Consider the following 101785-nt stretch of genomic DNA (forward strand, 5'->3'; position numbering starts at 1 on the left):
CCCGGTAGTTAAGCTTTCCAGCGCCGATGGTACTGCACTCGAAGGGGTGTGGGAGAGTAGGACGCCGCCGGACATCTTTATAGTGTGAAAGGCCCTCGGGCCGGGAGTTTCGATTCCTGGCGTCCGGGGGCTTTCGCATGCCCGTATTCTGCTGACCCACCCTCAATGCTTACCGGTCAGGGTTCGTTCGAGGGCAGCGTGCCGGCCCAGCGGATGCGGTCATACGTCACGAATGGCGTTGCTTGGTGCCGTGTTAGTCGACTTTGCAGTACAGGCTGAAGGGGTTGCGGTAGTCGTAGAAGGCGGCGTATGCCTTGGGCTCGTTGTATTGCTCGCGGCACTGCCTGGTGACGTCGACCTTCCTGACGTCGTTCGGATCGTTTTCGTTGACGCATGTCCAACTGTCGACGTTTGTGAACGGAACCATGTGCGCCATGAATCCCTCACCGTGCTGGCGTTGGCACGCGTCATTCATGTCCAGGCCGCCAAGGTCCACCGCGAAGGCGGGGTCGGCGATTACGCCTATGACCGTGCCGCTGGCGAGCGCGGCAAGGCCCAGCGCGGTAAGACGCCGCCGAAGACGGCCGGGACGGTTTTGTTTCATAGCGGTAGCGGATGTCGGAGATCGCACGGATAAATCCTCCTACGCTGTTTGCCCGGGAGCGCCATCGACTTTCTTGCCGGCCTTTAAGTCCTGGCCGGGCCGGACGGGGACCATTGAACTTTGGCCCCTCTGAGGGATCAAGCCTCGGAGTGGTCATGCATCGAGCGGCGCGCCGCTCCTTGAGTGGTTGTTCCAGTTCGTCGGCGTCTAGGCGGCCGTTGAGGTCTCCGAATCGAGCTCCACACCCTGAAGATTTCACTGCGACGTTTTCGCATCTTCCGGGGCGCTCCCGGCCTCTCTCGACGTCGTCCGGGCCGGGCTCCCGCCTGAGGGACGATTGGCGAACGGCGGCCACCGCAGGCCCGGCCACGGGACTCCGGGCGTGAGGGGTCCCGCAAGGGCGAGGCGAACGACTGACCCGAACGACTGACAGCGGTCGGCAGGGGCCTTTCCGCCTCGTGACGCTGGCTCTTCGGCCGATGGTGGTGCGGGGGTCCGACCCGCCGCCACACGAACGCGGACGATCTCTACCGAGTGTGGACATGTGAGAACTTTCATCCGGGTTCGCGCGTCATAGCAAATGTGACAGGGCGATCGCGGAGCGGAAGCCGGCGCGCAGTGGTAAGGGGGCGCGATGCCGAGTGGTGCCGCCACAGACGTGTGCCGAGCCGCTGCGCGGGGTCCTGGAGCCTCTACCAGGGCCGGGCGTCGCGGGGGAGAGGTGGGGCCGTGAGGGACGCAGAAAAGTCGCAGGCGACCTGTACGGTGAGCCTCGCCGAGGACCTCCCGCGGCCTGGTGCGGGGGCGAGGTCTGTTGCCGACGACCGGGTTGACGTGGGGGAATGTCCGGAGGTTCCTCGGGTATAGGGGAAAAGGGATTCAACGGATTTTTGCCTTGAGCGGGGATGGCCTTGGGTTACCTGGATATATATCGGTTGCGTCACAGAGGTGGATGGCCGAACCTAGGAGTGTCGTCTTCTGATCACATCGATCATTCAGGAGCCCTTGGGTGTCGCTTGACCTGGTCTGGGGTGGGATTTCGGGACGATAACGAGGCGCCGTTTAATGCTCGGGCGTGTCGCGTGGCCAGAGCCGAACCGTCGGTTAACGTCCTTTGTGGTTGGACAAGGTGAATGCGGCTGGTTCTCGTGGAAGGGGCGAGACGATGGGGGCAGTTCGTAAGGTGGCCAACTACCTTGGGTTGGGCGTTGTCGAAGCGTACGGCGACGATGAATACGACGTTGAGTATGAGGATGACTGGATGCCCGCTGCGGAACGGGCGGCCAGGCGGTGGCAGCAGACGCAGGAGGAGAGCGAGCCTGCGCGAATTGTGATGGTCCGGCCCAGGAAATACGACGATGCGCTCACAGTGGGGCAGCATTTTCGTGAGGGCTGCGCCGTCGTGATGGACGTGGCAGGAATGGCGACCGCGGAGGCCACGCGGATGGTGGATTTCGCGGCGGGGCTTGCGTACGGCTGTGACGGTCGTATCGAGCGAATTGCGGACAAGATTTTTCTGCTGGCACCGGCCGAGGTCGAGGTCTCCTCCGTCTGACGCGATCCGCGGCACGACCGGGCCGTCCGGTTCGTTGTCCGCGGATGGCGCACGGCCGCGGTTCTGACCGCGTGATGGCAGCGCCGTACATGACCACCCACTCGCGCATGGGGGAGTCGCCGGGCGCCAGGCACTGGCTGGCGGAGGCGACCCACCTGGCGGACCGCGCCGAACGCAGATGCTGGCGGTCGCCCGCGCGGCGCTGGAGGCGGGCTGGTACCGGTACGTCTCGGACTGGCGGCGATTTCGGTGGTGTCGGCGAGCCCAGGCGCTGCTCCCGCTTCCCTCAGCTCGGAGCCGCCCGGCTTCCTCACCGACTACGCAGCCGTTGCCGCTCGGGCACCAGGGGTGTCTGTGCGCGGCCTACGGAGCCTACGAGGCGTCTTAGGCCCCCGTTTGGTCTTCCGGGACCGTCTGACGCCTATGGCCCGTCCTAGGCCGCCGTGGTCGGTTCGGCGACCGCTCAAGGCGCGCTCCACGGCGGGCACGAACAGCACGAGTGGGGCGGGGTGCTGTGGGGCTAGGCGGCGCGGGGGCCCCGGCGGAGGAGGCGGCTGAGTTCGGCGAGGTCGCGGGTGGCGGCCTCGGAGCGTTTGGCGGACTCTCGCGCGTACTCGTGCAGGGCGAAGACGGCCCGGTCGGCGAGTTCGCGCAGCTCGCTCAGCTGGCCGTCGATGTACTGGGTCTCGGCCTGTTCGCGCTGGCGGCGGCGCCAGAGGAGGAGGCCGCCCGTGCCGCCGATGACGAGGCCGCCGACGGCGAGCAGCATCGAGATGACGAACGACAGGCCGAGGACGAGGACCGAGATGCCGATCAGGGCCTGTGGGAGCCACGGGTAGGGGTCCGGTGGCAGGGCCTGGGAGCGGATCCGGCGTTCGGCCTCCTCGATGGAGGCCGGGTCCGGGCCGTCGGGGCGCAGGATGATGGGGTGGCCCATGATCGGGACGGTGACCTCGGCCGGGGGGACCGCTCGGGTGGCGTCGGCGAGTTCCTCGGCGGCGCGGCGGATGACGGGGGCGGCGACGTGCAGGGCGAGGGCGGCCAGGTTCGGGTCGGAGCCCGGCTGGACGTCTTCGAGCAGGTGGCCGGTGAGGGAGCTGAGCGGGCCTGGGCGCGCGTTCGGGTTGATGAGCGAGCGCAGCACGTCGAGGGGCTCGGTCTCGGGCCACATGGCGACGCCCTTGCGGCCCGCCGCCTGCGGCTGCGGGGTGGGCTCGGGCTTGCGCGGCGAGGTGATCTCGGTGCAGCGGGCGCGGAGGCGGGCCAGGCGGTCGGCCGCGTACGCGGGCACGCCCAGGGCGGGGATCTCCGCCAGCTCGGGGAAGTCGAGCAGCGACGGCGGGATGACCACCTTGGGCTCGCCGGGCAGCAGGGCCTTCAGCCACCGCTCCGGCTCGCTCTCGTGCGGCGTGGCCACCGCGTCGAGGCGGCGCAGCACGAAGATCTTGCCGGCGGGGCCGTACGCACCCCTGGCGGCGGCGACCCAGACGGCGCGCTGGCCGGGGGTCACCGGGCGGTCGGCGGACAGGTCGCCGAACGCGGTGGCGAGCCAGGAGGCGTGCACGCGGTCGCCCAGGCCGGCCAGGGCCAGGGCGAGGCACAGGAACAGCGCGGTGCGGGCCTCGTCGTGGCGGGCGGCGCGGGTGAGCGCGTCGAGCGCGTCCTGACCCGCCATGATCTGGACCAGGGCGTCGATGGCGGGCGCCAGCCAGTAGCCGGGGACGTCGGTGACGCCCGGCGGCGGCTTGGGGACGGTACCATCGGCGACCAAGTGGATCAGCAGCGCCTCGGCGAAGCGATGTAGCTCCGTGGCGTCGATGAGCCCAGAGAGGTCGGGGCCGGCGGTCAGGTCCATGCTCACGCTGAAGCTCCCCGAAAGGTTACGGAAGGCCCGCGGGGACCGGGATCGGCGGACTCTCCCAACGACCGCGTTAAGCCTAGACCTTCGTCAGCAAGATTTCTCGTAAGCCGCGCGGTTTGGGCCCCGATCCTTCCGACACGGACCTTCCCACCGCCCATCACATCCGCTCCGGCACCTCGATGCCCAGCAGGCTCAGCCCGCGCCGCAGCACCCGCATGGTGAGCGCGGAGAGCGCGAGCCGGGACTCGCGCACCGCCTCGTCCTCGGCCGTGAGCACCGGGCAGCTCTCGTAGAAGGCGGTGAACGCCTGGGCGAGGTCGAACAGGTACGCGCACAGGCGGTGCGGCTCGGCGCTCTCGGCGACCTTCTCCACGACGGAGGCGAAGCCGAGCAGGGTCAGCGCGAGGGTCCGTTCGGCCGGCTCGCCCGGCAGGATCCTCCCGGTGGCACGGTCGGGGTCGAGGCCGCCCTTGCGGAAGATGGACCGGATCCGGGCCGTGGCGTACTGCAGGTACGGGCCGGTGTTGCCGGTGAGCGCGAGCATGCGGTCGAAGTCGAAGACGTACTCGCTGTCGTGGCTGACCGACAGGTCGGCGTACTTGACCGCGCCCATGCCGACCTGGCGGGCGATCTGCGCGCGGGTCTCCGGGTCGTAGTCGCGGTCGGCGAGCACGGCCTCGGCTCGCTCCACCGCCTCCTCCAGCAGATCCGTCAGCTTGATGGACTTGCCTGACCTGGTACGCAGGAGCTTGCCGTCGCTGCCGAGCACGTTGCCGATCTGCACGTGCTCGGCCCGGACGTCGTCGGGGAGCCAGCCGGCCATCCGGGCGGCGGCGAACACCATCTGGAAGTGCAGCGCCTGGGGGGCGCCGACGACGTACAGGATGCGGTCGGCCTTCAGGTCGCGCACCCGGTAGCGGATCGCGGCCATGTCCGTGGTGGCGTAGCCGTACCCGCCGTCGCTCTTGCGGATGATGAGCGGCAGCGGCTGCCCGTCGCGGCCGGTGAAGCCCGGCGGGAACACGCACAGCGCGCCCTCGCTGTGCACGGCGACGCCGGCGCGCTCCAGCTCGTCGCACACGTCGGCGAGCCACGGGTTGTACATGCTCTCGCCGGCGATGTGCTCGTCGGTGAGCGTGACGCCGAGCTCGGCGTAGACGCGGTTGAAGTAGCGCTTGGTGTGCTCGATGAACTCGTGCCACAGGCGCATGCTCTCCGGGTCGCCGCCCTGCAGCAGCGGGACCCTGCGCCGCGCGCGCTCCTCGAACGCCGGGTCGGAGTCGAACTTGGCCCGCGCCTCCTGGTAGAAGGCGTTGCCGTCGCCGGCGGCCAGGCGCCGCAGCGACTCCTCCTCGCCGACGTCGAGCAGGTGCTCCATGAGCATGCCGAACGGCGTGCCCCAGTCGCCGAGGTGGTTCTGCCGGATGACGTTGTCGCCCAGATGCTCGTGGATCCGGGCGAGGGCGTCGCCGACGATCGTGGTGCGCAGGTGGCCGACGTGCATCTCCTTGGCCGCGTTCGGCGCGGAGTAGTCGATGACCACGGTCTGCGGGGCCCGGTGCTCGACGCCGAGGGCCTCGTCGTCGCGCATGGTGGCGGCTTGGGCGGCGATCCAGTCGTCGGAGAGGGTGAGGTTCACGAAGCCGGGGCCGCTGATCTCGACGCTCGCGCACACGTCGGCGACGTCGAGGGCCGCCACGAGGGCCTGGGCCACGTCCCTGGGCGCCCGTCGCAGTCGCTTGGCCAGGCTCAGCGCCACGTTCGCCTGGAAGTCGGCGAACTGCGAGGGCCGGATCAGCGGATCTGCGTCGGCGTACTCGGAACCGAACGCGGTGGCCAGCGCGTGCTGGACCCGTTCGGCGAGCACGACTTGCGGGTCGACCATGAACTCTCCTTGGCGGCCGTGGAGGCGAGCGTGCCGGAAGTCGCCGCCCGCCCACCGGCCCTCGGTACGTCCTTCAAGGCTATCGACGAATCGAGACCGATCCCTCCCATTATCCGTGTCCCGGCGGGTCCGGCCGTACCAGTCGGCGGTTACCGGGGCTACCAGAGGCGGTTGTGGGCGCGGGTGGCGGCGATGCGCTCGCCGATGCGGGCGACGATGCCCTTGGCGGCGAGGGTGGCGGCCAGGGCGCAGGCGGCGCCGATGCCGCGGGCCTTGGCGGCGCCGTGGGCGATCACGACGGTGCCGTTCAGGCCGAGCAGGACGGCCCCGCCGTACTGCTCGGGGTCGAGGCGGCGGGCCAGGCGGCGCAGGGGGCGGCGCTGCAGCAGGGCGCCCAGCCGGGCGGGGCGGCTCTCGGCGATCGCCTCGCGCAGCTCGGCGAGGGCGTAGCGCACGCTGCCCTCCATGGTCTTGAGCGCCACGTTGCCGGTGAAGCCGTCGGTGACGATGACGTCGACCTTGCCGGACAGCAGGTCGTGGCCCTCGATGTTGCCGGCGAAGTCGAGGCCCGCGGTGTTCGAGAGCAGTTCGTGCGCGCGCCGGGCGAGCTTGTTGCCCTTCTCGGTCTCGCTGCCGATCGTGAGCAGGCCGACGCGCGGGTCGCGCAGGCCCAGGGCGGTCTCCCCGTACGCGACGCCGAGCTGGGCGAACTGCACGAGCATCTCGGGTTTGACGTCGGCGGTGGCGCCGGCGTCGAGCAGGATCGTGGGCGTCGGCACGGTCGGGAGGGTGACGGCGATGGCGGGGCGCAGCACGCCCTGCTGGGCGCGCAGCCGCAGCCGTCCGGTGGCGACGACGGCCGCGGTGGAGCCGGCCGAGACGACCGCCGCCGCGTCGCCTCGGCGTACCAGGTGGCAGGCGACGGCGACGCTGGAGCGGGGGCGGCGCAGCGAGGCGAGGGCGCCCTCGTCCATGGACAGGGTCTCCTCGGCGCGCACGATGGGGATCTCGGTGGTGGCGTCGTGCGCGGCGAGCGCCTCGTACAGAGGCCGGGGCTGGCCGACGAGCACGACGGGCACGCCGAGGTCTCTGACGGCGTGTACGGCTCCCGCCACCGTCTCGCCAGGGGCGTTGTCCCCGCCCATCGCGTCGAGGGCTATGGGCGGGGTGTCAGGCAAACGGTGTCACCTCGCTGTGTCACGGCGCTGGCTGTCACGGTGCTGGCTGTCACGGCGCTGGGTGTCACGGCGCTGGGTGTCACGGCGCTGAGTGTCACTTCGCTGGGTCACCTTGCTGGCCACCGGCGTGCTCCTTTCGCGGGCGGTGCGAGCGCCGGGGCGTGCCCAGGCGCTGCCCGCTGTCCACGCATCGTAAGCGCCGGGTGGCGGGCTTCGGCGCGCAGGGCGGCGGGAGTGTCGGCAGATCGGGCTCGTGACCTGAGGTCTCACCAGTGCAGATGGCGGATCTCGCCTTTCCGGGCGAGGACGATCTTGCCGAACTTGGCGTTGCCGGTGACGCGGATCAGCGGGCCCGACGCGTCGCCGCCCGCGGGCAGGTCGCCGCCCGAGACCTGGCGCTTGGAGAACAGGGCGCCGCCCTCGTCCACCACGTGGGCGTTCGCGGGGATGAGGACGATCAGCTTGCCGAAGGTGGCGTCGAGCTCCAGGGTGATCTCGCGGCCGGGGAGCACCGCCTCGGTGAGGTCGACGATCAGCGCGCCGAAGAGCGAGCGCAGCCGGGTGTGCCTGCCGGGGACCCACCGGCCCCTGCGGATGATCTTGCTGAAGACGGCGGCGACCTCTTGGGTCTCCTGCCCGGGCCGGGCCGCCGGAGTCGGCAGGTCGTCGGGCAGGTCGCGGGTGAGCGGGAGCAGGTCGCCGAGGGTGACGGCCGCGTAGGCGGCCTCCAGGCGGTCGGCGTGCTCCACGCTGGTGAGCCGGCCGGCGGCCAGCGCCTCGCCGAGGACGGCCGCGACCCGGTCGCGGTCGGCGTCGGACGCCCGCTGCTCCGCCTGATCTACACGGCGCTGCCTGTCGAAGGGGGTAAGAGAGCTCACGCTGCCCAGCGTACCTCTCAATCGCGATATGTCGCGAGATGCGGGAAAGTTACGCCTGGATACGTAAAGCCTCATCCGCAACCTTGCGTTTCGGCTAACCGCAGGTCCTATCGTTACGTCCGGGTATAGAAAGGACAAAGACGCGCGAGACGGCTCACAGGTTTACACAGACCGAAAAAAGAAGGGACTTCGGGTGATCTTGAAGGAAGGTACGCGAGGGTACCGTGCGTACACCGCCAAGCATCTGGACGACCTGCTGGTGCGCGCCGGCTTCGACACCGACGAGCGCCTGCGGGTCCGCGCGGTCGCCACGGTGCTGCCGTTCCGCACCAACGCGTACGTCGTCGACGAGCTCATCGACTGGTCGTCCGTGCCCGACGACCCGATCTACCGGCTCGTCTTCCCCCAGGCGGACATGCTCCCCGAGACCGATGTGTCGCGCATCGCGGCCCTGCTGCGCAAGGGGGCGCCGGCCGCGGAGGTCCAGGCGGCGGCCCACGAGGTGCGGATGCGGCTCAACCCCCACCCGGCGGGGCAGCTCGAACTCAACGTGCCCCGCGTGGGACAAGAGCCGTTCCCCGGCATCCAGCACAAGTATCCGGAGACCGTGCTCTTTTTCCCCAAGCAGGGGCAGACCTGTCACGCGTACTGCACGTACTGCTTTCGCTGGGCGCAGTTCGTGGGCGAGCCCGACCTGAAGATGGCCTCCGACGACGTCGGCCGGCTGGTCCGCTACCTGAAGGCGAACCCGCAGGTCACGAGCGTCCTGCTGACCGGCGGCGATCCCATGATCATGGGGCGGCCGGTGCTGGGCCGCTACATCGAGCCGCTGCTTGAGCTGGAGCAGATCGAGTCGATCCGCGTCGGCACCAAGTCGCTGGCGTACTGGCCGGGGCGGTTCGTCACCGACCCGGACGCCGACGACACGCTGAAGCTGTTCGAGAAGGTGGTCGAGTCGGGCAAGACGCTCGCCTTCATGGCGCACTTCTCGCATCCCCGCGAGCTGGAGCCGGAGGCGCTGGGGACGGCGGTGCGCCGCGTGCTCGACACCGGGGCGGTGATCCGCACCCAGGCTCCGCTGATCCGGTCGATCAACGACGACCCGGCGGTCTGGGCGCGGATGTGGCGCAGGCAGCACGCCATGGGCATGGTGCCGTACTACATGTTCGTCGAGCGCGACACCGGGCCGCAGGACTACTTCGCGGTGCCGCTGGCGCGGGCGCATGAGATCTTCCGGGACGCGTACGCGCAGGTGTCCGGGCTGTGCCGGACCGTGCGGGGGCCGTCGATGTCCGCCACGCCGGGCAAGGTGTGCGTGGACGGCGTGGCCGAGGTGGCCGGGCAGCGCGTGTTCGTGCTCCACTTCATCCAGGCGCGGGACCCCGACCTGGTCGGCCGCCCGTTCTTCGCCCACTACGACCCGCACGCCGTCTGGCTGAACGACCTACGTCCCGCCTTCGCCGACCGCTTCCCCTTCGAGGCCGCCCCCGCCGGCGCCGACGCGTCCGAAGCCGCGTTAACGCTTCCGCGCCTGACCGCCTGACCGCCTGACCGCCGGATCCCCGGTCACGCGCACTCTCCCGCCGTGACGCGCAGGTGAGCCGGCGCATCCGCCGCCCTGCCGACGGGATCGCGGCGCGTCACCCGCCGCCGGCCGTACGGCCGAACGCCTTCGCGACGACCCGGGCCGATTCCCCGCAGCCCGCTCCGGCCGAACCAGTCGAACCGCGACGCGCTGAGTCGTCGGTACGCCATGCTCCCCGTGGCTCACGGCACGCCCGGACGGGCCCACGATGGCCCAGATGCCAGAAAAATGAACGTCTCGCCAACGAGAAAGCGGCCGGTGCCCGGATATTTCCGGACACCGGCCGCCGGTCGTCGTCGGCCGTCAGCGGTTCCGCCGCCCCCCGGAGCCGTCGTGCGCCCTCGATCCCTCCGGCTCCCGCGTGACGGGCACGCGCAGACAGGTACGGCGAGCGATCTCGGCCTGCAGCCTCGCCATCTGCCAGTGCAGCTCCAGCAGCTGCTCGGCGACCTGCCCCACGGGCAGATCGGCCGGGTCCTCGTCGGCTAGAAGGTCAATGGCGGTCGACAGCTCTCGCATGTGCGCACCCCATGTCTGCCATTCCCCTGATCGAAATTCCGTTCGAATCATAGTGGAACGGCGGTCACGGTGTCAGCTCGTTCGCCCTCGGCGTGTCCGTCGCAGGCTCGCCCCGGCCCGTCTCAGACCTCGAAGATCGGCGCGATGAAGCCGCGGGCCAGCGTGTTCGCCGTGATGGTGAAGCCGACCACGCCGGGCATGCTGTCGCCGTCCACGCCGAGCTTCTCCACGCTCAGCGCGTGCACGGCGAACAGGTAGCGGTGCGGGAAGCCGGGCGGCGGCGCGGCCCCGTCGTAGCGCTTGTTGCCGAAGTCGTTGCGGGCGTGCTGCGCCCCCTCCGGCAGGCCCTTGAAGTCGCCGGAGCCCGCGCCGGTCGGCAGCTCGGTGACGCTCGCCGGGATGTCGAACAGGATCCAGTGCCAGAAGCCGCTGCCGGTGGGCGCGTCGGGGTCGTAGCACGTCACCGCGTAGCTCTTGGTGCCGTCCGGCGCCCCGGACCAGCGCAGGTGCGGGGAGAGGTTCTGCCCGGACATGCCCCAGTCGTCGAAGACGTGGGCCTCGGGTTTCCGCTCCCCGTCCCGCACGTCGTCGCTCTCGACGGTGAGCGCGGGGACCGGGGGCAGGAAGTCGTAAGGGATCGGTGGCCGTGCGGACACGACATACCTCCGTTGCAGACGGGTGGTCTTGCCGGTCCTATTGTCGTACGGCGCGATCAGTTCTTGGTGTAGGCCGCCAGCACCGTCTCCGGGTCGCCGTCCATCTTGATCTTGCCCTTGTGCAGCCAGATCACCCGGTTGCAGGTCTCCTCGATGACGTCGAGGTTGTGCGCGACGAGGAAGACCGTGCCGGCCTCCTGGCGCATCTCCTGGATGCGCTGCTGGCTCTTGCGCTTGAACTCCCGGTCGCCGGTGGCGAGCGCCTCGTCCACGAGCAGCACGTCGTGGGTCTTGGCCGAGGCGATCGCGAAGCGCAGCCGGGCGCCCATGCCGGAGGAGTAGGCCGACATCGGCAGGTTCACGAAGTCGTCGATGCCGGAGAACTCGACGATCTCGTCGTACTTCTCCTTCACCTGGGCGGGCGTCATGCCCATCGCGTAGCAGCCGAGCACGATGTTGCGCTCGCCGGTGAGCTCCTTCATCAGCGCCGCGTTCACGCCCAGCAGGGACGGCTGGCCGTCGGTGTAGACCGCGCCCTTCGCGGGGGGCAGCAGGCCGGCGATGGCGCGCAGCAGGGTGGACTTGCCCGAGCCGTTGCGGCCGATGATGCCGATGGCGTCGCCGTGGTGGGCCACGAAGGACACGCCCTTGATGGCGTGCACCTCCTTCATCTGCGGACGGCCTTGGCGGCGGATGATGCGCATGAGCGCGTTGGCCGCGTTGCCCTTCTCGTGTCCGCTCGCCGCGCCGTACACCCGATAGATGATGTGCAGGTCATCGACGATGACCGTGGGCATGCCGGTCTTGTCGGGCGCGGCCTTCCCCTTGGAGGCCTGCGGTTCTTCGAGAGCCACGTGGAAGCGCTCCTTGATCATCTCAGCCACGGCCGTACCTCTCCTCGGCCCGCCAGAAGTACAAGAAGCCGACGATTAGCGCGCACACTGCCCAGAATACGCATGTGATCCATGTCCACTGTTCCGGGACACGCCCGTAGATGAGCAGGTCACGCATGAACTGGATGTACGCCGCGGCCGGGTTGGCCTCCAGCACCCAGCGCAACAGATCGGGCAGGCCCTTCGTCTGCTCCTCGATGCTGTAGAAGACCCCCGAGGCGTACAACCAGGTGCGCAGCGCGAACGGCAGCAACTGGGTCATGTCGCGCACGGCCGCGCCGACCCTCGCGACGAACAGCGAGGCGCCGAGGTTGAACATGGTCTGCAGCAGCAGCACCACCGGGATGAGCACCCAGAGCCAGGTGATCGGCTCCCCGGTGACCAGCACGATCAGGAACAGCACCGCCATCGACCAGCCGAGCTGCTGCAGCTCCTGCAGCGTGTACGCCAGCGGCAACGAGGCGCGCGGGAAGTGCAGGGCGCGGATGAGCGACAGGTTGCCGGAGACCGACTTGGCCCCGCCGAGCACCGAGCGCTGGGTGAAGGTGAAGACCATCACACCGGTGATGAGGAAGGCGGTGTAGTTGCCGCCCACGCCCGGCTTGTCCTTCTGCCCGAGGATGAGGCCGAACATCAGCCAGTAGACCGCGGCGTTCAGCAGGGGGGTGAGCACCTGCCACAGCTGGCCGAGGACCGAGTTCGAATATTTCGATACGTTTCGCGAGGACGCGTACGTGATGATGAAGTGCCGTCGCTGCCACAACTGACGCAGGTAGACGGGCAGGGCTGGGCGCGCGATGGAACGGCGTAGCCCGTGGCGCTCGGCTAGCGCGGCCAGCGACTCCCCCTTCGGGGTGGCGCCGCCTGCCCGGCCGCCCGCCTGGGCGTCCGCGACCGCGGATTCCGGCTGGCTCATGGCAAGGACTCTATTGGATATGGGGGTATGGGATGCCTTCGATGGTGATCCGTTGTGCTCCCGTAGGGAGACTGATACGCGATCACCCCGTGGGGCACTGAACGGATCGGGTCAAAGGTAGCCCACCACGCGGTCGAGTGCGGGTCACGCCTGGGTCAGTTCGCCGGGACTCGCCGCAGTAGGCCCCTCCGTACCCATGCCGGATGTGTAGCTTGATGGGCGGTTATTTCATGCACCGGCGATAGGGCGGATCATAGAACCATGCGCGTGACGTTGGGCAGACGCGCATGTGACCGAACCGCAATGATCTGGATACAAGCTGGTGGACGCCGCGGGCGCAAGCTCTCGTAGGACCAGCGAGGTGTAACCGATGTCACCATCATCCGCCCTACCCGAACTTGCGCCACCGGTGCCCCCCGTGAGCGCGCCTCGGTCCGTCGTCCGGGCCGGAGGGAGGATCCACCGACCATGCGCGTGATCGAACGCACCCGGCTCATCGCCGGTGTCGTGACGCTCGCGATCCTCGCCGCATGCGGAGGGGCCGGCGCGGGCGCCCAATCCGGGGCGGCGCCGGACCGTCCGGTCCGCATGCGCATCGGCGAGCCGCAGAACCCCCTCGTGCCGGGCAACACCAAGGAGACCGAGGGCGCGGAGGTGCTCGCCGCCGTCTTCACCCCGCTGGTCGACTACGACGAGGACAAGAAGCCGGTCGAGGACGCGGCCGAGTCCATCACCTCGCCCGACAACCGCGTCTGGACGATCAAGCTCAAGCCCGGCTTCACCTGGCACAACGGCGAGCCCGTCGTCGCGCAGAACTACGTCGACGCCTGGAACTACGTGGCCAACCAGGAGAACGCGCAGTCCAACAACATCTTCTTCTCCCGCATCGCCGGCTACCCGGCGCTCAACCCGGGCCGCGGGGAGCGGCCCGCCACCGACCGGCTGCGCGGCCTGCGCGTGATCGACGACCTGACCTTCCAGGTGACGCTCGCCGAGCCGTTCTCGCAGTTCAAGACCATGCTCGGGTACACCGCGTTCTACCCGCTGCCCAAGGCGGCCTTCGGCCCGGACGGGAAGATCACCGACCGGTACGGCGAGCAGCCCATCGGCCAGGGCTACTTCAAGCTGGACCGGCCCTACCACAAGGGCGTCGACCAGACGATCGACCTGTCCAGGTACGAGCGGTATCCCGGCCCGAAGCCGAAGTTCACCCGGCTGCAGTTCCGGGTCTACACGAGCCTGGACGTCGCCTTCTCCGACCTGCTCGCGGGCGACGTCGACATCATGGACCAGATCCCGTCCACCGCCCTCGGCAGCGCGCGGGCGCGGCTCGGCGAACGATTCATCGACCTGCCGGACGCCGGGGTGGGCTACATCGGCACGCCGCTGCAGTACAACCACGTCTACAGCGACGTCCGCATCCGCAAGGCGATCTCGATGGCGATCGACCGCAAGACGATCACCGAGGTCGTCTTCTCCGGCAGCCGCGTGCCCGCCGACGACTTCATCAACCCGGCCATCGAGGGCTACCGGCAGGGCGTCTGCGGCGAGCCGTGCACGTACGACCCGGCGAAGGCGCGGCAGATGTACGCTGCGGCGAACGGGCCGAGGAAGATCGAGCTCGGCTACAACAGCGACGGCGGCCACCGCGAGTGGGTGGAGGCCGTCGGCGAGAACCTGCGCCGCAACCTCGCCGTCGAGGTCACCGTCAAGGAGTTCGAGAAGTTCGGCGCCATCCTCGACCAGCTCGACGCCAACAAGTACGGCGGGCTGTTCCGGATGGGCTGGGTGATCGACTACCCGTCGGCGGAGAACTACCTGTCCCCGGTCTTCTCGACGGGCGCGATCGCCCACGGGCAGAACTTCGGCGGCTACTCCAACCGGCGGTTCGACGAGCTGATCAAGAAGGGCGACGCCGCGCGCACCCCGGAGGAGGGGCTGAAGTACTACCAGATGGCCGACGACATCCTGATCAAGGACATGCCGTACATCCCGGTGTACTTCTACCGGCTCAACGCCGCCTACTCGCAGTACGTCAAGAACGTGCACATCAACCTGCTCAACCACGTGGACTGGCTGTCGGTCGAGTGGGCGTGACCCGCTGCCGCGACCTGGTACGGCCCGTCAGTGGGCGGGCGAGAGCCGTACGTGGGCGCCCGGGGGCAGGCCGAGGCGTTCGGCGGCGTCGCCGGAGTTGACCGCGAAGGCGACCAGGCCGGCCGAGTCGGCGAACGCCACCACCTCGCCGGGGGGCACGGCGGCGAAGGTCTCCCGGTACGGCACCGACATCTGGCGGCGGCCGAGCCGTACGGCGAGGGTGTCGCCGTTCTCCACGCCGAGGGACTGCAGGTCCTCGGCCCGGATGGACAGTTGCACGTTGCCGAAGTGATCGACCGACAACACCTCGCCCTCGGCCGAGCCGTCGCGCACCCGGGATGTCGGCTCGGGCAGGGACACCAGCCGCTCCACCGGGAGCCCGGTGCCGACCTCGGTGAGCGCACGCCCCTTCGCCAGGTGTGCGGCCACCGGCGCGAAGATGTCGCGGCCGTGGAAGGTGCGGGAGACGGGTGTGAGGAACAGCTCCTCGTTGGTGAGCTCGTACGCCTCGTCGGCGCCGCCGGCCGCGTGGACCGCCCACGACAGCACCCCGTTGTCGGGGCCGACGAAGACGCGCTCGCCCGCGCGCACGGCGACGGCCCGCCGCGCCGTGCCGACGGCGGGATCGACGACGGCGACGTGCACGCCCTCGGGCAGGTAGGGCACGGTCTGGGCGAGCACCGCCGCGCCGCGCCGTACGTCTCCGGCCGGGATCAGGTGGCAGACGTCGATGATCCGGCTCTCGGGCGCGATCTTCATGATCACGCCGTGGCAGGCGGCCACGAAGCCGTCCTCCAGGCCGTAGTCGGTGAGCATCGTGATAACTGAGGTCACAGCTCGCGACATTACGTTGTGCGTCCCGCGCTGAACAGCGTTTGCCGAAGGCGGTTCCGAAGTGTGGCGCGGTATCCGCGGGCGGGGGCGAACGCCCGGGTTGACCTACTTGGTGAATGATCGAGGGATTCCCGGCGGCCGATGGAACGTCGGTGTCAAGTCCTATGCTGGGATGGTTCGCATGCTTTGCCGGTGCTTGAGAACCGGGCAAAGGTCGGCGCAGGCCGCATTACGATGGCCAACGGGCTGCGCGTGCACGGTGCGATCATCGTGCGCCTCACCGAGGAGGAGAGCATGGACACTGCACCGGTCCACGGTGACAGTGGCGCCCACGAACCCACCCCCGCCCAGAGGTCCGAGCCGTCCGGACCGACGTCCAAGGAGCTCTCCGAGCGCGAGCGCCTGCTGCTCGTCTTCGAGCGCCAGTGGTTCCGGTACGCCGGGGCCAAGGAACAGGCGATCAAGGAAACTTTCGACATCTCCGCCACCCGGTACTACCAGTTGCTCGGCGAGCTGATCGAGCGGCCGGAGGCGATGGCGTTCGACCCGATGCTGGTCAAGCGCCTGCGGCGGCTGCGGGCCGCCCGGCAGCGGGAGCGTGCCGTGCGCAAACTGGGCATGGATCACGATCGAACCTGGAAGTAGCCCAACAAACCTGCAGAAAAGGGCCTGTAGAAAAGGGAAGAAAGCCTAGGCGACCCGACCAAGCGGGGGTGACGGGAACATGGGCGTTGACGGGTTCGGCCTGCGGACCGAGACGGGCGCGGCCGGGATGGCGGCGATCCTGGCGGATCCGGCCGGGGCGGTGATCGCCTCCGACTTCGACGGCACGCTGTCGCCGATCGTGGCCGACCCCGAGGCCGCGTACGTCCACCCCGACGCCCCCGAGGTGCTGATCGAGCTCGGCCGCAGGGTCGGCGGCATCGTCATCGTCACCGGCCGCCCCGTCGCCCAGGCGATCGCCCTCGGGCGTCCCCCCGGCGGCGGGCCCGGCCTCGCCGACGTGCCCGGACTGGTCGTGCTCGGCCAGTACGGCGCCGAGCGCTGGGAGGACGGCCGCGTCAGCGCGCCACCGCCGCCGCCCGGCCTCGACCGGGTGCGGGCCGCGCTGCCGGGGCTCGTCGCGGACCTGCCCGGCGCGCGGATCGAGGACAAGGGCCGCGCGCTCGCCCTGCACACGCGCAACTGCGCCGACCCGGCGGCGGCCCTGGCGGCGCTCGCCGACCCGGTCGCGAAGCTCGCCGCCGAGACCGGCCTGATCGTCGAGCCCGGCCGCATGGTCCTCGAACTCCGGCCGCCGGGCGTCGACAAGGGCCAGGCGCTGCTGGCCTTCCTCGCCGAACGAGCGGCCCGGTCCGTCCTGTTCGCCGGGGACGACCTCGGCGACCTCGCCGCCTTCGACGCCGTACGCGCCGGCGCCGCCTCCGGCGTCCCCGGGGTGGCCGTCTGCAGCGGATCGGCCGAGGTGGCCGCCGCGCTCACCGAGAGGGCCGACGTCGTCGTCGAGGGCCCGCCCGGCGTCATCGCCCTCCTGCGTACCCTGGCGGCGGCGCTCTCCGGCCGTTCCTGAAGCGTCCTAGCCGCCGGAAACCGGGCCATCCGGGAGGGCGGCGAGCTGGTCGGCGAACCACTGTTTCGGGGGCAGGGCGGTCGCGGCGGCGCGCAGGCGGCGTCCGCGCTTGAGGCGCTCGTCCTCGGCGAGCGTGAGCGCCTCGTGCAGGGCGGCGGCCGTGCCGGAGACGTCGTAGGGGTTGACGACGAACGCGTCCTCGCCGAGTTCGGCGACCGCCCCGGCCTCGCGGGACAGCACCAGGGCGCACCGCGGCGACAGGATCGGCCCCTCCTTCGCCACCAGGTTCATGCCGTCCCGGATCGGGTTGACCAGCAGCACGTCGGCGAGCCGGTACGCGGCGAGCGAGCGCGGGTAGTCGTCGTGCACGCTGAGGATGAGCGGATCCCAGTCCTCGGTGGCGTACTCGTCCTCGATCTCCTTGGCGCAGCGCTGCACGGCCGCCGTGTACTCGCGGTACTCGGGCAGGTCGTGCCGGGAGGGGTAGGCGAAGGCGAGGTGCACCACCCGGCCGTGCCATTCGGGGTGGTCGGCGAGGAACTCCCGGTAGGCGTGCAGGCCGCGCACGATGTTCTTGGACAGCTCGGTCCGGTCGATGCGCACGATCAGCCGCCGGTCGCCGACCAGCTCGCGGATCGCGTCGACGCGGGCGGCCACGTCGGGCTCGCGGGAGCGCGCGACCAGCGCCTCGCCGTCCACGCCGAGCGCGTGCACCCCGATCCGGGTGGTGCGGCCCTCGTGCACCACGGTCCGCGCGGCGTGGTCCACCTGCGCGCCGAGCACCGCCTCGCAGCAGTCCATGAACGCCGTCGCCCACCGCGCGGTGAGGAACCCGGCGTGGTCGGCCCCGAGGATGCCGGACAGCACCTCGCACGCCACGTCGTCGGGCAGCAGCGAGAAGTACTCCGGCGGGGCCCACGGCGTGTGGGAGAAGTGCGCGATGCGCAGGTCGGGGCGCTCGACGCGGAGCATCGCCGGGGCGAGCGCCAGGTGGTAGTCCTGGATGAGCACCCGCGCGCCGTGCGCGGCGTCCTCGGCGAGCGCCACCGCGAACATCGCGTTGTAGTCCTGGTACGACTCCCACTCCCGGCGGAACCGCGTCCCGAAGTGCGGGGAGTTGGGGGTGTCGTAGAGCAGGTGGTGGACGAACCACAGCGTGGAGTTGGCCACGTCGTTGTAGGCGCGGTGGAACGTCGCCGGGGGGATGTCGAGCATGCGCACCGGACCGGTGTCGTGGCCGGCCAGGTCCAGCCTGCCGCCGGGCGCGCCGCGCGCCGCGCTGCGGTCGCCGTCGGACAGCGCCGCGCACACCCACAACATCGAGGTCTCCTTGGCCACCTCCACCAGGCCGGACACCAGCCCGCCGCCGCCGCGGCGCATGGTCAGCACGCCGTCCTCGGACAGGGTGAACGAACACGGCCCCCGGTTGGAGGCGACCAGGACTGCGTGCATCGATCCGCTCCACTCGCTTGGGCCCTCGCCGGCGGCCTTGTCAGCAGGCTAACCAAAAGCGGTCCTCGCCAATAGGATGACCGCGCAGGACGGAATCGCCGATGCGTGGTTCGGCCGAATGGGGGTTTGACGAGGATGGCGCTTGACGAGACGACGGAGGAGCTGGCCCGCGCAGCCGCCCAGGGGGATCATCGTTCGCTCGGAGAGCTGCTGCGGCGCATCGAACCCGATGTGTTGCGGCACTGCGCCCGCCTGCTGCCCTACCAGCAGGACGCCGAGGAGGCCTGCCAGGACACGCTGCTCGCCGTGGCCCGCAACATCGGCAGGTTCGAGGGGCGGGCGAGGTTCAGCACCTGGCTGCACATCGTGACGGCCAACTGCGCCCGCACGACGTACCGCAGCCTCAAGCGGCGCTCCTCGGAGCAGGCCGAGGAGCTGCCCGAGCAGCGCCCCGACCCGCGGCGGGTGAGCGTGATCGCCGGGTCGCGGCTGGACCTGCTGGACGCGATGGAGGCGCTGGAGGCCGACAAGCCCGAGCTGGCCCAGGCCCTGGTGCTGCGCGACATCTGCCAGCTCGACTACGCGGAGGTCGCCGAGCAGCTCGACATCCCGCTCGGCACCGCCAAGTCGCGCATCCATCAGGCGCGCAAGTACGTGCAGTCCGCGCTCGGGGAGGCGTACGGCTGACGCCTCCGGGGCGGCGCGGCGGTCACGCTGGGCAACCGGGGCGGCAACCGGGGCGGCAACCGGGGCAGGGCCTGGAGGGGGCGGGATCGGACGGGCCGGTCTCGCGGAGTGAGACACGCCCTCGGTTCGCCGTTACCCCGTTGTAAAGTCTTTATGGATACCCGTGCGGTTCGGCCCATGCGCTGCCGCGATGTCGGGTTTCCGGGGATCGGGGCCGCCGCCGGTTGTCTGCTCACCGGCTGTAATCACTCGATCGGGCCCCGCCGTGGGTACAACTGAAGATTGCTCATCCAGAGGGGTGGAGGGACCGGCCCGTTGAAGCCCCGGCAACCCTCCCGGTGTAGCTGCGCTCGCGATCCGCGGGGCCGCCCGGGACAGGTGCCAATTCCGGCCCGCGACCAGGGTGGTCGCCGGGTGAAGATGAGGAGAAAGGCCTCGCTTCATGGCGCTTGCAAGCACGGAATCCGTCTCGACGTCCACCTACGACTTCGGCCCCGCCATCGGCCTGTCCTGCCGAGAGTGCGGGGCTTTGTATGATCTCGGCCCTAACTTCGCCTGTATCGAGTGTTTTGGGCCACTTGAGGTGGCATACCCGTGGAACACCGAGCAAGGTCCGGCCGCCGACCAGGTCGGCGAGGCCCTGCGGGCGAGGATCGAGTCCGGCCCGGTGAGCATCTGGCGGTACGCCCCGCTGCTGCCGGTGCCGGCCGACGTCGCGGCCAAGCCCAACCTCGCGCCGGGCTGGACCAAGCTCGTCAAGGCCGACAACCTGGCCAAGGAGCTCGGCCTGCGCAGTTTGCACGTGAAGGACGACTCGGGCAACCCCACGCACTCGTTCAAGGACCGGGTGGTGGCGATCGCGCTTGAGGCGGCCCGCACGTTCGGCTTCCACACGCTGTCGTGCTCCTCGACCGGCAACCTCGCCGGCGCGGTCACCGCGGCGGCCGCCCGCGCCGGGCTCGACGCCTGCGTGTTCATCCCCGCGAACCTGGAGGAGGCCAAGATCGTCATGGCCTCGGTGTACGGCAAGCGGCTGGTGGCGATCGACGGCACCTACGACGATGTGAACCGTTTCTGCTCGGAGCTGATCGGCGACCCGCTGGGCGACAAGTGGGGCTTCGTCAACGTCAACCTGCGGCCCTACTACGGGGAGGGCTCCAAGACGCTGGCGTACGAGATCGCCGAGCAGCTCGGCTGGCGGCTGCCGGACCAGATCGTGATCCCGGTGGCGTCCGGCTCGCAGCTCACCAAGATTGACAAGGGCTTCAAGGAGCTGATCAGGCTGGGGCTGGTGGAGGACCGGCCCTACAAGATCTTCGGGGCGCAGGCCGAGGGCTGCTCGCCGGTGTCGGCGGCGTTCAAGGCCGGGCACGACGTGGTGCGGCCGGTGAAGCCCGACACGATCGCCAAGTCGCTGGCGATCGGCAACCCGGCCGACGGGCCGTACGTGCTGGACATCGCCCGCCGGACCGGCGGGGCGGTGGAGGATGTCACCGACGAGCAGATCGTCGACGCCGTGCGGCTGCTCGCCCGCACCGAGGGCATCTTCGCCGAGACGGCGGGCGGCGTCACCGTCGGCGTGCTGCGCAAGCTGGTGGCGGACGGGAGGATCGACCCCGACGCGGAGACGGTCGTCCTCAACACCGGCGACGGCCTCAAGACGCTCGACGCGGTGTCCGCCGGGGCGCGGCCCACCGCAGTGATCCGCCCGTCTCTCGACGCTTTTCGCGCTGCATTCCCCGACAACTCCTGAAAGGGTCGTTATTATGAGCGTATCAGTACGGATTCCGACGATTCTCCGCACATATACGCAGGGTGTCGCCGAGGTCACCGGAGAGGGGGCGACCCTTCGCGACGTACTGCAGAAGCTGGACGCGGACTATCCGGGCATCGGCGGGCGAATTCTGGACGAAACGGGCAAGATTCGCCGTTTTGTCAACGTCTATGTCGGGGAAGAGGACGTCCGTTTTGCCGATGGACTGGACACCTCCATCCCCGAAGGGGCGCAGATCTCGATAATCCCCGCCGTGGCCGGAGGCTGACTCTCCGCATCGCCCGACGCCCGCGTACGGCCTTGCCGACGCGGGCGTCGTCGCGTCCAGGGCCGGTGACGTGCTGGGCTATCAGTAACGAAGTTTAAGAAACGGGATACAAAATACCTAAATTGTCATTCGCCTCCCGGAAGCGGGCCCAATTGCGTCCCGCTTAGAGCGAACGTCAAGGGTGAGTTTGGCGATTGACTCTGTTGCCCCACGGCATGCCACAGGTATCGTCGAGGACGATCGACGTGCCCGGGAAGTTGGCGACTTCCCGGCTCGGAGGTCAGGGACCTCGCGGTGAATGGGCGAGGTTCCGAAGCCCAGTAAGAGGAGTCGGAAAGTGGCGCAGGGCACCGTCAAGTGGTTCAACGCGGACAAGGGCTACGGCTTCATCGCGGTAGACGGTGGTAAGGATGTATTCGTCCATTACTCCGCAATCCTGATGGACGGGTACCGTTCGCTGGAGCAGGGGCAGCGGGTCGAGTTCGAGATCACGCAGGGCCAGAAGGGTCCGCAGGCCGAGTCGGTCCGGTCTGTCTGACGGCAGCACGACAGACGGCAAGGGCTCGGTCCCGGCTGAAGGCGGACCGAGCCCTTTTGACGTCGCGGACGCGTTGCCGGACACGTCGTCGGACGCGTGGCGGACGCGTGGCGGACACCTTGCGGATCTGGTGCCGGGCAAAGGAGCTTGACCGGGCGTTGTGCCAGTTGGGAGACACGTATCTCCTGGTCAAGGGGCTTGCGCTTGCACTCCCCCGGGTAGAGTGCTAAACAGTTCGTTGGCACTCTCATGTCGAGAGTGACAGCCGAGAGTGACAACAGGATCGAGGCGATGGGGCCTTGCCGAGCCGCGGCGTGTGGTGCCGCGTGGAGGCGGGACCATAGCCGTCGCGGGCGTCGGCTCGATCCGTAGCAAGCCACCCTTTGTCTGGGAGGTCTAGCCGTATGGCAGCCAAGATGATCGCGTTTGACGAGGACGCCCGGCGCGGTCTCGAGCGCGGTATGAACCAGCTCGCCGACGCCGTGAAGGTGACGCTTGGCCCCAAGGGCCGCAACGTCGTGCTGGAGAAGAAGTGGGGCGCCCCCACGATCACCAACGACGGTGTGTCGATCGCCAAGGAGATCGAGCTCGAGGATCCCTGGGAGAAGATCGGCGCCGAGCTGGTGAAGGAGGTCGCCAAGAAGACCGACGACGTCGCGGGCGACGGCACCACCACCGCCACCGTGCTCGCCCAGGCGCTGGTTCGCGAGGGCCTGCGCAACGTGGCCGCCGGCGCGAACCCGATGTCGCTGAAGCGCGGCATCGAGTCCGCCGTCGAGCGCGTGAGCGAGGAGCTCTCCAAGATCGCCAAGGATGTCGAGACCAAGGAGCAGATCGCCTCCACGGCCTCCATCTCCGCCGGCGACGCCCAGATCGGCGAGATGATCGCCGAGGCGATGGACAAGGTCGGCAAGGAAGGCGTCATCACCGTCGAGGAGAGCAACACCTTCGGCCTTGAGCTGGAGCTCACCGAGGGCATGCGCTTCGACAAGGGTCTGATCTCGATGTACTTCGTGACCGACCCCGAGCGCATGGAGGCGGTCCTGGAGGACCCCTACGTCCTCGTGGTGAACGGCAAGGTCTCGGCGAACAAGGACCTGCTGCCGCTGCTCGACAAGGTCGTGCAGGCCGGCAAGCCGCTGCTGATCATCGCCGAGGACGTCGAGGGCGAGGCCCTGGCCACCCTCGTCGTCAACAAGATCCGCGGCCTGTTCAAGTCCGTCGCGGTGAAGGCCCCCGGCTTCGGCGACCGCCGCAAGGCCATGCTCGGTGACATCGCCACCCTCACCGGTGGCCAGGTCATCAGCGAGGAGGTCGGCCTCAAGCTGGAGAACGCCACCCTCGACCTGCTCGGCCGCGCCCGCAAGGTCGTCGTCACCAAGGACGAGACCACGATCGTGGACGGCGCCGGCGACGCCGACGAGATCGCCGGCCGCGTGAACCAGATCCGCGCTGAGATCGAGAAGACCGACTCCGACTACGACCGCGAGAAGCTGCAGGAGCGCCTCGCCAAGCTGGCCGGCGGCGTCGCCGTCATCAAGGCCGGCGCGGCCACCGAGGTCGAGCTCAAGGAGCGCAAGCACCGCATCGAGGACGCCGTCCGCAACGCGAAGGCGGCCGTCGAGGAGGGCATCGTGCCCGGCGGTGGCGTGGCCCTGCTGCAGGCCGGCGCCAAGGCGTTCGACAAGCTTGAGCTCACCGGCGACGAGGCCACCGGCGCCGCCATCGTGCGCAAGGCGCTGGAGGAGCCGCTGAAGCAGATCGCCGTCAACGCCGGCCTTGAGGGCGGCGTCGTGGTGGAGAAGGTCCGCAACCTCACCCCGGGCGAGGGCCTCAACGCCGCCACCGGCGAGTACGTCAACATGTTCGACAACGGCATCATCGACCCGGCCAAGGTCACCCGCTCGGCGCTGCAGAACGCGGCGTCGATCGCGGCCCTGTTCCTGACCACCGAGGCCGTCATCGCCGAGAAGCCGGAGAAGGAGAAGGCCCCCGCCATGCCCGGCGGCGGCGGCGACATGGACTTCTAGTCCACTCTCCCACCCGGGTATCTCACCTGGGGTTTCCTCACCCGATCAGCACCCATCGGGCGACGAGGGGCGGTCCACACCGGGCCGCCCCTCGTCATATCCCCCGCCCCCCTCCTTGAAGGCACAGGGCCTCACAGGGCCTTCACAGGGTCAGGGAGCCGTTGCGGCGCTCCTCGTGCACCGGGCCGCCGTTCTGGCGCAGCCGCAGCTCCTGGGTGCGCTGGTCGACCAGGTCCGCCAGACGCGCACGGGTCTGGGCCTCGGTCGTACGGCGGGCCACGTCGATGTTCTGGCGCCGCCTGCGCCGCTCCTCGTCGGCGGCGTACGCGGCGAGATCGAGCTCGTCGATCTCCCCCTTGGCCCGCAGCTCCGCCTCCCTGGCGTGCACCTCCTCGCGCCTGCGGATCTCGGTGGCCACCATGCGGTCGTACGCGGTCGTGCCGCCCATCAGCTTCACCAGCACGGGCAGGCAATCGATCACGATCAGGAAGAGCCGGATCAGCCAGCTCGCGGCGAACAGGTACGGGTTGGCCGCGGTGAGCTCGTGCAGGGCCTTCATGCGTTCGAGCAGCCCGATCGGGTCGTCCTTGGTGGGCAGGTCGTCCAGCCGTTCGCGGATCGCCCGATCAAGGCGGGCCTCGAAGTCCGCCTCCTCGGCGGCGAGCGGGCCGCGCAGACGGGCGATCTGGTCACGCAGCCCGTTCAGCCGGGTCCTGTCCTTGTCGAGCCCGCTGCGGGCCTCGAAATCCGCCGCGTCGGCCCGGTTACGAATGCAGAGCGGTCCCTCCCCTCGTTTGCCGCTGAGGCCCTCTCCGTCCTCTCCCACACATTCCTTCCGCGCCAGCTCGACCAGATCCGACAGGTGCTTCTCGGCACGGTCGATGCGGGTCTCCAGCCTGCGCGCGCTCGCCTCCAGCTTGGTGATCGTGTCCGACCTGGACTCGACCCCGACCGACGCGAGCCGTGCGGCGTCGCAGTCCCGCCGGGTCGGCGGCGCGGGCGGTTTCGGATTGCAGCCGATCCACCGCGCCTGCTCCAGCTCCCGCGCCTGCTCCCGGCCGTCTTTCACGTGCTGCTCCACCGCGGTCTCGAAGACGCGCAGCACCAGGGGCTCGGCGATGACCACGCCGAGCAGCGCCGCCATGAGCAGGCGGGGGAACATCATGAGCACCCGGCGCTGCCACATGCCGGTGGCCGCCGAAACGAGCCAGCGGTCGAGGTTGAGCACGATCAGCGCCCACATGACGACGGGGATGAGCATCGCGACATGCCAGCCGCCGAGGACCTGCCCCACCGCGAACCACATGGACAGCCCGGCGACCGCCGCCGTGCCGAGCACCACCCCGCCGAGGCCGGTGAAGCGGGTGCGCTCCAGTGGCACCTTGTCCAGCATCTTCTCGTCGACGCCGGCCAGCACCCTGAGCCGGCGGCCGAGGGCGAGCCGCTGCCAGGCGGTGGCGGCGGTCGCCGTACCGGTCCGCAGGGGCGCCTCAGTCATCGAGATCCTCCAGATCGATCGGCCGGGGGCCGTCCGCGTCGTCGGCCCTCGCGTGCCTGCCGCCGCCGAGCTGCGGCCGGTTGTCGTCGGAGGGCTCGATGACGAGCTCCACGCCCGTGACCGACTTCATCACCTGGTTGAGCAGCCGATGGGTGTCCACGGGAAGGAAGTCGAGCGCGCCGTCCGGCAGGCGCTTGAGCAGGTCGGACAGGTGGGTCAGCCGCTGCTCCTCGGCCTTGCGTACCAACTCGACGGCGTCGGGCATGAGGAGCTGCTCCCGGGAGATGCCGAGGGCGGCCGCCGCCTCCGGGCCCCGCCGGAAGATGTCCTCGATCCGGGCGACGTCGCGGTTCTCGATCGCCACCAGGAGCTCCTTGCTCTCCCGCTCCCACTGCAGCCGCTTGATGCCCTTGCTGTGGACGACCACGTCGTCGGGGAGCCGGAGGTCCACGCCGGCGAAGGTGATCCGCATGCCCTCGATCTCGGGGGGATAGACCTCCAGGTACGCCTGGATCCGCGCGGAGACCTCGGGAATCAGGGCATAGGTCTCCTCGATCGGCCGGTTCCTCCCCAGCTGCATGAGCTTGACGTCGCCCCGAAGGTGACTCGCCAGGATCGCGGCGACGTCGGCGACGTGATGCTCGACGACGAGTTCCGGCTCTACGACCCGGCATTTGAACTCGACCCGGACCGGGAAACGGTATCCAAGATCCTGAGAGGGGATGGGAACCTCGACCGTCACGGAACGGGTGCGGACGTCGACGACGCTCACCGAGACCGCGTTGACCACGGCCTCCTCGGACCCTGTCAGGTGACGCCGCTCGGAGAACGCCCTGAACCCGCCCTCGATCTCGAAGACGAGGATGGCGCCCGCGGGCGTCTCGGGAAGCTCGTCGACGTCTCTGCGAGCGAAGAGCCCCCAGCGCCGCCGGGCGGGCTTGAGGGAACGTTCCTGCACTATGGGATAGCTGCCGCCCATGGGATTTCCTTGATCGTGATCAGGCCCGCCCGGCGCCCGCGTCCAGCAGGGCGAGGACGAGCTCTCGGGTCTTGTGCGAGTTGACGCGGGACCGGGAGGCGACGGCCTGCCGGATCGACTGCTTCACCAGTACGGCGAAGCCGTCCGGCAGCGCCGACCACAGCGCCGCGCCGAGCGCTCGGGCCGCCTCCAGCGCGCCCGGCCGGCCTTCGAGCGTCTCCAACGTGCGGCAGAGGGCGCGGATGGCGTCCGCCCGGTGAAAGGCGCTGGCCAGCGTCCACCTCCACAGGACGCCGAGCCACCGGGCGCTGTCCGGCTCGGAGCGGAGCACCCACGCCGCGACCGGCTCGCCCTCTGCCCCGAGCCGGTCGCAGTCGAGAACGGCCAGCACGGCGGACAGCGCCCTGCGGGCCCGCGCGAATTCCACCTCGTGCATGTCGCGGTCGACGTACGCGGCCAGCAGGCGCAGCGCCGGCAGGATGTCGCCGGTCCGCTCGGCCGCGCTCTGGAACAGCAGCGTCAGGGCGCGCTGGGCGGTCGTGCTGACCCGGATCCCGCGCAGCGACAGGAACCACAGCCAGGCGACGCTGTCGGCCGGGTCGCGGATGGCGAGCCCGCCGGCGAAGGCCAGCGCCGCGGTCATCGCCCGCTGCTGGCCGGCGTTCTCCACCCACCCCAGGGCCGTGCGCCGCGCCGCCAGCGCCGGCTCGTCGTCGGCGCACATCATCGACAGCACGTTCGCCGCCGCGAGCCGCTCCCGCCAGGTTCCGTTGGCCCAGGTGTCGAGGAATTCCTGAACCTCGCCCAGATTCTCCCTGGCGAGCAGCGCCACCCCGGCCACGACCTGCAACTGCACCTCGGGGAAGTCCGTCGGCAGCCGGTGTATCCACAGCCGGAGCGGCTCCCACAGCTCGTAGCCGTAGCGATCGACCAGCTCCTTGATCACCTGCTCGCGGTGGTGGGCGCCGGGGGAGACGATCCGGCGCTCGCCGCCCTCGGCCGGGTCGGCGCGTTCGACCGTGATCAGCGGGTGTCCGCTGGTCCACTTGCATCGTTCCTGCGGCAGATCGTCGTCGTCGGGGCGCCGTTCGGGCTCCCTGCCCTGCCGCCGTACCTCGTCGGCGAGGGCGGTCAGATCGACCAGCAGCCGCTCGAAGACGCGCTCGGAGGCGCCGTAGGCGAAGGCGAGGGCGGCGACCACCAGCACCTCGGACCGGCGGGGCCCCGCATCGAACCACGCCCTGACGTCGTCGCCCGAGATCTCGGCGAGCAGCCCGGCCGGGGCGCCGCGCCCCTCGCGGATGCGCCGGGCGAGTTCGGCGATCCGGCGCGCCGAGCGCAGTTCCCCCACCTGTTCGCGGACCTGCTCGATCTCCGCGGTGACCTCGACGCCGCCGAGGTGGGCGTCGAAGACGGCCTGGGGCGCGGGGGGCTCCCAGTCGATCCGGTAGCCGTCCGCGCCGGTCGCCGTCACCCGCCGGGCGAGGGTGATGACGAGGTAGGCGTCGGCCTCGGCGAGCTTCGCGCGCAGGGCGTCGAACTGGAACCGCTGGAGGGCCGAGGCGGCCTCGGCGGCGGTCCAGTCCCGGATGAGATGGCCGCGTCCCTTCTTGAAGGTGGTCGTGGACACCAGGTGGTCGAGGTCGCGGGCGGGGGAGTGCACGGTGATCCTGCGGTCGGCGAGGGGCATGCGGGTCAGCAGCTTGACCGCCCCCGTCCACTTGCCGGTCTCGGCGGGGCCGGTGAGCAGCAGGACGCGGCGTTCGCGCAGCCTGGCCACCATCTCCTCGAATCGCGGCGGGGCGACGAAGCGCGCGACGGCCGCGTCGATGTCCTCGATGCCGAGGCTTCCGGTGACCGAGCGGCCGGCCGGGCGCGTCCCGATCCCGAAGATGGACGCGGACGCGTCCACGTCGGCGAAGAAGTTGTTGATGACGGTCGCGCTCTGTCCGAGGTCCTTCTCGTCGACGTCGTCGTCCTCGGGGTCGCGCTTGGGTGGCTCGGACGCGTCCTTCTGATCGGACTCCTTGGGCGTGCGATCGGACCCCTCGGGTCCGGGCTGTTTCGGGTCCGCGTCGTCCGCGGATGCCGCGGAGGGCGTGGGGTCCTGCTCCGGGGCCCCCGGTTTGTTCTCCTCGGTCATCGGCTATTTCTCGCTGACGCCGAATACCGAGCCGCGGGCGTCGAGCGACCCGGTGAAGTTGTTGATGTTCTTGGCCCGTTGCGAATAGGTGACGGTCTGCGCCGGGCCGTGGCCCGCCGGGGCGTCGTCTCTCCTGTGGCCGACATAAGACCGCAAAACGCTTATATCCACATCAGGTGTCCAAACCCATGCGGATCCCTCGTACTCCTTCTCGTGAACATGAATGTTGACGAAATCGTCCGGACGGTAGGACGTGTGCTCCTGCCGTACGAGATCGTCGAAGACGCGTTGCGAAAGAATCAGAAGCAGATTCACTTTCTCCTGATCCTCCAGGATGCGTTTGATGGTCCCGGACGAGACCAACCTGCTCGCCTCGACGACCGCCTGACCGGCGAATCCGTTCGACGCCGGGTAGGCGGTGCCGAAGGCGACGGCGATCCTGAGCCGCAAGCGATCCGCCGCCGGAACCCCCTCGTTCCGCTCGCGCAGCGCGCGGGCGAGGGCCCGCATGTACGCGTCCACCACCGCGGGTTCCGACTCGGTCGCCGGCAGGACCGCGAGCTCCCCGTCGCCGCCCTCCTGGATCACCCACTCGTCCCGCCGCAGGCCGGCGACCTCGGCGGCCTGCCGGTGGATGGCGACGAAACCGGCCTGCAGGAATTCCTGCTTCTTATCGGTGCTTCGTCCGTACCCTTTGAGATCGCTGCTCACGACGAGGGCACGACCGAAAATGTCCCTTTCCATCGATATGGTGCGTCACTTTCGTTGGCATGATTGCTGTGATACTCCAAGTATGTCCTGGGAGAGGAGCGCAAGATTCCCTACTTGTAGGGCATCTGACCCCACCTGATGGAAATAGGCCGCCGTGAGGGTACTAATCCATACTCACGGGGTGGCTGCGGTAGTCCGCTTGAACTAGTCCATTGGGAGGATGAGATGAGACTGTTCAAGGGACCGGGCCGAACGGTCGAGGATCCGGCCGCCATGCACGCCATCGTGACGATATTCCAGAATTACGTTCAGCAGGCGGACGGAAAGGCGGGCGTGCTCGTGGTCATCCACACGGCCGCGGTGGCGGCGGCCATCGCGCCGGGCCGGGCGGCGGCCGAACTCGACGGCGCCGGCGCGGCGGTCGGGTACGTCCTGCTCGCCCTGTTCCTGCTGGGTTTTCTCGTCTCCGGCTACCACGTCCTGCGGGTCCTGTGGCCCCGGCTGACGCCGCCCGGCTCGCCCAGCAGGTACGGCATCACCGGAGTCGTCAACGGTCCACCGGCGGACGCGGCCGCCTTCGCCGAGCCCGCCGAGGCGTGGGCGATGGTCCGGCTGCTCGCCGAGATCGCCCAGTGCAAGCATCGCCACATCCGCAGGGCGCTCCCGTGGACCGGGTTGGCGCTCGTCTCGGTGGTCTCCTGGGCCATGGTCGCGATCGCCTGGCCGTAATCGCCTGGCCGTAATCGTCAGGCCGTAATGGTCAGGCGGGCTCACCGGCCGCCGAGAAGGCGTGCAGCCCATCAAGGTCGGTGACGACCACGTGCCGATACCGCGTCCGCACCAGGCCGACGTCCTTGAGCGCCCTGACAGCGTTGCCGACCGCGGCCTCACGGGCGCCGATGAGCCGCCCCAGCTCCGCCTGGGAGAGGCTGATGCCCAGATCGACGCCGCCCGCGACCGGCGTCCCGTGCCGCCGCGCCAGCATGAACAGCAGCCGGGCCAGGCGTCTGGGCACGTCGAGGGAGGAGAAGTCCAGGCGTCGCTCGTTCGCCCACTGCAGGCGGTCCGCGATCGTCGCGGTGAGTACGGACCACCGCCGCGGCTCCCGGTCGAGGAAGGAGACGAAGCTGTCGGCCGGGATGTGGAAGACCAGCGTGGGCACGCACACGGTCACGGTGGCCGTCCGCGGGGTGTCGCGCACCACGCCCATCTCGCCGACGATGTCACCGGTCACCCGGATGCCGAGCAGCGTCTCGGTCCCGTCGCCGAGGCCGGCCGTCACCTTGGCGCAGGCCGACGGCCGATCACGCACGCCACGCAGCAGGTAGACGTGATCGCACCGGCGGTCGCCCTGCCGGATGAGCACGTCCCCCTGCCCGTACGGCCGGGGCTCGCCGAGCGCGAGAAGCTCCTGGCCGCTCTGCGGGCTCAGACCGGCCATGAGCGTCCCCGCGGGCCACCGGCCGGCGGAGACGCGCCGTGCCTTATCGGGCGTCCTATCGGATGCATTACCAGATGCCTTACCTGACGACGCCCTATCGGACGCCCTATCAGACATCGCCCTATCGGGCGTGGGACGCGCTCCGCCGGACATCTCCTGCCCCCTTGCTCACGCACGCGAGCGGTCGCCTCCATTCTCCCCGGGCCGTACGCGCATGGGCGAGGAACGCGGATCTAGGACGTCAGCTGCGCGGGCAGGGGCCTGGTGTGCAGGACGGTCAGGGTGGTGACGGCCCTGGTGAGGACGACGTAGAGACGGGCGAGGCCGCGCGGTTCGGCCTCGGCGATGTCGGCGGGCTCGACGACGATCACATGGTCGTACTCCAGGCCCTTGGCGAGCGTGGCGGGGACGATCATCAGACGGTGGTCGCCGGGGGAGTCGGGGCCGAGGACCTCGTGCGGGACGCCGTCGAGCGCGGCGCGGACGGCCGGGACGGCGGCGTCGGCGGCGATGACGCCGATGGAGCCCTCGCGGGCGAGGGCGGCCCGGACGGCGGCGGAGAGGGCCTCGGGCAGCCCGGGGGCGGGCCGTACGGCGAGGGAGCCGACGCCGGGGCGCAGGGAGCGCGGGGCGGCGAGGCCGGGCGCGACCGAGGGGAGCAGGCGGGCGGCGTAGTCGAGCACCTCGCGGGGGACGCGGAAGCCGAGGGTGAGCTCGGTGACCTCGCCTTCGGCGACGCCGAGGTGGGTGAGGACCTCCTGCCAGGAGCGGGCCGACCAGGGCGTGGTGCCCTGGGCGAGGTCGCCGAGCACGGTCGCCGACCCGTTGCGGCACCTCCGCCCGAGGGCGCGCAACTGCATCGCCGACAGATCCTGGGCCTCGTCCACCACCACGTGACCGAGCGAGGGCGTGCGCTCGATGAGGTCGGCCAGCTCGTCCAGGAGCGCCGCGTCCGCGACCGTCCACTTCGCCGACCGCACCGACCGGTACGGCTTGCGCCACAGCAGCCGCTCCCGCTCGGCCTCGGTCAGGTCGTTCCGCGCGGCGGCGGCGAGGAATTCGGGGTCGGAGAACAGCCGGAACAGCACCTGCTGCGGGGTGACCTTGGGCCACACCTGGTCGAGGAGCTGCCGGACCGGCCTGGAGCGGGCGACGGCGTCCTGGATCCGGTCGTCGGGAGCCTCGCCGCGCTGCTCCATCCGCACGAGCACCGCGTGGGCCAGGCGCTGGGCGAGCGCGGCGCGGCCGGGGCCGTACCGGGTGGTGCCGCGCAGCGACGCGACGATCTCGCGGACCTCGTGGTCCGGCACCCGGTGGCGGTAGGCGCCCTTGGGATACACCAGGCCCTCGGTCGGCTTGACGATGTGCGCCCACAGCGCCCGCCTGAGCACCGCCGCCATCCGCGCGTCGCCCTTGACCGCCGCGGTCTCGTCGTCCTCGGGGACGGCGTCGGGCGCCCCGAGCAGGTCGAGCACGGTGGCCTGGTCGACCTTCACCTCGCCGAGCGCGGGAAGCACGGCCGAGATGTAGGACAGGAACGCGCGGTTCGGCCCGACGATCAGCACGCCGCTGCGGGACAGCTTCTCCCGGTGCGTGAACAGCAGGTACGCGGCCCGGTGCAGGCCGACGGCCGTCTTCCCGGTGCCGGGGGCGCCCTGGACGCAGATCGTGCGGGCGAGATCCCCGCGGACGATCTCGTCCTGGTCGGGCTGGATGGTGGCGACGATGTCGCGCATCGGGCCGGTGCGGGGCCGCTCGATCTCGTCGGTGAGGATCCTGGAGGTGCCGAGCGACTCGCCCTGCTCCAGGTGCTCGTCCTCGTACGCGGTGAGCTCGCCGCCCTGGTAGCCGAACCGGCGGCGTAGCGCGACGTTCATCGGGTCGGCCGGGCTGGCCTGGTAGAACGCCCGCGACACCGGTGCCCGCCAGTCGATCACCAGGGGACGGCCCTGCCCGTCGTGCACGTGCCGCCGGCCCACGTGGATGGTGTGCGGCAGATCGTCGTCGGCGGACCGGTCGAGGCGGCCGAAGAACAGCGGGGTGTCCGGGTGGTCGGCGAGGGCGGCCACGCGCTGGTCGAGGGCGTGCTGCAGGATCTCCTGGGACACCCAGTCCCCGGCGGCGTCGGCCGACAGCGACTCGGCGTGCTCGCGCATCGCCCGCAACGCGGTGCGCGCGGCGGCGAGGTGGGCGCGCTCGGCGGCGAGCACGTCGGCGGGACGGTCCTCGTCGGGTATGTCCGGGGCGAGCTGGTGGGCGGGCATGCGGAACGGCCTCCAGGTTCTCGGTCAACGCGGAGTTTCGGCGGTCTATGCGGTTGTCGATATCGGTTGTCGTCGGGTCGTCGGTACCGGTCGTTGGGGACGGTCGTCGCGCCGTGGGCACGGCGACGCCCGGCGGGCCGGAACCGCCGGTCGCGATCTGACGAAGGGTGAGCGCCCGCCGCGCGGGGCGTGGCTCCCTGCCCGTCCCCGGCGTCGGCGCGCGAACCCAGCAGCCTACTCGTCGCCGCCATGGGCCTCAAACGAATTAACGGCGACGCGCCGTCGACGGGTATCGGCCGTTCCGTAATCGGAGGCTTTCGGCCTTTGCCGCCCGGCAGGAATCCACTCGCTTTATGAGGATTTTAAGGATGACTACTTGAGAAGTGGGGAAGCGGGTACTTTGAAGCCGTGAAGCCGACCTCTGACCGGCCGGACGACGCCCCCGGCATGTGGGTGTCGCCGGTGATCCCCACCGTGGCGAACCTGCTGCTGGCCGCGCTGTGGGGGCTGTCGGTGTTCGCCGGGTGGGGGCTGGCGGCGTTCTGCACGGCGGGCGAGGAGGCGGAGGCGTGCCGTGACCGCCTGGGATCGGCGGCGTTCACGTCCGGGGCCTTCGCGGTGACGGCCGCGCTCTGCACCGCGGGCGCCTGGCTCGGGCCGGTCGCCAGAAGGGACCCGAGCAGGTTCACCGTCCTCATGGTGGCGGCCGTGATCGCCTGGGTCCTCGCGGAGGGCGTGCTGTTCGTCGCCGGAGTTCTCCATCGGTAAGCCCGCCGACAGCGCCGCGTGCCGTTATCGAAAAAACTGCGCATTCAACGTGCTTTGGCCTGAGTATGGGGTACGTCGCGAATGACGTTGAGGGGGTTATCAGCGAGGGGGTGAAGAGGCTTGAGGAAGGCCCAGGGTATTTCTTGGACCTGAGCCTCTCCCAGGCATCAGGGGAGGGGAGGACGACGTGCCCGCGGGGTCAGTCCCCCGCGAGCACGTCGTCGGCGTCGATGATCTGGTACGCGTACCCCTGCTCGGCGAGGAACCGCTGCCGGTGCGCGGCGAACTCCTGGTCCTTGGTGTCCCGGCTGACCACCGAGTAGAACCGGGCCCCGCCCCCGTCGGCCTTGGGCCGCAGCACCCGGCCGAGCCGCTGCGCCTCCTCCTGTCGTGACCCGAACGTCCCGGAGACCTGGATGGCGATCGCGGCCTCGGGCAGGTCGATGGAGAAGTTCGCGACCTTCGACACCACCAGCACCTGGATCTCCTTGTCGCGGAACGCCTGGAACAGCCGCTCCCGCTCCTTGACCCGCGTCTCCCCCTTGATCACCGGGGCGTCGAGATGCGCCGCCAGCTCGTCGAGCTGGTCGATGTACTGCCCGATGACCAGCACCTGCTCGCCCACGTGCCGCCGTACCAGGGCCTCGATCACCCGGTTCTTCGACGGGGTGGTGGCGCAGAAGCGGTACTGCTCCTCGGGGTCGGCCATCGCGTACGCGAGCCGTTCGTCGTCGGTCAGCGTCACCCGGACCTCGACGCAGTCGGCCGGCGCGATCCAGCCCTGGTTCTCCATCTCCTTCCAGGGCGCGTCGTAGCGCTTGGGGCCGATCAGGGAGAACACGTCCCCCTCGCGGCCGTCCTCACGGACCAGCGTCGCGGTGAGGCCGATGCGCCGCCGCGCCTGCAGGTCGGCGGTCATCCGGAAGATCGGCGCGGGCAGCAGGTGCACCTCGTCGTAGACGATCAGGCCCCAGTCGCGGGCGTCGAACAGCTCCAGGTGCCGGTAGACGCCCTGCCGCTTGGTGGTCATCACCTGGTAGGTGGCGATGGTGACCGGGCGGATCTCCTTGCGGCTCCCGGTGTACTCGCCGATCTCGTCCTCGGTGAGCGAGGTGCGCTTGAGCAGCTCCTGCTTCCACTGGTGCGCGGATACAGTATTCGTGACCAGGATCAGCGTCGTCGCCTGGGCCCGCGCCATCGCCGCCGCGCCGACGATCGTCTTGCCCGCCCCGCACGGCAGCACGACCACGCCCGAGCCGCCGTGCCAGAACGCCTCGGCCGCGTCGTGCTGGTAGTCGCGCAGCTTCCAGCCGTCCTCGACCAGGTGGATCGGGTGGTGCTCGCCGTCCACGTAGCCGGCCAGGTCCTCGGCGGGCCAGCCCAGCTTCAGCAGCGCCTGCTTGAGCGTGCCGCGCTCGGACGGGTGCACGGCCACCGTGTCGTCCTCGAAGCGCTCGCCGAGCAGCGGCTTGATGCGCCTGGCGCGCAGCACCTCCTCGAGTACGGCGCGGTCGGTGGTGGTCAGCACCAGGCCGCGCGCCGGGTGCTTCTCCAGCCGAAGCCTGCCGTACCGGGACATGGTCTCGGCCACGTCCACGAGCAGCGCGTGCGGCACCGGATAGCGGCTGTAGGTGATCAGCGCGTCGATGACCTGCTCGGCGTCGTGCCCCGCCGCGCGGGCGTTCCACAGCGCCAGCGGCGTCACCCGGTAGGTGTGCACGTGCTCGGGCGCGCGCTCCAGCTCGGCGAACGGCGCGATCGCCCGGCGGCAGTCATCGGCCTTCGGGTGATCGACCTCGAGCAGCAGCGTCTTGTCCGACTGCACGATCAGCGGGCCATCGTTCACAAAGCGGCTCCTGTCAGTGCGAGATGTGGGCGAAATGTGGGCGAGATGTGGCGAGATGTTGGGGCGGCCGTACGCGCCACGCCGTGCGCGGGCCGTGCCCGCTCGGTCGCCCGGGTCCGGGCGCTCGGCGGGTCGTGCGGGCCGGTCTCTCGGCGCGGGCCGAGCAGGCGCACTCCCTATCCAACACAATCAGGCGACGCTTGAGTCCCATATTCGCGATGAGCTTTGCCGAGACTCGTCGCGACAAGCCGGGCAAGCCGTCGGTACGGCCGCGATCAACTGGAGGACGCCACAATCAGGTCGCGCTACGCATTGTCCACCTCGGACACGCCGGTGATGCGGTGCAGCGCGAAGCGGTGCACGGCCGCCCGGGTCTCGTCGTACGCGGTCAGATATCCGCCCTCCATCCGCGCGGGCTCCAGAATCCTGCTGGTCGCGTGCCCCTGCGAGTCGAGGTAGCCGATCCACACGCGCGTCCCCCTGCGGATCGCCTCCTGCAGCACGGACATCGTCAGCGAGGCCGGTGACCTCGGCACCTCCCCGTCCGGCGCCTCGGCGCGGCGCAGCGCCGCCCGCCGCGCCTCGTCTCCGGCGCGGATCGCGCGCACCGCCGCCGCCACCACGTGCGGCTCGGGCCCGGCCGCCACCGGCGTTCCGCGCTGGGCGGACGCGGGCTCGGCCCGCCGGGTGTCCGCCCGCGTCACCAGCACGGCGCCCTCCAGCGACTCGGCGACGGGCGCGTACCCCATCGACCGCAGCGAGTCCACCAGCGTGGTGCGGGCCGTGCGCGACACCACCACGGTGGGTGCCAGCCGCCGCAGCCGCAGCGGCCCGGCCCGGCGGTCGGCCATCACCTCGTCGAGCACGGCCGGGTCGTCGCAGCGCACGTACGCGCTCGCCGTGCCGACGCGGATGCGCCCGTGCCGCCGCGCCACGTCGGCGACGAGGTAGCGCAGCGGCTGCGGCACCGGCGTCGTCGAGTGCCGCTCCAGCGTCGACAGCAGTTCGTCGGCGGTGTGCCCGGCGTCCAGGACCCGCCGGATCGACTCCTCGCCGAACCGGTACACGGTCGCGCCGCCCTTGGACTCCACGTCGGCGGCGAGCGCCAGCCAGCGGCCCAGCTCGGTGGTGAGCGGCCCCGGCGCGACGGCGGTCAGGTCGGCCTGCAGCAGCACGTGATCGACGGGTTCAGGCAGCAACGGGCCGAGGACCTCGGCGGCGCGGCCGGGGCCGTCGTCGATCAGCGCGCGCCCGTGGGCGGACAGCACCCCGAGCCCGGTGACGCCGAGCTGCTCGGCCTCCCGCAGCGCGAACTCGGCGAACCTGTCCCGGTACGGGCCGCGCCGGCGCGGGCGTTCCCACTCCAGCCTGGCCTTGACCGCGCCGGGGTCGACCGCCAGGCCCGGCTCGGCGGCGGCGAGCACGGCGAGGGCGGCCAGCCTGACCTCGGCGGCGGCGGGCCGGCGCAGGTCGGGGTGAAGCGCGTTGAGCAGCCGGTCCCGCTCGTCGCGGTCGCCGACGAGGCCGGGCGCGCGGTCGCCGGTGAGCCAGGCCGCCGCGAGCACCGCCCAGCGGGCCTCGGCGGGCTTGACCCGCCAGGCGTCGTACGCCGGGGTGGGGAGCCACTCGCCGTCGACCGAGCCGCCCGAGGCGACGAGCCCGGCCGCGTGGGCGACCTCCACCACCAGGGCGGCGGCCTGCTCGGGCAGGTCGAGCAGGCTCGCCGTACGGCGCAGGTCGCGCACGGCCAGGCCGCCGGTGCGCAGCACTCCGGGCGCGTCCACCCCCCAGTGCTCGCACAGCTCCTCGACCGAGCGGGTGAACGTGAACGCCTGCCCGGCCGCCGTGCGGTCCGCCCGCGTCTGCTCGCGCCGCGTCCCCTCCAGCTCGGCGGGCGAGTACCGCAGGTCGCGATGCACGCGTCCGCCGCGCAGGAACAGCGCCACCTCGCGCGGCAGCGTCACCGTCTCCTCGCCCGTCGCGGCCAGCAGGCCGCGCGCGAGCAACGCGTCCAGGGGGCTGCGCGCCGTCGCCACCCGCACCTCACGCCGCGCGTTCGGCACCCGGCCGCTCGGCGGCCCCCAGGTCAGCTCGTCCAGCGCCGACCGCGCCTTCGGATCCACCTCCGCCACCAGCCGCGCCACGACCTTCCGGTCCGCGAGAAGCCCGGCGAGCCGCTCCCGCGGATCGCCTGTCGGCCCGGCGTCGGCGTCACAGCCGTGCCCGGCCACGCACGCGCCCAGGTCGTCGATGATCTCGGCGAGCCGCTCGGGCGCGTAGTGCCGGAACGCCTCGCGGGCGGGCGGCCCCAGCCCCGCCGGCGCGTCAAGCGCCTCCCGCACGCCGGGCGCGGTCCGCAGCGCCGCGTCGGGCCCGTACACCAGGGCGAGCGCCCGCAGTCGATCGACGGTCGCCCGCATCGCCGCGCCGAAATCCGCGCCAAACCCAGCGCCGTCGCCGCCGGAAAGCGCCTTGCCGACCACTCCCGCCAGCGTCTCGTACGCCACGGGCCCGGACTCGACCACGAGCGTCTCGACGACGGCGAGGGCGAACCGGTCCAGCCGGTCGAGCGCGCGGCCCACCGCCGACGGGGAGGTCGCCCGCGCCACGAGCCCTTCGATGTGCGCGGGGACCGGGGTGATCAGCTCGGGACGCGCGGCCACCAGGGCGCGCAGCTCCTCATCGCTGCGGCCCCGGACCCACGTGGCGAACTCCCCGGTCATCCCCTCAATCGTAGGGAGCCCCCCCGACAGGCAGGCTCGCCCCCGCCCCGCCGCCGGCACCGGCGACGGCGGGCGTGGGGGAGGCGGGCGTGGGGCAGGCGGAGGTGGTCAGCAGGCCCTGCGCCAGCCGTACCCAGGTGGCGACGAAGTCCTCCTTGGCGGCGTGGCCGGGCGGCTCGCCGACGGTCTCCTTGAACAGCCGGTAGTGCACGATCGCGCCGCCGAGGACGGCGGCGACCGCGGGCCAGTCGACATCGAGGTCCCGGTACTCGGGCTGGGCGCGGAACCACCCGGGGATCGCGTCGAACATCGGCTGCAGCAGCCCCTCCCGCACGATCGCCACCAGCTCGGGGAACTGGCTGAGGTCGCGGAAGAAGACCTGGATCAGCTCGCGCTCCTCGCGCACCTTGCCCAGGCCCGCGCGGCACAGTCGGCTCAGGCGCTCCTCCAGCGCGACGCTCGCCCCGACGGCGTGCATCTCGGTCAGCGCCTGGGCGACCTGCTCCCGGGAGCGCGCCGCGTGCTGATGCATCGCCGCCGCGAGCACCTCGTACTTGGACCGGAAATGGCGGTAGAGGCCGCCCGCCCCCGGCGACAGGCCGGACGCGGCCTCGATTTCCGCGACCGACGTGGCCGAGTATCCCCGCTCGGCGAAAAGCCGGAGTGATTCGCGGATGATTCGCTCGCGCGTGGATCTGGGCATGGTGGTACCTCCTGCGTGAGCCTAGTGTCCACCGCCGTTGTCAAACCCGATCCACCGGGTTGGTTGTCACATCCGCGCGGAGCGGCGGACGCGCGATGACCTGTGACCCCCGGGACGCTGATATGACCACCGGGTTACGACATTCGCGCCTGAATTTGGCATGCTTCAAGTGTGGGGAGATCGGTGGGTTTCGACCTCGACCTGACGCTGGCCGACACACGAGACGGGATAGCGGCGGTCTACGACGCGTTGTCGGAGCGCCTGGGCGTGTTCATCGACGGCTCGGTCGCGGCGAGCAGGCTCGGGCCGCCGCTTGAGGTCGAACTGGCGCACTGGCTGCCGCCCGAGGAGATTCCCGAGGCCGCGGCGCTGTACCGGAGCGTCTACGCCGACATCGCCGTGCCCGCCACCACGGCCATGCCCGGAGCGGCCGAGGCCGTCGAGGCGGTACGGCGGGCCGGGGGCGGCGTCATCGTCGTCACCGGCAAGAACGTCGCCGACGCCCGTCGGACGCTGGGGGCCATCGGCCTGGAGGCGGACGAGGTGGTCGGGTCGGTGTTCGGCGCGGACAAGGGCGCGGCGCTGGCCGACTTCGGCGCGGCGGCCTATGTCGGAGATCACGTCGCCGACATCGCGGCGGCCCGCGCGGGCGCGGCGCTCAGCGTCACGGTGGCCACCGGACCCTATACCGCCGATCAACTGCGCGATCATGGTGCGGATGTCGTTCTCGCGGATCTGACGGGATTCGCGGAGTGGTATGACGCCTGGCGGTTTCGCGAAATAGGGGCGGTTTCGACGGTCACCTGAGCTCTCAGGTGGGCATAACCTAACTCCATTCATCCTTCACGACTGTCTGAACGAGGTCACCCCTGTGCCGAGTGGCAAGGTCAAGTGGTACGACGCCGACAAGGGTTTCGGTTTCCTCACCCGCGACGACGGCGGTGAGGTGTTCGTGCATTCCTCCGCGCTCCCCAAAGGCCATGAGTCGCTCAAGCCCGGCCAGCGAGTCGAGTTCGGCGTGGCCGAGGGGCGTCGTGGGCAGCAGGCGCTTTCGGTCCGTATCCTGGAGCACCCGCCGACGCTGGCCAAGCACGCCAAGGCAAAGGGGAAGCGGAAGAAGCCCGACGAGATGGTGGTCATCGTCGAGGACCTCATCAAGCTTCTCGACGACGTCTCCACGTCCTACCAGAAGGGCAAGCACCCCGACGCACAGCACGCCAAGAAGATCGCCACGGTTCTGCGCGCGGTGGCCGACGACATCGAAGGCTGATCCCGATCCTGCTCACCCGTACGGCCCGGCCCGGCCGGACGCGGCCGTCGTCAGCCGCGCGGCTGGGTGAGGGGCTCGGTGGCCGCCTGCCGGTCGGACGAGGCGGCGGCCTGGCGCCGGGCCTCGCGTCTGGCGGCGCGGGCCGCCACGACCCTGCGGCGGCGGTTGACGATCAGCCAGACGAGCGTGACGACCAGGCCGGTGGACATGACGCCGAATCCGGCAGGGCCGCCGACGAAGCCGGACAGCAGCAGGCCGAGGAGGCCGCCGCCGACCCAGCCGATCTGCAGGACCGATTCCACGACGCCGAAGGTGGACGAGCGCACCTGCTCGTCCACCTCGTGCTGCACGATGGCGTCGAGGGCGAGCTTGCCGAGGTTCTGGGCGAACGCCGCCACGGCGGCCACGGCGACCGCCGACCACAGCGTGAACAGGAACGCGCCGACGACCGTGGTCACCGTGGCCAGGGCGAGCGTGACCAGGACGATGAGCTGCGGGGACCGGCCGCGCATCCAGGAGGCGACGCTGGAGCTGAGCAGGCCGCCCGCGCCCGCGGCGGCGGCGAGGACGGCGATCGTGACCTCGGTGGACAATCCGGGCAGGCCGCCCTCCTGCACGAGGAAGAGCAGGAAGAACAGCAGGAAGCCGCCCTGGACGCGGGTGGCGATGTTGGCGTACATCGATTCGGCGACCGCTGGGCCGACGTCGAGCAGAGCGCGCAACCGCTGCCGGCGCCCGGCGCGGGCGGTGGGCTCGTTGCCCTGCTCGGCGAACGCGCCGACCTCCTCGGCCGGGCGCGACGCGTCGTGGTCCTCGTGGTCGTCAGTGTCCCTGTGGGCCCCGTGATCGTCGTGGTCCCCCTGGGGCTCGGACGGCGGTTCGTGCAGGGGCTCGGGCAGGGGCAGAGTCCGGTCGGCGGCGGAGGCGTCGGCGGGCCGGAGGGCGGGAAGACCGGGCAGGGTCTCCCCGTCGTCGGCCACAGGGGGAGCGCCGGGCTGCGTGTAGGGGCGGGTGCCCGCCGCGTCGCCGGGCTCACGCGGAGCGTCGCACCCCACGTTCGGTGCGTCCGAGACGTCCGGGCCGTCCCCGGCGTCGCGCGTCTCGCCGGGCGCGGCGTACTCGTCGCGGTACTCGTCGCGCTCGTCCTCGATGTCGGGGGAGTCGACGTGACGCGGCAGCCGTACCGTGGCCACCCCGGCGGCGAGGAACAGCACCATCGTGCCGCGCAGCACCCACGCCGCGCCCAGCCACGCGGTCAGCCCGGTCGAAAGCGCCGCGCCCGCGCCCGCCGCGACCAGCGCGAACAGCGTCACCCGCGCGTTCGCCCGCACCAGCGTGACGTCCGGCGGCAGCACGCTCGGCATGATCGCCGCCCGGGAGACGTTGTACGCCTTGCTCAACACCAGCACGGCGAGCGCCGCCGGGAACAGCGTGAACGTGTCCGCGGGCCCGACCGCCGCCGCCATCGCCCAGCACAGCAGCCCCCGGGCGAACATCGTGCCCGCCATCACGTACCGCCGCCCGGACCTGAACCGGTCGAGCACCGGCCCGACGAACGGCGCGACCACCGCGAACGGCGCCATCGTGATCAACAGGTAGAGGGCGACCTGCCCGCGCGCCTGGTTGACGGGCAGCCCGAAGAACAGCGTGCCCGCCAGGGCGACCGTGACGAACGCGTCCCCGGCGCTGTGCGTGGCGGTCACCTCGATCAGGCGGCCGAGCCCGGTACGGCCCGCCCCCTGGGCGTGCGTCAGCCGGCGGGTGGCCTGGCCGATCCCCCGGCCGGCCCGTGCGGTGGTGTGCGCGGCGGCGCGACCGGCGCGGAACGTCTTCCGGCCGGCCCGCGCGGTGGTTTTGGCGACCCCCGAGGCCGTACGCCGGGCCCGCTCCCACGCACCCGCCATGTCACCCCCTTTCCGGCAATCCAGTCTTACCGAACCCGACCGGTCCTGTCCGCTCGCGGCATGGGGGAAAATTGAACCGTGAGTCGTACCCGCACCCGAACCCCCGTCGCCGACCAGGCCTGCGCGGACGCCGTCGACTTGGCCCGGCAGGCGGCCGAGGAGATCGCCCGGCCGGGCGAGGTGGGCGAGCACCTGGGTTTCGACGTCGAAGGCGATCGTGTGGTCACACACTACTTCGCCTGCCTTGACCGGGCCTACCGCGGCTGGCGGTGGGCCATCACCGTCGCCCGCGCCTCCCGCGCCCGCAACGTGACCGTGAGCGAGACCGTGCTGCTTCCCGGCTCGGACGCGCTCATGCCGCCCACCTGGGTTCCGTGGAGCGAGCGGCTGCGCCCCGGCGACCTCGGCGTCGGCGACCTGCTCCCGACGCCGGCCGACGACGACCGGCTCGTGCCCGGCTACACCATGACCGGCGACGACACCGACCGGCAGATGATTTTCGAGTACGGCCTCGGGCGGGCGCGCGTGCTGTCCCCCTACGGCCGTGACCTGGCCGTGCGGCGCTGGCACGCCAGCGAGCACGGTCCGCACACCCCGATCGCGCACGCCGCCCCCGCGCAGTGCTCCACCTGCGGCTTCTACTGGCCGCTCGCCGGGACGCTCGGGCGCGGCTTCGGCGTGTGCGCCAACGAGTTCGCGCCGGACGACGGCCGCGTCGTCGCCGCCGACCACGGCTGCGGCGCCCACTCCGAGGCGAGCGTGCAGCCCGCCCCGGTCGAGACCGCCGCGCCCATCCTGGACGATCTGGGCTACGACCTGGTGGACGTGCCCGCCCCGATCGCGGCCGGGGAGGAGGGCCGCGAGGAGGAGGAGCCGCCGCCGGGCTCGGTCGACGAGACCGCGTCCGAGCCTCTCGGCCACTCCTGACCCTGCTCATCGACGGCGACGCCCGGTGCACCCGGGCGTCGCCGCACCGTTTCCTAGGGGACACCGCACCATGAGCGATACCTTTGACACCGCGCGTCTGCGGCAGACCGTGCTCGCGGCCTGGGCCGCGTCCCCGGCGCGGTTCCGCGAGGACGCCAACGCCGAGGAGGACTTCGCGCTCGGCGGCTACCGCGACCGGCTCGTCGTCGAGCTGGCGCAGAACGCGGCCGACGCCGCCGCGCGGGCCGGCATCTCCGGGCGGTTGCGGCTCACCCTGCGGGACGGCGTGCTGTACGCCGCCAACACCGGCGCGCCGCTCGACGCGGGGGGCGTGGAGGGGCTGTGCACGCTGCGGGTGTCGGCCAAACGCGACGAGACCGGCGTGGTGGGGCGCTTCGGCGTTGGCTTCGCCGCCGTGGTGTCGGTGTGCGACGAGCCGCTGATCCTCTCGCGGGCGACCGGGGGCGTGCGCTGGTCCCGGGCCGAGACGACCGAGCTGGTCGCGGCCGAGGCGGCGCTCGCGGCGGAGCTGAAGGTCCGGGACGGGCACGTGCCGCTGCTGCGCCTGCCGTTCCCGGTCGCCGCGGCGGACGCGCCCGAGGTGCCGGAGGGGTTCGACACCGTCGTCGTGCTGCCGATGCGGGACGAGGCGGCCGAGATCGCGGTACGGCGCATGCTGGAGGAGACCAGCCCGGCGCTGCCGCTGGCCATGCCCGCCCTCGGCGCCATCGAGATCGAGGTGGGCGGGCAGGTCCGTACGGTCTCGGCCGAGGGGTGGCGGGTCGTCGAGTCGTCCGGGCGGTTCACGCCCGAGCAGGTCGCCGAGCTGTTCGCGGACCGGCCCACCGAGGAGCGGGCGCGGCCGTACTGGCTGGTCCGCTGGGCCGTACCGGTGGAGGGTGGGCCGGGGAAGGACGGGGGGCCGAGGGAGAACAGGGGGCCGGGGGAGCCGTGCCCGCTGCCCAAGGACGTGCTTCCCGTGGTGCACGCGCCGACGCCGAGCGACGAGCCGCTCGATCTGCCCGCGCTGCTCATCACCACGTTCCCGATGGCGACCGACCGGCGGCACGTCGCGCCGGGGCCGCTCACCGACTTCCTCGTCGAGCGGGTCGCCGAGGCGTACCTGGACCTGCTCGCCGCGTTGCCGCGTACGCCGAGGCTGCTGGACCTGGTGCCCGGTCTGATGGGCAGGAGCGAGCTCGACGCGGCGATCCGGCGGGCCATCCTGCGGCGGCTCCCCGAGGTGCCGCTGCTGCCCGCGCTCTCCCCGCCCGCCGACGCCGAGGAGGCCGGATCCGGGTGGTCGGCCGGGCGCGGTCCCGGAGACGGCGGTCCCGCGCGGGATCTCGCGGGGGGCGGCACGGACGGGACCGGGGCGAGCGCGCCGTGGATCGTCAGCGGGCGGCAGGCGTCCGTGGTCGCCGGTCCCGCGGAGTTCCTCGCCAAGATCGCTGAGATGGTGCCGGGGCTGCTCCCGGCGGGCTGGCCGTACCGGAGCCCCGCGCTCACCACGCTCGGGGTGCGGCGGGTGGAGATCGCCGACGTGGTCGACATGCTCTCCGGCGAGGCGGTTGAGGGCAAGGATCCCGCCTGGTGGCGGTCCCTCTACGAGGTTCTGCCCGCCGACGACCTGGAGGCGATCGGCGCCATCCCGGTCCCGCTCGCCGACGGCCGCCTGGTCCGCGGTCCCCGGGGCACGCTGCTGCTGTCGGTTCCCGAGCCCGGCGACGAGGACGTCTCGGACGAGGAGAGGGCCGCGGCGGCGCGGCTGCTCGCCGGGGACGCCGACGGCGCGTCCGGCGGGGACGGGACGGTGGACGAGGCGGCAGACGGATCGGCGGACGAATCGGCGGACGGATCGGCGGACGAGGCGGCGGACGGGGCGCGGAAGGCCGGGCGGCGTGCGCGGCTCGACGCCGCCGTGCTCGCCCCCCTCGGGCTGCGGATCGTGCACGCGGACGCGGCGCATCCGCTGCTGCTGCGGCTCGGGGCCGCCGAGGCGACGCCGCGTACCGTGCTTGAGGATCCGCTGACGCACGCCGCCGTCTCCGCGTCGATCGACAGCGCCGACCCCGAGCCCGTCGCGCAGGCCGTGCTCACCCTGGTGGAGGCCGCCGGGCTCACCGCCGGGGAGGCGCCCTGGCTCGCCGAGCTCGCGCTGCGCGGCGCCGACGGCGAGGTGTACGCGGCGGGCGAGCTGCTGCTCCGCGACGGGGCGATGGCGCGGATCGTCGACTCCGACGTCCCCTTCGGCGTGGCCGCCCCCGACCTGGTCGAGCGGTACGGCTCGCGCGTGCTTGAGGCGGCGGGCGTCCTGGACGGCTTCGCCACCGTCTCCGACGCCGACGTGGTGCTCGACCGCGAGGAGTGCGACCACGACCTCGACCTTGAGGACGAGTGGGTGGACGCCGTCCTCGACCTGCTGCCGGACTACGACGTGCCGCCGGTCGTGCGCGAGTTCGTCGCCGTCCGCGACCTGGAGTACGTCGCCGACTGGCCGGCGGCGCTCGCCCTGCTGTCCCGGCCGCCGCTGCGCGCCGCCCTGCAGCCGGCGCGGATCGTCGTCGACGGCGAGACGATCGAGGTCCCCTCCTACACCTCGTGGTGGCTCAGCACCCACCCGGTGCTCGACGGCCGGGTGCCCACGTCCCTGCGCCTGACCGACGCCGACCCGCTGCTTTTCGGCCTGTACGGCGACGCCCCGCCGGCCATCGACCGCGCCGCGCTGTCCCTGATCGGCGTGCGTACGACGCTGCCGGACCTGCTCGCCTCGCACGGCGGCCCCGACGAGCTGCTCGGGCTGCTCGCCGACCCGGCCCGCGAGGTGGACCGCGCCCAGCTGCGCGCCATCTGGACGGCGATCGCCGCGCTGCCCCCCGAGCGCGTCACCCCGCCGCAGACGATCCGCGCCGTGCTCAACGGCGAGATCGTCGTCGCGGACGCCGAGGACGGCACCGTCATCGGCCCGGACGGATCGAGCGCCCCCGGCGACGAGGCCTCCGTCGCGCCGGGCGCCCCCGTCGTGGTGGAGGCCCCCGACCTGCTTGCGCTGGTCGCCTCCCGGCCCCTCGTGCTCGCCCCCTTCGACCTGGCCGAGGCGCTGTCGGAGGTCCTCGACCTGCCGCTGGTGGGCGAGCTCGTGTCCGGCGAGGTCACCTCCTCCGGCGTCGAACGGCCCGTCCCGCCGCAGGTCCGCTCCTTGCTGCCCGCCGCGCCGCCCACGTACGTCGAGCACGAGCGGCTTCTGGTCGACGGGCACCCGGTATCGTGGCGGTTCCACGAGGGCGTCATCCACGCCTCGGGCATCGAGGGCCTGGCCCGCGGCCTGGCCTGGGCGAGCGGCCAGTGGAGCGACCGGCTGGCCGTGGCGGCCCTGCTGCACAACCCGTCGGCCGTACCGCTGCTCCTGGCCGAGGCGGATCTCGACGGCTCCGCCTGAGCCCGGCGGCCCGTTCGGCGCGGACGGGCCGCGTCAGGGAGCGCCGCCGGAGCGCCGCGGCGGAATGGGCTCCTCCACCTGCGCCTCCTCGGCGTCCGGTGCTCCCGTCATGCGTTGCGTGTCCGAGGTGCTTGAGGTGCTTGAGGCGTCCTGTACGTCCGGGGCGCCTTGGCCGCGCTGCGTGACCTCCGCCTGTTCCCCGGGCGCGGCGGCCGGTCGCCGGGCGCCGCGGGCGCGGGCGGAGCGGCGGACGTACCCGAGGCCGAAGATGCCGCCCGCGATGCCGGCCACACAGGTCCAGATCCACCAGCGCTGGTCGGGGCCGGGCTGCGCGATCAGCAGGACGATCAGCGCGATCACCCACAGCGCGGTGCCGACGAGGATCGTCGCCGTGTCGTTGGTCTGCAACGGCTCCAGGTCCCGGCGGTTCGGCTGGCTCACGTCTAAAGACTAAGCGACGGCCCGTCCAAACGGTCGGGTCACTACGCCCGGAGGCAAAGGGCCAGGTAGACGCCGGTGTCCGGGGCAGGGGCGGACCCGGTGCGAAGGGGCGCGAGTCGTGCACGAAATGGTTGCGAAAGCGTCACTGTCTCCGCGTGGGTCTTCCCGTGTCGGTTACCGGCTGTCACTCTGCGCGCGTGAGCGAACCAACTGACGAAACGCCCCTTGAAGCCCCGAAGCAACCTAAGACAACCGCAAACAGCACGCTCGACCGTTTCTTCCGCATCTCTGAGCGTGGCTCGACCGTGGGCCAAGAGGTACGCGGCGGTCTGGCCACGTTCTTCACGATGGCGTACATCGTGGTCCTCAACCCCTTGATCATCGGAACCGCGAAGGACGCCGACGGGCAGTACCTCGGCGACGGCGCGGCACCGAACCTGGCCCTGGTCGCCGCCGCGACGGCGCTGGTCGCCGGCCTGATGACGATCCTCATGGGCGTGGTGGCGAACGTGCCGTTCGCGCTCGCGGCCGGGCTCGGGCTCAACGCGTTCGTCGCCTTCGGCATCGCCTCCCAAATGTCGTGGGAGGACGCGATGGGATTGGTCCTGCTCGAAGGACTCATCATCACCGTGCTGGTGCTGACCGGGTTCCGCACGGCGGTGTTCCACGCCATCCCGGCCCAGTTGAAGACCGCGATCAGCGTGGGCATCGGCCTGTTCATCGCGCTGATCGGCTTCGTGGACGCCGGTTTCATCCGGCGGATCCCGGACGTCGCGAACACCACCGTGCCGGTCGAGCTGGGCATCGGCGGCGTGCTCACGAGCTGGCCCATCCTGGTCTTCGCGATCGGCCTGCTGGCCACCGCGGCGCTGGTCGCCCGCCGGGTGCGGGGCGCGATCCTCATCGGCATCGTCGGCATGACGATCGTCGCGATCATCGTGGAGGCGATCGCCAAGGCCGGGGGCGCCATCGGCCCGAACGGACAGCCCAACCCCGGCGGGTGGCGCCTGAACGTGCCGCAGTGGCCGAGCGCCGTCGTCGACCTCCCCGACTTTTCCCTGATCGGGCAGGTCAGCCCGTTCGGCGCCTTCAGCAGGGTCTCGGTCATCCTCGTCGTCCTGCTCGTCTTCACCCTGCTGATCACCGACTTCTTCGACACGATGGGCACCGTCGTCGGCGTCGGCGGCCAGGCGGGGCTGCTGCGTCCCGACGGCACCCTGCCCAAGACCCGCGAGATCCTCCTGGTCGACTCGATCGCGGCGGCCGCTGGCGGCGCGGCGTCCACCTCGTCCAACACCACCTACATCGAATCCGCCGCAGGCGTGGGCGAGGGCGCCCGCACGGGCTTCGCCAGCGTCGTCACCGGCGTGCTGTTCCTGCTCGCCACGTTCCTGGCGCCGCTGGTCCAAATCGTGCCGTACGAGGCGGCGGCTCCGGCCCTGGTCGTCGTCGGCTTCCTGATGATGACCGCGGTCCGCGACATCGACTTCGGCGACTACGAGATCTCCATCCCCGCGTTCTTCACGATCGTCCTGATGCCGTTCACGTACTCCATCGCCAATGGCATCGGCGCCGGGTTCATCGCCTACGTGCTGATCAAGGTGGTGAAGGGCAAGGCCCGCGAGATCCACCCGCTGCTGTGGGTCGTCGCCGGACTCTTCGTCCTCTACTTCGCGCGCGGCGCCATCGAGATCCTGACCGGCGTCTCCTGACGCCCCGGACGTCACGGGATCGCCTCCGGGGCCGCCCGGAGGCGATCGGCCCGGCGCGGGGACGAGGCGTGGCTTTCGGCATTGACTCGCGGTTGATCGTGTCGGGCCCATATCATCATGCGGCATCATCGTGCGGCGGCGATCCAGACCTCGGTGGTGTGACGATTCGTGTCCGGCGGGAAGCCGGCGGCCGCCCCATGCGCGGGGCGGGCACCCGCCGTCGTGTCGATGGACCACTCGCGCATGGCGGGACGTCGATGAGCGGCGATGAGCGGAAGGTGTCAACCCGATGAAGTCTGATCGGATGTCGGCGATTAGGGAGATGGACCTGCACGCCGCTCAGGCCTGGCCCGCGGCGATCGTCGAGGAACGCGACGGGTGGCTGCTGCGCCGTACGCCCGGGGTGTCGCGGCGGCGGTCGAACTCGGCGCTGACGCCGATCAACGGCGCGAAGTCCGTCGAGGCGGTGGAGGAGTTCTACCGTGAGCACGGCGTGCCGGTGCGCGTGCAGGTGAGCCCGGTCGAGTGCCATCCGAGCCTGGACGCGATGCTGGGCGAGCGCGGCTACAGCGTCGGGGGCCGGACCGCCGTGCTGACGGCCGCCGTCGAGGACGTCGCCGCGGACCCGCAGGTGCCGGTCGAGGTCGAGGAGACGCCGGACACGTGGGTCAAGGTCTTCACCGAGCTGGACCACCACGACGACAGCGAAGTCGTGGCGACGTCGGTCATCTCGCGTATCTCTGCGCCCGCGGCCTTTCTCAGCGTGTGGGAAGAAGGGCACCCGGTGGGGATGGGGCTCGTCGTCGGCGGGTCACGATGGGCGGGCGTCTTCTGCATGGCGACCGCGCCGGAGCACCGCCGCCGGGGCGTGGCGCGGTCGGTGCTCGGCGCGGGCGCGCGGTGGGCGGCCGGGCAGCGGGCCGAGCGGCTCTACCTGCAGGTGGAGCGGGACAACGGCGTGGCGCGGCGGCTCTACGAGCGGGCCGGGTTCATCTACTCGCACGGCTATCACTTCTGGACGTCTCCCTGACGGCGCCGGCGGCCTCGCGGAAGGCGGCGGCGAGGCGGGTCAGGCCCTCGTCGATCCGGTCCAGGGGGATCGCGCCGTAGCCGAGGACGAGCGCGGGGCGATCCGGGACGGTCTCGGCGTGGTAGCCGGCGACCGATTCGACGGCCACGCCGAGTTCGGCGGCGCGGGCGAGCACCTGGCGCGAATCGACGGCGTCGGTGAGGCGTGCGCACAGGTGCAGGCCAGCGGCGGAGGGGATCGGGTCGAGCCAGGCGGCGAAGTCGAGGCGCAGGGTGGTGAGGATGCGGCCGTGGCGGGCGGCGTAGACGCGGTTCGCCTTCCTGATGTGCCGGGCCAGCAGGCCCTCGTCGATGAAGCGGGCCATCGCCGCCTGGTGCGGGTAGTGGCCGTGCCAGTCGGAGAGGCGTTTGGCCGTCAGCAGCGCGGGCCGCAGCGAGGCGGGGGCGACGAGGAAGCCGAGGCGCAGCATCGGCAGCGTCGACTTGGAGAACGAGCCGACGTAGATCACCCGTCCGCTGCGGTCGAGGCTCTGCAGCGGCTCCAAGGGGCGGTCGGAGAAGCGGAACTCGCTGTCGTAGTCGTCCTCGATCACCACCGCGCGGCGCCGCTCGGCCCAGTCGAGCAGGGCCGTACGGCGCGCCAGCGACATGGGCGTGCCGAGCGGGAACTGATGTGACGGCGTCACGTAGACCAGCCGGGCCGCCGAGGGGATGGCCGCCACGTCGAGCCCTTCGGCGTCCACCGGCACGCCGGTCACGCGTGCGCCGAGCGAGCGGAACAGCAGCCGCGCGGGCGGGTATCCGGGCTCCTCGACCGCCACCTGGTCGCCCGGCTCGATGAGCACCCGGCCGATGAGGTCGAGGGCCTGTTGCGCGCCGTTGGTGACCAGGACGTCGTCGGCTCCGGCGCGGACCGAACGCGAAATGCCGATATGTCGGGCGATAGCCGTACGGAGGCCGTGGTGCCCGGCGGGATCGATGTAGTCGGCCGAGTGCAGCGTCGACGAGCGCAGCTCCCGCGACACCAGCCGCCGCCACGACTCCAGCGGGAACAACGCCGGGTCCGGGACGCCCACCTGGAAGTCGTACGGCGCCTGGGCGCGTCGCTTGGGCCACAGCGGGATCGCTTGCCACAGCGGGCGCGGCCCGACCCCGCCCCCCACCGGCGCGTTGCGGGCGAGATCGCCGGGGGCGCGGCGCGGTCGCGGGCGGGCGAGCGGGTCCACGGACACGAACGTGCCCGCGCCGACCCGCGCGGTGACGAACCCCTCGGCGGTGAGCCGCTCATAGGCGACGGCCACCGTGTTGCGCGACACCTCAAGCCGCCGCGCCAGCTCGCGCGTCGGCGGCAGCCGTTCCCCGGCGCGCAGCCGCCCGTCGAGGATCGCCTCAAGAAGCTGCCGGTAGATCCGCGCGGCCAGGTCGCCGCGGCCGGTGAGGGTGACGTGGAAGTCCACCGCTCCTCCTCCCGATTGGCCCAGTCAACTTGCCCAAGAATTGGATCTTATTGAGGACAAATGACCTTTCTAAGGTAGGGCACGACTTCCGATGGGCCCGTACGGCGGCGCGCGCCGTACGGCCGGACACGAGGAGGGGATGACCGTGACCGCTCGCATGAACCTAAGCGCACTCGAACCGGCGGCGTACGAGGCGATGCTCGGCCTGGAGAAGTACCTGAGCCGTTCCACGCTGCCCGCGCCGCTGCTGGAGCTGGTGAGACTGCGTGCCAGCCAGATCAACGGCTGCGCCTACTGCGTGGACATGCACTCCGCGGACGCCAAGAAGGGCGGTGAGACCGACGAGCGCCTGTACGCGGTGGCCGTCTGGCGGGAGGCGCCGTTCTTCACCGAGGAGGAGCGCGCGGCCCTCGCCCTGACCGAGGCCGCCACCCGGCTGAGCGAGGGCGGCGACCGCGTGCCCGACGAGGTGTGGGACCAGGCCGCCAAGCACTTCGACGAGCACACCCTCGCGCAGCTCGTCGTCGCCATCGCCACCATCAACGCCTGGAACCGCATCGGCGTGGCCACCCGCATGGTGCCGGAGTCGTACAAAGGCTGACACAACCCGAAAAGGGCGACCTGGCCGCGAGGGCCCGCCGCGCGTGTGGCGGGCCCTCGGCGGGAGCCCGGGGCGCGGGCCTGGAACGCGCCGGGGGCGGCGTCCTGGCGGGGGAGAGTGCCCGATTGGGGCGGATTCGCGGGTGGGGCGGGGACGAGCGTCGTGGGGGCGTGCGGCTTGGGTCATTCTTGACAGACGGGTACCGAGGCTTTGCGGGTTGGGGGATCGGAGAGGGCCGATCCGCTCGCGGAGCCCGGCGGAAAGGGACCCGCTGGAAGGAATGCCGTGACCGCTGATATAGTTAGCAAAGGTAATGACCTATGCTAACGAATCCACCCAGAACGAGCCTACGCGGGGACGCGAGGCTGGCCTCGGCGCTGCGAGTGTCGCTGGCCCGGTTGAACCGGCGCCTGCGAAAGCAGGCGGCCGGGCACTCACTGACAGCCACCCAGGTCGCGACGCTTGCCACCGTGGAGCGTCATCCCGGGATAACCCCCGGCGAACTGGCCGAGTTCGAGAAGGTGCAGCCGCCCTCGATGACCAGGGTGATCGCCGTACTGGAAGATCGCGGGTTGGTCGAGCGCACGCCGCATCCGACAGACCGGCGCCAGGTGAGCGTGAAGTGCACCGATGCGGGAGCCGCGCTGCTGAACGAGGAACGCCTCTTGAAGGAGGCGTGGCTGGCCCGGCAGTTGAAGGAGCTGACGCCGGAGGAACGGGCCACGCTGCGCGCGGCGGCGCCGATCCTGGAGAAGCTGTCCCAGATGTAGGCGGCATCTCCGGCAGGGGCGCCGTAAACCTGAGCGCCTCCGGCGCGGGCGTCACCGCCCTGGAGCGCCCGGTTGCCGGCGCCCCCGCCCCGAGCGGCTTGAGCGTGGGCTCAGGTGCCCCCGGTTCGGACGCCGCTCACGCCGACGCGGCCAGGGCGGTCGCGGCCTCGGACGCGGCCGTGGCGGACGCCGCGGTGCCCGTCGTCGAGACTCGTCCACAGCCTGTGGACGACGAGGCGTCGGACTCGACCCCACTTGGACCGGTCCCGCAGCCCGAGAGGACCCGGAAGACAGAGGTCCGTCAGACCGAAGAGACACCGGAAACCGGCGAGACCCCGAAAGAACGCGGCGGCATGTTCCGGTCGCTGCGCATCCGCAACTACCGCCTGTTCGCCTCCGGCGGGGTCATCTCCAACATCGGCACCTGGATGCAGCGCACCGCACAGGACTGGCTGGTGCTCGACCTCACCGGCGGCAGCGGCACCGCGCTCGGCATCACGACCGCGCTGCAGTTCCTCCCGGTTCTGCTGTTCGGCCTGTGGGGCGGCGTGATCGCCGACCGTTACGCCAAGCGCCGCGTCCTGGTGATCGCACAGACCCTGATGGGCCTGCTCGCCCTCACCACCGGCCTGCTCGTCGTGACCGGGACCGCGCAGGTGTGGCACGTCTACCTGATGGCGTTCGCGCTCGGTTGCGTGGCGTGCGTGGAGGTGCCGACCCGTCAGTCCTTCGTGGTCGAGATGGTCGGCCCCGACGACCTCACCAACGCGATCGCGCTCAACAGTTCCAGCTTCAACCTGGCCCGTGTGGTCGGCCCCGCCGTCGCCGGCGTGCTGATCTACTGGTTCGGCGGCACCGGCCCGATCTTCCTGATCAACTCGCTGTCGTTCGCCGCCGTGATCTGCGGCCTGCTGCTGATGCGCCGCTCCGAGCTGCACCCGTCCAAGCCCGTCCCACGGGCGAAGGGCCAGCTCCGCGAGGGCCTGCGCTATGTACGGCAACGCCCCGACCTGCTGATGCCGATCATCGTCGTGGCCTTCATGGCGCTGTTCATGCAGAGCTTCTCCACCAGCGTCGCGCTGATGGCGAGGGAGGTCTTCGGCGCGGGCGCGTCCTCGTTCGGCATCGCCTCCAGCGCGTTCGCGATCGGTGCCCTGGCGGGCGGCCTGATGGCGGCACGCCGGGTCCGCCCGTCGCGGCGGCTCCTGCTGGGCGGCGCGGCCGGCTTCGGCCTCTTCCAGATCGCGGCCGGTTTCGCCCCCGTCTACCCGGTGTTCCTGGTCCTGCTGGTCCCGGTCGGCATGGCGCTCATCACCGCCAACACGACCGCGAACTCGACGGTGCAACTCGGTGCCTCCGCCGAGATGCGCGGACGCGTCATGGGCCTGTTCATCCTGGTCTTCACCGGCGGCGCCCCCATCGGCGCACCCTTCATCGGCTGGCTCGGTGAGATCGCCGGTCCTCGCGTCGCCATGATGGTCGCGGGCACGCTGTGCGTCGCGGGCACCGCCACCGCCCCTCTGATCACCAAGCTCATCACGCGTCGGCACCGCCGCCCGAAGACACCGCCCACCCCGCCGCAATCCGCCATCGCCCGCACCTCCTCTTGACCACTTGACGCACCCGCCCGTCACCGCCTCCCGGGCGGTGACGGGCGCGGCCGTCCGGAGCGCCTGGCAGCAGCCACCGGTCCCGCGTACGCGGAAATGCTCCGGTGGCCCCGGCGGGGCGGATGTCCGTGGTCCGGTCGCTCCGCAACCACGAGAAGAAGCCACCGTGTGATCGTTCCCGCCCTCGCCGGGCGCCCATCCGGAGCGGGAACGCCATAGCCGTGTGGACCGTGCCCCACAGCCCCTCATCCATCGGGCGTTCTGACCCGCTTCGCTCTGTTATTTGTAGGTAAGCAGCGTATGCTTGGTGACCGGCTACAGGGAGGCGATAAGTGGGTGGGTCGTCCCTACCAGAGTTCGATCCGACGATCGCGGCGGACGCACGTATCTACGACTACCTGATCGGCGGCAAGGACCACTTCGCCGCCGACCGCGAGGTCGCCTCCGTACTGATCTCCCTGAAGCGAATCGTCGGCCGCTGGCAGTACCCGACCGTGGAGAACCGGCGCTTTCTGGAACGGGCCGTCCGCTACCTCCTCGACGCCGGCATCCGGCAGTTCATCGATGTCGGCTGCGGCATGCCGACGGACCGTGACAACATCCACCAAATCGCCCACGAGATCGACCCCACCACCCGCGTCGTCTACGTGGACTACGACCCGGTCGTCTTCATCCACTACCGCACGCTGCTCCACCGCAACCCGTACGCGAAGGCCATCCAGGCGGACGCCCGACGCCCCAAGGAAATCCTCAACCACCCCGACGTCACGGCCCTGATCGATTTCGACCGCCCGGTCGCGGTCATGCTCGTCGCCCTCCTCCACCTCATCCCCGACGAGGACGACCCGGACGGCCTGGTCGCCTGCTTCCGCGACGCCATACCATCCGGCAGCTACCTGACCATCACCCACATGACCTCCGACGGCCCGCCCCCCGAGTCCCTGGAGCCCTTCGTACGGGCCTTCGACAAGGTCCGCGAATCCATGACCCTGCGCACCCGCGACCGCATCCGCGAGTTCTTCACAAACCTGGACCTGGTAGACCCCGGCCTCGTCGACGGCGCCGACTGGCACCCCGACGTGGACCACGCCCCACCCTCCACCTGGCTCGCAGCCGGCATGGGCCGCAAGCCCTAGCCCACACTCATCCGCGCCAACCTGCCGATCGGCACCGAGCACCCCCAACAAGAGCCGGGATGAAGTAGGGATACGGTCACCACCCGACAGACGACCGCCCTTCAGGAGCCGTCCACCTTGACCTCGAACCAGACGGTCCGCCCAGCCGCGTCGTCGCAGACACCCCAACGCTCCGCGAGGAAGTCGACGAGGAAGAGACCCCGGCCGCCCTCGGCAGACGAATCCGCCTGAACCCGCGGCTGGGACTTCGACCCCTCATCGATCACATCGACGTGAATCAAACCGCCGCATTCGGTAACCACCACCGTGACTCTGCCGCCATTACGCGAATCAGAGTGAACCACCGAATTGGTGACCAGTTCGGACACCATAAGCGTCGCGTTCTCCAGCGCCGGATGCTCGGCCCCCAGAATCTTCCTGATGAATTGCCGCGCTTCGGACACCGACTCTTCGTGCCCCGGCAAGTCCAGCGACCCCAGCAGATTGCCCGCCGCCATGTCCACCACCAATCGTCCGCCGAATACGGCCGTTTGACCGCCAGCATGGTGAACACCGCACTACTCTTGGTAGTCGATTTACTCGACCGGAGTAGACAGTCTTTGTCGGACAGTCCGGGAAGGCAAGGTGAGGACCAAATGGCCCGGATGCTAACAATCGACCCAGAAGAGTCCCCTCGCCATAATTTCGCCTACGAGTTGCAGCGTCACCGCCTGGAGGCCGGCCTCACCCAGCGCCAACTCGCCACCCGTGTGGGCTGCTCCGAGTCCCTGATCGGCTACATCGAGAACGTCAAACGCAAGCCCTCACGCCAACTGGCCGAAATCCTGGACAGAATCCTCCCATCACCCCCAGACCACTTCCTACGCCTGTACAAGCGCGCAACCTGGGAGGAGGCCCCCGAACACTTCCGAGGCTGGCTCGACGTCGAGCATGACGCGACAGCTATCAGGAGTTGGAGTCCGCTACTGGTCTGGGGGCTTCTCCAGACCGAACAATACGCCCAGGCCGTGTTTGAGGCGGAACCTATGATCAGTCCCGAACAGATCGAGGAGCGAGTGGCCGCGCGTCTTCGACGTAAATCGATCCTCACAAGGCCCGCCCCTCCGATGGTCCTAGCTCTGATCGACGAAGCCGTTCTGAGCCGATGTGTCGGCGGTCCGAAGGTGATGAGTGATCAACTCGCATACATCCTAGAGGCCAGTCGATATCCAAACGTCACGGTTCAAGTTGTTCCTAAGGATTCCCCAGCCGCCATCTGTGGCCTGTTGGGTGGTTTCTCTCTGGGGTTCATGGGAGGCACACCGTATGCCGCCTACATGGAGGCTCAACCAAAGGGGCATATGGCCGCAGATCGAGGTATAGTCGCGCAGCTCAGCGCCCGTTACGATGCAATTCGGGCTGATGCTCACCGACAGGACACTTCTCGACGGATCATTGAGGATGTGATGAACCAATGGGCCCAGCAGATCTGACACACCTCAACTGGCGCAAGAGCAGCCGAAGCGGTGGCGATGGCGGCGACTGCCTGGAGGTGACCAGCCTTCGAGATGTCATAGCAGTTCGCGACAGCAAGAACCCCGCTGGCCCTATGCTGTTCTTCTCCACCGCAGAGTGGCGGACCTTCTTGGACTCAGTGCGGTCAGGGGGGTGAGTCGACGGGCTCAATCCGAGTTCAGCCGAGGGGACAGGCGACCGGCGATCGTGGTCATGGTCACGCAGCTTGCGTCTCGATACGATGTGATTCACACCGATGCTCACAGTCGAGCCGTGTCCATGCGAATCACCAAGGATGCGATTGTTCGATGGACGCAACAGATCTAAGCTACGCCGTCTGGCGTAAGAGCAGTAGAAGCGGCCATGACGGCGGCGACTGCGTGGAGGTGGCTAGCCTTCAAGGTGCCGTAGCCGTTCGCGACAGCAAGGATTGGTCAGGGGCGGGCTGCCAGGGTGATGACCTCCTCGGTGGTGAGGGGGGATGCGGGGTGGTGGGTGAGGCATAGGGGGGTTTGGATTTTGACTGGGCGGTGGCCTTCGGTGGCTGTGTAGAACTGGCCGGTGGTCAGGCGGGAGATGTCGGAGACGTTGCCGCCCTTGGCGCGGGCCATTTCCTCGGCGGCCTGGATTTGGGCCGGGGCGTTGAGGAGGCCGTAGAACTGGGTCGCGGCGTTGCCGGGGATGCGGTTGTGCAGGGCCTTGGGGGACTGGGTGGCGAAGATCAGGCCGAGGCCGTACTTGCGGGCCTGGGTGGCGAGGGCGAGAGTGCTTGAGGTGCAGGGGGTGGTGGCTCCGGCGGGGGCGAACGTTTGGGCCTCGTCCATGATGAGGAGGCCTCCGAGGGGGCCGGTCGCGGGGTGTTTTTTGATCCATGCGAACAGGGCCATTTGGAGCTGGTTGACGAAGCTCTGGCGCTGGTCGTCCTGCTGGAGGCCGATGAAGCTGATCACTGAGACCCTGGCTCGTTTGCCGGGGGGTGGGGTGAGGAGGATACCGGGGTCCGCCGGGGTGCCGTCGCCGCCGAACAGGGGGTCGTTGACGCTGGCGGCGGTGAGGGTCTGGGCGATGTCGGCCGCGATCTTTTCCGCGCCGTCCAGGGCGCTGACGCCCTCCGGGAGCCAGGTGAGCAGGTCGATGAGGCCCTTGAGGCCGCCTCCGCCCCGGCGGCCGTAGTGGATGATCGCCTCGCGGAGTACGGCACGGCCGCGTTCTGCCTTGACGGTGTTTCCGGCGAGTTTGGCTCGGGGGGCGATCGACGCGACGGCGATGTCCACCGCCTCGCCGAACTCGTCGGGGTGGTCGGCGACGCTCGCGAAGTCCGGCAGTGGCTGGAAGCTGAGCGGGCGCCCCATGCTGCGTCCCGGCGTCCAGATCGCGACGTCGGTGTGGGTGAGGTACTCGTGTGCCTTGGCCGCGTCGCCCGGCCCCCACTGCGGGGGCGGTGTCGGCCACGGGTCGCCGAGTCTGGCCAGGTCGTTGTTGGGGTCGAGGACGATGGCGGAGACGCCGTGCAGGGCGCATTCCTCGACGAGACGGCGGATCAGGACGGTCTTGCCCGAGCCCGAACCGGCGAAGATGACGGTGTGCTTGCGCAGGGCCTCCAGTGGCACGGTGACCGGCGGGCCCGAGGGCAGCATCCTTCCCACCGCTATGTGCGGACTGGTGTCGGGCCCTGTCGGCTGACCAGGGGTCGTGGTTGGGGCTGTGGCTGAACGGTAAGGCGATGGGGCTTCGTCGGCCGCCCGGGGTCTGGCATCGAACCAACTCGGCTGACTGGGAGCCGCGGTTACGGCTGCGGGTTGATGGTGAAGCGGTGGCGGGGCAGACTCCCCGGTCGCCTGCGGTCCGGCCCAGGGTGGCGACGACGTGCCGGGAGCCGGGGCCGGGTTCGGGCCGTCGGTTTGGCCGAAGTGCTGCGCCGCGCCCGGAGCAGGGCGGGACGTGGCGTCGTCGCGTGGAGATGCGGCGGGGAGCGGTACGTCAGCATGTGAAGGCGCTGTGGGGATGGGTTGGCGGAGGGGGCTGGGAGCGGCATCTGCGGGGGTGTTGGCGAGGCCGCTCGGTCGCCATTCGTCCGTGGTCGTGAGGCCGCTCGCGGTCGTCGTGATCGGGCCGCCCATGAATCCCTGGGGGGCGGCTGATGCAGGGGGTTTGGGGTCGCTGAGGACGTCGCCGGGGACAGCCAGCGCTGCGTAGCCTGCGGGGCCGAGGCCGCCGTGTCGCCTCACCGGCGCGCTGGGCGGGAACTGGTCGGTGGGAGGGGGCGAATATGGATCGGTCCAGGAGTCGAGTGCCGCGCGGAGGAAGCCGACGTGCTCGACCGGCTTGCGGGAGGCGAGCCAGGAGCGCAGGTGCGGTGGGTTTTCGGCGATCAGGTCGCGGAGTGCGGCGAGGATTTTGAGGTCGTCCTCGGTGAAGCCGAGGACGCGGCCGCCGGCGGTGGCGAAGAGCGTGACGGCCTCGTGGGTCTTCGGGCCGGTCGGCCAGGGGTCGTTGCGCAGCACGAAGAGGCGGCGCTTGGGTACGTCGGCGGTGAGGCCCGCCTCGACGGCGGCCTTGCGGAGGCGGGTGATGACGGCTCGGGCGTTGGTGGCGGCGATCGCGCGGAACGCCCAGTGCATCTGGTCTTCGGTGGATTCGTCGAGGTTGCGGCGCAGGCGGGCGTGGAGGGCGGGGTTCGCGCTCGGCTCCGGATCCTGGGTGAATTCGGTGCCGGGCTCCCCGAGGGCCGCGACCCACGCCTCCAGGCCGGCGGCGAGCAGCTTCGGCATCGTCTCGTCTTCGGTCGCGGCGTTCGTCGCCATGGTGACGTCGGCGGCGGCACGTAGCGCGGCGAACCGCTCGTCGAGGGCGAGTAGCGCGCGTTCGGTCCGCCCGGGGGTGACGACGGGCCGCGGCGCCGGGGCCGGGGCGTGGCCGGTCAGGGTGTCCATCTCCCGGATCTCGCCGCTCAGCAGGCATGACCGGATGTGGTCGTCGATTTTGATGAGCAGTGCGCGCGGTGTCCAGTTCGCGGCTTCGGCGAACACGGTCGGTTTGACCGGCCATGTCGGGTACGGCGGTGTGAAACCGATCGCGTCGTACTGGGCGGTGAACCGCTTCTCCACCAGCAGGCGGGCGGTCTCGGCGTCCGGCAGCACGCCGAGCTGGAACGTCGTTCTGAAGCGGTCCTGAACGGTGTTGGTGGCGTGCGAGACGATGAGCTCCCAGGTGTCGGGCAGGCAGGAGACGATCGTCAAGGTGCGGCGGGTGTACTCGCGCAGCGACAGCAGGCCGTGGGCGACATGTTCGAGGAGCAGCGCCCCCCGCCAGTCGTGCTCCGCGTGCTGGGACCTGATGCCGGACTGGGCGACGAGCATGTCGATCTGATCGACCGCGATGACCGTCGGCCCGGTGAGCGCCAGCAGCCGGGAGATGTCCTGGACGATCTCCTGAGGCGACTTCGCCGGATGCCGGATGCCCCACAGCGCCCATTCGCCCGGCGTCTCCTCGGAGCCGCAGGTCAGGTACGCCTCGCCGATGTCCTGGGCGGTGAAGTCGGCGGAGGCGCGGAGCACCAGGGCGCGCAGGGTGTCGCGGCCGAGCCGGATCACCTGGTTGTCGATCCGGGCGGCGGCCTGGACGAACGCGTCCAGCGCCTCGCGGGTGAGCGGCGCGTCGCCGCACATCGCCGCCCGGATGTCGGGCGGCGGCGCTATCCGGGACGACAGCCGGGCGAGGAAGATCTCAAGCTGCGTTCTGCCGTCCTCGCCGGTGCGGCACAGGCCGTCGAGCATCGCCACGACCACGCTGTCCCAGAAGCTGCGGGCGTCGAGCAGGCCCACGAGGAAGAAATAGCCCTCGTGCCGCTGCACCTGCTCGCGTACCCAGCCGAGCAGGTGGGTCTTGCCGGTGCCTCGCGAGCCCTTCACCACCAGGCCGATCGGGCTCGCGTCCCGGCTGTCCCGAGCCTCCTCGATGCCGGCGAGCAGGAGCATGGCCGTATCGCGGTGCAAGGTGTCGACGTGGTACGGCGAGCGCCGCCACACGTGGTCGGGAGCCTGGGTGTAGTCGAGCCGAAGACCGGCGAGGACGCTTCTTTCGTCCGCCATCAGCGCACCTCGATGGAGATCAAATGCTTGTCCTGGTCGGCGATGCGCACGGCCGCCGCGCGCTCCTCCGGGGTGAGGATCTTCTGATTGGCCTGTGGGTCCACGAACACGTCCGGGAGCAGGTTCATCCGGGTCAGCGCGGCGTCGACGTCCTCGCGCGGTAGGTCGGTCAGGAGCGCGCGCAGCCGGAGGAGGGGGACGTGGCGGCCCGGTCCCGGCGCCAGTTCGGCGTACGCGGCCCGGATGCGCTTCTCAACGTCCTCCGGCGGGAACGGCATCGCGGCGGGCGGTGCGGGAGCGGCCGGGGCCTCCTGGGGCGTCGCGGAGGAGATCGGTGCGGCCTCGGCGGTCGGGGCGGGCTCGCTCTGCGCGGCCGTGTACGGGAGGAAGACGTCGGAGACGTTTTGGCCGGTGCGCTTCAGGTAGCGCTGCAGACCGCGCAGCACGGCGAGGCACGTGGCCGCCGCGGCGCCCGTGCCCAGCCGGATCTCCTCCTTCTCCAGCTCGGCCTTGGCGCGCGCCCAGCCGCTGTCGGTGAGGACGTGGACGTACGCGCGGCCCTGCTTGCGGCTCTCCACCAGCTTCTTGCCGTTGAGCTTGGTACGCGGCACGCCGGTGAGCGTGTAGCCGTACCGCTGCTTGAGGTCGATGTTGGAGACCTCGTCGGCCTCGGCCATCAGCAGGAAGAGCGCCTGAAGCTCTGGCGCCGACAGTTCCTTCTCGGACATCTCATCGTCCTTCCGACGTTTCGGTATGGCGGCGCTTCAGGATGAAGCGTTGGATCTGGTGGACCACCAGTTGGGTGTCCTGCAAAACGTGATCGTTGGTGAAGCGCAGCACGGCGTAGCCGTCCAGCTGGAGTTGCACGTCGCGCCGCCGGTCGGCGCTGAACTTGAACGGCCTGCGGTGGTCGTCGCCGTCGATCTCGACGACGCACCGTTCGTCGCGCCACAGCAGGTCCACCCGGACGGGAGGGGCCAGAGGGTTCGACTGGTGGAGCTGGTTCCACGCCCGGCCGGTCGCCCAGTCGCATGTCGCGAGCGCGGCCTCCAGCGCATGCTCCGCCCTGCTGGCCGGGTGCGGCCTCCCCGACACGGCCGGGTACGTGACGACCTGCCCGGAGGCGGGGACGGCCCCCGTTTCGGCGGTGCGGTCGCCCGCTTCGGTGCCCGGTACGTCGGCGGGAGGTGTCCGGGGGTGCGGCACGAGTACCGGGATCGACTCGACGCGGTCGACGGCGACGAGCGGCGTGCCGGTGAGCCAGACGCCGAAGCCGCCCGCGTACGCGAGCCATTCGCAACCGGCGACGAACAGCTCCTCGTCGGCGGGGGAGAGCCCGGCGGGCACGTCCACCAGGAGCGTCGTTCGGGTCCGTCCGAAGCTCGCGGCGAGTACGCGGGCGAGTCCGGCGGCGCGCACCTCGCGGGCGAACCTGCGCGACCACCGCGTGCCGCCGTTTCCGCCGGTTCCGCAGAGCGCCGCCTCGGCGAGGTCGGCGAGGAAGGGGCCGAAGTGCGGGGTGCGCGCGGCCATGCGCAGGGCGAGCCTGCGGACGGCATGCGCTCCGGGACCGCCGCGAGGGGCCGGGCGCGCGAGACCGCCGGCGTCGGGCAGCCAGGCCGGAAACAGCCGGACGGCGGCCTTTTCCAGTTCCTCCAGTGCGCAGGCGATCATTTCAGGGGCCGATCGCCCCGGAACAGCGGAGTATCCGATGATCGCCGGCGCGTCCTCGGGGAGCACCTGCAGGTCCGCCGCGAGGGCCGCTCTTCCCGCCCCCGCAAGGCATATGACACGGCCCGTCGGCAGTTCGGCCCACCACCGCGCCACAACGCCCGCCTTTCACGTCCGCTCCTGGTGACGTCGGGAGGTTATAGCAATGAGAATGGATATAGGCGAGAGTCGGAAAACTATTACGTAACGTTCCAACAACCGCCGTCCGTCGCGCACGGCCGCGGAAGAACCACGGCGCGGGGGCGCAGGGAGGGTGGCTGACCTGCGGCGAGGGGCGATTTGCGTGCCAACGGGGCTGGTCGGCAGGGTACTTGGGCGGACGCTCCCGAGACCACTGGTGGGCGACGATCCGCCGGTCGCCGGCGAAGCGCGTTGCGTCGCGCCACCTGCGGCGAATTGATTCCAGAATCAAGGATCGGCCATTGCCTGCATGAATGCGTGGGCGACCCGAATCGCTTGTCGGAGCATTTCATCAATTCGCGAACAGCTGAATTGTCAACGATTGCTCACGGTCGTGATCGCCTGTCGTGCCGAAGAACGAGTGTAACCATGGTAATGGATATGGAATTGTGATCGCCGGGCCGGATGTCAGGGGAGCGGCGCGCGAAGCGGCAGGCCAGAATTACAGCGCGGGACCTGTACCGGATTAGGTCTTGACGGTGGTTGATCGCATACGTAATGTTCCTGTGACATTACAAAAACCATTGGTCGTTGCCGGCGACTACTGATGGCGTCCCCCCGTCCCCGCACACAGGAGTGACAGATGAGGGTGACCCGACTCATTGCCATCGCCGTTGGCGCTTCGGCGTTGCTCGCCTACGGGGCGTTGCCGGCGACGGCCGTTTCACCGCGGGATCCCGGAACGGCCGGATTTGAGGGATTCGGTTCGCACGGACGGCACAAGGGACAGTTGCGTGACGTGGCGCCGAGGGGATTCGCGATCGGCGCCGCCGCCGCGGGTGGCGGTCACCACCTGGAACAGGACTATCCCGATCCGTTCACATTCGACCACACGTACCGAGGCGTGCTGGCCGAGCACTTCAGCTCGCTCACCCCCGAGAACCAGTTGAAGTGGGAGTTCGTGCACCCAGAGCGGCACAAGTACAACTTCGGGCCCGCCGACGCGATCGTGCGCTTCGCGCAGAGACACGGCCAGAAGGTACGCGGCCACACGCTGCTGTGGCACAGCCAGAACCCGGCCTGGCTGAACGAGGGCAACTTCAGCGCCGAGGAACTGCGCAAGATCCTCAAGGAGCACATCTTCACCGTCGTGGGCCGCTACCGCGGCAAGATCCACCAGTGGGACGTGGCCAACGAGATCTTCGACGGCGACGGGAACTACCGTACGTCGGAGAACATCTGGCTGCGCACGCTTGGCCCCGGCATCATCGCCGACGCCTTCCGCTGGGCGCACCAGGCGGACCCGAAGGCGAAGCTGTTCCTCAACGACTTCGGTGCCGAGGGCGTCAACGCGCGCAGCACCGCCTATCTGAACCTGGTTAAGGAGCTGCGGGCGGTCGGCGTGCCGGTCCACGGCTTCGGCGTCCAGGGCCACCTGAGCCTCGCCTTCTCCTTCCCGTCCGACATGGCGGCCAACCTCAAGCGCTTCGACGACGCCGGGTTCGAGACCGCCGTCACCGAGGTCGACGTCCGCATCCCGCTCAACGGCGGCACCGCCACCGAGGAGCAGCTGCGGACCCAGGCCGACTACTACCGCCAGGCCGTCGAGGCGTGCCTGAGCGTCCGGGGCTGCACGTCCTTCACTGTCTGGGGAACCACCAACAGGTACTCCTGGGTCCCGGTCTTCTTCCCGAACGAGGGCGAGGCCACGATCTTCACCGACGACTTCCGCCCCAAGCCCGCCTACACCGCCCTGCAGACGGCGCTCGCGAAGGCCCGCCGCTGACCGGCGCCCCGCGTCACGTGCGGCAGGCACGCGCACCGCAGAGTCCCGCGCCCGGCCACCCGAACGAGGTGGCCGGGCCTCTGCGTACGGCACGGGCGACCGATGCCTCCCGCAGGTCAGCGCTCATACAGGCGACGTAGGTCGATCAGCCGGATCCGGTCGTCGGCGGCGGCCTGGGCCTGGAGGGCGGGGTCGAAGCCGGCGCCGCTGTAACAGACGAGAACGGTTTGGCTGGTGTCGTAACTCTTGACGGCAAGCAGGTCACGTGCGCGTCGTAGGCGGTCCAAATGGCGCAGACCCATGACCTTCCCCCATTTCGCCTCGCCCAAGGAGATCACCGTACGGTGGTTGGCGGCGTCGCCAGGCGCCAGTACGGCCACGTCGATCTCGATGGTGGTTCGGTTCGCGGGATCGGCGACCGTTCCGGCGGAGACGTGACCGGGGAGGGCGCCGAACAGGTCGATCGACGAGCGGAGGGCGAACTCACGGCAGAGCTCCTCGAAGTGGGGGCCGACGACCTGGGAGAGGAAGGTCTCGCGGGACAGCCGCCAGGCGTCTCGTGCCTGCCCGCGTTCCAGGAAGCTCCACGTGCGGCGCATCACGCCTTCGTAGAAGGAGATCAAGGGCTCCGCGATCCGGTAGACCGCCCTCCCCGGGCGGAAGGCGTCCTGTTCGCGCCTGACCAAACGGCAGTCCTCAAGGACGACCAAGGGGTGGCTGATGTGTGTGGAGGGACGTCCCAGATGGTTGGCGATGCCACCCCGCGTGGTGTGACCGGTCGCGATGGCGCCGAGCACGGCGTGGTAGAGCGCGGGGTCGCGGATCTCGGCTTCCTCCGCCAGCAGGTAGCGGGCCTCGCGGAACAGCGGTACGAGCGGGTTCAGCACGGTTCTGATCACCCACTCGTCGAAGTCGTCGAGCGAGTCGGGAGCGTCGGAGTAGACGAGTTCATGTCGATAGGCGGGGGTACCCCCGACGATGGAATGCAGCGGTACGGCCAGTTCGGGTTTGTCCTCGCAGCCCCAGAAGCGTGCGGCCGTCAGGTAGTCCAGCGGTTGTACGACGAGTTCGAGGCTGGCCCTGCCACGTAGCGGGGCGTTTCCAGCGAGAAGCCCCCCCATGACGGACATCGCCGACCCACAGAGCAGGAGTTTCACCCGGCTCTCGCGGGCGATGCCCCCAGGGTCCAGGGCGCGCTGCAGGAGGGAGGGCAGCACGGGGCTGGCCTTGGCCAGGTAGGGAAACTCGTCGATGATGATCACACCGCTCGGGACGAGGGCGTACAGGCGCTCGATGGCCTCGTCCCAGGAGGTGAAGTGGAACCGGCCTCCGCCGCCGGTGTGCAGCGCGAGTGCCTCACCGAACCGGCGCAGACCTTCCACCTCGGTGTCGTCGGCCGCCACGAAATGGAAGCCGCCAACGGCGTGGGCGAGCGCGTTGAGCAGGAACGTCTTGCCCTGCCGCCGTCTGCCGCTCACGACGCCCAGCCGTACGCTGGGGCTCTCGGCCTCGACGAATCGGGTGAGGCCGGCCCACTCGGCTTCTCGGTCGAAGATGTGCGCAGGCTTTGGGATCGTCATGGCCGGGCCTTCGTTAGAGGTGTACCTCTTAGAACTATAACTCTTAGAAGTACGCCTCTAAGGGCGGCGAGGGAGGCGAGGGAGGGTGTCGTGCGGTTGTTCGTGGCCTTGTTGCCGCCGGAGGAGGCGCTGGCGGAGATCGCGCAGGCCGTTCGGGGGAGGCGGGGGGAATGGTCGGAGTTGCGGTGGGTGCCGGAGGAGTTGTGGCATGTGACGCTCGCGTTCCTCGGGGAGGTGGACGAGGGGCTGCTGGGCGGGCTTGAGGTACGGCTGGCGCGGGCGGCGGCGCGGCATGCGGCCGTGGAGGTGGCGTTCGCGGGGGCGGGGGCGTTTCCGTCGGCGGGGCGGGCGAACGTGTTCTGGGTGGGGATGAGGGGGGTCGTGGCGGATGAGCGGGGGCGGCCGTTGTTGTCGGGGTTGGCCGGGTCGGTGACGGCCGGGGCGGAGAAGGCGGGGGTGGGGCGGGGGGAGCGCAGGCGGTTCCATCCGCATCTCACGCTGGCCCGGTGCCGGCAGCGGACCGATCTGCGTGCGCTGGTGGAGGGGATGAGCGGGTTCGCGGGGCGGCCGTGGCGGGCGGGGACCGTTCACCTGATGCGCAGTTATCTGGGCCGGTCGGTCAGGTACGAGTCGATCGCGCAGTGGCCGATCGGGGGAGACCTGCGGGACCGGACGGTCGCGGACGCCGACTAGGCTCCAGTGCGTGGACCGTCCCCGACGTTGGCTGCTTCCCGCGGTGCTCGCGCTCTTGGTGATCATCGTGGTGATCGGCGCTCTGCTCACGTGACGCCTGGGTACGGGTGGTGCGGCCCCCGCGGACGACGGGAACCGCACCCCATGTGATCGTTAAGGCTGCTCCCCGGTGAACCGGGGGTTCGGGTGTGTTACCAGGCGTACGCCTCGGGAGCGGGGCCGCCGGGGCCCGGGAAGATCTCGTCGAGGCGGGCCAGGGCCTTGTCGTCGAGTTCATCCGCGAGTTCGACGGCGCGGACGGTGCCGTTGAGCTGCTCGATCGTGCGCGGGCCGATGATCGGCCCGGTGACCGCCTGCTGGCGCAACAGCCAGGCGAGGGCGACGTTGGCCGGCTGCTCGCCGATCTCGTCGCAGAACGCCTCGTACTGCTCGATCGCCGGGCGGTGCTTCTCCAGCTGCTCGACCATGTGCGGGGACGCGGAGCGGCCCTTGTCGATCTTGCGGAGGACGCCGCCGAGCAGGCCGCCGCCGAGCGGGCTCCACGGGATCACGCCGAGGCCGTAGTCGGCGCAGGCGGGCAGGACCTCCAACTCGACCGTACGCGTGAGCAGGTTGTAGTGCGACTGCTCGGTCACCAGGCCGTTGAAGCCGCGCCGCCGCGCGGTCTCCTGGGCCTTGGCGATGTGCCATCCGGCGAAGTTGGACGACCCCACATAGATGATCTTTCCTTGTGTTCGCAGGACCTCCATCGCCTCCCAGATCTCATCAAACGGAGTGTCCCGGTCGATGTGGTGCATCTGGTACAGGTCGATGTAGTCGGTCTGCAGCCGCTTGAGCGAGGCGTCGCAGGCGCGCCGGATGTGCAAAGCCGACAGCTTGCGCATGTTGGGCCACTCGCCCATCGGGTTGTGCACCTTGGTCGCGATCACCGTCCGCTCGCGGCGGCCGCCGCCCTTGGCGAACCAGCGTCCGATGATGTTCTCGGTGACGCCCTCGCCCAACTTCCGGCCGTACACATCGGCCGTGTCGAAGAAGTTGATGCCAAGCTCGTGGGCACGATCCATGATGGCGTGCGAGTCCTCCTCGGAGGTCTCGGGGCCGAAGTTCATCGTGCCGAGGCAGAGCCGGCTGACCTTGAGTCCACTGCGTCCGAGCTGCGTGTATTCCATGCCTTCACCCTAGGTACCTGGAGTGCACTCCAGTCGAGTGCCTTTGGTGAGCGGATACGCGGGGATGTGCATGGACTGTCGGACCGACAGTGCATTATGGCGGAATGGGGTCACGAGCGGGGGGTGCGCTGGTTCGGCTGCTGGTCGCGTTCGGGTGTGTGTTCGCCTGGCCGGGTGGCGCGGCTCAGGCCGCTCCCACACGGGCGGATCAGGTACGGCCGGCCGACGCCCGCGCGGAGGGCTCCTGGACGAGCGACCTGGCGTGGCGGGAGGACAACGAGGAGATCCTGTTCCGGTTCAAGGACAAGCGGATCACCGAGTCGAGCGGGATCGCGGTCTCCCCGACGCACAAGGGCATCTACTACACCCACAACGACAGCGACGACGGGCCGCAGTTCTTCGCCGTCGGGCCGGACGGCCGTACCCGGGCGACGTTCCGGTTGGCGGGGGCGGCGGCCAGGGACTGGGAGGGCATGGCGGCCTCGGTGGACCGGGCCACCGGCAAAGGGGTGCTGTGGTTCGCGGACATCGGCGACAACCTCGACGGCGCCTGGCCGGATATATCCGTGTATAAGGTCATCGAGCCGGAGTCGATGACCAACGCCACCCTGCGCGCCACCCGCTACCGCTTCCGGTACGCCGACGGCGGGCGCAACGCCGAGGGCATCATGGTCCACCCCGGCACCGGACGCCTGTACATCGTCAGCAAGGAGTTCTCCGGATCGGTCTACCGCGCCCCCGCCCGGCTCCGCACCGACCGCGTCAACATCCTGCGCCGCGTCGGCCCCGCGCCGATCATGGCCACCGACGCCGCGTACGCGCCCGACGGCTCCAGCTTCGTCATCCGCACGTACTTCTCCGCCTCGGTCTACAGCGCCCCCGGAAAGCTGATCGCCCGGGTCGCCATGCCCGCGCTCGACCAGGCCGAGTCGATCGCCTACACCCCCGACGGCCTGTACCTGCTCACCGGCAGCGAAGGCTCCGACAGCCCCGTCTACCGCGTCGCCCTCCCCGAGGACGTGCTCAGCCACACCGCCTCCGCCGGGACGTCGACCGGAGAGGGAACCGGGGAGGGGGCCAGGGAGGGGGCCGGGGAACCCGGAGAACACGGCGGGAGCGCCTCTCCCGCCGCGACGACCGAGGCCACCCGGCCCGCCGGGGCCTCCGGCACCTCGGCCGCCGCCGAAGAGGAGAGCGATGAGGGCGTCCCGCTCAACATGATCCTCCTTTGGCTCGCCTTCGCCGCCGGAGCCACCGCGATCATCACCCTCATCGCCCGTACGGCCCGCTGACCCTGAGACTCAGGGGAGGAAGCCGCCGTGCCCGAGGCTGGGGGGCACGTTGCGCCGCACGAGGTCGGCGAGGGCGGCCTGGCCGGCCCGGTTGAGGTGCAGGATCGCCTCGGGGCCCTCCTGGCCGAGGGCGTCGAGACCGCGGTAGAAGGGGGCCCCGCTTTCACACAGCGCGTGGCCCTCGAACGAGGGCTGCAGTCGCACGGAGTCGATGAAGGGGCTCACGAAGTCGACGTTGACGTCCTGGGCGCGGGCGGCGTCGGCCGCGCTTCGCAGTGTCGCATCGACCCGCTCAAGGACCGTGTTGCCCTGCCGCCGCTCCTCGGGGGTGAACACGGCGGGGTCGCAGATCGGGTCGTGTTGTACGCCCTCGGCGTTGGGGCCCGCGGTGAGCGGCCGGCCGTACCCGGTGAGAATGATCTTGGCGCGTGGGCTGCGCTCCTGAATGTCGCGCAGCAAGGTCGTCAGGTTCTCGCCCATCTGCGGCATGGCGTCGAGGATGGCGCGGGTGGGCTCGCCCGAGCAGTCCGCCTGTATGCAGACGCCGCCGTACCCGGCGAAGCCGATGTCGGTGCCGCCGATGCTCAGCAATACCAGGTCGGTGCCCCACTTCAGCGCGTCGAACTGGGGACTCTCACCCTTGAAGGATTGCCGCAGCGTCGAGATGGCCGAGCCGCTGCACGTGACGTTCGTGAAATTGACGCGCCTGCCGCGCTCCCGGAGTTTCTTGACGACCACCTCGGAATATGAATTCGCGCTGCGGAAGCAGTTGCCCGCCGTCCCCTCCTGGTAGTCGCCGGCGCCGGTGCCGGAGCCAAAGGAGTCTCCCATGGCCACCACATCGAGTGACCTCGCTGTTTCGGTGGCGGCCGAGGCGGAGGTCGCCGTCACGGGAAGAACGCATAGAGCGCCGATCGTGAGAACGGCCAAAGATCGTCTCATGCGGACATCGTAAACGCCCGCGAACGGGATTGATACATTCGGTTGTTCGGCGGAGTAAGCATTTTTGTCAGCGTTCGGTGACGCTCTGGATGGATTGGCCGTTGACAAGGGGATTTCACCCGGAAGATTGCGCGACCTTGGCGCGATAAAACCGAATGAATCACATTCGGGGAGTGAAAGGTTCGCCGCGCAGGGCGTGTTCGACCAGGTCGATGGCCTCGGCGAGGCGGATCAGGCGGGGGCCCTCGCGTCGATAGGCGTCGTGGACGGCCTCGATGGCGTGCGGGGGGAGGTGGTCCTTGAGATCGACGGCGGCGCGGCGGTAGCCGGTGCGGGCGGCCTCGATGTTGGAGCGCACGTGGTAGCGGGCCATGCGGGCCAGGGCGAGGGGGTGGCGGCGCAGCACGCCGTAGGCGCGGTAGTCGGGAGGTACGGCGTCGAGGAGCCAGGAGACCGCCGACACCTCCCAGTCGGGGGTGCCGGGTGGGCGGACCTCGGACGGCCATCCAGGAGGCACATACACGCCCCCAGTGTATCGATGAAGTGTTCGATTTATGGCTATCTGTCCAGTTCAGCGGGAAGGTCGCCGGTTTCCTGGCGGAAGCCGTTCAAAACTAGAACAATGGCGCACTGTGAGTGACGACAGCGAGCAGTCCGCCGAGCGCCCCGGCGACCCGGGCGAGGGCACCGGTCCGACGGGACCGGCGAGCGTGCGCCCGAGCGAGAAGATCGCCGTGGTGGGGGCCGGGATCGTGGGGCTGGCGGTCGCGCGGGAGCTCGCGCGGACGCGGGGCGCCCAGGTGACGGTGCTCGACAAGGAGGATCGGGTCGCCGCGCATCAGACGGGGCACAACAGCGGGGTCGTGCACGCCGGGATCTACTACACGCCGGGCTCGCTCAAGGCGAGGCTGTGCCGGGACGGCGTGGCCATGCTGCGCGAGTACTGCGCCGAGCACGGCATCCCGTACGACGAGGTCGGCAAGCTGGTGATCGCCTCCACCCGGGCCGAGCGGGCGGGGCTGCGGCGGCTGGCCGAGCGCGCCCGCGAGAACGGCGTGCCCGGCATCGCCGAGCTGGACGCGATCGGGCTGCGCGAGGTCGAGCCGTACGCGGTCGGCGTGGGGGCCGTGCACTCGCCGCACACCGCGATCGTCGACTTCCCCGCCGTCGCCCGCCGCCTGGCGCGGGACGTGGCCGACCTCGGCGGCGCCGTACGGCTCGGCGCTGCGGTGCGCGGCCTGCGCGAGCGCGGCGGCGGCGTCGAGATCCTCGCCGGGAACTCCCGGCAGGTGTTCGACCGGGTGGTCTGCTGCGCCGGCCTCGGCACGGACGCGGTCGCCGAGATGGCCGGGCGGCCGGGAGACGTCCGCATCGTCCCGTTCCGCGGCGAGTACTTCCGGCTGGCCGGAGCCGCCAAGGACCTGGTCCGCGGCCTGATCTACCCCGTCCCCGACCCTCGCTTCCCGTTCCTCGGCGTGCACCTGACCCGCCGCATCGACGGCGAGGTGCTGGTGGGCCCGAACGCGGTGATGGCGCTGGCGTACGAGGGGTACTCCTGGCGCTCCATCAAACTCCGAGATATCCGAAAAATCGTGACCTGGGAGGGGACCTGGCGGCTCGCCCGCCGCCACTGGCGCACCGGCGTCCGCGAGGTGTACGGCTCGCTCGCCAAGCGGGCCTTCCTGTCGGCCGCCCGCCGCTACGTCCCCTCGCTCACCGCCGCCGACCTCGCCCGCACCACCGGCGGCGTCCGCGCCCAGGCGGTCGCCCGCGACGGCACCCTCCTCGACGACTTCGCCATCGACGTGCACGGCCCCATCGTCCTGGTGCGCAACGCGCCCTCCCCGGGCGCGACCTCCAGCCTCGCCATCGCCCGCCACATCGCCTCGGTGGTCCCGGGGAGAAGCTGAAGTTTCCGGCGGCCTTATCCGCGACACGCCACTATGGAGGACGTGACCGAATCGCCTGAAGCGCGCCTGCTGATCGTCGAGGACGAGCCCAACATCCTGGAGTTGCTCGCCGCGAGTCTGCGATTCGCCGGATTCGGGGTGCAGACGGCCTCCAGCGGTCTCGACGCGGTCTCCGCCGCCCAGCGCCACCGGCCGGACCTGATCGTGCTCGACGTCATGCTGCCTGACATGGATGGATTCGACGTGGTCCGCCGCCTTCGCTCCGGAGGGACGTACACGCCCGTCGTCTTCCTCACCGCACGCGACGCCACCGAGGACAAGATCAGAGGGCTCACCCTCGGCGGCGACGACTACGTCACCAAGCCGTTCAGCCTCGAAGAGGTGATCGCCCGCATTCGCGCGGTGCTGCGCCGTACGGCGGGGGACCCGATGACGCCGCCGCCCCGGTTGACCTTCCACGACATCGAGCTGGACGAGGAGAGCCACGAGGTGTGGCGTGGCGGCAGGCAGGTGTCGCTGTCGCCCACCGAGTTCAAGCTGCTGCGGTACTTCATGGCCAATGCGGGCCGGGTGCTGTCGAAGGCGCAGATCCTCGACCACGTGTGGGACTACGACTTCCGCGGCGACGCCGGAATCGTGGAATCGTACGTCTCGGTGCTCCGCCGGAAGATCGACAACCGCGATCCGCGGCTCATCCACACGCTGCGCGGCGTCGGCTACGTCCTGCGCCAGCCCTCGACCGTAGGACCGTCGTGAACCTCCGGCCCCGGCCCCGACCCGGCCCCCCATCCTCCGATGACGGCCTCAATTGACCCCGGATGACCCCGGATGACCCCGGATGACTCGGATGACGACGACGGCCCGGCTTCCCCTGCCGCCTGACGACCCCGGCCTGCACGGCGCGGGCCGCACCGGCGTGGGCGACGCGTACGCGGCGAAACCGAGGCCCATCAAGGCGCGCCTGTCCGCGCGAGCCGTGACGAACGCGGCGCGGTCCCTGTCCCGGCGCGCGCCGCTGCGGGTCAAGCTGACGGCGGCGATGCTCGCGCTCGTCGCCGTCGCGCTCACCGTCTTCGGGATCGGCAGCGTCTCGGTGCTCAGCGACTACCTGGTCGCCCGCGTGGACCGCCAGCTCGCCGTCGTCAGCTCGGACGTGGAGCGCCGCCTCGAACGGGCGATCATCCGGCCCGTGCAGCTCCGCATTCCGCCCGAGGCGCTGGTCCGCATCCGCGACCCCGACGGCGTCATCGTCTCCCGGCTCGCCGGATCCGCCGTCGAGGACCTCACCTGGCCGGTCGCCTTCCCCGACCGCCCGTACGTCGTGGAAACCGTCGGCTCGATCGGCGGCGACGGCCGCTGGCGCGTGCGTACCGCGCGGATCGACGGCATCGGCACCGTGGAGACCGCGGTCACCCTCAGCTCCGTCGATCAGATCATCGTCCGGCTCGTCGCGATCGAGCTGCTGGTCGGCGGCATCGTGCTCGCCGTCCTCGCCGGAATCGGCGTCCTGATCGTACGGCGCAGCCTGCGACCGCTGCGCGAGATCGAGCACACCGCCGGGGCCATCGCCGCCGGGCGGCTGGGCCTGCGCGTGCCCGACCACGATTCGCGCACCGAGGTCGGCAGCCTCGCCCGCTCCCTCAACACCATGCTCACCCAGATCGAGACCGCCTTCCGCGACCGGGCCGAGTCCGAGGCCGCCGCCCGCCGCTCGGAGGACCGGATGCGCCGCTTCATCGCCGACGCCTCCCACGAGCTGCGCACCCCGCTCACGTCGATCCGCGGCTTCGCCGAGTTCTTCCGCCAGAACCCCGAGGCCGACCCGGTCCGCCTCATGGCCCGCGTCGAGGCGCAGGCGTCCCGCATGGGCCTGCTCGTCGACGACCTGCTCCTGCTGGCCCGCCTCGACCAGCAGCGCCCGCTGCAGACCCAGCCGGTGGACCTGCTCGCCCTCGCCGCCGACGCCGTCAACGACGCCCAGGTCCTCGCCCCCGACCGCGACATCTCCCTGTCCATCGAGGGCGACGCCGCCCTGATCGTCACCGGCGACGAGGTACGGCTCCGCCAGGTCATCGGCAACCTCACCGGCAACGCCCTCGCCCACACCCCGCCCGGCACCCCGGTCACCGTACGCGTCGGCACCCGCCCCCGGGACCGCCACGCCCCTCCGGGAGCCCCCGCCGACGCCGCCTTCATCGAGGTCTGCGACAAGGGCCCCGGACTCACCGCGGAGCAGGCCGAACGGGTCTTCGAGCGCTTCTACCGCGCCGACCCCGCCCGCGCCCGCCGTACCTCCGACGCCCCCGCGCCCTCCGGCGGCAGCGGCCTCGGCCTGTCCATCGTCGCCGCCCTCGTCACGGCCCACGGCGGCACCGTCTCCGTCGAGACCGCCCCCGGCGCGGGCGCGACCTTCCGCGTCATCCTCCCCTTGGCCCCGGAGGCGCGGGACACCGGCCCGCTCCCCGCGTCCGGCCCCGATACTCCGTAAAAGGGACCTAGGCCGCAGGGCGGGCGGTCACGATGAGGTTGGGGACGGGCTCGCGCCGAGACCGGGGAAGGTGCCGTCGGGGAACCCGCCGGAGGAGGCCGAGCCCGGGAGCACGACCCGGTCGCCCTCGCGGAGGCCGTCGAGGACCTCGACGTACTGGTCGCCCCGCACGCCGACCTTGACCGTGCGCTGCGCCGTACCGCCGCCGGTCTCGACCGTGACGACGGCGGTGCCGTCGGACTGCGACCGGACGGCCTGCGCCGGGATGAGGACGGCGTCGTCGGACTCCTCGACGGTCACCGTGATGGTGGCGTTCTGCCCGAGAAGCAGGTCCGGCGGGCGGCGGCTGAAGGCGATCAGGACGCCGTACTGGACCAGGTCGCCGGAGGTGGTCGCCACCGGGTCGATGTGGGTGACCCTGCCCGCGTAGCGTTCGCCGGCGCGGGTCGCCAGCGTCACCGTGGCCCTCTGGCCGACCTTGAGCTTCTCCACATCCGACTGTGTGACCATCGCCTTGATCTGGAGTTCGTCGAGGTTGCCGAGCTGGATGAAGGTGGCGCCGGCGGTGACGTCGGTGCCGACCGTACCGGCGATCGACAGGATCGTGCCCGCGACCGGAGCCTTGATCACCACCCCGGCGAGGGCCTCCCTGGCGTCCTCCAGATCGTTCTTGGCCTGGGTCACCGCCGCCTCGGCCTGCGCCTCGCTGGTCGCCTGGCCCCCGCCGGTACGGCCGCCGCCGCTCGCGCCGCCGGCGCCGCCACCGAACGCGCCGCCCGCGCCGGGGGAACCCTTGGCACCCTGCCCTTGGCCCTTGCCTTGACCCTGGCCATTGTTGCTCGGCCGGGCGCTTGGGCAGGCCGTGGACGCGGCCGGGGCCGCCGAGGCCGCGGTGGCGCCCGACCCTCCCCTGAGGGTGGCGCCCGCACCCGTCCCTCCGCTCGACGGGCAGGCGGTGGTGGACGGCCGGGCGCTGGGGGTCGCCGAGGGAGCGGCGGAACCGCCGCCACCAGGGGCGCCCGCACTGGGCGAGGAAACAGGGGGAGAACCGCCCGGCGGCGACGAGGTCGCGGTCGGTGCGGAGGTCGGAGCGGCGGTCGGAGCGGCGGTCACGATGACCGTGCGAGTGGCGGTCACCGTGACCGTGGGAGTGGCCGTCACGGTGACCGTGGGGGTCGCCGTGACGGTGACGGTGGCCGTCGGCTTGGGATTCGGCGCCGTCGCCGTGACGGTCACCGTCGGGGTGACGGTCACGGTCTTGCGTGGTTCGGCCGCTACGGACTTCGTCGGCGTGGCGGTGACCGTCCTGGTGGCGGTGGGCCTCGCGGTCACCGTCTTCACGTTCTGCGGCGTGGCCGTGACGGTCACGGTGCTCCGCGCGGTCACCGTACGCGTGACCTCGGGCGTGGCGGACGGGCCCGGATTCGGAGACCCGCCGTACTCGCTCACCACGAAGGCGGCCGGCTGAACGGTCGCACCCCCGCTCGTGCCGTTCTGCACGTTCTCGAGGTTCTCCTCCGCCGCGGCGAGCTTCGCCTTCGCCTCTTCGTACTGCTCGCGCGCCGCCGTATCGTCGATCTTGGCGAGCAGTTGCCCCGCGTCCACCTTGTCGCCGACCTTGACATAGACCTTCTCGACGCCGCCATCGGCCCCGAAGGCGAGCTCGCGCTGGTTCGCGTCGACGGTGGTCCCGGCGGCGGACACCACCGAACTGACCGTGCCACGCTTGGCCGAGACCAGTTCGATCCGCGCCTCCGGCGGCGAGCCCCCACTGCTGAGATACAGGAGGCCGGCGCTCACAATGACGACGCCGACGAGGACGATGACTCCAATCCTCACCACGGCGGACGAACCAGGCGATCTCATGGCCGACATGCTGCCGAGACCACGTGACCCCAGGCTGCGGTGAGCCTGAGAGTTTCCTGTCAATCGCCGGTCGCGGCCCCTCTCATCAGCGTCGCCATGCCGGGCGCGACACGAGATCTTCTATTGTCAGGAAACCCTCAGGAACGGCTGAGGTGGGTCCCAGCGCGCCGTAGCAGAGTCGGGGACCGTGAAGTTGTCGACGAAGCGCAGGGCGCTGTTGGTCAACGGGGTGCTCGCGGTGCTCCTCGTGGCCGGGGCCGGGGTCGCCTACGCCTCCCTGAACGGGGAGTCGCAGGAGCCCACGACGACTGGGCAGGTCACCCGGGTCACGCGGGGCACGGTGCTGGCCACGGTGTCGGCCTCGGGGGCGGTGGAGAGCGCGAAGACCCGGGCGCTGGGCTTCGGGACCGGCGGAACCGTGGAGAAGATCTACGTGGAGCCGGGGGACCAGGTCAAGAAGGGGCAGGTGCTGGCGCGGCTGGACGACACCGCCGCGCGGGAGAGCCTGGACGCCGCCAAGGCGTCGCTGGACGCGGCCGAGGACGGGGACACCGACACCGCGGCCGGGTACGCGGAGTACATCAGCGCCCGCAACGCCTACCGGGAGGCGCGCCGCGCGCTCGCCGGGACGGTGCTCAAAGCGCCGTTCGCGGGCACGGTCACGGCGGTCAACGGCACGGTCGGCGGCTCGTCCAGCGGGTCCTCCTCGTCCAGCGCGTCCTCATCCGGTTCCTCCGGTACGTCGGGGAGTTCCGGCGGCGGCGGCAGCGGCGGCGGCGGGGCGGGCGCGTCGGGATCCTCGGGCTCGTCCGGTTCGGGCGGGTCCGGCGGCTTCATCGAGCTGGCCGATCCGAACAAGCTGCAGATCGTCGGCGACTTCACCGAGGCGGACGTCACCCGGCTCAAGCCCGGTCAGGCGGCCACGTTCACCTTCGACGCGCTGACCGGCGTCACCGCGCAAGGCAAGGTCAGCCTCATCGACCCGGTGGCGCGGACCAGCAACAACGTCGTGCAGTACGCCGTGACGATCTCCATGACCGAGGTGCCCGACCAGGTACGGCTCGGCCAGACGACGACCGTGCAGGTCGTCGTCGACCAGGCCGAGGACGTGCTGGCCGTGCCCACCTCGGCGGTCACCACGGCGGGCGGGCAGAGCACGGTGACCGTGCTGGAGAACGGCGTCGAGACGCCCAGACGCGTCGAGATCGGCGTCAAAGGCGACACGCTCACCGAGATCAAGTCCGGCCTGAACGAGGGCGACCAGGTGGTCCGGCGGCTCACCCAGACCAACGGGAGCCAGGGCGGCGGCTTCCCGGGCCTCGGCGGTGGCGGTGCAGGACTCCGCGGTGGCACCGGAGGCATCCGCGTCCCCGCCGGAGGCGCCGGCGTGTTCGGCGGAGGCGGCCGATGAGCGGCCCCACGGCCCCCGTACTCGACGTGCGCGAGGTCACCAAGGTGTACGGCAGGGGCGAGACCGAGGTGCGCGCCCTGCGCGGGGTCTCGCTCACCGTCGAGAAGGGCGACTACGTGGCGATCATGGGCGCGTCCGGCTCCGGAAAGTCCACGCTCATGAACATCCTCGGTTGCCTGGACGTGCCCTCCGGCGGACGCTACCTGATCGACGGCACCGACGTCGGCCGACTCGACGACCGCCGCCTCGCCCTGCTGCGCAACCGCAAGATCGGCTTCGTGTTCCAGTCGTTCAACCTGATCCCGCGCATGAGCGCGCTCGCCAACGTCGAACTCCCCCTGGCGTACGGCGGGGTCAAACCGGCCGAGCGACGCCGCCGGGCCCTGGCCGCCCTGGAACAGGTGGGGCTCGCCGACCGGGTGCACCACGAGCCCAACGAGCTGTCCGGCGGCCAGCAGCAGCGCGTCGCCGTCGCGCGGGCGCTCGTCACCGCCCCGGCGCTGCTGCTCGCCGACGAGCCCACCGGCAACCTCGACACCAAGGCCACCGCCGACGTGCTCGACGTCCTGGACCGGCTCAGCGAGGCGGGACGCACGATCGTCCTGATCACCCACGAGGACGACGTCGCCGCGCACGCCAAGCGCGTCATCCGCCTGGTGGACGGCGAGATCGTCGAGGACCGCAGGCAGGCGGAGGTGGACGGGCCGCCGCCCCGGCGACGGCATGCCGTCATGCGGGTGCCCGTCACGGGACTGCAGGAGCCGGGTGGCCGATGAGCGCCTTGGAGATTCTGCGATTCGCGTCGCGCGGGCTGCTCGCCAACAAGCTGCGCAGCGGGCTCACCATGCTGGGCATCCTCATCGGTGTGGCGGCCGTGATCCTGCTGGTCGCGGTCGGCCAGGGCTCGTCGGACGCGATCACGGCGAACATCGCCCGGCTGGGGTCCAACACGCTCACGGTCTCCCAGTCCTTCGCCGGCGGCGGGGTACGCGGGGGCGGATTGGGCGGCTTGGGCGGATTGGGGGGCTTCGGCGGAGGCGCGGGGGCCGGGCGGACGGCCACCGGGCCGCGTACCCAGGCCAAGCCGCTGAGCCTGGCCGACGCGCGGGCGCTCGCCGACCCCGAGTCCGCGCCGTCGGTCAAGAGCGTCTCCCCGGTGGTGACCGCGACATCCCAGACGGCCACGTACGAGGGGGCGAGCCACTCGATCGGCCAGCTCGTCGGGACGTACCCGAGCTATTTCGAGGCGACGAACAAGCCGGTGGCGAAGGGGTCCTACTTCGTCAACGACGACGTGCTCGCCTCCCGCAAGATCGTGGTGATCGGGCAGACCGTCGCCGAGGCCCTGTTCGGGCAGGTCGATCCGGTCGGCAAGCAGATCAACATCACGGGCGTGCCGTTCACCGTCGTCGGGGTGCTGAAGGAGATCGGATCGCAGGGCGCGCAGGACGGCGACGACATCGTCATCGCGCCGCTGCCCGCCGTGCAGCAGAGCCTGACCGGATTCGGCTCGCTCAACCAGATCGTCGTGCAGGCCCGCGGCGGCGACGTGGTGGACCAGGCCGAGGCGGAGATCACCACGATCCTCAACGAACGGCACGGCATCACCGGCGCGGCCACCGCCGACTACCGCATCCAGAACCAGGCGAGCCTGCAGGAGACGGTGAGCGCCGCCGTCGGCACCTTCACCGTGCTGCTCGCCGCCGTCGCCGCGATCAGCCTCGTCGTCGGCGGCATCGGCATCACCAACATCATGCTCGTGACCGTGACCGAGCGGACCCGGGAGATCGGCATCCGCAAGGCGATCGGCGCGCCCCGCAGCGCCATCCTCGGCCAGTTCCTCGCCGAGGCGACGATGCTCAGCCTCGCGGGGGGCCTGCTGGGGGTCGCGATCGGGGTGCTCGGCAGCCGGTTCACGATCGCCGGGGTGACGCCCGTGATCGTGCCCTCGTCGATCGTCCTCGCGCTCGGGGTGTCGGTGGCGATCGGGTTGTTCTTCGGCAGCTATCCGGCCAACCGCGCCGCGAAGCTGCGGCCCATCGAGGCCCTTCGCCACGAATGACGCATACGGCCGATGCCGTCGATCAGCAGGGAGAGATTCGGACAGATGAGCGTGACCAGGCGCAAGCCGTACCAGGGGGCGGAAGCGTCGGCGGAGGGGGCGCTGGACGCCTCGCCGTTCGGCGGCGACCTCGACGCCGAACTGGCCGCCGCGCCGCGCCGCGGCGGGATGTCGAAGCTGACGATGGCCCTGGGCGCGGGCGTGATCCTCGTGGCCGGCGTGATCATCGGCATCCAGGTGCAGAAGACCTTCGGCGGCACCACCGGGGCACGCCAGAGCGGGGCCGTCGCCGTCGGGCAGGGCGGCCAGGCCGGCGGGACGGGAGCCGGGCAGGGGGCGACCGGTCGTCGGAGCCCCGGCCAGGGGGGGTTCGGCGGCGGCTACGGCAACGCGACGATCGGCACGGTCAAGCGGATCGACGGCGACAAGATCTACGTCGAGACGGCGCAGGGCGAGACAATCACCGTCCAGACCAGCGGCGACACCCGGATCCAGGTGACGAAGACGGGCAAGGTCGCCGACCTCGACCAAGGTGGCACCGTGGTCGTCCAGGGCGAGCGGACCGCCGACGGCGTCGTCAACGCCACCTCCGTCAGCCAGGGCGGCGCGGGCTTCCGAGGCGGCTTCGGCGGCGGACGGATCGGCGGCGGGACGGGTAACGGCGGCTAGTGCGATGTCCGACACCCGGCCGCGCCGGTGCCTCCCGAGGCGTGGCGTCCGGCGGCCGGGAGCGAGCCGGGCGGCGAGCGGGAGCGAGGAGAGGAGTTCCACGATGACCAGCGGGGACGGTAGCGAGCGGCAGATCGAGGGGCGGCTGCTGGTCGTCGATGACGAGCCGAACATCAGGGAGTTGCTCTCGGCCAGCCTGCGGTACGCCGGATTCGACGTCATCACGGCGGCGGACGGGCGTGACGCCGTGCAACTCGCCGAGCGCACCCGGCCGGATCTGGTGGTGCTCGACGTGATGCTGCCGGACCTGGACGGCTTCGCCGTGATCAACCGGCTGCGGTCGGCGGGGCGGCGCGTCCCGGTCGTCTTCCTCACGGCGCGGGACGCCACCGAGGACAAGATCGCCGGATTGGGGCTGGCGGACGACTACGTGACCAAGCCGTTCAGCCTGGAGGAGATGCTCGCCCGCATCCGGGCCGTGCTGCGCCGTACCAGGGGGGAGCACTTGAGCCCGGCCCGGCTCCAGGTCGCCGACCTGGAGATGGACGAGGAGAGCCACCAGGTGTGGCGGGCGGGCAAGCCGGTACGGCTCTCGCCCACCGAGTTCAAGCTTCTGCACTACTTCATGCTCAACGCGGGCCGCGTCCTGTCGAAGGCGCAGATCCTCGACCACGTGTGGAACTACGACTTCGGCGGCGACCGCAACGTCGTGGAATCGTACGTCTCCTACCTGCGCCGCAAGATCGACACCGTGGACCCGCGGCTGATCCACACGCTCCGCGGCGTGGGCTACGTGCTACGCGCCCCCCGCACCTGACGCGCGATGAAACCGATCAGGGTGCTGCGCAGGTCGGCGGCCCGTACCCCGCTGTGGCTGCGGCTGGTCGCGGGCACGCTGCTGCTCGTCACCCTGGCGATCATGTTGACCGGCGGGGCCGCCATCGAGCTCCTGCACGGCTACCTCGTGGCCCGCGTGGACAGGAACCTGGAGATGGCGAGCGCGGTGCGCCCGCCCCCCGAGCCGCCGCTCGACAACCTCAGACGGGTCACGGTCCGCCCCCAGCGGGCCCCCGGCGCCTACTACGTCGTGATCCTGGACGCCCAGGGACGCGTGGACCACACCGTCTCCGAGCCCCCGAACGCCGACCTCCCGAACCTGAGCCTGTCCGCCGACGAGACCGCCGCGCTCGGGGGCAGGCCCTTCACCGTGGAGTCCCCCTCCGGCTCGACGTGGCGGGCCGTCGCCGTCGCCGAAGACGACGGCGGCACCAAGGTGATCGCGGTCGGCCTCACCGACGTGCAGAACACCGTCTCCCGCCTCGCCGTCATCGTCGTCTGCGTGGGCGCGGGCGTGCTGCTCATCCTCGCCTTCGCCGGTCACTGGCTGGTACGGCGCAGCCTCCGCCCGCTGACCGAGATCGAGACCACGGCCCAGGCGATCGCGGGCGGCGACCTGTCCCGGCGGGTGCCCGCGCGGCATCGCCGTACCGAGATGGGCCGCCTCGGCGCGGCGATCAACGGCATGCTCACCCAGATCGAGGCGGCGTTCCGGGCGCGCGAGGCGTCCGAGGCCGCCGCCCGCGAGGCCGCCGAGTCGGCCCGCCGCTCGGCCGTGGAGGCCCGCCGCTCGGAGGACCGCATGCGCCGGTTCGTCGCCGACGCCTCCCACGAGCTGCGTACCCCGCTGACGTCGATCCGCGGCTTCGCCGAGCTGTTCCGCCAGGAGGGCGCCGCCGACCTGGCGACGGCGTCCCGCCTGCTGCGCCGCATCGAGGACGAGGCCCGGCGCATGGGCCTGCTCGTCGACGACCTGCTGCTGCTCGCCCGCCTCGACCGGCAACGGCCCCTGCTGCGCCATCCCGTGGACGTGCTCGCCCTCGCCGCCGGCGCCGTCCTCGACGCCCGCATGCTCGCCCCCGACCGCGAGATCGACCTGATCCGCCTCGACGGCGCCGACACCCCCCTCGTCGTGATCGGCGACGAGCCCCGCCTCCGCCAGGTCATCGGCAACCTGGTCGGCAACGCCCTGCGGCACACCCCGCCCGGCACCCCGTTCCGCATCGGCGTCGGCGCGAGCCCGTCCGGCGAGGTCGTCATCGAGGTCGCCGACGAGGGCCCCGGCATGAGCCCCGAGGACACCGAGCGCGTCTTCGAACGCTTCTACCGCGCCGACCCCGCGCGCAGCCGTACCGAATCCGGCGGCACCGGCCTCGGCCTCCCCATCGCCGCCGCCCTCGTCCAGGCCCACGACGGCACGATCACCGTCACCAGCGCCCCCGGCCAGGGCACCACCTTCCAGGTCCGCCTCCCCGCACAGGGCCGTTCCACCGACCACATACCCCCTCACCCGATCACCGCGGCGGAGCCGGGGGTGTTGACAGCGGACTCTCAGAAAGACCGCAGGTGACTTGGAGCCGGATGAATTGAGATGGATCCACCGAGGCCCTCCGGTTCGACGCGTAGGAGTCCCGATCGTGAAGCGCTATCCCTTCGCACCATCGGCGAGGAGGCGGCAAACCTCGTCGAGTGCACGCGCGACAGCGGCGTGACCTCACCCACTGACCGTCCACCCCTCGCTCAGGTGGCACATTCAGTGGGGTCACGCACCGCCCGCCCCGGTGTTTCCCCGTCCACCCCGGCCGGGCGGCGAACCGGAGGGCCTTGCCGCCCGAATCACGCGATGACCGTCCGGAAGTGACGGCGATGATACGGTGCGTAGCATGTCGAGCCCGCCGGACTACTGGCCGTCGCCTCCTCCCGGGGGCTGGACATCGGAGGATCTTGACCGCCTGCCACCCGAGGGTCCCCACGGTGAGCCCGACTTCTTCAAACACGTGGAGCTCATCGATGGAGCCCTCGTATTAGCGTCCCCCCGCCGACGCTTCCACGAGTCGGTGGGTTTCGGCCTTCGGGTCGTTCTCAACGCCCAGGCCCCCGGGAACCTCAAGGCGATGACCCACATGGACGTGCGCCTGGGCCCCCGCACCCGCCCGTGCCCGGACGTGCTCGTGGTCGACGCTCTCGCGGCGGCGGACCGTGACCGCACCTGCTACACGCCCGACGAGGTGCACCTGGTCGTCGAGGTGGTCTCGCCCGAGTCGGTCGATCGGGACCGCGATCTCAAGCCGCGCAAGTACGCCGCCGCCGGGATCCCGCACTTCTGGCGCGTCGAGGAGAGCGACGGCAGCCCCAACGTCTACGTCTACGAACTCGACCCGGCCACCGCCACGTACGCCCTCACCGGCATTTCCCACGGCCGCCTGAAGGTGGCCGTCCCCTTCCCGATCGACATCGACCTGGAGAACCTCCCGGACTGAGCCGGGCCGGATGATCGGGTGGGTCAGCCGGACGAGGTGCGGTCCTGCTGCGATTCGGAGAGCAGGGTGTCGGCCAGCGGGTCCGGGGTGGGGGAGCCGGGGCCGAGCTGGCGGGGGCCGATGCTCTCGTCGGCTTCGGCCTTGGCCTGCTCGGCGGCCTGTTCGGCCTCCCGGGCGGCCTGGTCCGCGATGGCGGTGGAGGCCGCGGCGGCCTCCTCGGCCCGGTCCGCGGCGCTGGAGCGCGGGAGCGCCTCGGTGAAGGCCCTGGAGACGCTCTGCAGGGCGGAGGTCACCTCGCTGGGGATGACGAAGAAGGTGCTGCCCTTGCCCTGGGCGAGCTGCGGCAGGACCTGCAGGTACTGGTAGGCCAGCAGCTTGGGGTCGGGGTCGTTGCGGTGCACGGCCTGGAAGACCTGGTCGATCGCCTTGGCCTGGCCGTCGGCCTTGAGGATGACGGCCGAGCGCTCGCCCTCGGCGCGCAGGATCGCGCTCTGCTTGTCGCCTTCGGCGGTGAGGATCTGGGACTGGCGCTGACCCTCGGCGGTGAGGATGGCGGCGCGCTTGTCGCGCTCGGCGCGCATCTGCTTCTCCATCGCCTCCTTGATGGTCTTCGGCGGGTCGATCGCCTTGATCTCCACGCGGTTGACGCGGATGCCCCACTTGCCGGTCGCCTCGTCGAGCACGCCGCGCAACTGGCTGTTGATGGTGTCGCGCGAGGTGAGCGTCTTCTCCAGGTCCATGCCGCCGATGACGTTGCGCAGCGTGGTCACGGTGAGCTGCTCGATCGCCTGGATGTAGTTCGCGATCTCGTACGCCGCCGCCCGCGGGTCGGTCACCTGGAAGTAGAGCACGGTGTCGATGTCGACGACGAGGTTGTCCTCGGTGATGACCGGCTGCGGCCGGAACGAGACCACCTGCTCGCGCAGGTCGATCAGCGGCCGGACCCGGTCCACGAACGGAATGACGAAGTTGAGCCCCGGTTCGAGCGTGCGGTAGTAGCGCCCCAGCCGCTCGACGTTCCCCGCGCGGGCCTGCGGCACGATGCGGACCGCCTTCAGCACGGTGATGACGACGAGAAACGCGACGACGAGAGCGGCGAGCAGGGCGGCGTCCATGGCTTCACTCCCTCGGGTACACGAGAGCGGTGGCGCCCTCGATTTGCATGACGTCCACGGTGGCGCCGGCGGGAATCACGAGCGTCTCGTCGTAGGCGCGGGCCGACCATTCCTCCCCGCCGATACGCACCCTGCCCTCGCGCGCCGTCACCTCACTGACGACGTACGCCTGCTTGCCGACGAGCGCGGAGATCCCGAAGCGTTGCGGCGGCGGCTGGAGCAGATGTCGCCGGGCGATCGGCCGGACCACCACCAGCCCGGCGATCGACGCCGCCACGAACACGATGAACTGCACGGGGACCGGCAGGCCGAGCGCCGCGACCACGGCGGTCAACCCCGCCGCCAAGCCGAGCAACCCCAGGGCCGCCGTCAGCGTGAAGATCTCGGCAGCGCCGAGCGCCACCGCGAGAATCACCCACAAGACCCACGAGTCCACTGTCCCGGCCTCCTAGACATAGAACGTCCTTCGACGCCGGATGGTTCCGTCTCCCTCAACGGTAACGCCGCGACGGCGTGATATCACCGGCCGGTACGAGCCGGAAACGGCGGACCCCCGGACTGGGCCGTCAGTGGGCCGTCAGTGGGCCGTTGGCGGGCCGTTAGCGGGTGGAGTCGAGGTAGGCGGAGAACTCTTCGAGGGAGATCTTGCCGTCGCCGTCCGCGTCGATCTTGGCGATGGCGGCGCTCGCGGCCTCCGGGGTGATCTGCCGGCCCATGACGTCCATGAGGCGCACGAGTTCCTGCGCCGAGATCAGCCCGTCGTCGTCGCTGTCCACGAGGTCGAAGGTCGCCGCGTACTCACTCACTGCCGTTCCTCGATTCTCCCGTGCTGGACCGCCCAGGCCGGGTCGCCAGTAGAGTAGCGAGGAACAAGCGACCCTTTCCGGATTTGCCGTCATTTGCCGGAATCATTTGCTGGAAATGTGGTACGGGGGGCGCTCAACCGTGGTGGGAGGCCGTGCCGTTCCCCACGCGTGGCTGCGGGATGCCGGGGCGTCGCATGCGGAGCCGTACGACCGAGCCGCGGCCGTCGGCGAAGATCTCGACGCTGTCGCAGAGCTCCCGCATCAGCCACAGGCCGTAGCCCCGATGGGAGCCGGGCGGGGGCGGGGACATGCCCGCGTTGGCGTCGGTCAGCAGCCCGGCCGTGTCGCTGATCTCGGCGGTGACGTGCCGCTCGTCGTGGGCCAGCGTGAGCGTGCCCACGGCGTGTGCGTGATCGAGGACGTTTCCCAGCGCTTCGTTGACCGCGAGGACGAAGTCCATGCGCCGCCGTTCGCCGAACCCGAGCGGGATGAGGTACTCGTGCACCTGGCGACGGAGAAACGCGAGATCTTCGTTTATGGGATAGCGCAGGGACGTGCCTCGCTCAGGTGGTTCTGGCACGGTCACCTCATCAGCGATGGCTGTCGCGTCGCGACGTGGCGCGACCACGGGGGACGCGACGTTCGCTGGTACTCACCATAGGGCACGAGCATCCTGCGGCGCGTGGCGGGCGGCCCGAACGGGCGGGTCGCGTCTAGTGGGCCGCGGGGGCGACGCGCGGCGGGTCGCGTCGCGCGTCGTGCTCGCTGACGGGGACGGCCCGCGTGCCGGTCGTCGGCGCGCCCGCACGCCCGCTCCCGATCGGCGTCGGCGACGTGCGGACCGAGGCGGGCCAGACGCTGTTCACGATCTGGCCGCGCCGCGGCTTGGGCGGCTCCTCGGTCGTCAGCAACGTCAGCCCCGCCGCCAGGGTGGCCAGCGACAGGCCGGACATCGCCGCCCAGGCCGGCCAGGTGTGCCGTCGGCGACGCCGCTTGACCGTCGCCCGCGCGAGGATCTCGGCGGCCTGCTGGGCGGTGGGCCGCCGCTGCGGGCTCTGGCTGAGGCAGGACTGGCACAGCAGCGCCGCCTCCGGCGGCAGGCCCGGCACGTCGGGCAGCGGCGGCGGCCCGATCCGCCGCACCACCTCGATCGCCTCCCAGGTGCGCTCCGGATACGGCAGCTCGCCGGTGAGCATCTCGAACAGCAGCACGCCGAGCGAGTACACGTCGACGGCCGGGGAGGCGGTCACCCCGTGCAGCCGCTCCGGGGCCACGTACGGCGGGGTGCCGAAGTCGGCGAGGCGCTCGTTGCCCTGGTCGTCCGCGATGGCCGCGATGCCGAAGTCGAGCAGTTTGGCGCCGTCGGCGGTGAGCAGCACGTTCTCGGGGGTGACGTCGCGGTGCACGATGCCCTGCTCGTGCGCCGCCGCCAGCACCAGGGCGAGCCGTTCGGCGATGTGCAGGGCCTCCCACCAGGGCAGCGGGCCCTCCAGCAGGCACTCGGCGAGCGGACGCCCGTCAAGCAGGCGCATCACCACGAACGCGGCCACGCGCCCCTGGCCGGTGACGGTCTCGCCGTAGTCGTACACCTCGATGACGTCGGGATGCTGCAGGCGCGCGACCGTACGGGCCTCGCGCCGGATCAGGTCGCGGCACTGGTGGTCGCCGTCGAACGAGCCGTCGTGGACCTTCACCGCCACGCTGCGCTGCAGCGCCTCGTCGAAGGCCCGCCAGATGACCGACATGCCGCCCGTGGCGATACGCTCCTCCAGGCGGTAGCGGCGCATGAGGACGTCACCCTCGCTGAGGCCGCCCGCGTACTCGCCGTCCGGTGCCACGACCGAATCATCTCGCGCGAGCTTGAGGCTTCGCCGCGCTTTCCGCCAGGTTTCGTCGTCGGCGACGCCGTACAGGCCCGTGGCCAGGGCGATCGCCACGTCCCTGGCCGAGTCCCTGAGCCGTCGCGGCCCTCTCGCGGATTCGTCGAACTCAAGTGGATTCACGAACCACCAACTCCGCGGGGAGGATCGGGTTGTCCTTCGGCGTCTCGCCCGACATGCCCGCCAGCAGGAGACGGACGGCGATCGAGGCGAGATCCTCGATCGGCTGGCGGATCGTGGTGAGCGGCGGCCGGAGGTGACGGGCGATGGAGCTGTCGTCGAAGCCCACCACGGCCACGTCGTCGGGCACCTTGCGCCCGGCGTCGCGCAGCACCCCGATGGCCGCGGCCGCCATCGTGTCGTTGGCGGCGAAGATGGCGTCGAGATGCGGCATGCGCTGCAGCAGCAGGCGGGCGGCGTGCACGCCCGAGGCGTGGGTGAAGTCCCCGTACGCCACCGGGCCGTCGCCGATCCCGGCGGCCCGCAGCGCGGCGCGGAAGCCGTCGAGGCGGTCGCGCGCGGCCGGGAAGGTGGCCGGGCCGGCGATCACGGCGATGTGCCTGCGCCCGCGCAGCAGCAGGTGCTCGGCGGCCTGGCGCGCGCCGTCCACGTTGTTGACGTCGATGTAGGGGAGGTCGATGTCGTCCGGGGGACGGCCGACGCAGCGTACGGCGACGCCCGAGGCGGCCAGGGTGATCGCGAGCGGATGCCGCGACCTGGCCCCCACCAGGAGCACGCCGTTCACCGCGCCCGAGACGAGCGGGGGAGCGGCGGTCGTCGACGTGGTGGCGGCGGCGCCCATCACCATCATCGCGACCCCGTGCTTGCCCAGCACGTCGTCGGCCGCTCCGAGTAACCGGGCGTAGAAGGGCTCGGCGAAGACGCGGTGGATCGGGTCGCACACGACCACCGCGACGGCGCGGTCCGACCTGCGTGGCGCGCCGCCGCCGCGCGGGGCCCGGCGACGCACGTATCCGAGTTGCGACATGGCCTCGTGCACCTGGCGTCGGGCCGATGTGCTCACTCTCACCGAGCCGGTGAGAACCCGCGAGGCTGTGGCCGGAGAAACCCCCGCCGCTGCCGCAACCTGCGCGAGGGTGGGCTGCTCTGCCATTGACTCTCCTCAGCGAAGCCGTGGGAGCGCTCCCAAGCTAGGCTAGCACTGTTTCACGCATGTCAACAGGGATTACCTTGGTTGAGAAAAAAGTCATTTCTTCCGCTCCGTCCCGACATTGACTGATGATCATCTGAAAAGGTTCTTGTCAATGTGGGGAATGTAAGATCACGATGGTGGTCCAGGAGGCCCCCGTGACCGAACTCAATGCTAGCCATCACTTCCCCGGGTGCGGCCGTGAAACGGGGCAAATCTTCCGGCGGCCCCGCCGCGACCCGTCCGCGTACCCGCTTCGGGCGGCCTCGGCCCGGCCCGCCGGGCGGGCGAGGGCCGGACGGCACGCCTCCGCCGCCGGCCGGGACGTACGGCGTAAGCGCACGATGATGCCCGCACCGACCGCGGCGGCGATGGTGAGGGCGATGGTGAGGACGGCCCGGGAGCGGACGCCGGACCCCGCGCCGATCGCCGTTCCGCGCGCCGCGCGGCGGGGCCCCGCAGGCGGCCGGGAGGCGACCCGATCCGGCATTCGGGACGCGCCGAGCCGCCCCGGCAATGCGCGGCGGCGACTCCAGAACCATATTCCATTAGCCGTTTGCGCCCGAGGGTGTATGCATATGAGCACTACTCAACCGAACGCCATGACAACGGTGTGTATGACCATCCGCGGAGGCGCGGGTTCGCGAGACCGCCGAAAGTTACAGGGGCGGCCAGGAAAAGTTCGAGCGATTTGACCATTTGTAGCCATGTCCCACAACATTTGACGCTCACACACTAGGAGGTGGGACAGTGGGCACGGGGGCGGCCCTCCCCAGCGCGATCGGCCAGGCGCTTCTCGCGCTCGGCGATCAGTGGACGCTGCTGATCCTGCAGCGCGGGTTCACCAAGCAGATCCGCCGATTCGCCGACTGGCGCGACGAGCTGGGCATGTCCGAGTCGGTACTCGCCGCCCGCCTCAAGGAGATGGTCGCGGGAGGGCTGCTGGAACTGGTGGCCTACAAGGACGGGCGGACCCGGCACGAGTACCGGCTGACGCCGCGCGCCATCGAGTTATGGCCGATGCTCGTCGCCATCTGGTCGTGGGAACGCATGTGGGTGGACCGGCCCGAGCCGCTGCCCGACCTGATCCACCACGTCTGCGGGGCCAGGACGGACGTGGTGCTCGGCTGCGGCGTCTGCGACAGCGCCCTGGTCACCGTGCGGGAGGCCGAGCCCCTACGTGGCGAGAAGGCCACCTTCGCCCAGGTCTCCGTGGTCCGCCACCATCGCCGGACGGTCCGCGACCGCGTGCCGTACGACGCGCTGTCCTACCTGCCGGAGACGATGGAGATCCTCGGCGACCGGTGGAGCACGGTGGTGCTCACCGCCGCGTTCCTCGGCGTACGCCGCTTCGCCGACTTCCAGGCCGAGCTGGGAATCGCGCCCTCGGTGCTCAGCGACCGGCTGCGCCGTTTCGTCGACGTGGACGTGCTGGCCAAGGTCGATGGCCCGCAGCGGCGGCCGCGGTACCACCTGACCGACAAGGGCAGGGCGTTCTTCCCGGTGTTCGCGTTCCTGGTCGACTGGGCGCGGCGCTCGTATCAGGGGGCGCCGGGCACCGAGCTGTCCATCCGCCACACCGTCTGCGCCGCCACGCTCGCGCCGGTGCTGCGCTGCACGGCCTGCGGGCGCGTGATCGAGCGTACGGAGGCGAGCTTCGACATCCCGGCGGCCGCGCCGCGGGGGCGCGAGGGCGTCGCACGCGACCCCGGCCGCCGCTACGAGAAGGGCCGCTACGAGAAGGGCCGCTATGAGAAGGGCCGATACGAGAAGGGTTCGGCCTAGCCGGCGGTCCTGTCCGTCCAGGAGAGGGCGAGCACCGTGTGCTGTTTCTCGATGGTCGGCGTGCCGGGCGGGATCTCGATCGGGGCGGCGGTCCTCGGGTAGGCGGTGATCCGCAGGTCGTCCGCGCCGGGGCGGCCGGCCTCCTGCCAGGCGCTCAGGTGCGCGGCCAGTTCGTCGGCGATCGCGGGGCCGCCCCGTTCCGGTCCCGATCTCCAGCACGCGCTGCCTGGGTTCGAGCCCGAGCTGGTCGAGCATGATGGCCATCATGGTCGGCTGGGACGAGGAGCTGATCGGCGTCCCCGCGGAGTCCCGCATGGTGACGATGCTTCTGTCCTGATACGCCAATTCGAGCGGCGTGTCCGGCAGGAAGAGGTGGCGCGGAACCGTCCGCAGGGCGTCGGCGACCGCCTCGCTTATCTCCGGGTACCGCTTCCGGACCTGTTTCGTCAGGCTCTCCCGCAATCGAGACGCATCGCCCATGATCTCAGAGTAGGTCGGCGATGTCCTGTTGGCTTGCGGTATCGACGGACGGCGGAGAGCCCGTGGGCCGGGGTCCTATCGGCGGCCGTCGTCCCCGTGGATGTCCCCGTGAATGTCCTGGGGCACGTTCTCGTGGGCGTCCACCGGGACGTCCTCGCGGGTGTGTTTGGGGCCGTGTGACGCGGTGCAGTGTGGCTGGTCGGGCGAATGGTCGGGCGAACCGATGGTGAGCAGGCGCGCGGGGGCGTGGTCCACCTGGAGGGTCGTGTGCTCGATGCCGTACTCGTCGTGGACCAGGCGCTCGGCATGGAGGCGTACGGCGTGGCAGTCCGCGCCGGGCTCGACCAGGATGTGCGCCGACAGCGCCGGGTAGCCGGAGGTGACCTCCCAGATGTGCAGGTCGTGGACCTCGACCACGCGGTCGATGGCCGCGGTCCTGCGGCCGATCTCCGAGGGGTTCATGCCGGCGGGCGCGGCCTCCATGAAGACCCGGCCCGCGTTGATCACCAGACTCCAGCCGGCCTTGAGCATCAGGGCCGCGACGAGCAGGGCGGCGATGGCGTCGGCCCTGGTCCAGCCGGTCACCCAGATGATCACGCCGGCGACGGTGGTGCCGATGAAGGCGTACAGGTCGTTGAGGATGTGCTGGAAGGCGCCCTCGACGTTGAGGCTGGTGCGGTTGGCCCTGCTCAGCAGCCAGGTGGCCGCGATGTTCACCACGATTCCCGCCGTGCCCGCGGCGACCACCAAGGGAGCGTCGACGTCGGGCGGCTCAACCAGGCGGAATATGCCCTCGTACACGAAGTACGCACCGAGCAGCAGCAGCGTGGTGCCGTTGAGCTGGGCTGAGATGATCTCGGCGCGTTTGAGGCCGTAGGTGAAGCCGCCCTGCGGCGGACGGGCGGCGATGCGCATCGCGACCAGGGCGAAGACGATCGCGATCGCGTCGGTGAGCATGTGCCCGGCGTCGGTGATGAGCGCCAGAGACCGGGCGATGAGGCCGACGACGACCTCGACCGCCATGTACGCCACGATCAGCAGCAGTGCGGCGGTCAGGTAACGGCGATCCGCATCGGTGCTGATCGCGTGTCCATGCCCCGCGTCGTGTCCGTGACCATGCCCGTGACCATGCCCGTGCCCCTGATGATGATCGTGGACGTCGGTTCCCTGCCTGCGGCGCGGCCGGGGGAGGCGGAACCTGCCCCCCAACCCGTCACCCATCGCCTCGTTCCCCATCAGGGTGCCCCATGTGGGCGATGGCGAGATCGAACAGCATGCGCACGTGGGAGTCGGCGAGACGGTAATACGCATTCCGCCCGGCCCGCCGTACCGTCACCACCCGATGCATGCGCAGCAGGCGCAGGGCGTGGGAGGCGGCGGACATGCTCTGCCCGGTGGCGGCGGCGAGGTCGCACACGCACATCTCGCCGCCTTCGAGCAGCGCGCTCATCAGTCGCAGCCGCCCGGGGTCGGCCAGCAGGCCGAAGACCTGGGCCAACTCCTGGACCGCGTCGTCCGCGGGCAGGACCTTGCGCACCGCGGCCACCCGTTCGGCGTCCACGACCGGCGTCGCGCAGGAGTCACGGTCGAGCATCACCACAACGTTTGAACGATCATTCATATGTTTGAGTATAAAAACGGCACGTTCGCCCGCTCAAGAGGGCAGCCGGTCAGGCGCGGACGCCCGGCACCCGCGTTGTGTCCGCGTGCGTCCGGATCAGATCTCGACCGTGCCGCCCGACCGCCAGTAGACGCCGTTCTCCCGGGTCAGCAGGTCCTCGTCGATGAGGTAACGCCGCAGGGTCGCGTAGTCGTCGTGAAACGCGCGCAGGGCGACGTTCACCTCCTTCTCGGAGTAGCGCACGCCGGGCTCGAAGACCCGCACGATGTAGTCGAGCACCTCAAGGCGCTTGCCTCGCCGGGTGGGGATGGCCCGCAGCCGCCCGTCCACGAGGAAGGTCCGGATGATTCGCTCCTGCGGGGACACGGGCTCGGGCGGGGGCGCGATGGCGTGCAGCAACTCCCGGAACCGCTCCGGGCGGGCCCGCCAGGAGCCGTCGTCGTCCCGTACGACCAGCCCGCCGCGTTCCAGACGGTCCAGCGCGCGTGCCGCGGCCTCCCGATCGAGCCCAGCCGCATCGGCACCTCCGGTCAGGACCAGCGCCGACATCATCCGCAAGGTGTCCTGCTGGTACATGAGGCCGAGGACCCGTCTGACTTCTTCATCGCTCATGGCCTCTACTCTGCCGGTGATCGCCTGGTTCGCCGTAGCGGTTTTCGCGGCCCGCCGACCCGTCGCACCAGTGCGCCGTCGGTACAGGAATCGTGTGAGCTTGCTCACATATCGTCGATGACCCTGTGATTCTTATACCCTAGGGGGGTACCGTTTAGGGTGTCGGCGGCGGAACGAGGCCGGACGACGCGGGCCACGCCGAGCGCCACACCCGACGTGGAGGAAGGTCCCGGGCGGACAGATGGTTGGATACACGAAGGCCAAGGAAGACCACCTCAGGCGGTTGCGGCGCGTCGAGGGCCAGGTCCGCGGCCTGCAGCGGATGGTCGAGCAGGACAAGTACTGCATCGACGTCCTGACGCAGGTGTCGGCCGCGAACCGCGCCCTGCAGTCGTTCGCGCTGGAGCTGCTCGAACAGCACATGACGCACTGCGTCGCGGAGGCAGCGGCCAAGGGCGGCGCCGAGGCGGACGCCAAGGTGCAGGAGGCGGCGGCCGCGATCGCCCGCCTCGTGCGCTCCTGACCCGTGCGCGGAGAACGCCCCCGGGTTCGCGACCCCATCAGATCAACGGAGAAAGGATCGTCATGAGCACCAGCACCTACACCGTCAAGGGCATGACCTGCGGCCACTGCGTGAGCTCGGTCAAGGAGGAGGTCGGCGAGGTCCCGGGCGTCACCGGCGTCGACGTCGAGCTGGAGTCCGGGCGGCTGACCGTGCACAGCGACGGCCCGATCGCGGCCGACCTCATCGAGGCGGCCGTCAAGGAAGCCGGATACGAGCTGGTGGCCTCGTGATTTCCGGCCCACGGCCCCGGCCGAGCCGCCCGGACGTCGTCCGGCGGAGTCGCGCGCGGGTGGCCGTGGGCAGGGCGCGACACGCCGTTGAGGAGTAGTGATGAACACCGGTGTCAAACTCGGCACGTACGTCGCCGCCCTCGCCTTGATCTTCGGTACGGCGTTCGGCCTGGGGAACCTGGTCGGCGGCGATCGAGGGCCGGACGGCGGCGACGCGGCCCCGCTCGCGAGCGGCCGCGGCGACCAGGCCGGTCATGGCGAGCAGAGCGGTCACGGCGGGCAGGACGATCACGCGAGCGCCGAGCCGGGCGCCGCCGCGATCGTGCCGGCCGGGCTGCAGTCCGCGCAGGACGGATACGGCCTGACGCCCGAGACCACCACGATCACGCCCGGCGAGGCGACCGACTTCCGGTTCGTCGTCACCGGTCCCGACGGCAGGCCGGTGACCGGCTACGCGACCAGGCACGAGAAGAAGCTGCACCTCATCGTGGTGAACCGGACCCTGGACGAGTTCCAGCATCTGCACCCGGAGCTGACCGGGGACGGCGTGTGGACGACGAGGCTGACGCTGCCCGAGGCCGGTGACTACCGCGCCTTCGCCGACTTCGCGCCCGAGGGCGGCAAGGACCTGACGCTCGGCGTCGACCTGCACGCCGCCGGCGACTACACGCCGCGCACGCCGGCGGGCGTGCGCCGTACGGCGGAGGTGGACGGCTACACCGTCCGGCTCGACGGCGAGGCGAGCGTGGGCTCGGCGAGCAAGGTCACGCTGCGGGTGTCCAAGGACGGCAAGCCCGTGACCGACCTGGAGCCGTACCTCGGCGCCTACGGCCACCTGGTCGCGCTGCGCGCCGGAGACCTCGCCTACCTGCACGTGCACCCCGACGGCGTGCCCGGCGACGGCAGGACGACGGCCGGGCCCGACATCGCCTTCCAGGTCGAGGTGCCCAGCCGCGGCGACTACCGGCTCTTCCTCGACTTCAAGCACGACGGCGTCGTCCACACCGCGGACTTCACGCTCCGGGCGGGCGACCCCGGCGCATGGCCGGCGAGCCGCGACGACGCCGAGACCGAGAAGGCCGCCAAAAGCGCCCATGAGAACGACGGCGACGACGCCCACTGACGCCGGGAAGGAGGAGTGATGGCCCCCGTCACCCATGACAGGCCCAAGGCCGCGCCCAACGCGATCGAACTCTCAATCGGCGGCATGACCTGCGCGTCCTGCGCCGCCCGCATCGAACGCAAGCTCAACAAGCTGGACGGCGTCACCGCCACGGTTAATTACGCCACCGAGAAGGCGAAGGTCACCTACCCGGACGAGGTGGACCCGCAGACGCTGATCGCCGAGGTGGAGAAGGCCGGCTACACCGCCACCCTGCCCCCGCCGCCCGAGCCCGAGCGGCAGACCGGCGGCCCCGCCGACGGGATCGACGCCGAGACGCGGTCCCTGCGTACCCGGCTGATCGTCTCCATCGTCCTGTCGGTCCCCGTGATCGCGATGGCCATGATCCCGGCCCTGCAGTTCACCTACTGGCAGTGGCTGTCGCTCACCCTGGCCGCGCCGGTCGTGGTCTACGGCGGCCTGCCGTTCCACCGGGCCGCCTGGACGAACCTGCGCCACGGCGCCGCGACCATGGACACGCTGATCTCGCTCGGCACGCTCGCCGCGTTCGGCTGGTCGCTATGGGCGCTGTTCCTCGGCACGGCCGGCATCCCGGGCATGGTCCACCCCTTCGAGTTCACGATCGCCCGCGGCGACGGCAGCGCCGACATCTACCTGGAGGCCGCCGCGGGCGTGACCGCGTTCCTGCTCGCCGGCCGCTACTTCGAGGCCCGCTCCAAGCGCCGCGCGGGCGCGGCCCTGCGGGCGCTGATGGAGCTGGGCGCGAAGGACGTCGCGGTGCTCCGCGCGGGCGTCGAGACGCGCGTCCCCGTGGACCGGCTCGCCGTCGGCGACCTGTTCGTCGTACGGCCCGGCGAGAAGATCGCCACCGACGGCGTCGTCACCGAGGGCTCCTCGGCCGTGGACGCGAGCATGCTGACCGGCGAGTCGGTCCCCGTCGAGGTACGGCCCGGCGACGAGGTCACCGGCGCCACCGTGAACGCGGGCGGCCGCCTGGTCGTGCGCGCCACCCGGATCGGCGCCGACACCCGGCTCGCCCAGATGGCCCGCCTGGTCGAGGAGGCCCAGACGGGGAAGGCCGAGGTCCAGCGCCTCGCCGACCGCATCTCGGCCGTGTTCGTGCCGATCGTGATCGCCCTGTCCGCGGCCACGCTCGGCTTCTGGCTCGGCACCGGCTCCGGCCCGGAGGCCGCCTTCACCGCCGCCGTCGCCGTGCTGATCATCGCGTGCCCGTGCGCCCTCGGCCTCGCCACCCCCACGGCCCTGCTCGTCGGCACCGGCCGCGGCGCCCAGCTCGGCATCCTGATCAAGGGGCCGGAGGTCCTGGAGTCCACCCGCCGCGTCGACACGATTGTTTTGGACAAGACCGGCACCGTCACCGAGGGCCGGATGACCCTCGTGGACGTCGCCGTCGCCGACGGCGAGGACCGCGATACGGCGCTTCGCCTGGCCGGCGCCCTGGAGAACGCCTCCGAGCACCCCATCGCCACGGCGATCGCCCGCGCCGCCGCCGAGCAGGCGGGCCCGCTGCCCGCGCCGCAGGACTTCGCGAACGTCGAAGGGCTGGGGGTGCGGGGCGTCGTGGACGGGCACGAGGTGTTCGTCGGCCGCCCCGCGCTGCTCGCCGAGGCGGCGTCCGCGCCGCTTGCGCCGGAGTTGGCCGACGCCTTCGAGGAGGCCAGGGCGGCGGGCCGTACGGCCGTCGCGGTGGCCTGGGACGGCCGGGCGCGGGCGGTCCTGGTGGTCGCCGACGTGGTCAAGCCGACCTCGGCGGAGGCCGTCGCGAAGCTGCGCGGGCTCGGCCTCACGCCCGTGCTGCTCACCGGCGACAACCAGGCGGTGGCCGCGTCCGTGGCCGACCAGGTCGGCATCGCGGACGTGTTCTCCGAGGTGCTCCCGGACGGCAAGGTCGATGTGGTCAAGCGGCTGCAGGCGGAGGGCAGGGTCGTGGCCATGGTCGGCGACGGCGTCAACGACGCCGCCGCGCTCGCCCAGGCCGATCTGGGGCTCGCGATGGGCACCGGCACCGACGCCGCCATCCAGGCCGCCGACCTCACCCTGGTCCGCGGCGACCTGCGGGTGGCCGCCGACGCCATCCGGCTCGCGCGCCGTACGCTGGCGACCATCAAGGGCAACCTGTTCTGGGCGTTCGCCTACAACGTGGCCGCCCTGCCGCTGGCCGCCCTCGGCCTGCTCAACCCCATGATCGCGGGTGCGGCGATGGCCTTCTCCAGCGTCTTCGTCGTCAGCAACAGCCTTCGCCTGCGCCGCTTCTCCTGAAAATGGCGAATGGTGACAAATAGTGCTGGTGAGTCGTAGAGTGCATCAGGTACCCCAGTAACCAACTGCCGACATATTGCTATCTGGGCGATCTTTCATAAAGATCTGCAGATACGGCCTGTGGGGACTTTGCGGAGGCGAGCATGCTGCCTGGCTGGATGATGCCGATCGACGAGCTCATCAACAACGTGCTCAGCGCGCCCCCCTCGGAGGCGGCCCGACTGCTGGTCGCCCTGCCGCCGGACCGCTTCGAGCCGGTGCTGCAGGCGATGCGCATCCAGGACCTGGTCCACGTGGCGACCGCGGCGAAGGCCGACGACCAGGCCGAGCTCATGGCCCGGCTCCCCATCACCAAGATCCAGGATTTGGTGCACGCCCTGCCGCCCGCGTACTCGGCCACGCTGCTGGCAACATTGTCGAACAAGCGCTTGCTCGCGGTGATGGAGGGCGTCGCGCCCGCGGAGACCTCCGAGCTGCTGCGGGTCATGCCCGAGGAGCAGCGCGTGATGCTGCTGAACTCGATGGACCGCCGCAACGCGGGCTCGCTGCTGGCCTCCGGCTACGAACTCGACATCGCCCAGGTGCTCGGCCGTACCAACGTCAAGGTCAGCTCGCTCGGCGAGGGGCAGACCGACGCCCTGCTGGTGGGGATCTTCGGCAGGTACATCCTGGTCACGATCCACTACATCGACCACGGCGAGTTCACCGCGCAGGACCTGCAGAAGGCCGAGGCGCGGGCGCAGGGCATGCAGGTGAGCGCCGTGCTCGCGGTCACCAACGCGCGGATCTCGATGGACGTCCCGGAGTACGGCCGCGAGGCGCTGCGGCGCGGCAGGCTGATCGACGTCGTCACCTGGACCGACTCCGGCCACGACGGCATACTGCAGCGCACGCTGGTGCAGTTGGTGCGCTGACCCGCTCCCCTCAGTGCCCGGAAACCGGGCGATGTCCCCGCCCGCGCCCGCGGCCTGTGGCTTAGGTCCCGCTCGGCTCGGGCGTGTGGCCGGGACGGCCCAGCCCCATCAGCCCGCCGATCCCGCCGTCCGCGCCCGCCCGCCTCGGCGGCGCGTCGGCGGCGTCGACCGCCAGCTCCTCGTGCAGGCGGACGAGCCGCTCGCCGGCGTCGATCAGATCGGTGTACGGCAGGCGGGCGGGCACGCCGTCGTGGCTCCAGGTGAAGGCCCCGTCGCCGCAGTACACCGTGACCCGCGGATGCAGCGGCACCAGCGCCAAGTGGTGGTCGTGCCACCGGATCGCCCGCAGGATGCCGCGCGCGGCGAGCTGATCCTGGATCGCGTACGCCGCCTGCGCCGCCGTCAGCCGATCGACGGCGGGAACGCCAGGGGAGACGCGGGGCTCGGGCGGCGCGGGCACGGCGAACCAGACCACCTTCCCCGGCACGGCCCGGCCCTCGCCCAGCCGCGACCGGGTGAGATGGCAGCCCCACTCGGCCACCACCGCGTCGACGATGCCGAGGCCGCGGCCGTGCTCCCCGGCGTTCTCCGTCAGCGGTCCCCGGGAGGGCGGCGGCGCGTGGTCGCGGCAGGTGTCGAAGACCTTGCATACGACCTGGCTGGACTCGGCCCGGCCCCGCCGGTACAGCCACAGTTCCAGGTCGGTCCGCCCGCCCGGCCCGCGAGCCCCGTGCCGCCCCCCGATGACGTGCAGGTAGGCGTTGGAGACCAGCTCGCTGACGGCCAGGGTGGCGTCGGAGACGACCTCGTCGGCCAGGCCCATCTCCCGCAGCGCCCGCCGCACCCGCGTGCGGGCCGCTGCGGCGCAGGAGGGATCGGGCGGCAGCGGCCATACGGCGCAGCGCCCGCTTGACGCGTGAGCGGCGCCCAACGAGGGGCCGGACAGGGGGACGAGGGGGCGATCGGATGAGGGGCCGAACGGGGGACGGGTCATCGCCGATGCCTCGCCCGCGTGCTGATGGCCGGGGCGCGGCCTGCGTGAGGACCTGAGAGAAGACCGGGAACAAAACCGGGAACAAGACCGGGGAAAAGACCGGCGAGAGGACCGGGGAGGGGTCTTCGCATGCGATGCGGACGGGCGCGGCACCGCCCGCCGCCGGCCCCGTTCGTCCACGGCACGTTCACGGCGACCCCCGCTCCGGGTGACCTCCGGCGATCGATCAGCTCCGCCGGCGGGCGGACCGTACGGCCCGGCCCGAGACCCCGGCGGTGCCGTGGTGCGTCGCATGAGTGGTGGGCACCATGCTCCGCGACTCCCACGGGTACTACTGCTCGACCGTCTTTGGCAGTTACTGTCTCGCAACAGTCGGAAATTTCGGAATGTCACGAGTATGGGGCGTCTTGATCCCCTATCGCAAGCCGTGATCGCGAATGGGGGCGATTGACCGGCGCACGCGGGGAGGAGGCCGGAGCCCGACGTCCCTCCCGCGTGCCCTGATCGCCGTCACTCCGTCGGCCGGGGGCCTACCCCCGGCCGGGCCCTGCGGCCTTCATCCCGGCGATGAACGCGGCCCACTGCCCGGCGGTGAACTCCAGCATCGGCCCACGGCCGCGCTGCTTGGAATCCCGTACGGCGACGCCGCCGTCGGCCGCGCGGGCCACTTCCACACAGTTGTCGTCACCACTGGATCGCACGGATTTGCGCCAATTGGTGTATTTCGCGGTCTTGCCCATTCTCGTTCCTATGGTCGAGTGCGTCGGTGTCACGATGGACAGGCGACGCTGCCTGGGGGAGCACGGCCTGGGGGGCGGGCCGTACGGCGGTGGAGGCACTGTGCCGCGAGAAGTCCGGTGCCCCCTGCTCGCTCCCCGCGCCCGCTAGCGCGATCCGGGGGGCGAACCTGATGGCCTGACCGCACCCCGGGCGAACGTCCCGCCCCGGGGGCCGGGCACCACGGGCCGATCGCTCTCGGTCTCCGAACAACGCGGATTATGAAACAGCAGGAAATCCACCGATGTTAAGGATAGCGGCATGTTGATCCACACCTGACCTGAATCGTGCGGAGCCGCCGTTCCACCGACGGTGGGGAGGAGACGCGCCTGAGCGACCGGCCGACCGGTTCGCGACGTGCTCTTGCAGAGGCCAATACAGCCCTGGATACTCGGAAAGTTCAGGATTTCCGACAGCACGACGCGGTGGCCTGCCGCGAAACACCCGATGGTCGCGCGAGGCGGTCCGAACCACGGCCCGCCGCACGCGAACGCGGGAGGCGGGCCACGGGCACGCCCCCTCACCGAGCACACAGGCACAGCTACGATCAGGAGGCCAGCAGATGATCAGCCCCTACGTGCGCCGGCTGCGACTCGCCGACGAGGTGCGCACCCTGCGGACCAAGGCCGGGCTGACCCAGGCGCAGGTGGCCGCGAAGAGCGGGCTGAGCCGCGTGGTGCTGTCGCAGTTGGAGAACGGCCACGGGGTGGACCAGGCCGACATCATCGCGATCCTCGACGCGCTCGGCGTCGACGGCCCGTACTGGACCAAGGTCATGACGATCGCCCGGGAGGCCGCCGAGCGCGGCTGGTGGGAGTCGAACAAGGCGATGGGGGAGCGCCAGGCCCTGTTCGCCAACCTGGAGGCGGGCGCGGCGACGATCCGCGAATTTCAGATGATTTTCATTCCGGGGCTGCTGCAGACCCCCGAGTTCACCGCGGCGCGCATCCAGGCCGACGGGCTCGCCGACCGGCCCGGCTACAAGGCGGGCAAGGCCGTCGAGGCGCGGCAGATCCGCCAGCGCATGCTCCGCCGTCCGGACGGCCCCGGCTACGAGGTGATCATCGACGAGATCGCCGTACGCCGCCGCTGCGTGCCCGCCGACATCATGCGGCGGCAGCTCCACCACCTGACGGCCGTCGTCCACGACAACCCCAACATCACCGTGCGGGTGCTGCCGCTGGAGGCGGAGATCCCGGGCTACCGGGTGCCGCGGTCGGCGTTCGGCATCTACACCTTCCCCGACCCCGAGGACCCGACCGTGGTCACGGTGGACACCGTCACCGACGATCTGGTGCTCACCCAGCCCGCCCAGGTCGAGCGGTACCGGCAGTTGTACGACCTGCTGCGCGAGGCGGCCATGCCCCCGGCCGACAGCCTCGCCTTCCTGCGCGAGGCCGCCGAGGAGCCGACCGGCTGACCGGCCGCGCGCGGGCCTTTCGCGTCTCGGCGGGGGTCGCCAACTCGCGGGTTGTCACTTAGAGTAATTATTACGCTACTCTTACGTGTCACCGCGGGTGAGCGTTGCCGGAAGGAGGCACACAGTGGGTCGTGTGCGAGGGAAGGTCGCTTTCATCACCGGTGCGACCCTGCTGGTTAACTCGCGACATGCGGCGGTAGGTTCGTGACCTGAGCCCTTGATGTTCGGGATCATGCGGTCGCGGCCGGTGTTTTCCCCTC

88 protein-coding genes, 1 pseudogene and 1 riboswitch are annotated in these 101785 nt (G+C 70.8%); of the genes and pseudogenes, 45 read left to right on the forward strand and 44 right to left on the reverse strand.

Annotated features, from left to right (window positions below):
• Positions 1-253 precede the first annotated feature (253 nt).
• Positions 254-604, reverse strand: a complete 351-nt coding sequence (locus AB0K60_RS34930; protein WP_364065192.1) for a hypothetical protein — start codon at positions 602-604, stop codon at positions 254-256.
• Between the two features lie 1183 nt (positions 605-1787).
• Between AB0K60_RS34930 and AB0K60_RS34935 the strand changes: the two genes are divergently transcribed.
• A complete protein-coding gene (locus tag AB0K60_RS34935) occupies positions 1788-2159 on the forward strand; it encodes a cell division protein SepF (protein ID WP_364065195.1) in 372 nt (123 codons plus the stop codon).
• 520 nt (positions 2160-2679) lie between these two features.
• Here the strand turns inward: AB0K60_RS34935 and AB0K60_RS34940 are convergent.
• The 4 genes from AB0K60_RS34940 to AB0K60_RS34955 all read right to left on the reverse strand — a co-directional run bounded on the left by AB0K60_RS34940 (position 2680) and on the right by AB0K60_RS34955 (position 7961).
• Positions 2680-4014: a hypothetical protein gene (locus AB0K60_RS34940; protein ID WP_364065421.1), complete on the reverse strand. Its 1335-nt coding sequence runs from the start codon at positions 4012-4014 to the stop codon at positions 2680-2682.
• A gap of 163 nt (positions 4015-4177) precedes the next feature.
• The gene (gene argS / locus AB0K60_RS34945) at positions 4178-5905 is read right to left on the reverse strand and encodes an arginine--tRNA ligase (RefSeq protein ID WP_364065198.1); all 1728 of its coding nucleotides are present in this window, start codon (positions 5903-5905) and stop codon (positions 4178-4180) included.
• Between the two features lie 158 nt (positions 5906-6063).
• On the reverse strand, positions 6064-7083 hold the full coding sequence (plsX, locus tag AB0K60_RS34950) for a phosphate acyltransferase PlsX (RefSeq protein WP_364065200.1): 1020 nt from the start codon (positions 7081-7083) through the stop codon (positions 6064-6066).
• 266 nt (positions 7084-7349) lie between these two features.
• Entirely contained in the window at positions 7350-7961 is a 612-nt protein-coding gene (locus AB0K60_RS34955; protein ID WP_364065202.1) for a DUF1707 domain-containing protein, read from the reverse strand.
• Between the two features lie 193 nt (positions 7962-8154).
• Here AB0K60_RS34955 and AB0K60_RS34960 point away from each other — a divergent pair, with 193 nt between their 5' ends.
• Positions 8155-9504, forward strand: a complete 1350-nt coding sequence (locus AB0K60_RS34960) for a lysine 2,3-aminomutase (RefSeq protein ID WP_364065205.1) — start codon at positions 8155-8157, stop codon at positions 9502-9504.
• A 345-nt stretch (positions 9505-9849) separates the two neighbouring features.
• Here the strand turns inward: AB0K60_RS34960 and AB0K60_RS34965 are convergent, their stop codons facing one another.
• From AB0K60_RS34965 to AB0K60_RS34980, 4 genes are all read right to left on the reverse strand, one after another.
• Entirely contained in the window at positions 9850-10065 is a 216-nt protein-coding gene (locus AB0K60_RS34965) for a hypothetical protein (protein ID WP_364065208.1), read from the reverse strand.
• A gap of 122 nt (positions 10066-10187) precedes the next feature.
• Complete coding sequence (locus AB0K60_RS34970; RefSeq protein WP_364065212.1) at positions 10188-10721, reverse strand: YbhB/YbcL family Raf kinase inhibitor-like protein; 534 nt, start codon at positions 10719-10721, stop codon at positions 10188-10190.
• A gap of 56 nt (positions 10722-10777) precedes the next feature.
• Positions 10778-11518, reverse strand: a complete 741-nt coding sequence (locus AB0K60_RS34975; protein ID WP_364065424.1) for an ABC transporter ATP-binding protein — start codon at positions 11516-11518, stop codon at positions 10778-10780.
• A gap of 79 nt (positions 11519-11597) precedes the next feature.
• Positions 11598-12530: an ABC transporter permease gene (locus tag AB0K60_RS34980; protein WP_364065215.1), complete on the reverse strand. Its 933-nt coding sequence runs from the start codon at positions 12528-12530 to the stop codon at positions 11598-11600.
• A gap of 468 nt (positions 12531-12998) precedes the next feature.
• On the opposite strand from AB0K60_RS34980, the gene AB0K60_RS34985 reads away from it, so the two are divergent.
• Entirely contained in the window at positions 12999-14627 is a 1629-nt protein-coding gene (locus AB0K60_RS34985; protein ID WP_364065218.1) for an ABC transporter substrate-binding protein, read from the forward strand.
• Between the two features lie 27 nt (positions 14628-14654).
• Here the strand turns inward: AB0K60_RS34985 and AB0K60_RS34990 are convergent, their stop codons facing one another.
• Positions 14655-15461 carry an SAM-dependent chlorinase/fluorinase gene (locus tag AB0K60_RS34990; protein ID WP_364065221.1) on the reverse strand — a complete coding sequence of 269 codons (807 nt, stop codon included), beginning with the start codon at positions 15459-15461 and terminating at the stop codon, positions 14655-14657.
• A 294-nt stretch (positions 15462-15755) separates the two neighbouring features.
• Between AB0K60_RS34990 and AB0K60_RS34995 the strand changes: the two genes are divergently transcribed.
• Complete coding sequence (locus AB0K60_RS34995) at positions 15756-16106, forward strand: DUF3263 domain-containing protein (protein ID WP_364065426.1); 351 nt, start codon at positions 15756-15758, stop codon at positions 16104-16106.
• A gap of 79 nt (positions 16107-16185) precedes the next feature.
• Complete coding sequence (otsB, locus tag AB0K60_RS35000; RefSeq protein WP_364065224.1) at positions 16186-17031, forward strand: trehalose-phosphatase; 846 nt, start codon at positions 16186-16188, stop codon at positions 17029-17031.
• Positions 17032-17037: 6 nt separating this feature from the next.
• Here the strand turns inward: otsB and AB0K60_RS35005 are convergent, their stop codons facing one another.
• The gene (locus tag AB0K60_RS35005; protein ID WP_364065227.1) at positions 17038-18483 is read right to left on the reverse strand and encodes a trehalose-6-phosphate synthase; all 1446 of its coding nucleotides are present in this window, start codon (positions 18481-18483) and stop codon (positions 17038-17040) included.
• A 135-nt stretch (positions 18484-18618) separates the two neighbouring features.
• Here AB0K60_RS35005 and AB0K60_RS35010 point away from each other — a divergent pair, with 135 nt between their 5' ends.
• The 5 genes from AB0K60_RS35010 to groL all read left to right on the forward strand — a co-directional run bounded on the left by AB0K60_RS35010 (position 18619) and on the right by groL (position 23780).
• Positions 18619-19170, forward strand: coding sequence for an RNA polymerase sigma factor (locus AB0K60_RS35010; protein WP_364065230.1), 552 nt, complete (start codon positions 18619-18621; stop codon positions 19168-19170).
• A gap of 283 nt (positions 19171-19453) precedes the next feature.
• Positions 19454-19597: riboswitch (SAM riboswitch) on the forward strand.
• 15 nt (positions 19598-19612) lie between these two features.
• Positions 19613-20923, forward strand: a complete 1311-nt coding sequence (thrC, locus tag AB0K60_RS35015; protein ID WP_364065233.1) for a threonine synthase — start codon at positions 19613-19615, stop codon at positions 20921-20923.
• 13 nt (positions 20924-20936) lie between these two features.
• Positions 20937-21212: a MoaD/ThiS family protein gene (locus tag AB0K60_RS35020; RefSeq protein ID WP_364065236.1), complete on the forward strand. Its 276-nt coding sequence runs from the start codon at positions 20937-20939 to the stop codon at positions 21210-21212.
• 337 nt (positions 21213-21549) lie between these two features.
• Positions 21550-21750: a cold-shock protein gene (locus AB0K60_RS35025; protein ID WP_090947280.1), complete on the forward strand. Its 201-nt coding sequence runs from the start codon at positions 21550-21552 to the stop codon at positions 21748-21750.
• Between the two features lie 404 nt (positions 21751-22154).
• Positions 22155-23780, forward strand: coding sequence for a chaperonin GroEL (gene groL, locus AB0K60_RS35030; RefSeq protein ID WP_364065240.1), 1626 nt, complete (start codon positions 22155-22157; stop codon positions 23778-23780).
• Positions 23781-23922: 142 nt separating this feature from the next.
• Here the strand turns inward: groL and AB0K60_RS35035 are convergent, their stop codons facing one another.
• The 4 genes from AB0K60_RS35035 to AB0K60_RS35050 are packed head-to-tail and all read right to left on the reverse strand — an operon-like array spanning position 23923 to position 29111.
• On the reverse strand, positions 23923-25278 hold the full coding sequence (locus AB0K60_RS35035) for a DUF4407 domain-containing protein (RefSeq protein ID WP_364065243.1): 1356 nt from the start codon (positions 25276-25278) through the stop codon (positions 23923-23925).
• On the reverse strand, positions 25271-26257 hold the full coding sequence (locus AB0K60_RS35040; protein ID WP_364065246.1) for a hypothetical protein: 987 nt from the start codon (positions 26255-26257) through the stop codon (positions 25271-25273). The genes AB0K60_RS35035 and AB0K60_RS35040 overlap by 8 nt, the downstream gene beginning before the upstream one ends.
• A gap of 19 nt (positions 26258-26276) precedes the next feature.
• Positions 26277-28400, reverse strand: coding sequence for a hypothetical protein (locus AB0K60_RS35045; protein ID WP_364065249.1), 2124 nt, complete (start codon positions 28398-28400; stop codon positions 26277-26279).
• Positions 28401-28403: 3 nt separating this feature from the next.
• Positions 28404-29111, reverse strand: coding sequence for a hypothetical protein (locus AB0K60_RS35050; protein WP_364065252.1), 708 nt, complete (start codon positions 29109-29111; stop codon positions 28404-28406).
• A gap of 225 nt (positions 29112-29336) precedes the next feature.
• On the opposite strand from AB0K60_RS35050, the gene AB0K60_RS35055 reads away from it, so the two are divergent.
• Entirely contained in the window at positions 29337-29840 is a 504-nt protein-coding gene (locus tag AB0K60_RS35055) for a hypothetical protein (protein ID WP_364065255.1), read from the forward strand.
• A gap of 31 nt (positions 29841-29871) precedes the next feature.
• Here AB0K60_RS35055 and AB0K60_RS35060 read toward each other — a convergent pair whose 3' ends face one another.
• Positions 29872-30552: a Crp/Fnr family transcriptional regulator gene (locus AB0K60_RS35060; RefSeq protein ID WP_364065258.1), complete on the reverse strand. Its 681-nt coding sequence runs from the start codon at positions 30550-30552 to the stop codon at positions 29872-29874.
• A gap of 233 nt (positions 30553-30785) precedes the next feature.
• Positions 30786-32816: an AAA family ATPase gene (locus AB0K60_RS35065; protein ID WP_364065261.1), complete on the reverse strand. Its 2031-nt coding sequence runs from the start codon at positions 32814-32816 to the stop codon at positions 30786-30788.
• 408 nt (positions 32817-33224) lie between these two features.
• Here AB0K60_RS35065 and AB0K60_RS35070 point away from each other — a divergent pair, with 408 nt between their 5' ends.
• Positions 33225-33584 carry a hypothetical protein gene (locus tag AB0K60_RS35070; protein WP_364065264.1) on the forward strand — a complete coding sequence of 120 codons (360 nt, stop codon included), beginning with the start codon at positions 33225-33227 and terminating at the stop codon, positions 33582-33584.
• A 199-nt stretch (positions 33585-33783) separates the two neighbouring features.
• On the opposite strand, the gene AB0K60_RS35075 is transcribed toward AB0K60_RS35070, so the two are convergent.
• The 3 genes from AB0K60_RS35075 to AB0K60_RS35085 form a co-directional block, all read right to left on the reverse strand.
• Complete coding sequence (locus AB0K60_RS35075; protein WP_364065267.1) at positions 33784-35430, reverse strand: DNA repair helicase XPB; 1647 nt, start codon at positions 35428-35430, stop codon at positions 33784-33786.
• 305 nt (positions 35431-35735) lie between these two features.
• Positions 35736-38153, reverse strand: a complete 2418-nt coding sequence (locus AB0K60_RS35080) for a helicase C-terminal domain-containing protein (protein WP_364065270.1) — start codon at positions 38151-38153, stop codon at positions 35736-35738.
• A gap of 4 nt (positions 38154-38157) precedes the next feature.
• Complete coding sequence (locus AB0K60_RS35085) at positions 38158-38856, reverse strand: helix-turn-helix domain-containing protein (protein ID WP_364065273.1); 699 nt, start codon at positions 38854-38856, stop codon at positions 38158-38160.
• Between the two features lie 183 nt (positions 38857-39039).
• Here AB0K60_RS35085 and AB0K60_RS35090 point away from each other — a divergent pair, with 183 nt between their 5' ends.
• On the forward strand, positions 39040-39663 hold the full coding sequence (locus AB0K60_RS35090) for an HAD hydrolase-like protein (RefSeq protein ID WP_364065276.1): 624 nt from the start codon (positions 39040-39042) through the stop codon (positions 39661-39663).
• A 64-nt stretch (positions 39664-39727) separates the two neighbouring features.
• Positions 39728-40126, forward strand: a complete 399-nt coding sequence (locus tag AB0K60_RS35095) for a cold-shock protein (protein ID WP_364065279.1) — start codon at positions 39728-39730, stop codon at positions 40124-40126.
• 50 nt (positions 40127-40176) lie between these two features.
• Here the strand turns inward: AB0K60_RS35095 and AB0K60_RS35100 are convergent, their stop codons facing one another.
• Positions 40177-42030, reverse strand: a complete 1854-nt coding sequence (locus tag AB0K60_RS35100) for an MFS transporter (protein ID WP_364065282.1) — start codon at positions 42028-42030, stop codon at positions 40177-40179.
• A 78-nt stretch (positions 42031-42108) separates the two neighbouring features.
• On the opposite strand from AB0K60_RS35100, the gene AB0K60_RS35105 reads away from it, so the two are divergent.
• Both AB0K60_RS35105 and AB0K60_RS35110 read left to right on the forward strand, forming a co-directional pair.
• Positions 42109-42957, forward strand: a complete 849-nt coding sequence (locus tag AB0K60_RS35105; RefSeq protein ID WP_364065285.1) for a DUF3027 domain-containing protein — start codon at positions 42109-42111, stop codon at positions 42955-42957.
• Positions 42958-43027: 70 nt separating this feature from the next.
• Entirely contained in the window at positions 43028-46396 is a 3369-nt protein-coding gene (locus AB0K60_RS35110; protein ID WP_364065288.1) for a hypothetical protein, read from the forward strand.
• A gap of 33 nt (positions 46397-46429) precedes the next feature.
• Here the strand turns inward: AB0K60_RS35110 and AB0K60_RS35115 are convergent, their stop codons facing one another.
• Positions 46430-46837, reverse strand: coding sequence for a DUF2530 domain-containing protein (locus AB0K60_RS35115; RefSeq protein ID WP_364065291.1), 408 nt, complete (start codon positions 46835-46837; stop codon positions 46430-46432).
• Positions 46838-47121: 284 nt separating this feature from the next.
• Between AB0K60_RS35115 and AB0K60_RS35120 the strand changes: the two genes are divergently transcribed.
• Both AB0K60_RS35120 and AB0K60_RS35125 read left to right on the forward strand, forming a co-directional pair.
• Positions 47122-48549 carry an NCS2 family permease gene (locus tag AB0K60_RS35120; RefSeq protein ID WP_364065428.1) on the forward strand — a complete coding sequence of 476 codons (1428 nt, stop codon included), beginning with the start codon at positions 47122-47124 and terminating at the stop codon, positions 48547-48549.
• 289 nt (positions 48550-48838) lie between these two features.
• Positions 48839-49579, forward strand: a complete 741-nt coding sequence (locus tag AB0K60_RS35125; RefSeq protein ID WP_364065294.1) for a GNAT family N-acetyltransferase — start codon at positions 48839-48841, stop codon at positions 49577-49579.
• Here AB0K60_RS35125 and AB0K60_RS35130 read toward each other — a convergent pair.
• Complete coding sequence (locus AB0K60_RS35130) at positions 49539-51035, reverse strand: PLP-dependent aminotransferase family protein (RefSeq protein WP_364065297.1); 1497 nt, start codon at positions 51033-51035, stop codon at positions 49539-49541. The two genes, AB0K60_RS35125 and AB0K60_RS35130, sit on opposite strands and share 41 nt — an antisense overlap.
• Positions 51036-51180: 145 nt before the next feature.
• On the opposite strand from AB0K60_RS35130, the gene AB0K60_RS35135 reads away from it, so the two are divergent.
• The 4 genes from AB0K60_RS35135 to AB0K60_RS35150 all read left to right on the forward strand — a co-directional run bounded on the left by AB0K60_RS35135 (position 51181) and on the right by AB0K60_RS35150 (position 55152).
• On the forward strand, positions 51181-51636 hold the full coding sequence (locus AB0K60_RS35135; RefSeq protein ID WP_364065300.1) for a carboxymuconolactone decarboxylase family protein: 456 nt from the start codon (positions 51181-51183) through the stop codon (positions 51634-51636).
• Positions 51637-51956: 320 nt separating this feature from the next.
• Positions 51957-52406: a MarR family transcriptional regulator gene (locus tag AB0K60_RS35140; protein WP_364065303.1), complete on the forward strand. Its 450-nt coding sequence runs from the start codon at positions 51957-51959 to the stop codon at positions 52404-52406.
• A gap of 353 nt (positions 52407-52759) precedes the next feature.
• Entirely contained in the window at positions 52760-54016 is a 1257-nt protein-coding gene (locus AB0K60_RS35145; RefSeq protein WP_364065305.1) for an MFS transporter, read from the forward strand.
• Positions 54017-54348: 332 nt separating this feature from the next.
• Positions 54349-55152 carry an SAM-dependent methyltransferase gene (locus AB0K60_RS35150; RefSeq protein ID WP_364065309.1) on the forward strand — a complete coding sequence of 268 codons (804 nt, stop codon included), beginning with the start codon at positions 54349-54351 and terminating at the stop codon, positions 55150-55152.
• Between the two features lie 101 nt (positions 55153-55253).
• On the opposite strand, the gene AB0K60_RS35155 is transcribed toward AB0K60_RS35150, so the two are convergent.
• The gene (locus tag AB0K60_RS35155) at positions 55254-55649 is read right to left on the reverse strand and encodes an ATP-binding protein (RefSeq protein WP_364065312.1); all 396 of its coding nucleotides are present in this window, start codon (positions 55647-55649) and stop codon (positions 55254-55256) included.
• A gap of 138 nt (positions 55650-55787) precedes the next feature.
• Between AB0K60_RS35155 and AB0K60_RS35160 the strand changes: the two genes are divergently transcribed.
• From AB0K60_RS35160 to AB0K60_RS35170, 3 genes are all read left to right on the forward strand, one after another.
• The gene (locus AB0K60_RS35160; RefSeq protein ID WP_364065315.1) at positions 55788-56624 is read left to right on the forward strand and encodes a helix-turn-helix transcriptional regulator; all 837 of its coding nucleotides are present in this window, start codon (positions 55788-55790) and stop codon (positions 56622-56624) included.
• Positions 56606-56803 carry a DUF397 domain-containing protein gene (locus tag AB0K60_RS35165; protein ID WP_364065318.1) on the forward strand — a complete coding sequence of 66 codons (198 nt, stop codon included), beginning with the start codon at positions 56606-56608 and terminating at the stop codon, positions 56801-56803. Before AB0K60_RS35160 ends, AB0K60_RS35165 begins: the two co-directional genes overlap by 19 nt.
• A 151-nt stretch (positions 56804-56954) precedes the next feature.
• On the forward strand, positions 56955-57152 hold the full coding sequence (locus AB0K60_RS35170) for a DUF397 domain-containing protein (RefSeq protein ID WP_364065321.1): 198 nt from the start codon (positions 56955-56957) through the stop codon (positions 57150-57152).
• Here the strand turns inward: AB0K60_RS35170 and AB0K60_RS35175 are convergent.
• From AB0K60_RS35175 to AB0K60_RS35185, 3 genes are read right to left on the reverse strand one after another with little or no spacing between them, the layout of a single operon-like run.
• Positions 57081-60737, reverse strand: coding sequence for a DUF87 domain-containing protein (locus AB0K60_RS35175; RefSeq protein WP_364065323.1), 3657 nt, complete (start codon positions 60735-60737; stop codon positions 57081-57083). The two genes, AB0K60_RS35170 and AB0K60_RS35175, sit on opposite strands and share 72 nt — an antisense overlap.
• Positions 60737-61465, reverse strand: coding sequence for a hypothetical protein (locus AB0K60_RS35180; RefSeq protein WP_364065326.1), 729 nt, complete (start codon positions 61463-61465; stop codon positions 60737-60739). Before AB0K60_RS35180 ends, AB0K60_RS35175 begins: the two co-directional genes overlap by 1 nt.
• A gap of 1 nt (position 61466) precedes the next feature.
• Positions 61467-62411, reverse strand: a complete 945-nt coding sequence (locus AB0K60_RS35185; RefSeq protein WP_364065328.1) for a DUF559 domain-containing protein — start codon at positions 62409-62411, stop codon at positions 61467-61469.
• Positions 62412-63387: 976 nt separating this feature from the next.
• Between AB0K60_RS35185 and AB0K60_RS35190 the strand changes: the two genes are divergently transcribed.
• Positions 63388-64374, forward strand: a complete 987-nt coding sequence (locus tag AB0K60_RS35190) for an endo-1,4-beta-xylanase (RefSeq protein ID WP_364065332.1) — start codon at positions 63388-63390, stop codon at positions 64372-64374.
• A gap of 116 nt (positions 64375-64490) precedes the next feature.
• Here the strand turns inward: AB0K60_RS35190 and AB0K60_RS35195 are convergent, their stop codons facing one another.
• The gene (locus tag AB0K60_RS35195) at positions 64491-65954 is read right to left on the reverse strand and encodes an ATP-binding protein (RefSeq protein ID WP_364065334.1); all 1464 of its coding nucleotides are present in this window, start codon (positions 65952-65954) and stop codon (positions 64491-64493) included.
• Between the two features lie 90 nt (positions 65955-66044).
• Here AB0K60_RS35195 and thpR point away from each other — a divergent pair, with 90 nt between their 5' ends.
• Positions 66045-66647 carry an RNA 2',3'-cyclic phosphodiesterase gene (gene thpR, locus AB0K60_RS35200; RefSeq protein ID WP_364065337.1) on the forward strand — a complete coding sequence of 201 codons (603 nt, stop codon included), beginning with the start codon at positions 66045-66047 and terminating at the stop codon, positions 66645-66647.
• A 191-nt stretch (positions 66648-66838) separates the two neighbouring features.
• On the opposite strand, the gene AB0K60_RS35205 is transcribed toward thpR, so the two are convergent.
• Positions 66839-67816: an aldo/keto reductase gene (locus tag AB0K60_RS35205; RefSeq protein WP_364065339.1), complete on the reverse strand. Its 978-nt coding sequence runs from the start codon at positions 67814-67816 to the stop codon at positions 66839-66841.
• A gap of 104 nt (positions 67817-67920) precedes the next feature.
• Here AB0K60_RS35205 and AB0K60_RS35210 point away from each other — a divergent pair, with 104 nt between their 5' ends.
• On the forward strand, positions 67921-69108 hold the full coding sequence (locus tag AB0K60_RS35210; protein WP_364065341.1) for a hypothetical protein: 1188 nt from the start codon (positions 67921-67923) through the stop codon (positions 69106-69108).
• Positions 69109-69117: 9 nt separating this feature from the next.
• Here AB0K60_RS35210 and AB0K60_RS35215 read toward each other — a convergent pair whose 3' ends face one another.
• Positions 69118-69939, reverse strand: a complete 822-nt coding sequence (locus tag AB0K60_RS35215) for an SGNH/GDSL hydrolase family protein (RefSeq protein ID WP_364065344.1) — start codon at positions 69937-69939, stop codon at positions 69118-69120.
• Between the two features lie 271 nt (positions 69940-70210).
• The gene (locus AB0K60_RS35220) at positions 70211-70573 is read right to left on the reverse strand and encodes a hypothetical protein (RefSeq protein WP_364065347.1); all 363 of its coding nucleotides are present in this window, start codon (positions 70571-70573) and stop codon (positions 70211-70213) included.
• A gap of 187 nt (positions 70574-70760) precedes the next feature.
• Here AB0K60_RS35220 and lhgO point away from each other — a divergent pair, with 187 nt between their 5' ends.
• The 3 genes from lhgO to AB0K60_RS35235 all read left to right on the forward strand — a co-directional run bounded on the left by lhgO (position 70761) and on the right by AB0K60_RS35235 (position 74448).
• On the forward strand, positions 70761-71960 hold the full coding sequence (gene lhgO, locus AB0K60_RS35225) for an L-2-hydroxyglutarate oxidase (protein WP_364065431.1): 1200 nt from the start codon (positions 70761-70763) through the stop codon (positions 71958-71960).
• A 33-nt stretch (positions 71961-71993) separates the two neighbouring features.
• A complete protein-coding gene (locus AB0K60_RS35230) occupies positions 71994-72716 on the forward strand; it encodes a response regulator transcription factor (protein WP_364065349.1) in 723 nt (240 codons plus the stop codon).
• A 91-nt stretch (positions 72717-72807) separates the two neighbouring features.
• On the forward strand, positions 72808-74448 hold the full coding sequence (locus tag AB0K60_RS35235; protein WP_364065351.1) for a HAMP domain-containing sensor histidine kinase: 1641 nt from the start codon (positions 72808-72810) through the stop codon (positions 74446-74448).
• A gap of 27 nt (positions 74449-74475) precedes the next feature.
• Here AB0K60_RS35235 and AB0K60_RS35240 read toward each other — a convergent pair whose 3' ends face one another.
• Positions 74476-76314 (reverse strand): efflux RND transporter periplasmic adaptor subunit, encoded by a 1839-nt coding sequence (locus tag AB0K60_RS35240; protein WP_364065354.1) that lies wholly within the window; start codon positions 76312-76314, stop codon positions 74476-74478.
• 187 nt (positions 76315-76501) lie between these two features.
• On the opposite strand from AB0K60_RS35240, the gene AB0K60_RS35245 reads away from it, so the two are divergent.
• The 7 genes from AB0K60_RS35245 to AB0K60_RS35275 all read left to right on the forward strand — a co-directional run bounded on the left by AB0K60_RS35245 (position 76502) and on the right by AB0K60_RS35275 (position 83773).
• The gene (locus AB0K60_RS35245) at positions 76502-77725 is read left to right on the forward strand and encodes an HlyD family efflux transporter periplasmic adaptor subunit (protein WP_364065356.1); all 1224 of its coding nucleotides are present in this window, start codon (positions 76502-76504) and stop codon (positions 77723-77725) included.
• Positions 77722-78501, forward strand: coding sequence for an ABC transporter ATP-binding protein (locus AB0K60_RS35250; protein WP_364065358.1), 780 nt, complete (start codon positions 77722-77724; stop codon positions 78499-78501). The genes AB0K60_RS35245 and AB0K60_RS35250 overlap by 4 nt, the downstream gene beginning before the upstream one ends.
• Positions 78498-79787 carry an ABC transporter permease gene (locus AB0K60_RS35255; protein ID WP_364065361.1) on the forward strand — a complete coding sequence of 430 codons (1290 nt, stop codon included), beginning with the start codon at positions 78498-78500 and terminating at the stop codon, positions 79785-79787. The genes AB0K60_RS35250 and AB0K60_RS35255 overlap by 4 nt, the downstream gene beginning before the upstream one ends.
• A gap of 45 nt (positions 79788-79832) precedes the next feature.
• Positions 79833-80456, forward strand: coding sequence for a hypothetical protein (locus tag AB0K60_RS35260; RefSeq protein ID WP_364065364.1), 624 nt, complete (start codon positions 79833-79835; stop codon positions 80454-80456).
• Between the two features lie 103 nt (positions 80457-80559).
• Positions 80560-81273: a response regulator transcription factor gene (locus AB0K60_RS35265; RefSeq protein ID WP_364065366.1), complete on the forward strand. Its 714-nt coding sequence runs from the start codon at positions 80560-80562 to the stop codon at positions 81271-81273.
• 6 nt (positions 81274-81279) lie between these two features.
• Positions 81280-82863, forward strand: a complete 1584-nt coding sequence (locus AB0K60_RS35270; RefSeq protein ID WP_364065369.1) for a HAMP domain-containing sensor histidine kinase — start codon at positions 81280-81282, stop codon at positions 82861-82863.
• Positions 82864-83176: 313 nt separating this feature from the next.
• On the forward strand, positions 83177-83773 hold the full coding sequence (locus tag AB0K60_RS35275; protein WP_364065371.1) for a Uma2 family endonuclease: 597 nt from the start codon (positions 83177-83179) through the stop codon (positions 83771-83773).
• A gap of 23 nt (positions 83774-83796) precedes the next feature.
• On the opposite strand, the gene AB0K60_RS35280 is transcribed toward AB0K60_RS35275, so the two are convergent.
• The 6 genes from AB0K60_RS35280 to AB0K60_RS35305 form a co-directional block, all read right to left on the reverse strand.
• On the reverse strand, positions 83797-84888 hold the full coding sequence (locus AB0K60_RS35280; RefSeq protein WP_364065373.1) for an SPFH domain-containing protein: 1092 nt from the start codon (positions 84886-84888) through the stop codon (positions 83797-83799).
• A gap of 4 nt (positions 84889-84892) precedes the next feature.
• The gene (locus AB0K60_RS35285) at positions 84893-85324 is read right to left on the reverse strand and encodes an NfeD family protein (RefSeq protein WP_364065376.1); all 432 of its coding nucleotides are present in this window, start codon (positions 85322-85324) and stop codon (positions 84893-84895) included.
• A gap of 163 nt (positions 85325-85487) precedes the next feature.
• Positions 85488-85694 carry an EF-hand domain-containing protein gene (locus AB0K60_RS35290; RefSeq protein WP_364065378.1) on the reverse strand — a complete coding sequence of 69 codons (207 nt, stop codon included), beginning with the start codon at positions 85692-85694 and terminating at the stop codon, positions 85488-85490.
• Between the two features lie 133 nt (positions 85695-85827).
• Positions 85828-86322: an ATP-binding protein gene (locus tag AB0K60_RS35295; protein ID WP_364065381.1), complete on the reverse strand. Its 495-nt coding sequence runs from the start codon at positions 86320-86322 to the stop codon at positions 85828-85830.
• A gap of 85 nt (positions 86323-86407) precedes the next feature.
• A complete protein-coding gene (locus AB0K60_RS35300) occupies positions 86408-87697 on the reverse strand; it encodes a serine/threonine-protein kinase (RefSeq protein ID WP_364065383.1) in 1290 nt (429 codons plus the stop codon).
• The gene (locus tag AB0K60_RS35305; RefSeq protein WP_364065385.1) at positions 87684-88688 is read right to left on the reverse strand and encodes a LacI family DNA-binding transcriptional regulator; all 1005 of its coding nucleotides are present in this window, start codon (positions 88686-88688) and stop codon (positions 87684-87686) included. Before AB0K60_RS35305 ends, AB0K60_RS35300 begins: the two co-directional genes overlap by 14 nt.
• 786 nt (positions 88689-89474) lie before the next feature.
• Between AB0K60_RS35305 and AB0K60_RS35310 the strand changes: the two genes are divergently transcribed.
• Positions 89475-90509, forward strand: a complete 1035-nt coding sequence (locus tag AB0K60_RS35310; RefSeq protein ID WP_364065387.1) for a helix-turn-helix domain-containing protein — start codon at positions 89475-89477, stop codon at positions 90507-90509.
• 204 nt (positions 90510-90713) lie between these two features.
• Here the strand turns inward: AB0K60_RS35310 and AB0K60_RS35315 are convergent.
• From AB0K60_RS35315 to AB0K60_RS35330, 4 genes and pseudogenes are all read right to left on the reverse strand, one after another.
• Positions 90714-90989: pseudogene (locus tag AB0K60_RS35315) on the reverse strand (methyltransferase, FxLD system); the annotation flags it as partial.
• 75 nt (positions 90990-91064) lie between these two features.
• Positions 91065-92210 carry a cation diffusion facilitator family transporter gene (locus AB0K60_RS35320; protein WP_364065390.1) on the reverse strand — a complete coding sequence of 382 codons (1146 nt, stop codon included), beginning with the start codon at positions 92208-92210 and terminating at the stop codon, positions 91065-91067.
• Complete coding sequence (locus AB0K60_RS35325; protein ID WP_364065393.1) at positions 92203-92610, reverse strand: metalloregulator ArsR/SmtB family transcription factor; 408 nt, start codon at positions 92608-92610, stop codon at positions 92203-92205. The genes AB0K60_RS35320 and AB0K60_RS35325 overlap by 8 nt, the downstream gene beginning before the upstream one ends.
• Before the next feature lie 96 nt (positions 92611-92706).
• Positions 92707-93222 carry a DUF2087 domain-containing protein gene (locus AB0K60_RS35330; RefSeq protein WP_364065396.1) on the reverse strand — a complete coding sequence of 172 codons (516 nt, stop codon included), beginning with the start codon at positions 93220-93222 and terminating at the stop codon, positions 92707-92709.
• Between the two features lie 241 nt (positions 93223-93463).
• Between AB0K60_RS35330 and AB0K60_RS35335 the strand changes: the two genes are divergently transcribed.
• The 5 genes from AB0K60_RS35335 (at position 93464) to AB0K60_RS35355 (ending at position 98334) form a co-directional block, all read left to right on the forward strand.
• Complete coding sequence (locus tag AB0K60_RS35335; RefSeq protein WP_364065399.1) at positions 93464-93745, forward strand: metal-sensitive transcriptional regulator; 282 nt, start codon at positions 93464-93466, stop codon at positions 93743-93745.
• A gap of 62 nt (positions 93746-93807) precedes the next feature.
• Positions 93808-94017, forward strand: a complete 210-nt coding sequence (locus AB0K60_RS35340) for a heavy-metal-associated domain-containing protein (protein WP_364065402.1) — start codon at positions 93808-93810, stop codon at positions 94015-94017.
• Between the two features lie 100 nt (positions 94018-94117).
• Positions 94118-95140, forward strand: a complete 1023-nt coding sequence (locus tag AB0K60_RS35345) for a hypothetical protein (protein WP_364065404.1) — start codon at positions 94118-94120, stop codon at positions 95138-95140.
• 18 nt (positions 95141-95158) lie between these two features.
• Positions 95159-97420 (forward strand): heavy metal translocating P-type ATPase, encoded by a 2262-nt coding sequence (locus AB0K60_RS35350; protein WP_364065407.1) that lies wholly within the window; start codon positions 95159-95161, stop codon positions 97418-97420.
• Between the two features lie 143 nt (positions 97421-97563).
• A complete protein-coding gene (locus tag AB0K60_RS35355; protein ID WP_364065409.1) occupies positions 97564-98334 on the forward strand; it encodes a hypothetical protein in 771 nt (256 codons plus the stop codon).
• Between the two features lie 61 nt (positions 98335-98395).
• On the opposite strand, the gene AB0K60_RS35360 is transcribed toward AB0K60_RS35355, so the two are convergent.
• A complete protein-coding gene (locus tag AB0K60_RS35360; protein ID WP_364065412.1) occupies positions 98396-99328 on the reverse strand; it encodes an ATP-binding protein in 933 nt (310 codons plus the stop codon).
• A gap of 530 nt (positions 99329-99858) precedes the next feature.
• On the reverse strand, positions 99859-100068 hold the full coding sequence (locus AB0K60_RS35365) for a DUF397 domain-containing protein (protein ID WP_364065415.1): 210 nt from the start codon (positions 100066-100068) through the stop codon (positions 99859-99861).
• Between the two features lie 599 nt (positions 100069-100667).
• Between AB0K60_RS35365 and AB0K60_RS35370 the strand changes: the two genes are divergently transcribed.
• Positions 100668-101525, forward strand: coding sequence for a helix-turn-helix transcriptional regulator (locus AB0K60_RS35370; RefSeq protein ID WP_364065418.1), 858 nt, complete (start codon positions 100668-100670; stop codon positions 101523-101525).
• The last annotated feature ends 260 nt before the right edge of the window (positions 101526-101785 follow it).

This window comes from Thermopolyspora sp. NPDC052614, assembly GCF_040678635.1.
Taxonomy (GTDB): Bacteria; Actinomycetota; Actinomycetes; order Streptosporangiales; family Streptosporangiaceae; genus Thermopolyspora.

Coding starts and splice junctions, on each gene's coding strand:
- AB0K60_RS35165 (WP_364065318.1), top strand. CDS start 56,606: ATGGGCCCAGCAGATCTGACACACCTCAACTGGCGCAAGAGCAGCCGA.
- AB0K60_RS35235 (WP_364065351.1), top strand. CDS start 72,808: ATGACGACGACGGCCCGGCTTCCCCTGCCGCCTGACGACCCCGGCCTG.
- AB0K60_RS34965 (WP_364065208.1), bottom strand. CDS start 10,065: ATGCGAGAGCTGTCGACCGCCATTGACCTTCTAGCCGACGAGGACCCG.
- AB0K60_RS35340 (WP_364065402.1), top strand. CDS start 93,808: ATGAGCACCAGCACCTACACCGTCAAGGGCATGACCTGCGGCCACTGC.
- AB0K60_RS35160 (WP_364065315.1), top strand. CDS start 55,788: ATGGCCCGGATGCTAACAATCGACCCAGAAGAGTCCCCTCGCCATAAT.
- AB0K60_RS35170 (WP_364065321.1), top strand. CDS start 56,955: ATGGACGCAACAGATCTAAGCTACGCCGTCTGGCGTAAGAGCAGTAGA.
- AB0K60_RS35345 (WP_364065404.1), top strand. CDS start 94,118: ATGAACACCGGTGTCAAACTCGGCACGTACGTCGCCGCCCTCGCCTTG.
- AB0K60_RS35320 (WP_364065390.1), bottom strand. CDS start 92,210: ATGGGTGACGGGTTGGGGGGCAGGTTCCGCCTCCCCCGGCCGCGCCGC.
- AB0K60_RS34940 (WP_364065421.1), bottom strand. CDS start 4,014: ATGGACCTGACCGCCGGCCCCGACCTCTCTGGGCTCATCGACGCCACG.
- otsB (WP_364065224.1), top strand. CDS start 16,186: ATGGGCGTTGACGGGTTCGGCCTGCGGACCGAGACGGGCGCGGCCGGG.
- AB0K60_RS35335 (WP_364065399.1), top strand. CDS start 93,464: ATGGTTGGATACACGAAGGCCAAGGAAGACCACCTCAGGCGGTTGCGG.
- AB0K60_RS35305 (WP_364065385.1), bottom strand. CDS start 88,688: ATGGCAGAGCAGCCCACCCTCGCGCAGGTTGCGGCAGCGGCGGGGGTT.
- AB0K60_RS35240 (WP_364065354.1), bottom strand. CDS start 76,314: ATGAGATCGCCTGGTTCGTCCGCCGTGGTGAGGATTGGAGTCATCGTC.
- AB0K60_RS35215 (WP_364065344.1), bottom strand. CDS start 69,939: ATGGGAGACTCCTTTGGCTCCGGCACCGGCGCCGGCGACTACCAGGAG.
- AB0K60_RS35125 (WP_364065294.1), top strand. CDS start 48,839: ATGAAGTCTGATCGGATGTCGGCGATTAGGGAGATGGACCTGCACGCC.
- AB0K60_RS35065 (WP_364065261.1), bottom strand. CDS start 32,816: ATGCCCGCCCACCAGCTCGCCCCGGACATACCCGACGAGGACCGTCCC.
- AB0K60_RS35085 (WP_364065273.1), bottom strand. CDS start 38,856: ATGCCCAGATCCACGCGCGAGCGAATCATCCGCGAATCACTCCGGCTT.
- AB0K60_RS35155 (WP_364065312.1), bottom strand. CDS start 55,649: ATGGCGGCGGGCAATCTGCTGGGGTCGCTGGACTTGCCGGGGCACGAA.
- AB0K60_RS35365 (WP_364065415.1), bottom strand. CDS start 100,068: ATGGGCAAGACCGCGAAATACACCAATTGGCGCAAATCCGTGCGATCC.
- thrC (WP_364065233.1), top strand. CDS start 19,613: ATGGCGCTTGCAAGCACGGAATCCGTCTCGACGTCCACCTACGACTTC.
- AB0K60_RS35230 (WP_364065349.1), top strand. CDS start 71,994: ATGGAGGACGTGACCGAATCGCCTGAAGCGCGCCTGCTGATCGTCGAG.
- AB0K60_RS35265 (WP_364065366.1), top strand. CDS start 80,560: ATGACCAGCGGGGACGGTAGCGAGCGGCAGATCGAGGGGCGGCTGCTG.
- AB0K60_RS35275 (WP_364065371.1), top strand. CDS start 83,177: ATGTCGAGCCCGCCGGACTACTGGCCGTCGCCTCCTCCCGGGGGCTGG.
- AB0K60_RS35020 (WP_364065236.1), top strand. CDS start 20,937: ATGAGCGTATCAGTACGGATTCCGACGATTCTCCGCACATATACGCAG.
- AB0K60_RS35145 (WP_364065305.1), top strand. CDS start 52,760: ATGTTCCGGTCGCTGCGCATCCGCAACTACCGCCTGTTCGCCTCCGGC.
- AB0K60_RS35045 (WP_364065249.1), bottom strand. CDS start 28,400: ATGACCGAGGAGAACAAACCGGGGGCCCCGGAGCAGGACCCCACGCCC.
- AB0K60_RS35055 (WP_364065255.1), top strand. CDS start 29,337: ATGAGACTGTTCAAGGGACCGGGCCGAACGGTCGAGGATCCGGCCGCC.
- AB0K60_RS34985 (WP_364065218.1), top strand. CDS start 12,999: ATGCGCGTGATCGAACGCACCCGGCTCATCGCCGGTGTCGTGACGCTC.
- AB0K60_RS35250 (WP_364065358.1), top strand. CDS start 77,722: ATGAGCGGCCCCACGGCCCCCGTACTCGACGTGCGCGAGGTCACCAAG.
- AB0K60_RS34930 (WP_364065192.1), bottom strand. CDS start 604: ATGAAACAAAACCGTCCCGGCCGTCTTCGGCGGCGTCTTACCGCGCTG.
- AB0K60_RS35325 (WP_364065393.1), bottom strand. CDS start 92,610: ATGAATGATCGTTCAAACGTTGTGGTGATGCTCGACCGTGACTCCTGC.
- AB0K60_RS35060 (WP_364065258.1), bottom strand. CDS start 30,552: ATGGCCGGTCTGAGCCCGCAGAGCGGCCAGGAGCTTCTCGCGCTCGGC.
- AB0K60_RS35175 (WP_364065323.1), bottom strand. CDS start 60,737: ATGGCGGACGAAAGAAGCGTCCTCGCCGGTCTTCGGCTCGACTACACC.
- argS (WP_364065198.1), bottom strand. CDS start 5,905: ATGGTCGACCCGCAAGTCGTGCTCGCCGAACGGGTCCAGCACGCGCTG.
- AB0K60_RS35260 (WP_364065364.1), top strand. CDS start 79,833: ATGAGCGTGACCAGGCGCAAGCCGTACCAGGGGGCGGAAGCGTCGGCG.
- AB0K60_RS35280 (WP_364065373.1), bottom strand. CDS start 84,888: ATGGACGCCGCCCTGCTCGCCGCTCTCGTCGTCGCGTTTCTCGTCGTC.
- AB0K60_RS34980 (WP_364065215.1), bottom strand. CDS start 12,530: ATGAGCCAGCCGGAATCCGCGGTCGCGGACGCCCAGGCGGGCGGCCGG.
- AB0K60_RS35080 (WP_364065270.1), bottom strand. CDS start 38,153: ATGACCGGGGAGTTCGCCACGTGGGTCCGGGGCCGCAGCGATGAGGAG.
- AB0K60_RS35350 (WP_364065407.1), top strand. CDS start 95,159: ATGGCCCCCGTCACCCATGACAGGCCCAAGGCCGCGCCCAACGCGATC.
- AB0K60_RS35180 (WP_364065326.1), bottom strand. CDS start 61,465: ATGTCCGAGAAGGAACTGTCGGCGCCAGAGCTTCAGGCGCTCTTCCTG.
- AB0K60_RS35110 (WP_364065288.1), top strand. CDS start 43,028: ATGAGCGATACCTTTGACACCGCGCGTCTGCGGCAGACCGTGCTCGCG.
- groL (WP_364065240.1), top strand. CDS start 22,155: ATGGCAGCCAAGATGATCGCGTTTGACGAGGACGCCCGGCGCGGTCTC.
- AB0K60_RS35010 (WP_364065230.1), top strand. CDS start 18,619: ATGGCGCTTGACGAGACGACGGAGGAGCTGGCCCGCGCAGCCGCCCAG.
- AB0K60_RS35360 (WP_364065412.1), bottom strand. CDS start 99,328: ATGACCCGTCCCCCGTTCGGCCCCTCATCCGATCGCCCCCTCGTCCCC.
- AB0K60_RS35270 (WP_364065369.1), top strand. CDS start 81,280: ATGAAACCGATCAGGGTGCTGCGCAGGTCGGCGGCCCGTACCCCGCTG.
- AB0K60_RS35100 (WP_364065282.1), bottom strand. CDS start 42,030: ATGGCGGGTGCGTGGGAGCGGGCCCGGCGTACGGCCTCGGGGGTCGCC.
- AB0K60_RS35255 (WP_364065361.1), top strand. CDS start 78,498: ATGAGCGCCTTGGAGATTCTGCGATTCGCGTCGCGCGGGCTGCTCGCC.
- AB0K60_RS35210 (WP_364065341.1), top strand. CDS start 67,921: ATGGGGTCACGAGCGGGGGGTGCGCTGGTTCGGCTGCTGGTCGCGTTC.
- AB0K60_RS35005 (WP_364065227.1), bottom strand. CDS start 18,483: ATGCACGCAGTCCTGGTCGCCTCCAACCGGGGGCCGTGTTCGTTCACC.
- AB0K60_RS35205 (WP_364065339.1), bottom strand. CDS start 67,816: ATGGAATACACGCAGCTCGGACGCAGTGGACTCAAGGTCAGCCGGCTC.
- AB0K60_RS35370 (WP_364065418.1), top strand. CDS start 100,668: ATGATCAGCCCCTACGTGCGCCGGCTGCGACTCGCCGACGAGGTGCGC.
- AB0K60_RS35355 (WP_364065409.1), top strand. CDS start 97,564: ATGCTGCCTGGCTGGATGATGCCGATCGACGAGCTCATCAACAACGTG.
- AB0K60_RS34975 (WP_364065424.1), bottom strand. CDS start 11,518: ATGCCCACGGTCATCGTCGATGACCTGCACATCATCTATCGGGTGTAC.
- AB0K60_RS35040 (WP_364065246.1), bottom strand. CDS start 26,257: ATGGGCGGCAGCTATCCCATAGTGCAGGAACGTTCCCTCAAGCCCGCC.
- AB0K60_RS35185 (WP_364065328.1), bottom strand. CDS start 62,411: ATGATCGCCTGCGCACTGGAGGAACTGGAAAAGGCCGCCGTCCGGCTG.
- AB0K60_RS34995 (WP_364065426.1), top strand. CDS start 15,756: ATGGACACTGCACCGGTCCACGGTGACAGTGGCGCCCACGAACCCACC.
- AB0K60_RS35330 (WP_364065396.1), bottom strand. CDS start 93,222: ATGAGCGATGAAGAAGTCAGACGGGTCCTCGGCCTCATGTACCAGCAG.
- AB0K60_RS35140 (WP_364065303.1), top strand. CDS start 51,957: ATGCTAACGAATCCACCCAGAACGAGCCTACGCGGGGACGCGAGGCTG.
- AB0K60_RS35195 (WP_364065334.1), bottom strand. CDS start 65,954: ATGACGATCCCAAAGCCTGCGCACATCTTCGACCGAGAAGCCGAGTGG.
- AB0K60_RS35035 (WP_364065243.1), bottom strand. CDS start 25,278: ATGACTGAGGCGCCCCTGCGGACCGGTACGGCGACCGCCGCCACCGCC.